The organism is Pseudomonas sp. NC02 (assembly GCF_002874965.1).
GTDB lineage: Bacteria > Pseudomonadota > Gammaproteobacteria > Pseudomonadales > Pseudomonadaceae > Aquipseudomonas.
Genome location: NZ_CP025624.1, coordinates 2003941 through 2115269 on the forward strand (window position 1 = coordinate 2003941; position 111329 = coordinate 2115269).

At 60.8% G+C, this 111329-nt stretch carries 116 protein-coding genes and 1 pseudogene (2 of these 117 only partly in view); 54 read left to right on the forward strand and 63 right to left on the reverse strand.

Translation table 11 applies throughout. The annotated features are described in order from the left end of the window. Window positions 1-1728, forward strand: the 3' portion of a protein-coding gene (locus C0058_RS09300; protein WP_008437723.1) for a nucleoside-diphosphate sugar epimerase/dehydratase. It extends 267 nt beyond the left edge of the window; the window shows 1728 of its 1995 coding nt (coding positions 268-1995); its start codon lies beyond the left edge, outside the window; the stop codon is at window positions 1726-1728. Between the two features lie 111 nt (window positions 1729-1839). Next, on the forward strand, window positions 1840-2172 hold the full coding sequence (locus tag C0058_RS09305) for a helix-hairpin-helix domain-containing protein (protein WP_102368429.1): 333 nt from the start codon (window positions 1840-1842) through the stop codon (window positions 2170-2172). Window positions 2173-2200: 28 nt separating this feature from the next. Here the strand turns inward: C0058_RS09305 and C0058_RS09310 are convergent, their stop codons facing one another. The 3 genes from C0058_RS09310 to eat all read right to left on the reverse strand — a co-directional run bounded on the left by C0058_RS09310 (window position 2201) and on the right by eat (window position 4522). Continuing rightward, window positions 2201-2779: a TetR/AcrR family transcriptional regulator gene (locus C0058_RS09310; protein ID WP_102368430.1), complete on the reverse strand. Its 579-nt coding sequence runs from the start codon at window positions 2777-2779 to the stop codon at window positions 2201-2203. Window positions 2780-2879: 100 nt separating this feature from the next. Beyond that, window positions 2880-3047: a DUF2897 family protein gene (locus C0058_RS09315; RefSeq protein ID WP_008437727.1), complete on the reverse strand. Its 168-nt coding sequence runs from the start codon at window positions 3045-3047 to the stop codon at window positions 2880-2882. A 110-nt stretch (window positions 3048-3157) separates the two neighbouring features. Beyond that, a complete protein-coding gene (gene eat, locus C0058_RS09320; RefSeq protein WP_003218757.1) occupies window positions 3158-4522 on the reverse strand; it encodes an ethanolamine permease in 1365 nt (454 codons plus the stop codon). A gap of 344 nt (window positions 4523-4866) precedes the next feature. On the opposite strand from eat, the gene kdpF reads away from it, so the two are divergent. From kdpF to C0058_RS09350, 6 genes are all read left to right on the forward strand, one after another. Further along, window positions 4867-4956, forward strand: a complete 90-nt coding sequence (kdpF, locus tag C0058_RS09325) for a K(+)-transporting ATPase subunit F (RefSeq protein ID WP_003218754.1) — start codon at window positions 4867-4869, stop codon at window positions 4954-4956. Window positions 4957-4965: 9 nt separating this feature from the next. Further along, on the forward strand, window positions 4966-6660 hold the full coding sequence (gene kdpA, locus C0058_RS09330; protein ID WP_102368431.1) for a potassium-transporting ATPase subunit KdpA: 1695 nt from the start codon (window positions 4966-4968) through the stop codon (window positions 6658-6660). Window positions 6661-6672: 12 nt separating this feature from the next. After that, window positions 6673-8730: a potassium-transporting ATPase subunit KdpB gene (gene kdpB, locus C0058_RS09335; RefSeq protein ID WP_003218752.1), complete on the forward strand. Its 2058-nt coding sequence runs from the start codon at window positions 6673-6675 to the stop codon at window positions 8728-8730. A gap of 67 nt (window positions 8731-8797) precedes the next feature. Beyond that, window positions 8798-9343 carry a potassium-transporting ATPase subunit KdpC gene (gene kdpC, locus C0058_RS09340; RefSeq protein ID WP_102368432.1) on the forward strand — a complete coding sequence of 182 codons (546 nt, stop codon included), beginning with the start codon at window positions 8798-8800 and terminating at the stop codon, window positions 9341-9343. A gap of 143 nt (window positions 9344-9486) precedes the next feature. Further along, window positions 9487-12138, forward strand: coding sequence for a sensor histidine kinase KdpD (locus C0058_RS09345; protein WP_102368433.1), 2652 nt, complete (start codon window positions 9487-9489; stop codon window positions 12136-12138). 37 nt (window positions 12139-12175) lie between these two features. Next, complete coding sequence (locus C0058_RS09350; RefSeq protein WP_003218747.1) at window positions 12176-12871, forward strand: response regulator; 696 nt, start codon at window positions 12176-12178, stop codon at window positions 12869-12871. A 128-nt stretch (window positions 12872-12999) separates the two neighbouring features. Here C0058_RS09350 and C0058_RS09360 read toward each other — a convergent pair whose 3' ends face one another. Then, window positions 13000-14037, reverse strand: a complete 1038-nt coding sequence (locus C0058_RS09360) for a patatin-like phospholipase family protein (RefSeq protein WP_087693690.1) — start codon at window positions 14035-14037, stop codon at window positions 13000-13002. A gap of 217 nt (window positions 14038-14254) precedes the next feature. Between C0058_RS09360 and C0058_RS09365 the strand changes: the two genes are divergently transcribed. The 3 genes from C0058_RS09365 (at window position 14255) to C0058_RS09375 (ending at window position 16277) form a co-directional block, all read left to right on the forward strand. Then, window positions 14255-14533: a hypothetical protein gene (locus C0058_RS09365; RefSeq protein ID WP_003218744.1), complete on the forward strand. Its 279-nt coding sequence runs from the start codon at window positions 14255-14257 to the stop codon at window positions 14531-14533. 80 nt (window positions 14534-14613) lie between these two features. Continuing rightward, a complete protein-coding gene (locus tag C0058_RS09370) occupies window positions 14614-15378 on the forward strand; it encodes a CHAD domain-containing protein (RefSeq protein ID WP_102368434.1) in 765 nt (254 codons plus the stop codon). A gap of 101 nt (window positions 15379-15479) precedes the next feature. Then, window positions 15480-16277, forward strand: coding sequence for an acyl-CoA thioesterase II (locus tag C0058_RS09375; protein ID WP_008437738.1), 798 nt, complete (start codon window positions 15480-15482; stop codon window positions 16275-16277). A 19-nt stretch (window positions 16278-16296) separates the two neighbouring features. Here C0058_RS09375 and C0058_RS09380 read toward each other — a convergent pair. From C0058_RS09380 to C0058_RS09390, 3 genes and pseudogenes are all read right to left on the reverse strand, one after another. Then, window positions 16297-16554, reverse strand: a pseudogene (locus C0058_RS09380) (terminase); the annotation flags it as partial. Between the two features lie 108 nt (window positions 16555-16662). Beyond that, window positions 16663-18144 carry a methyl-accepting chemotaxis protein gene (locus C0058_RS09385; RefSeq protein ID WP_102368435.1) on the reverse strand — a complete coding sequence of 494 codons (1482 nt, stop codon included), beginning with the start codon at window positions 18142-18144 and terminating at the stop codon, window positions 16663-16665. 96 nt (window positions 18145-18240) lie between these two features. Next, on the reverse strand, window positions 18241-19047 hold the full coding sequence (locus C0058_RS09390; protein WP_102368436.1) for a TatD family hydrolase: 807 nt from the start codon (window positions 19045-19047) through the stop codon (window positions 18241-18243). Between the two features lie 238 nt (window positions 19048-19285). Here C0058_RS09390 and C0058_RS09395 point away from each other — a divergent pair, with 238 nt between their 5' ends. The 3 genes from C0058_RS09395 (at window position 19286) to C0058_RS09405 (ending at window position 21811) form a co-directional block, all read left to right on the forward strand. Beyond that, window positions 19286-20707, forward strand: a complete 1422-nt coding sequence (locus tag C0058_RS09395; protein ID WP_102368437.1) for a transglycosylase SLT domain-containing protein — start codon at window positions 19286-19288, stop codon at window positions 20705-20707. A 104-nt stretch (window positions 20708-20811) separates the two neighbouring features. After that, a complete protein-coding gene (locus C0058_RS09400) occupies window positions 20812-21246 on the forward strand; it encodes a DoxX family protein (protein ID WP_003218737.1) in 435 nt (144 codons plus the stop codon). A gap of 256 nt (window positions 21247-21502) precedes the next feature. Then, the gene (locus C0058_RS09405; protein ID WP_003218736.1) at window positions 21503-21811 is read left to right on the forward strand and encodes a hypothetical protein; all 309 of its coding nucleotides are present in this window, start codon (window positions 21503-21505) and stop codon (window positions 21809-21811) included. Window positions 21812-21815: 4 nt separating this feature from the next. Here C0058_RS09405 and C0058_RS09410 read toward each other — a convergent pair whose 3' ends face one another. From C0058_RS09410 to C0058_RS09420, 3 genes are read right to left on the reverse strand one after another with little or no spacing between them, the layout of a single operon-like run. Then, window positions 21816-23621: a Gldg family protein gene (locus C0058_RS09410; RefSeq protein WP_023659065.1), complete on the reverse strand. Its 1806-nt coding sequence runs from the start codon at window positions 23619-23621 to the stop codon at window positions 21816-21818. A gap of 15 nt (window positions 23622-23636) precedes the next feature. After that, window positions 23637-24362 carry an ABC transporter permease gene (locus C0058_RS09415; RefSeq protein WP_102368438.1) on the reverse strand — a complete coding sequence of 242 codons (726 nt, stop codon included), beginning with the start codon at window positions 24360-24362 and terminating at the stop codon, window positions 23637-23639. Continuing rightward, entirely contained in the window at window positions 24359-25285 is a 927-nt protein-coding gene (locus tag C0058_RS09420) for an ABC transporter ATP-binding protein (protein ID WP_087693696.1), read from the reverse strand. The genes C0058_RS09415 and C0058_RS09420 overlap by 4 nt, the downstream gene beginning before the upstream one ends. A gap of 304 nt (window positions 25286-25589) precedes the next feature. On the opposite strand from C0058_RS09420, the gene C0058_RS09425 reads away from it, so the two are divergent. Continuing rightward, window positions 25590-26819, forward strand: coding sequence for a hypothetical protein (locus C0058_RS09425; RefSeq protein WP_087693697.1), 1230 nt, complete (start codon window positions 25590-25592; stop codon window positions 26817-26819). 152 nt (window positions 26820-26971) lie between these two features. Then, window positions 26972-27445, forward strand: a complete 474-nt coding sequence (gene greB / locus C0058_RS09430; RefSeq protein ID WP_008437752.1) for a transcription elongation factor GreB — start codon at window positions 26972-26974, stop codon at window positions 27443-27445. Window positions 27446-27491: 46 nt separating this feature from the next. On the opposite strand, the gene C0058_RS09435 is transcribed toward greB, so the two are convergent. Together C0058_RS09435 and C0058_RS09440 are read right to left on the reverse strand one after the other, a co-directional pair. After that, window positions 27492-30002: an ABC transporter permease gene (locus tag C0058_RS09435; RefSeq protein WP_102368439.1), complete on the reverse strand. Its 2511-nt coding sequence runs from the start codon at window positions 30000-30002 to the stop codon at window positions 27492-27494. Then, complete coding sequence (locus tag C0058_RS09440; protein ID WP_003218726.1) at window positions 30002-30685, reverse strand: ABC transporter ATP-binding protein; 684 nt, start codon at window positions 30683-30685, stop codon at window positions 30002-30004. The genes C0058_RS09435 and C0058_RS09440 overlap by 1 nt, the downstream gene beginning before the upstream one ends. Window positions 30686-30695: 10 nt before the next feature. Between C0058_RS09440 and C0058_RS09445 the strand changes: the two genes are divergently transcribed. The 3 genes from C0058_RS09445 (at window position 30696) to C0058_RS09455 (ending at window position 32694) form a co-directional block, all read left to right on the forward strand. Further along, a complete protein-coding gene (locus C0058_RS09445; RefSeq protein ID WP_102368440.1) occupies window positions 30696-31301 on the forward strand; it encodes an arylesterase in 606 nt (201 codons plus the stop codon). Window positions 31302-31359: 58 nt separating this feature from the next. Continuing rightward, window positions 31360-31653 carry a hypothetical protein gene (locus tag C0058_RS09450; RefSeq protein ID WP_003218723.1) on the forward strand — a complete coding sequence of 98 codons (294 nt, stop codon included), beginning with the start codon at window positions 31360-31362 and terminating at the stop codon, window positions 31651-31653. Between the two features lie 72 nt (window positions 31654-31725). Further along, on the forward strand, window positions 31726-32694 hold the full coding sequence (locus C0058_RS09455) for a L,D-transpeptidase family protein (RefSeq protein ID WP_008437756.1): 969 nt from the start codon (window positions 31726-31728) through the stop codon (window positions 32692-32694). Between the two features lie 132 nt (window positions 32695-32826). On the opposite strand, the gene oprI is transcribed toward C0058_RS09455, so the two are convergent. Continuing rightward, window positions 32827-33078, reverse strand: a complete 252-nt coding sequence (oprI, locus tag C0058_RS09460) for an outer membrane lipoprotei OprI (protein WP_003172710.1) — start codon at window positions 33076-33078, stop codon at window positions 32827-32829. A 626-nt stretch (window positions 33079-33704) separates the two neighbouring features. On the opposite strand from oprI, the gene C0058_RS09465 reads away from it, so the two are divergent. Further along, complete coding sequence (locus C0058_RS09465) at window positions 33705-33986, forward strand: GNAT family N-acetyltransferase (RefSeq protein ID WP_003189869.1); 282 nt, start codon at window positions 33705-33707, stop codon at window positions 33984-33986. 114 nt (window positions 33987-34100) lie between these two features. On the opposite strand, the gene C0058_RS09470 is transcribed toward C0058_RS09465, so the two are convergent. Beyond that, on the reverse strand, window positions 34101-35177 hold the full coding sequence (locus tag C0058_RS09470; RefSeq protein WP_003218719.1) for a 3-deoxy-7-phosphoheptulonate synthase: 1077 nt from the start codon (window positions 35175-35177) through the stop codon (window positions 34101-34103). A gap of 133 nt (window positions 35178-35310) precedes the next feature. Continuing rightward, window positions 35311-35745: a PilZ domain-containing protein gene (locus C0058_RS09475; RefSeq protein ID WP_003218717.1), complete on the reverse strand. Its 435-nt coding sequence runs from the start codon at window positions 35743-35745 to the stop codon at window positions 35311-35313. Here C0058_RS09475 and C0058_RS09480 point away from each other — a divergent pair. From C0058_RS09480 to cysB, 5 genes are all read left to right on the forward strand, one after another. Then, window positions 35744-36136: a hypothetical protein gene (locus tag C0058_RS09480; protein WP_003218715.1), complete on the forward strand. Its 393-nt coding sequence runs from the start codon at window positions 35744-35746 to the stop codon at window positions 36134-36136. The two genes, C0058_RS09475 and C0058_RS09480, sit on opposite strands and share 2 nt — an antisense overlap. Next, window positions 36133-37095: a putative 2-dehydropantoate 2-reductase gene (locus C0058_RS09485; protein ID WP_102368441.1), complete on the forward strand. Its 963-nt coding sequence runs from the start codon at window positions 36133-36135 to the stop codon at window positions 37093-37095. Before C0058_RS09480 ends, C0058_RS09485 begins: the two co-directional genes overlap by 4 nt. Before the next feature lie 14 nt (window positions 37096-37109). Next, window positions 37110-38027: a 5'-nucleotidase gene (locus tag C0058_RS09490; protein WP_003218711.1), complete on the forward strand. Its 918-nt coding sequence runs from the start codon at window positions 37110-37112 to the stop codon at window positions 38025-38027. Window positions 38028-38090: 63 nt separating this feature from the next. After that, the gene (locus C0058_RS09495; RefSeq protein WP_003218709.1) at window positions 38091-38591 is read left to right on the forward strand and encodes a universal stress protein; all 501 of its coding nucleotides are present in this window, start codon (window positions 38091-38093) and stop codon (window positions 38589-38591) included. Window positions 38592-38695: 104 nt separating this feature from the next. Beyond that, complete coding sequence (gene cysB, locus C0058_RS09500) at window positions 38696-39670, forward strand: HTH-type transcriptional regulator CysB (RefSeq protein WP_003218707.1); 975 nt, start codon at window positions 38696-38698, stop codon at window positions 39668-39670. A gap of 5 nt (window positions 39671-39675) precedes the next feature. On the opposite strand, the gene C0058_RS09505 is transcribed toward cysB, so the two are convergent. Both C0058_RS09505 and C0058_RS09510 read right to left on the reverse strand, forming a co-directional pair. Then, the gene (locus C0058_RS09505) at window positions 39676-40158 is read right to left on the reverse strand and encodes a GreA/GreB family elongation factor (RefSeq protein WP_003218705.1); all 483 of its coding nucleotides are present in this window, start codon (window positions 40156-40158) and stop codon (window positions 39676-39678) included. A gap of 15 nt (window positions 40159-40173) precedes the next feature. Continuing rightward, entirely contained in the window at window positions 40174-40542 is a 369-nt protein-coding gene (locus C0058_RS09510; protein WP_003218702.1) for a hypothetical protein, read from the reverse strand. A 131-nt stretch (window positions 40543-40673) separates the two neighbouring features. On the opposite strand from C0058_RS09510, the gene earP reads away from it, so the two are divergent. Together earP and C0058_RS09520 are read left to right on the forward strand one after the other, a co-directional pair. Next, entirely contained in the window at window positions 40674-41807 is a 1134-nt protein-coding gene (gene earP, locus C0058_RS09515) for an elongation factor P maturation arginine rhamnosyltransferase EarP (RefSeq protein ID WP_008437768.1), read from the forward strand. 49 nt (window positions 41808-41856) lie between these two features. After that, window positions 41857-42429 carry an elongation factor P gene (locus C0058_RS09520; protein WP_003218698.1) on the forward strand — a complete coding sequence of 191 codons (573 nt, stop codon included), beginning with the start codon at window positions 41857-41859 and terminating at the stop codon, window positions 42427-42429. A gap of 67 nt (window positions 42430-42496) precedes the next feature. Here C0058_RS09520 and C0058_RS09525 read toward each other — a convergent pair whose 3' ends face one another. The 4 genes from C0058_RS09525 to C0058_RS09545 form a co-directional block, all read right to left on the reverse strand. After that, window positions 42497-43513, reverse strand: coding sequence for an alpha/beta hydrolase (locus C0058_RS09525; protein WP_102368442.1), 1017 nt, complete (start codon window positions 43511-43513; stop codon window positions 42497-42499). 25 nt (window positions 43514-43538) lie between these two features. Then, entirely contained in the window at window positions 43539-43958 is a 420-nt protein-coding gene (locus C0058_RS09530) for an organic hydroperoxide resistance protein (RefSeq protein WP_003218695.1), read from the reverse strand. Window positions 43959-44211: 253 nt separating this feature from the next. Further along, window positions 44212-44664, reverse strand: coding sequence for a MarR family winged helix-turn-helix transcriptional regulator (locus C0058_RS09540; RefSeq protein WP_003218693.1), 453 nt, complete (start codon window positions 44662-44664; stop codon window positions 44212-44214). Window positions 44665-44741: 77 nt separating this feature from the next. Next, on the reverse strand, window positions 44742-45692 hold the full coding sequence (locus C0058_RS09545) for a LysR family transcriptional regulator (protein ID WP_008437773.1): 951 nt from the start codon (window positions 45690-45692) through the stop codon (window positions 44742-44744). A 108-nt stretch (window positions 45693-45800) separates the two neighbouring features. On the opposite strand from C0058_RS09545, the gene C0058_RS09550 reads away from it, so the two are divergent. Continuing rightward, window positions 45801-46550 (forward strand): sulfite exporter TauE/SafE family protein, encoded by a 750-nt coding sequence (locus C0058_RS09550; RefSeq protein WP_087693650.1) that lies wholly within the window; start codon window positions 45801-45803, stop codon window positions 46548-46550. Here the strand turns inward: C0058_RS09550 and C0058_RS09555 are convergent. Continuing rightward, a complete protein-coding gene (locus C0058_RS09555; protein WP_023659060.1) occupies window positions 46540-47421 on the reverse strand; it encodes a LysR family transcriptional regulator in 882 nt (293 codons plus the stop codon). The two genes, C0058_RS09550 and C0058_RS09555, sit on opposite strands and share 11 nt — an antisense overlap. Window positions 47422-47491: 70 nt before the next feature. Here C0058_RS09555 and C0058_RS09560 point away from each other — a divergent pair, with 70 nt between their 5' ends. Continuing rightward, window positions 47492-47698, forward strand: coding sequence for a DUF1127 domain-containing protein (locus C0058_RS09560; protein ID WP_003218685.1), 207 nt, complete (start codon window positions 47492-47494; stop codon window positions 47696-47698). Between the two features lie 45 nt (window positions 47699-47743). Continuing rightward, window positions 47744-48973 carry a winged helix-turn-helix domain-containing protein gene (locus tag C0058_RS09565; RefSeq protein WP_102368443.1) on the forward strand — a complete coding sequence of 410 codons (1230 nt, stop codon included), beginning with the start codon at window positions 47744-47746 and terminating at the stop codon, window positions 48971-48973. On the opposite strand, the gene C0058_RS09570 is transcribed toward C0058_RS09565, so the two are convergent. After that, window positions 48953-50299: a class II 3-deoxy-7-phosphoheptulonate synthase gene (locus C0058_RS09570; protein WP_102368444.1), complete on the reverse strand. Its 1347-nt coding sequence runs from the start codon at window positions 50297-50299 to the stop codon at window positions 48953-48955. The two genes, C0058_RS09565 and C0058_RS09570, sit on opposite strands and share 21 nt — an antisense overlap. Before the next feature lie 118 nt (window positions 50300-50417). On the opposite strand from C0058_RS09570, the gene C0058_RS09575 reads away from it, so the two are divergent. Further along, the gene (locus C0058_RS09575; protein ID WP_102368445.1) at window positions 50418-51173 is read left to right on the forward strand and encodes a spermidine synthase; all 756 of its coding nucleotides are present in this window, start codon (window positions 50418-50420) and stop codon (window positions 51171-51173) included. A gap of 844 nt (window positions 51174-52017) precedes the next feature. On the opposite strand, the gene C0058_RS09590 is transcribed toward C0058_RS09575, so the two are convergent. Next, entirely contained in the window at window positions 52018-52809 is a 792-nt protein-coding gene (locus C0058_RS09590) for a crotonase/enoyl-CoA hydratase family protein (protein WP_102368446.1), read from the reverse strand. Window positions 52810-53232: 423 nt separating this feature from the next. On the opposite strand from C0058_RS09590, the gene C0058_RS09600 reads away from it, so the two are divergent. Next, the gene (locus C0058_RS09600) at window positions 53233-54906 is read left to right on the forward strand and encodes a DEAD/DEAH box helicase (RefSeq protein WP_003209050.1); all 1674 of its coding nucleotides are present in this window, start codon (window positions 53233-53235) and stop codon (window positions 54904-54906) included. A 68-nt stretch (window positions 54907-54974) separates the two neighbouring features. On the opposite strand, the gene C0058_RS09605 is transcribed toward C0058_RS09600, so the two are convergent. Further along, a complete protein-coding gene (locus C0058_RS09605) occupies window positions 54975-55742 on the reverse strand; it encodes a class III extradiol ring-cleavage dioxygenase (RefSeq protein ID WP_102368447.1) in 768 nt (255 codons plus the stop codon). Window positions 55743-55844: 102 nt separating this feature from the next. Here C0058_RS09605 and C0058_RS09610 point away from each other — a divergent pair, with 102 nt between their 5' ends. Then, entirely contained in the window at window positions 55845-56501 is a 657-nt protein-coding gene (locus tag C0058_RS09610; protein ID WP_102368448.1) for a thiopurine S-methyltransferase, read from the forward strand. 51 nt (window positions 56502-56552) lie between these two features. Here the strand turns inward: C0058_RS09610 and htpX are convergent, their stop codons facing one another. Both htpX and C0058_RS09620 read right to left on the reverse strand, forming a co-directional pair. Further along, window positions 56553-57440 (reverse strand): protease HtpX, encoded by an 888-nt coding sequence (gene htpX, locus C0058_RS09615; RefSeq protein WP_003209055.1) that lies wholly within the window; start codon window positions 57438-57440, stop codon window positions 56553-56555. Window positions 57441-57754: 314 nt separating this feature from the next. Beyond that, window positions 57755-58966, reverse strand: a complete 1212-nt coding sequence (locus C0058_RS09620; protein WP_003209058.1) for a pyridoxal phosphate-dependent aminotransferase — start codon at window positions 58964-58966, stop codon at window positions 57755-57757. A gap of 202 nt (window positions 58967-59168) precedes the next feature. Here C0058_RS09620 and msrB point away from each other — a divergent pair, with 202 nt between their 5' ends. From msrB to C0058_RS09635, 3 genes are all read left to right on the forward strand, one after another. Further along, complete coding sequence (gene msrB / locus C0058_RS09625) at window positions 59169-59561, forward strand: peptide-methionine (R)-S-oxide reductase MsrB (RefSeq protein ID WP_003209059.1); 393 nt, start codon at window positions 59169-59171, stop codon at window positions 59559-59561. A 131-nt stretch (window positions 59562-59692) separates the two neighbouring features. Continuing rightward, window positions 59693-60178, forward strand: a complete 486-nt coding sequence (locus C0058_RS09630) for a glutathione peroxidase (RefSeq protein WP_003209061.1) — start codon at window positions 59693-59695, stop codon at window positions 60176-60178. Beyond that, complete coding sequence (locus C0058_RS09635) at window positions 60175-60627, forward strand: MarR family winged helix-turn-helix transcriptional regulator (protein ID WP_102368449.1); 453 nt, start codon at window positions 60175-60177, stop codon at window positions 60625-60627. Before C0058_RS09630 ends, C0058_RS09635 begins: the two co-directional genes overlap by 4 nt. Here C0058_RS09635 and C0058_RS09640 read toward each other — a convergent pair. Then, window positions 60611-62920: a response regulator gene (locus tag C0058_RS09640; RefSeq protein ID WP_003209064.1), complete on the reverse strand. Its 2310-nt coding sequence runs from the start codon at window positions 62918-62920 to the stop codon at window positions 60611-60613. The two genes, C0058_RS09635 and C0058_RS09640, sit on opposite strands and share 17 nt — an antisense overlap. A 167-nt stretch (window positions 62921-63087) precedes the next feature. Between C0058_RS09640 and C0058_RS09645 the strand changes: the two genes are divergently transcribed. Next, window positions 63088-63978 (forward strand): ATP-binding protein, encoded by an 891-nt coding sequence (locus C0058_RS09645; protein WP_003209065.1) that lies wholly within the window; start codon window positions 63088-63090, stop codon window positions 63976-63978. Then, entirely contained in the window at window positions 63975-64457 is a 483-nt protein-coding gene (locus tag C0058_RS09650; RefSeq protein WP_003209067.1) for a GAF domain-containing protein, read from the forward strand. The genes C0058_RS09645 and C0058_RS09650 overlap by 4 nt, the downstream gene beginning before the upstream one ends. Window positions 64458-64501: 44 nt before the next feature. Here C0058_RS09650 and C0058_RS09655 read toward each other — a convergent pair whose 3' ends face one another. The 8 genes from C0058_RS09655 to C0058_RS09690 all read right to left on the reverse strand — a co-directional run bounded on the left by C0058_RS09655 (window position 64502) and on the right by C0058_RS09690 (window position 73353). Next, window positions 64502-68134: a transporter substrate-binding domain-containing protein gene (locus C0058_RS09655; protein ID WP_102368450.1), complete on the reverse strand. Its 3633-nt coding sequence runs from the start codon at window positions 68132-68134 to the stop codon at window positions 64502-64504. An 8-nt stretch (window positions 68135-68142) separates the two neighbouring features. Next, complete coding sequence (locus C0058_RS09660; RefSeq protein ID WP_003209072.1) at window positions 68143-68769, reverse strand: response regulator transcription factor; 627 nt, start codon at window positions 68767-68769, stop codon at window positions 68143-68145. 249 nt (window positions 68770-69018) lie between these two features. Beyond that, complete coding sequence (locus C0058_RS09665; protein ID WP_003209073.1) at window positions 69019-69426, reverse strand: response regulator; 408 nt, start codon at window positions 69424-69426, stop codon at window positions 69019-69021. 225 nt (window positions 69427-69651) lie between these two features. Continuing rightward, window positions 69652-70983, reverse strand: coding sequence for a deoxyguanosinetriphosphate triphosphohydrolase (locus C0058_RS09670; protein WP_003209075.1), 1332 nt, complete (start codon window positions 70981-70983; stop codon window positions 69652-69654). 72 nt (window positions 70984-71055) lie between these two features. Continuing rightward, window positions 71056-72219 (reverse strand): EAL domain-containing protein, encoded by a 1164-nt coding sequence (locus C0058_RS09675; RefSeq protein ID WP_008432158.1) that lies wholly within the window; start codon window positions 72217-72219, stop codon window positions 71056-71058. Between the two features lie 92 nt (window positions 72220-72311). Then, the gene (locus C0058_RS09680) at window positions 72312-72653 is read right to left on the reverse strand and encodes a hypothetical protein (protein ID WP_008432159.1); all 342 of its coding nucleotides are present in this window, start codon (window positions 72651-72653) and stop codon (window positions 72312-72314) included. Then, on the reverse strand, window positions 72650-73036 hold the full coding sequence (locus C0058_RS09685) for a phage holin family protein (protein WP_003209078.1): 387 nt from the start codon (window positions 73034-73036) through the stop codon (window positions 72650-72652). The genes C0058_RS09680 and C0058_RS09685 overlap by 4 nt, the downstream gene beginning before the upstream one ends. Window positions 73037-73038: 2 nt before the next feature. Then, complete coding sequence (locus C0058_RS09690; protein ID WP_003209080.1) at window positions 73039-73353, reverse strand: YqjD family protein; 315 nt, start codon at window positions 73351-73353, stop codon at window positions 73039-73041. Window positions 73354-73701: 348 nt separating this feature from the next. On the opposite strand from C0058_RS09690, the gene C0058_RS09700 reads away from it, so the two are divergent. Then, on the forward strand, window positions 73702-74910 hold the full coding sequence (locus C0058_RS09700; RefSeq protein ID WP_003209083.1) for an ammonium transporter: 1209 nt from the start codon (window positions 73702-73704) through the stop codon (window positions 74908-74910). Here the strand turns inward: C0058_RS09700 and C0058_RS09705 are convergent. Further along, the gene (locus C0058_RS09705) at window positions 74897-76618 is read right to left on the reverse strand and encodes a monovalent cation:proton antiporter-2 (CPA2) family protein (protein ID WP_102368451.1); all 1722 of its coding nucleotides are present in this window, start codon (window positions 76616-76618) and stop codon (window positions 74897-74899) included. The two genes, C0058_RS09700 and C0058_RS09705, sit on opposite strands and share 14 nt — an antisense overlap. A gap of 141 nt (window positions 76619-76759) precedes the next feature. Here C0058_RS09705 and C0058_RS09710 point away from each other — a divergent pair, with 141 nt between their 5' ends. The 3 genes from C0058_RS09710 to C0058_RS09720 all read left to right on the forward strand — a co-directional run bounded on the left by C0058_RS09710 (window position 76760) and on the right by C0058_RS09720 (window position 78362). Continuing rightward, window positions 76760-76996 (forward strand): glutaredoxin family protein, encoded by a 237-nt coding sequence (locus C0058_RS09710; RefSeq protein ID WP_008432163.1) that lies wholly within the window; start codon window positions 76760-76762, stop codon window positions 76994-76996. Window positions 76997-77070: 74 nt separating this feature from the next. Next, a complete protein-coding gene (locus C0058_RS09715; RefSeq protein WP_003209087.1) occupies window positions 77071-77406 on the forward strand; it encodes a hypothetical protein in 336 nt (111 codons plus the stop codon). Window positions 77407-77471: 65 nt separating this feature from the next. Next, window positions 77472-78362 (forward strand): pseudouridine synthase, encoded by an 891-nt coding sequence (locus C0058_RS09720; RefSeq protein ID WP_102370232.1) that lies wholly within the window; start codon window positions 77472-77474, stop codon window positions 78360-78362. 57 nt (window positions 78363-78419) lie between these two features. Here the strand turns inward: C0058_RS09720 and C0058_RS09725 are convergent, their stop codons facing one another. Together C0058_RS09725 and mobA are read right to left on the reverse strand one after the other, a co-directional pair. Then, a complete protein-coding gene (locus C0058_RS09725; protein WP_003209090.1) occupies window positions 78420-78641 on the reverse strand; it encodes a YgdI/YgdR family lipoprotein in 222 nt (73 codons plus the stop codon). Window positions 78642-78721: 80 nt separating this feature from the next. Then, a complete protein-coding gene (gene mobA, locus C0058_RS09730) occupies window positions 78722-79324 on the reverse strand; it encodes a molybdenum cofactor guanylyltransferase MobA (protein WP_003209091.1) in 603 nt (200 codons plus the stop codon). Window positions 79325-79399: 75 nt separating this feature from the next. On the opposite strand from mobA, the gene moaB reads away from it, so the two are divergent. Together moaB and glp are read left to right on the forward strand one after the other, a co-directional pair. After that, on the forward strand, window positions 79400-79939 hold the full coding sequence (gene moaB / locus C0058_RS09735; RefSeq protein ID WP_102368452.1) for a molybdenum cofactor biosynthesis protein B: 540 nt from the start codon (window positions 79400-79402) through the stop codon (window positions 79937-79939). Then, on the forward strand, window positions 79923-81149 hold the full coding sequence (gene glp / locus C0058_RS09740) for a gephyrin-like molybdotransferase Glp (protein ID WP_102368453.1): 1227 nt from the start codon (window positions 79923-79925) through the stop codon (window positions 81147-81149). Before moaB ends, glp begins: the two co-directional genes overlap by 17 nt. Before the next feature lie 142 nt (window positions 81150-81291). Here glp and C0058_RS09745 read toward each other — a convergent pair whose 3' ends face one another. From C0058_RS09745 to minC, 5 genes are all read right to left on the reverse strand, one after another. After that, the gene (locus tag C0058_RS09745; RefSeq protein ID WP_003209095.1) at window positions 81292-82581 is read right to left on the reverse strand and encodes a M18 family aminopeptidase; all 1290 of its coding nucleotides are present in this window, start codon (window positions 82579-82581) and stop codon (window positions 81292-81294) included. A gap of 171 nt (window positions 82582-82752) precedes the next feature. Beyond that, window positions 82753-83388: an RluA family pseudouridine synthase gene (locus tag C0058_RS09750; protein ID WP_008432172.1), complete on the reverse strand. Its 636-nt coding sequence runs from the start codon at window positions 83386-83388 to the stop codon at window positions 82753-82755. Between the two features lie 96 nt (window positions 83389-83484). Beyond that, window positions 83485-83739, reverse strand: a complete 255-nt coding sequence (minE, locus tag C0058_RS09755) for a cell division topological specificity factor MinE (protein ID WP_003175252.1) — start codon at window positions 83737-83739, stop codon at window positions 83485-83487. Window positions 83740-83742: 3 nt separating this feature from the next. Then, entirely contained in the window at window positions 83743-84555 is an 813-nt protein-coding gene (minD, locus tag C0058_RS09760; RefSeq protein WP_003209098.1) for a septum site-determining protein MinD, read from the reverse strand. 199 nt (window positions 84556-84754) lie between these two features. Then, window positions 84755-85492 carry a septum site-determining protein MinC gene (gene minC, locus C0058_RS09765; RefSeq protein ID WP_003209099.1) on the reverse strand — a complete coding sequence of 246 codons (738 nt, stop codon included), beginning with the start codon at window positions 85490-85492 and terminating at the stop codon, window positions 84755-84757. A 118-nt stretch (window positions 85493-85610) separates the two neighbouring features. Between minC and C0058_RS09770 the strand changes: the two genes are divergently transcribed. Together C0058_RS09770 and C0058_RS09775 are read left to right on the forward strand one after the other, a co-directional pair. Continuing rightward, window positions 85611-86546, forward strand: a complete 936-nt coding sequence (locus C0058_RS09770; protein WP_003209101.1) for a lipid A biosynthesis lauroyl acyltransferase — start codon at window positions 85611-85613, stop codon at window positions 86544-86546. Between the two features lie 32 nt (window positions 86547-86578). Beyond that, window positions 86579-87730, forward strand: coding sequence for a patatin-like phospholipase family protein (locus tag C0058_RS09775; RefSeq protein ID WP_102368454.1), 1152 nt, complete (start codon window positions 86579-86581; stop codon window positions 87728-87730). 140 nt (window positions 87731-87870) lie between these two features. Here C0058_RS09775 and C0058_RS09780 read toward each other — a convergent pair whose 3' ends face one another. From C0058_RS09780 to puuE, 8 genes are all read right to left on the reverse strand, one after another. After that, the gene (locus C0058_RS09780) at window positions 87871-88656 is read right to left on the reverse strand and encodes an outer membrane protein OmpK (protein WP_003209104.1); all 786 of its coding nucleotides are present in this window, start codon (window positions 88654-88656) and stop codon (window positions 87871-87873) included. Further along, the gene (locus tag C0058_RS32595) at window positions 88653-89048 is read right to left on the reverse strand and encodes a hypothetical protein (RefSeq protein WP_158660277.1); all 396 of its coding nucleotides are present in this window, start codon (window positions 89046-89048) and stop codon (window positions 88653-88655) included. The genes C0058_RS09780 and C0058_RS32595 overlap by 4 nt, the downstream gene beginning before the upstream one ends. 43 nt (window positions 89049-89091) lie before the next feature. Next, window positions 89092-90444 carry a nucleobase:cation symporter-2 family protein gene (locus C0058_RS09785; protein ID WP_087694784.1) on the reverse strand — a complete coding sequence of 451 codons (1353 nt, stop codon included), beginning with the start codon at window positions 90442-90444 and terminating at the stop codon, window positions 89092-89094. A gap of 196 nt (window positions 90445-90640) precedes the next feature. Continuing rightward, window positions 90641-91942 carry a urate hydroxylase PuuD gene (locus C0058_RS09790; RefSeq protein WP_008432185.1) on the reverse strand — a complete coding sequence of 434 codons (1302 nt, stop codon included), beginning with the start codon at window positions 91940-91942 and terminating at the stop codon, window positions 90641-90643. Window positions 91943-91992: 50 nt separating this feature from the next. Continuing rightward, window positions 91993-92496, reverse strand: a complete 504-nt coding sequence (locus tag C0058_RS09795; RefSeq protein WP_003209110.1) for an ureidoglycolate lyase — start codon at window positions 92494-92496, stop codon at window positions 91993-91995. A 137-nt stretch (window positions 92497-92633) separates the two neighbouring features. Then, window positions 92634-93629 (reverse strand): allantoicase, encoded by a 996-nt coding sequence (gene alc / locus C0058_RS09800; RefSeq protein ID WP_003209112.1) that lies wholly within the window; start codon window positions 93627-93629, stop codon window positions 92634-92636. Window positions 93630-93709: 80 nt separating this feature from the next. Then, entirely contained in the window at window positions 93710-94225 is a 516-nt protein-coding gene (gene uraD / locus C0058_RS09805; RefSeq protein WP_102368455.1) for a 2-oxo-4-hydroxy-4-carboxy-5-ureidoimidazoline decarboxylase, read from the reverse strand. Next, window positions 94222-95148, reverse strand: coding sequence for an allantoinase PuuE (gene puuE / locus C0058_RS09810; RefSeq protein WP_008432189.1), 927 nt, complete (start codon window positions 95146-95148; stop codon window positions 94222-94224). Before puuE ends, uraD begins: the two co-directional genes overlap by 4 nt. A gap of 462 nt (window positions 95149-95610) precedes the next feature. Between puuE and uraH the strand changes: the two genes are divergently transcribed. Further along, window positions 95611-95964 carry a hydroxyisourate hydrolase gene (gene uraH, locus C0058_RS09820; RefSeq protein WP_003209117.1) on the forward strand — a complete coding sequence of 118 codons (354 nt, stop codon included), beginning with the start codon at window positions 95611-95613 and terminating at the stop codon, window positions 95962-95964. A 130-nt stretch (window positions 95965-96094) separates the two neighbouring features. On the opposite strand, the gene C0058_RS09825 is transcribed toward uraH, so the two are convergent. The 3 genes from C0058_RS09825 to C0058_RS09835 all read right to left on the reverse strand — a co-directional run bounded on the left by C0058_RS09825 (window position 96095) and on the right by C0058_RS09835 (window position 98757). Next, window positions 96095-96721 carry a LysE family translocator gene (locus tag C0058_RS09825; RefSeq protein WP_008432192.1) on the reverse strand — a complete coding sequence of 209 codons (627 nt, stop codon included), beginning with the start codon at window positions 96719-96721 and terminating at the stop codon, window positions 96095-96097. Window positions 96722-96784: 63 nt separating this feature from the next. Next, window positions 96785-98131 (reverse strand): NCS2 family permease, encoded by a 1347-nt coding sequence (locus C0058_RS09830; RefSeq protein ID WP_003212843.1) that lies wholly within the window; start codon window positions 98129-98131, stop codon window positions 96785-96787. Between the two features lie 191 nt (window positions 98132-98322). Beyond that, window positions 98323-98757 (reverse strand): MarR family winged helix-turn-helix transcriptional regulator, encoded by a 435-nt coding sequence (locus C0058_RS09835; RefSeq protein ID WP_003212841.1) that lies wholly within the window; start codon window positions 98755-98757, stop codon window positions 98323-98325. A gap of 82 nt (window positions 98758-98839) precedes the next feature. On the opposite strand from C0058_RS09835, the gene C0058_RS09840 reads away from it, so the two are divergent. Both C0058_RS09840 and C0058_RS09845 read left to right on the forward strand, forming a co-directional pair. Then, entirely contained in the window at window positions 98840-100006 is a 1167-nt protein-coding gene (locus tag C0058_RS09840; RefSeq protein ID WP_003212839.1) for a PLP-dependent aminotransferase family protein, read from the forward strand. A 10-nt stretch (window positions 100007-100016) separates the two neighbouring features. After that, window positions 100017-100619 carry a glutathione S-transferase family protein gene (locus tag C0058_RS09845; RefSeq protein WP_102368456.1) on the forward strand — a complete coding sequence of 201 codons (603 nt, stop codon included), beginning with the start codon at window positions 100017-100019 and terminating at the stop codon, window positions 100617-100619. Window positions 100620-100724: 105 nt separating this feature from the next. Here C0058_RS09845 and C0058_RS09850 read toward each other — a convergent pair whose 3' ends face one another. Further along, complete coding sequence (locus C0058_RS09850; RefSeq protein ID WP_003213144.1) at window positions 100725-101621, reverse strand: LysR family transcriptional regulator; 897 nt, start codon at window positions 101619-101621, stop codon at window positions 100725-100727. A 131-nt stretch (window positions 101622-101752) separates the two neighbouring features. Between C0058_RS09850 and C0058_RS09855 the strand changes: the two genes are divergently transcribed. From C0058_RS09855 to C0058_RS09870, 4 genes are all read left to right on the forward strand, one after another. Continuing rightward, window positions 101753-103045 carry a CitMHS family transporter gene (locus tag C0058_RS09855; RefSeq protein WP_003213142.1) on the forward strand — a complete coding sequence of 431 codons (1293 nt, stop codon included), beginning with the start codon at window positions 101753-101755 and terminating at the stop codon, window positions 103043-103045. Window position 103046: 1 nt separating this feature from the next. Then, window positions 103047-104378, forward strand: a complete 1332-nt coding sequence (locus C0058_RS09860; protein ID WP_102368457.1) for an acyclic terpene utilization AtuA family protein — start codon at window positions 103047-103049, stop codon at window positions 104376-104378. After that, a complete protein-coding gene (locus tag C0058_RS09865) occupies window positions 104375-104695 on the forward strand; it encodes a hypothetical protein (RefSeq protein ID WP_087694789.1) in 321 nt (106 codons plus the stop codon). Before C0058_RS09860 ends, C0058_RS09865 begins: the two co-directional genes overlap by 4 nt. 293 nt (window positions 104696-104988) lie before the next feature. Beyond that, entirely contained in the window at window positions 104989-105930 is a 942-nt protein-coding gene (locus tag C0058_RS09870; protein ID WP_371316509.1) for an IS110 family transposase, read from the forward strand. Window positions 105931-105979: 49 nt separating this feature from the next. On the opposite strand, the gene C0058_RS09875 is transcribed toward C0058_RS09870, so the two are convergent. From C0058_RS09875 to C0058_RS09895, 5 genes are all read right to left on the reverse strand, one after another. Then, a complete protein-coding gene (locus tag C0058_RS09875) occupies window positions 105980-106351 on the reverse strand; it encodes a glutathione S-transferase N-terminal domain-containing protein (RefSeq protein ID WP_102368458.1) in 372 nt (123 codons plus the stop codon). Between the two features lie 103 nt (window positions 106352-106454). Then, window positions 106455-107000 carry a GTP cyclohydrolase I FolE gene (gene folE, locus C0058_RS09880; protein ID WP_003204506.1) on the reverse strand — a complete coding sequence of 182 codons (546 nt, stop codon included), beginning with the start codon at window positions 106998-107000 and terminating at the stop codon, window positions 106455-106457. 79 nt (window positions 107001-107079) lie between these two features. Beyond that, complete coding sequence (locus tag C0058_RS09885; protein WP_003213135.1) at window positions 107080-107637, reverse strand: Smr/MutS family protein; 558 nt, start codon at window positions 107635-107637, stop codon at window positions 107080-107082. Between the two features lie 75 nt (window positions 107638-107712). Beyond that, entirely contained in the window at window positions 107713-108033 is a 321-nt protein-coding gene (locus C0058_RS09890) for a hypothetical protein (protein WP_003213133.1), read from the reverse strand. A 130-nt stretch (window positions 108034-108163) separates the two neighbouring features. Further along, on the reverse strand, window positions 108164-108754 hold the full coding sequence (locus C0058_RS09895) for a cysteine hydrolase family protein (RefSeq protein ID WP_008433198.1): 591 nt from the start codon (window positions 108752-108754) through the stop codon (window positions 108164-108166). Between the two features lie 240 nt (window positions 108755-108994). Between C0058_RS09895 and prmB the strand changes: the two genes are divergently transcribed. After that, window positions 108995-109903, forward strand: coding sequence for a 50S ribosomal protein L3 N(5)-glutamine methyltransferase (prmB, locus tag C0058_RS09900; protein WP_003213129.1), 909 nt, complete (start codon window positions 108995-108997; stop codon window positions 109901-109903). 147 nt (window positions 109904-110050) lie between these two features. On the opposite strand, the gene C0058_RS09910 is transcribed toward prmB, so the two are convergent. Together C0058_RS09910 and C0058_RS09915 are read right to left on the reverse strand one after the other, a co-directional pair. Beyond that, window positions 110051-110854 carry a hypothetical protein gene (locus C0058_RS09910; protein ID WP_003213127.1) on the reverse strand — a complete coding sequence of 268 codons (804 nt, stop codon included), beginning with the start codon at window positions 110852-110854 and terminating at the stop codon, window positions 110051-110053. 99 nt (window positions 110855-110953) lie between these two features. After that, window positions 110954-111329: the 3' end of an alpha/beta hydrolase gene (locus C0058_RS09915; protein WP_003213124.1), read on the reverse strand. It continues 587 nt past the right edge of the window; only the last 376 of its 963 coding nucleotides appear in the window; the start codon falls outside the window, past its right edge; its stop codon occupies window positions 110954-110956.

Consider the following 111329-nt stretch of genomic DNA (forward strand, 5'->3'; position numbering starts at 1 on the left):
AAGGCCGTCAGCCTGTCATCGTTGATTCTCGCGCTGGTTGTTTACTGGAGCGGCAACCATCAGTTGTTTGTTCCACGCTCGGTCATCTTCAATTACTGGTGGTTGAGCATGGTCATGATCGGGGGGCTACGCCTCGCGATGCGCCAGTATTTCCTGGGAGATTGGTTCGCGGCTGCGCAACATGTTCCTTTTACCAATCGAGATGATGGACTGCCGAAGGTGGCCATCTATGGTGCGGGGGCAGCCGGTAATCAATTGGTTGCTGCATTGCGCATGGGGAGGCTGTTGCGTCCTGTCGCCTTTATTGATGATGACAGCAGCATTGCCGATCGTGTGATTTCAGGCTTGCATGTCTATAAGCCAAAGCATATCCAGCAGATGGTTGACGTCACCGGTGCCCAGCAGATTCTTCTCGCCATTCCGTCTGCCAATCGTGGGCGCCGCCGGGAGATATTGACCTTCCTGGAGGGGTTCGCACTCCATGTGCAAAGCGTGCCCGGTTTTATGGATTTGGCCAGCGGGCGAGTGAAAGTCGATGATATCCAGGAAGTTGATATTGCTGACTTGTTGGGCCGTGACTCTGTCCCTCCTCAGGACGAGCTGCTTGAACATTGCATCAAGGAGCAGTCGGTTCTTATAACCGGGGCGGGCGGTTCAATCGGGTCTGAGCTTTGCCGGCAGATTCTCACGCTGCAACCCACGACACTGCTGTTGTATGAGCATAGCGAGTTCAATCTCTACAGCATCCTGCAAGAGCTTGAGCAGCGAATCGTGCGTGAGTCGCTTTCAGTTAAGTTATTGCCAATCCTGGGTTCTGTGCGCAATCAGGAAAAGCTCTTTGACGTCATGAAAACCTGGCGCGTGAACACGGTCTACCATGCGGCGGCTTACAAGCATGTACCGATGGTCGAGCATAATATTGCTGAAGGCGTGCTGAATAATGTGATGGGCACACTGAGCGCCGCGCAAGCCTCTTTACGCGCCAATGTGGCGAACTTCGTGCTTATTTCTACTGATAAGGCGGTGCGTCCCACCAATGTAATGGGAAGCACCAAGCGTCTTGCAGAAATGACACTGCAGGCGCTCAGCAGTGAAATTGCTCCGGTGCTATTCGGTGAGACTTCGAATGTTTCCCGTGTGAACAAGACCCGCTTTACCATGGTGCGGTTCGGCAATGTGCTGGGCTCATCAGGATCAGTGATCCCGTTGTTCCACAAGCAAATCAAATCCGGTGGCCCGCTGACGGTTACGCACCCCAAGATTACCCGGTATTTCATGAGCATCCCTGAAGCCGCTCAATTGGTTATCCAGGCGGGCTCCATGGGGCTGGGCGGTGACGTATTTGTTCTGGATATGGGCGAGCCGGTGAAAATCGTCGAGCTGGCCGAGAAGATGGTGCACCTTTCCGGCTTGAGTATTCGCTCTGATAAAAATCTTCAAGGTGACATCTCCATTGAGTTTACGGGGCTGCGTCCCGGCGAAAAACTTTATGAGGAACTGTTGATCGGCGACAACGTAGTCACGACGCCGCACCCGATGATTATGAGTGCCAATGAAGACTACTTGCCCTGGGAGGTGTTGAAGGGCCGATTAACGGAGCTGCTCAGCGCCGTGGAACAGGATGACTACACGCGTGTGCGTCAGTTGCTGCGCGAAACGGTCAGCGGCTATTCCCCGGACGGTGAAATCGTCGACTGGATCTACCAGCAGCGTCGTCTTGAGCCCTGAGCTCACACCCTGTAACTCACCCATTTTTGACTCTCCCCAAACATCGCCTAAGTTTGAAAAGCAGCTTCGGAAAAGCTGCTTTTCCCTTATCGATGTCATGGAGCGTCACCAATGCATAAAGCGTATTTCTCCTCCCTCATCTTCGCCTTCCTCGCCAGCCTCTCGCTAGCCACAACGGCCGCACCCACCACCAAACCCGAAACCCCGACCCCCATCGCCGCCCAAATGACCAAGGTCGACCAAACCACCAAAGTCAGCCTCAACTCCGCCGACGCCGAAACTCTGCGCCGTGATCTATTCGGCATCGGCGCCGCCAAAGCCAAGGCAATCATCGCGTACCGTGAAACCAACGGCCCCTTCACGGCGATAGATGAGTTACTGGAAGTAAAGGGTATCGGCAAGGCGCTCCTGGAAAAGAACCGCGACAGGCTTGAGGTGAAATAAGAACCTGAAAAACAGGCGAGGAGGCCGGTCATCGACCGGCTTTCTTTTGCTCAACAACCTCTGCCTTCAAGCTCCCCCGCACCACATCAAGAATCCGTGCCGCCAACTCGGCACTCTCCACACTTCTCGCCAGCACCAACGCCCCCACCAGAGTCGACATCAGCACCAGGCTCTGCTCCTCGGCATTCGGGTTGCCAAGCGCCGTTTCAACCTGCTTGAGTCGAGCATTGAGGACTTCATCGGTGGTACGGCTGTTCTGCCCGCGCAACCCCATCTCCGATGACATCGTCGTCAGCGGGCAGCCTTGATCCGGCGAGGTCTGGTGCCATTCAGACAGATAGCTGTCGATGAACGCCTCCAACGGCCGTTCCTGGCTAAACAGCATTTCGCAATGCGCATCCAGCTCTGCAGCCGCCGCCTGCAACGCCTTTTCTACCAACTCATCCTTGGACTTGAAGTGCGCATAAAACCCGCCATGCGTCAGGTTCAACGCTTTCATCAATGGCTGCAAACCGGTAGCGCCAATGCCGTCACGGCGAAAGCGTACCGAGGCCTCCTTGATGATGCGCCGGTGGGTTTGGGCTTTGTGGTCTTGTGAATAGCGCATGGGAAGGCCTCCGAAACATCAGGCCATATTAACCAAGCTTCGCTGGGCATACGCGGGTGTTTACAAAATTGTGCGGCTCAACAATGGAGCCGCTTCAGTCTCAGCGATCCTGCGCATCCTTGGCGTCCGCTTGGGCATTGCGTTCTGCCACGCGCTTACGTTGTTCATCAGTCAATTCAACCTTGTTGGCGCTGTCTCGCAGCATCAACAAACCACCGACGATCGAACCGATCGCGACCACTAAAATCAACCAGGCATACCACGGCATAGGGCTCTCCTTGAGGCAGCAAACCGTGGGGAAATTTCCCACGGTAATGACTGCTTTGAGTAACGGGCTTTCTTAGTAGTTCATTGTAGGCCCGTTCTGCCCCGGTAGCCTTACAGCCCGGTCAACATAGCGTCCGCCGGTGCATCCGCGCGGTCTTGCGCGGTCAGTTGGAAGTACACAAAACCCACCACCATGAAGCCCAGGAAGATCAGCCCGATCAGCGCGTTGAACCACGCCATGGCCACCAGGCAGACCACGGCCAGTACCAGCGCAATCCCCGGCACGATTGGATAGCCCGGGGCGCGGAAGGTCCGCTCCAGCAGTGGCTCGGTCTTGCGCAGTTTGAACAGGCTGAGCATGCTCATGATGTACATGACGATGGCACCGAACACCGCCATGGTGATCATCGCGGCGGTCAGGGTCATGCCGCCCAGGTTGATCAGCCCGTCGCTGTAGATGGCGGCGATGCCGACGATGCCGCCGGCGATGATTGCCCGGTGCGGCGTCTGGAAGCGCGACAGTTTGGCGAGGAAGGAGGGCAGGTAGCCCGCGCGCGCCAGGGCGAAGAATTGGCGGGAGTAACCCAGGATGATCCCGTGGAAGCTGGCCACCAGGCCGAACAGGCCGATCCACACCAGCATGTGCAGCCAGCCCGAGCTGTCGCCGACCACGGTTTTCATCGCCTGGGGCAGCGGGTCGTTGATGTTCGACAGGGTGCGCCAGTCACCCACGCCACCGGCAAAGAACATCACGCCCATGGCCAGAATCACCAGGGTGAGGATGCCGCTGATGTAGGCCTTTGGAATAGTGCGCTTGGGATCTTTCGCCTCTTCGGCCGCCATGGCGGCGCCTTCGATGGCGAGGAAGAACCAGATGGCAAAGGGTATGGCCGCGAACATTCCGGCGATTGCCGGTGCGCCGAAGGTGTCGGAGCCGGCCCAGCCGTTGAGGGCGAAGTTGCTGAAGCTGAAGGCGGGAGCGACCACGCCCATGAACACCAGCAACTCGGCCACGGCGAGCACGCAGACCACCAATTCAAAGGTGGCGGCGAGCTTCACCCCGAGGATGTTCAGGCCCATGAACACAATGTAGGCGCCGACGGCCGCATGTTTCGGATCGAGGGCCGGAAACTGCACGTTCAGGTATGCGCCGATGGCCAGGGCGATCGCGGGCGGGGCGAAGACGAACTCGATCAGCGTCGCCAGCCCGGCAATCAAGCCACCTTTCTCGCCGAACGCCCGGCGGCTGTAGGCAAACGGGCCCCCAGCATGAGGAATCGCGGTGGTCAGCTCGGTGAAACTGAATATAAAGCAGGTGTACATGGCGGCGACCATCAACGAGGTCACCAGGAAGCCCAATGTTCCCGCCACGCCCCAGCCATAGCTCCAGCCGAAATACTCTCCGGAAATCACCAGCCCGACTGCGATGCCCCACAAATGCAGAGTGCCCAAGGTGGGTTTGAGTTGTGTGTTCATCGTGTAGCTCTCCCTGAACGGTTTGGAATGTTTCAGGGCATTGCAGCGGACATGCCATTAGCCAATGCGGTGTCGTAAAGGCGCCGAACTGTCGCCAAGGGAACGGTTTGGCGTTTGAATCATTTCAAGCGCTGCACCAGATGAGGGCGTTGGTGTCTGGTCTGACGCTATCGCGGGCAAGCCCGGCTCCCACATTTGAAGTGCATACCCCCCGTAAACCCCGCATAAACCCACTCTTTACGCCGTCTTTACGCCCCACCCATACCGTCGCTCTCGTTCCTTTACGCCACTCCTGCGGACAATCCTCCTACACGCGGCAGTCGCCGCACGACGGAGAAACTTCCATGAGCGTTCTGGACGGGGTGTCACTGCTGTTGGCTGTGGCGCTGTTCATTTATCTGCTGGTTGCGCTGTTACGCGCGGATCGGAACTAGGAGCAGGCTATGCACAGTTATGACTATTGGCTGATCATCGCCTTCTTTGCCTTGGTGCTGATTCCGGCACCGGCCCTGGGGCGGTTCTACTACAAGGTAATGGAAGGGCAGCGAACCTGGCTCACGCCGGTGTTCGGCCCGGTCGAGCGCGTGTGCTATCGCCTTTCGGGTGTCGATGCGGACCAGGAACAGAGCTGGCAGAAATACGCGCTGGCGTTGCTGGCGTTCAACCTTGCCGGTTTCGTGCTGCTGTTCGCGATCCTGCTGTTCCAGGAATACCTGCCGCTGAACCCGCAGAAATTGCCGGGTCAGGAATGGACCCTGGCGTTCAACACCGCCATCAGTTTCATGACCAACACCAACTGGCAGAACTACAGCGGTGAAGCGTCCCTGAGCTACCTCAGTCAGATGGTCGGCCTCACCGTGCAGAACTTCGTCAGTGCCGCCACCGGCCTCGCCGTACTGGTCGCGTTGTGCCGTGGGATCGGTCGCAAATCCACCAAGACTTTGGGCAACTTCTGGGTCGACATGACTCGCGCCACGCTCTACGGCCTGTTGCCGTTGTGCCTGGTGTTTGCGTTGTTCCTGGTGTGGCAGGGCGTGCCGCAAACCTTCGCTCACTACGTTAACGCAGTGACCCTGCAAGGCGTTGACCAGGTGATTCCACTGGGTCCGGCCGCCAGCCAGATTGCGATCAAGCAGTTGGGAACCAACGGTGGTGGCTTCTTCGGCGTCAACTCGGCGCATCCGTTCGAAGACCCGACTGCCTGGGCCAACCTGTTTGAGCTGGGCGCGATCATCCTGATTCCGGTGGCGCTGGTGTTCACCTTTGGCCACTACGTGAAAGACCTGCGTCAGAGCCGGGCGATCCTCGGTTGCATGCTGGCCCTGTTCATCATCGGCGGTGCTACCGCGATGTGGGCCGAGTACCAACCCAACCCGGCGCTGAACAACCCGGCGGTTGAACAGGCCGCGCCGCAGGAAGGTAAAGAAGCGCGCTTCGGCACCACTGGCACCGTGTTGTGGTCGGTGGCGACCACCGCCGCGTCCAACGGTTCGGTCAACGGTATGCAAGACAGCCTCAACCCCCTGAGCGGGATGGTGTCGCTGGTCAACATGATGGTCGGCGAAGTGATCTTCGGCGGCGTCGGCGCCGGCATGTACGGCATGTTGCTCAACGTGTTGATTGCGGTGTTCCTCGCCGGTTTGATGATTGGCCGTACACCGGAATACCTCGGCAAGAAACTCCAGGCCAAGGAAGTGCAGTTGCTGGTCGTGACCTTGCTGGTGATGCCGGTCGGCACCCTGGTACTCGGTGCCATCGCCGCCAGCCTGCCTGGCCCGGCCGGTGCCATCAGTAACCCTGGCCCCCACGGTTTCAGCCAGTTGCTGTACGCCTACACCTCGGCCAGTGCCAACAACGGTTCGGCGTTCGGCGGCTTCAGTGCCAACACCGCGTTCCACAACCTGATGTTGAGCCTGTCGATGTTGCTTGGTCGCTTCGGTTACATCCTCCCGGTACTGGCCCTGGCCGGCAGCCTGGCGATGAAGAAGACCGCACCGATTGGCCAGAACAGCTTCCCGACCCACGGCCCGCTGTTCGTGACCCTGTTGACCGTGACCATTTTGCTGGTGGGCGGCCTGACCTTCCTGCCGACGCTGGCACTTGGGCCTATCGCTGAACATCTGAGCATGGGCTTCTAAGGGGATATGAAAATGAATATGCCTGCAAAAAACGCGGCTCCCGTGAAAACCCAGGAGCCGGCCAAGACCGCAATGTCGGCCCTGTGGCGCCCGGCGCTGGTCCAGGCGTTCGTCAAGCTGGACCCGCGCCAGCTGCAACGCTCGCCGGTGATGCTGGTGGTCGAACTGACCGCGATCCTCACCACCATCCTGTGCTTTGTGCCGGAGGTGGCCGTACCGACCTACGTCTCCGTGCAAATCGCCGTGTGGCTGTGGTTCACCGTGCTGTTTGCCAACTTCGCCGAAGCCTTGGCTGAAGGCCGCGGCAAGGCCCGCGCCGACAGCCTCAAGGCCGGCAGCGAGGGCCTCAGCGCCCGCCGCAAGGAAGCCGACGGCAGCTTCAAGGTCGTGCCGGCCACCAGCCTGCGCAAAGGTGATGTGGTACGCGTGGTCGCCGGGGAAATGATCCCGGGTGACGGCGAAGTCATCGAAGGGATTGCCGCGGTCAACGAAGCGGCCATCACCGGTGAATCGGCCCCGGTTATCCGTGAATCCGGCGGCGACCGCTCGGCCGTCACCGGCAACACCCGCCTGGTCTCGGACTGGTTGATGATTCGCATCACCGCCAACCCGGGCGAGTCGACCCTGGACCGCATGATCGCCCTGGTGGAAGGCGCCAAACGCCAGAAAACCCCCAACGAAATCGCGCTGGACATCCTGCTGATCGGCCTGACGCTGATCTTCCTGCTGGTGGTGGTGACCCTGCAGCCGTTCGCCCACTTCGCCAATGGCAACCTGCCGCTGGTGTTCCTGGTGGCGCTGCTGGTCACGCTGATCCCGACCACCATCGGCGGCCTGTTGTCGGCCATCGGTATTGCCGGCATGGACCGCCTGGTGCGTCTGAACGTGATCGCCAAATCCGGTCGCGCGGTGGAGGCGGCGGGGGACGTGCACGTGCTGTTGCTGGACAAGACCGGCACCATCACTTTCGGTAACCGTCGTTGCACCAACGTGATCGCCGCGCCGGGTGTCAGCGGCAAGGAACTGGCCGAGGGCGCGCTGCTGGCATCCCTGGCGGACGACACGGCCGAAGGTAAGTCAATCGTCGAATACCTGCGCGGCCAGCACCCGCAAGCCGAGCCGTCGACGGATGAGCTGACCTCGGTACCGTTCAGCGCGGAAACCCGCCTGTCCGGCGTCGACTACCAGGGCCGTGTGTTCCGTAAGGGCGCCGTGGATTCGCTGTTGGCGTTCATTGGCCTGCAACGCCGCGACCTGCAACCGGCGCTGTCGCGGGAAATCGACAAGATCGCCCAGAGCGGCGGCACTCCATTGCTGGTGTGTGCCGACGGCAAGTTGCTCGGCGCGATTCACCTCAAGGACGTGGTCAAGCCCGGCATCCGCGAACGGTTTGCCGAGCTGCGCAAGCTGGGGATCCGCACCGTGATGGTGACCGGCGACAACCCGCTGACCGCTGCTGCAATTGCCGCTGAAGCCGGTGTGGATGACGTGCTCGCCGAAGCCACCCCAGAGAAAAAACTCGCGCGCATTCGTCACGAACAGAACGATGGTCGCCTGGTTGCGATGTGCGGCGACGGCGCCAACGACGCCCCGGCGCTGGCCCAGGCTGACGTCGGCATGGCAATGAACGACGGCACGCAAGCCGCCCGTGAAGCGGCCAACATGGTCGACCTCGACAGCGACCCGACCAAGCTGCTGGACGTGGTGCAGATCGGCAAGGAGTTGCTGGTGACGCGCGGTGCGCTGACGACGTTCTCTATCGCCAACGACGTGGCCAAGTACTTCGCGATCCTGCCGGCGCTGTTCGCCTCGATCTACCCGCAACTGGGTGTGCTCAACGTGATGCACCTGCAAAGCCCGCAGAGCGCGATCCTCTCGGCCATCGTGTTCAACGCGCTGATCATCGTGGTGCTGATCCCGCTGGCGCTGCGCGGTGTGCGTGTACAGGCGGCGAGTGCGGCGGCGTTGCTGCGTCGCAACCTGCTGATCTACGGCCTGGGCGGGATCGTGGTGCCGTTCGTGGGCATCAAGGCGATCGACATGCTGTTGACCGCGCTGCACCTGGTTTGACTCGATGCCCGCAGGTACCGGCAAACCGGTGCCTGCAGGTTGCAATGACCGAATTGAGGAATTTGAAATGTCCAACATTATCCGCCCGGCCCTGAGCCTGCTGGTGTTGATGAGCCTGATCACCGGCGTGGCCTATCCCCTGGTTGTTACCGGCGTGGCGCAAGTCGCGTTCCCTGACCAGGCCAACGGCAGCCTGGTGCACGATGCCAGCGGCAAGGTTCGCGGTTCGAGCCTGATTGCCCAGGATTTCACCGGTGACGGCTGGTTCCACCCACGGCCATCTGCCGGTGCGTTTGCTACGGTTTCCAGCAGCGCCAGCAACCTCGGCCCAAGCAACCCAGCACTGGCCGCTCGTGTATTTGACGATGCCAAGAAAATGCTGGTGCCAGACCAGGGACCGGTGCCGATGGCATTGCTGACTACCTCCGGCAGCGGTCTTGATCCACACTTGCCACCGCAGGCAATTGCCTATCAACTGGCCCGGGTAGCTGCCGCGCGTAATCTGCCGGTGGCGACCCTGCAGCGCTTGATGGATGAGCACATCGAAAGCCCGCTGGTGGGGCCGCCGGTGGTGAACGTGCTGGCGTTGAACATGGCCTTGGAAAAACTGTAAGCCGTGGCGACGCTTTTGCGAGCAAGCCCGCTCCCACATTCGACTGAGTTTCACCTTTGGAATGCGGTCAAATGTGGGAGCGGGCTTGCTCGCGAAGGCGGACTCAAGAAACCCACATCAACACCTGAAGGAAGACCGCCCGCATGAGCGACTCCGGCCGCGCCGATGCCCTGTTAGCCGATCTACCCCGGGACGGCCGTGGCCGGCTCAAAGTCTTCCTCGGCGCCGCGCCCGGCGTGGGCAAGACCTACGCCATGCTCCAGGCCGCCCACACCCAGCTGCGCCAGGGCGTGCGGCTGATTGCCGGCGTAGTGGAAACCCACGGTCGCGCCGAGACCGAAGCCTTGCTCAGCGGCTTGCCACAACAGCCGCTGCTGCGTTCCGAATACCGCGGCGTGATGCTGGAGGAAATGGACCTCGACGGCCTGCTCGCCGCCAAGCCCAAACTGGTGCTGGTGGACGAACTGGCCCACAGCAACGCCCCCGGCAGCCGCCACGAAAAACGCTGGCAAGACATTCAGGAATTGCTCTCGGCGGGCATCAACGTCTTCACCACGGTCAACGTCCAGCACCTGGAAAGCCTCAACGACCAGGTGCGCGGCATTACCGGCGTGCAAGTGCGCGAGACCTTGCCCGACTGGGTCTTGCAGGAAGCCGATGAACTGCTGCTGATCGACCTGCCATCCCGGGAACTGCTGGAGCGCCTGCGGGACGGCAAGGTGTACGTGCCGGAACAGGCCCGTGCTGCCATCGATGCCTTCTTCACCCAGACCAACCTCATGGCCCTGCGCGAGCTGGCGATGCAAACCGCCGCGGCCCATGTCGACGATGACCTGGCCCAGGGTTATCGCCAATTGGGCCAGGCCGCACCGGCTGTGCGTGGCCGCTTGCTGGTGGGCGTGGACGGCGATGCCCAGGCCGAACGCCTGGTGCGTCATGCCAGCCGCGTAGCCCAGCGTCGGCATTTGCCGTGGAGCCTGGTGCATGTGGATAACGGCCGGGTGCGGGATGAACAATCGCGCCTGCGCCTGCAAAACGCCCAGCAACTGGCCGAGCGCCTCGGTGGCGAAGTGGTGCTGCTGCGGGCGGGGGAAGTGGCCAAGACCTTGATCCAGCATGCTGCCGAACGCCGCGCCAGCCTGATTCTGGTGGGGCAATCGCGGCCGCGCTGGCATCGCACCGTGTTTGGTGGTGGCCTGGCGTCGCGTTTGTTGCGCAATGCCCGGGGCCTGGAAATCAACGTCCTCGACAGTGACGAAGTGCCGGCTCCGCCACGCCTGCCGGATGTGCGCGGGCTGGTGTGGTTTGACTATGCCCTCGCCGTGGTGGCAACCGTGATTGCGGCGGCGGTCGCTTGGGGCGTCGCCAGTGTTTTGCCTTTACCGAATATCTCGCTGGTGTTCCTCGCCGCCGTATTGCTGGTGGCGGTGCGCAGTAGCCTGGGGCCGGCGCTGGCGTGTGCGGCGCTGTCATTCCTGAGCTACGACTTCCTGTTCATCCCGCCGAATTTCTCGTTCGCGATCCAGCGTGAAGAAGACGTGCTGACGCTGTTGTTCTTCCTGCTGATGGCGGCGCTCACCGGTAATCTCGCTGCACGCCAGCGCCGGCAGTTGCAGGCGCTGCGCGATACCCAGGAAGAAACCACCGAGCTGCTCGACCTGTCCCGCAAACTCACCGCCGCCACCGATCGCCAGGCAGTGATCAGTGCCGCCGCGCATCATCTGGAAGGCTGGAGCGACCTGCAATTGTGCCTGCTCAACCGCGACGGGCAGGGCGACTGGAAGGTCGAGACCGGAGGCCCTATCACCTTTACCGAAGCCGAACGCGCCGCCGCCGACTGGGCCTGGCAGCACGATCAGCCGGCCGGCATGGGCACCGGCACCTTGCCTTTCGGGCGCTGGTGGTGGTGGCCGTTGTCCAGCGAAGAAGGCCCGTTGGGTCTGCTGGGGGTCAGCCCGAAGGCCGGGCTTGAACTGAGCGGCCAGCGCCGTCGCCTGCTCACGGCCTTGAGCCAGCCATTGGCTCAAGCCCTGGCCCGTGCGCAGCTCGGCCAGGAACTGGAAGCGGCACGCCTGCACGGTGAAACCGAGCAATTGCGCAGCGCCTTGCTGGCTTCGGTGTCTCACGATTTGCGCACACCGCTGACCTCCATGCGTGGCAGCATCGACAGCCTGTTGGCCCTCGGCGAGGCGATTCCCCTGGAAGATCGCCGGGAGCTGCTGGAAGGCACTCGCGATGAGGCTGAGCGCCTGGATCGCTACATCCAGAACCTGCTGGACATGACTCGCCTGGGTCACGGCGCCCTGAAGCTGGCGCGGGACTGGGTGTCACCCGGCGATATCGTCGGCAGCTCCCTGGGCCGCTTGCGTGCGGTATTGGCGCCGCTGCAGGTGATCACCGACGTGCCGCCCGAGCTGCCGCTGCTCTACGTGCATGCCGCGTTGATCGAGCAAGCACTGGTCAACGTACTGGAAAATGCCGCACGCTTCTCGCCGCCACAAGGCCGGCTGAAACTCAGCGCGGGCGTGCAGGATAGCCAGTTGTTTTTTGCTGTTGCCGATGAGGGACCGGGGATTCCCGAGGAGGAGCGGGCGAAGATTTTCGATATGTTCTACACCGCCGCCAGGGGGGATCGCGGCGGGCAGGGCACCGGGCTCGGCCTGGCGATCTGCCAGGGCATGGTCGGCGCCCACGGCGGGCATATCAGCGTGGCCGACGGCATTGAGGGCCGTGGCACCTGCATCACTTTATTCCTGCCATTGCAGGCCCAGCCTGGCCTGGAAAGCGAACCTTGAGCTACCCTCTTTTCTTCACGGATTTTGATTGGACACCATGAGCCAGACTGCGACGATTTTGGTCATTGACGACGAACCGCAGATCCGCAAGTTCTTGCGTATCAGCCTGGCCTCCCAGGGCTACAAAGTGATCGAGGCCGGCACCGGCAACGAAGGCCTGGCGCAGGCTGCCTTGAGTAAACCGGACCTGCTGGTGCTCGACCTCGGCCTGCCGGACATGGACGGCCAGCAGGTGCTGCGCGAGTTTCGTGAGTGGTCCACAGTACCGGTACTGGTGTTGTCGGTGCGCGCCAGTGAAGTGCAAAAAGTCGAGGCGCTGGACAACGGCGCCAATGACTATGTGACCAAGCCATTTGGCATCCAGGAGTTTCTTGCACGGGTGCGGGCGTTGTTGCGCCAGGCGCCGGCGGGGGAGGCCCAGGAAGCGGCACTACGTTTTGGCCCGCTGACGGTAGACCTGGCTTATCGGCGGGTGCTGCTGGACGGTGTCGAAGTGGCGCTGACCCGCAAGGAATACGCGGTACTGGCGCAACTGGCGCGGCATCCCGGGCGGGTGATCACCCAGCAGCAACTGCTCAAGGATATCTGGGGCCCGACCCATACCGAAGACAGCCATTACCTGCGGATTGTGGTGGGGCATCTGCGCCAGAAACTGGCGGATGATCCGACCCAACCACGGTTTATCGTGACTGAGGCCGGTGTTGGGTATCGGCTATTGAACACCGAAGCCTGAAGCGTTAGCTCACCTGTGGCGAGGGAGCTTGCTCCCGCTGGGCTGCGCAGCAGCCCCAGAATCCTGGGAGCGCTTCGCACTCCAGCGGGAGCAAGCTCCCTCGCCACACAAGCCCTGCTTATCAAACCTCAGTGTTGCTCGCTCTCGTAACGATCCAGCGTATCGCTCGCGATCTCCCGCCCCAGCGCGATCAACTCCGGCGCTTTGTAAAACTCGAAAAACCGGCACACGCGCTTCGGCACGTTGATCAGAATATCCGGCGGATACCCGGCGATCTTGTACTGCGCCAATGACGTCTGCATCACCTCAAAGCTCTGGTTGATCAAATCCAGCAGCGATGCAGGCCCCACGTTATCGATGATGAACGAGCCGGTCGCCGACTTTGGCGCCCCGGCCTTTTCCGGTGCCGCCGCCGGTTGTTGCGCCTCGGGTTCGGCAGAGTCCAGCCACGGGTTGATGTCGGCAGCCTGGGCCAGCAGCGCTTCCTGTTCCAGCATCAACAACTGCTCGGCCTGCTTGCGCCGAAACGGCAAGTGCGAACCCAGTGAACGCACCAGGTTGTCGAAGCGGCTCCTGAACGCCGGCGGACGCTGGATCACCGGAAGCTTGTAGTGCTTCTGGTTGGTGGAGTTGAGGTTGACCGCAATGATCAGGTCGCAGTGGCTCGACACCACCGGCACGATCGGCAGAGGGTTCAGCAAGCCGCCGTCCACCAGCATGCGATTGCCCTGCATCACCGGGGTGAACAGGCTGGGAATCGCCGCCGAGGCCCGCATGGCCTGGTGCAGGCAGCCTTCCTGGAACCAGATTTCCTGCTGGTTGGTCAGGTCCGTGGCCACGGCGGTGTAGGGAATGCGCAGGTCTTCGATATTGATCTCGCCGACGATCTTGCGGATCTGCCCGAACACCTTCTCGCCACGGATCGCCCCCAGGCGAAAGCTCACGTCTACCAGGCGCAGTACGTCCAGGTAGTCGAGGCTTTCGATCCAGTTTCGGTACTCTTCCAGCTTGCCCGCGGCATAGATCCCACCCACCACGGCGCCCATGGAGCAACCGGCAATGCAGGCGATGTCGTAGCCGCGTTTTTCGATTTCCTCGATCACGCCGATATGGGCGTAGCCCCGGGCGCCGCCGGAGCCCAGCACCAATGCAACACGTTTCTTCATGACCTGATCCTTCGCAAAACAGGTGACCACAATGCACCCATCGAGGGGCGCGCTTCAATCATCACTGTCACAACCAATTATTTTCGCGAGCGGGCCACCACGCTCGGGTATGCTCTGGCAATCGGGACTGCGGATTCAGGCAGTCGGATAAGGCACTTTTCGGTGTAGGCAACGTCTACACCTGTGACTGTTTTTTCTTTTCTTGAGGTGTCATTTGATGAAAGCCTGGATGTGTGTGCCTGTGATCGTGTTGGCCCTGGCCGGTTGTGCCGGGAAAACCGCTTATCGCGACAGCTGCGGCACGCAACTGGATGCTGCGTGGCACGAGCTGGACCTGGCCAAGGCCGAAGGTTTCGCCGGCACCGTGAGTTACTCCAAGGCTCTGTCGTTGTTGACTGGCGCCAAGACCCAGCAGCAGTTCGAAGCCTTCGAAGGCTGCTCGACCAAGGCCGAGAAAGCCCGCTTCTATATTCGTGAGTCGCGCGCAGGGCGCTAACCCCGCGTAGCAGCTGTCGAGTGCAACGAGGCTGCGTCGGCGGCCTCAAGCCCGAAGGTTTAATCATTGAGGAGGAAAGGATGTCAGCCTTGGTCGATCAGCTAGTCGCTCAGGTCATCGGCCTGGAAGTTGGGTTACTGAGCTGCCAGGCGCGCCTCGCCGCCGTCACGGACGACGAGGCCCTGCATGATCTGCGTACCACGGTGCGGCGCTTGCGCAGCCTGTTGCGGCCATTGCGCGGGTTGCCCGGTGTCGAGCAGCTCGAGGCGGCCGCCAGTGCCGTCGGCCAACTGACCACGCCATTTCGCGACCGCGAAGTGCTGGCGGCGTACCTCCACCAACACGGCCATCATGAGGCGGCCGAGCGGCGTATCCGGCAGCAGCCGGCCACCTACCGCTCGGTTGCACAAGGGCCAGATCTGGCGCAACTGCTGTTGATCCTCGAAGCATTCCCCCGCTTTATCCGCGCCTCCCAACGGCAGAAATTGCTCAAGGGCCTGCGCACGCGCATTGAAAAACGCCTGGCCAAGCAATGGAAGAAGCTCGGCGAAGCGCTGCACGACCCCAACCACGACCGTCATCGCCTGCGCCTGTTGATCAAGCGCGTGCGTTATGCGGCCGAGGCTTATCCCGAGCTGAACAAGCTACCGCCCAAAGCCATATCGCGTCTCAAGGCGGCCCAGGGCGCCCTGGGTGATTGGCACGATTGCTGGCAATGGCTGGCGCAAGCCGGGCACGAGCCCGATTTGCAGCCGTGCGTGCCTGGTTGGCACCGCACCATGGCCGAGGCGGAAGGGCAGGCGGATCGGGTTTTGGATAAGTTGAACGCCGACTGCTTCGCTTGACCCTGCGACCTATCTGTCCGGGATTTTGGCCGGAATAGGCGCTGCATGGTGTAGGCCGGCTGGTTAAGATCCCTCAACTCCTTTTTCAAGTTGAGACCGCCATGCGCTTTAGTGATTTGCTCGACGCTGCCCGCAGCCACCCGTTGGACGTTTCGATCCCGGCCGAATGGGCCCAGGGCCGCGCCAGCTTTGGCGGGCTGGTTGCGGCGTTGGAGTACGAGGCCTTGCGGGCGAAGGTCCCGGCGGATCGCCCGTTGCGCTCACTGGCGATCACCTTTGTGGGCCCGGTGGCGCCGGACGTGCCGGCCCGCTACGAAGTCGAAGTGCTGCGCGAAGGCAAGGCCGTCAGCCAAGTGCTGGGACGTGTGGTGCAGAACGGTGAAACGATGACCCTGGTGCAGGCCAGTTTTGGCGCATCACGGCCTTCGCAGATTGACGTCGCCGCCGAACCGGCGCCCACCTTCAAGCATTGGGATGAATGCCAGGAGTTGCCCTACATCAAAGGCGTGACGCCGGAGTTCATGCGCCACCTGGCGATGCGCTGGAGCGTCGGTGGCCTGCCGTTCACCGGCAATACATCCCGGGAGATGGGCGGCTGGGTGCGCTTGCGTGGCGATGTAAAAGAAGAGCCGCTGACCGAAGCGCACATCCTCGCGCTGGTGGATGCGTGGCCACCGTCGGTGTTGCCGCACCTGAAACAACCGGCGGCCGGCAGCACCCTGACCTGGACCATCGAATTTGTCCAACCGCTGCAAAACCTGAGCACCCTGGACTGGTGCCAATACCTGGTCCACATCGAGCACGCCCGCGATGGCTATGGTCATGCGGCTGCGCAGTTGTGGAGCCCCGACGGCCAGTTGATCGCTATCAGCCGCCAGTCGGTGGTGGTGTTCGCCTGAGTCCTCAGACCAGCAAGTGTTGATCGCTGGAGGCGTCGCTGCCGCGTGCCTCCAGGCGGCGACCGTGATGCTGCAATGCAAGGGCTGCCAGAATGCCGACGATACCGATGGCGGCACTCGCCAGGTTCTCGCTGAACACGCCCGATGCCATCAACAGAAAACCGATGACCAGGAGTGGCAGCGCAATCAGCTGCAACACTTGATTGGTCCCGTGCTGGTGATTTTGCGGGTGGGTGCGCCATTGCCAGGCGGGGATATTTGGATGACGTTTGCCCATGATCGTGATTCCTCTGTCCGTTGAAACATCTTGAGCAGAGATTAGGTCGGGCAGGGTGGGGCTGCGAATCAAGGATGGCTATGGGGGCCATAGCCATCCCTTTAGGGGTTAGAGCCGCAACTGGCCGATGGCCTTGCTCAGTTCCCCGGCCAGGGTTGCCAGCTCATTGCTGGTGGTCGCCGAGTCTACCGTCTGCTGCACGGTGTTTTCGGTGACGTCCCGAATGCTCACCACCGCCCGATTCATTTCCTCGGCCACATGGCTTTGCTGCTCGGCAGCCACGGCAATCTGCGTGTTGCTCTCACGCATCTGCGCCACCGCGCCGGTGATCTCGGCGAGGGCAATCCCGGCTTCTTGAGCCTGTTGCACACAGTCGTCGGCCTTGAACGAGCTTTCCTGCATGAAATCCACCGCGTCCCGGGTGCCGGCTTGCAGGGCGGACACCATGCGGGTGATTTCATCGGTGGAGCTTTGCACCCGCTTGGCCAGGTTGCGCACTTCGTCGGCGACCACGGCAAAACCCCGGCCCATTTCGCCGGCGCGGGCGGCTTCGATGGCGGCGTTGAGGGCCAGCAGGTTGGTCTGTTCGGCGATGCTGTGAATCACCCCGACCACGCCATTGATTTTCTGGCTGTCCTCGGCCAGCTTCTGGATCATTTCGGCGGTCTGCTGCACGCCGGTGGACAGCCCGGCAATCGAGCGCTGTACCCGGCTGACCACTTCCTGGCCGCTGCCGGCGAGAGTATCGGCCGTCTGTGACAGGTCGCGGGTGGCGCCGGCGTGCTGGGCGATGTGGTAGACGGTGGCGGTCATCTCGTTGATCGCCGTGGCGGCCTGGTCGGTTTCGCTTTGCTGGCCGAGCATGCCGTGCTGCACCTCGTTCATGCTGCTGGCCAGGCGTGCGGCGCCGTCGTCCAGTTGCCTGGCGGTGCGCGCAACCGTGTTGACCACCCGTTGATAACCCGCCTGCATCGCGTTGAAGGCGCTGGCCATCTGCCCGACTTCATCCTTGCAGGCCAGGGGGACGCGGGCCGAGAGGTCGCCGGTTTTCTCGACGTGCAGCATCACGTCTTTCAAGGTGTTGAGCTGGCTGAGGAGAAAGCGGATCAGCAGCTGTGAGGCGCCGAGCATGGCCAGCATCAGAATCATCACCGCTACGGCGTAGTTGGCGAAGCGTTCTTCGAACACTTGGCTCAAGCTGGGCCCGTAGGCCAGCACGGCGACCTGTTGACCGTCGGCACGGCTGATTACTTCGGCGCCCATCAGCGGGTTTTCGCCGAGCAGTGGCATGTGATTGAAATCCACCCAGCCACTGGCGTTGGCCAGGGCTGACAGATCTTCGTCGCCCAGTTGTGGGACTTTGCCCCTGGCAAACGTCAGCCAGTGCTCGCCCTTGGGCAGTGGCTGGCCGGCGGGCCAGGCAACGAGCAAGCGCCCCTGGGCTTGCGCCGACGCCTGTGAGGCCTGGCTGCGGGCCTGTTGTTCGAGCTGCACGGCGTACAACACCAGCAGCAGGGTGGTGATGAAGGCGACCGCGTTCACGGCCCAGAATTTGTACTTCAGCGAGATGTTGCTAAGCCAGGCACCCATGGAAGGTTTTCTCTGATAGCGGAAACAGCATTGGCAAGGTGCCATTATTGTGCCGCTATCGGGATGCCGGGTTTTGATATGGGTCAATGCGCCGCGTCAATCCGGCACAGGCAATCCAAAAAAGGCGCGGGCACAGGCGGTGCTGTGTTGCGCCAGGTCTTCCGCGGTTTCTTCGCGGTGCAACGCGACCTCCCGCAGGACTTCCGGTAAATAGGCGGGTTCGTTGCGACCGTTTTTCGGCTTGGGCCGCAGGGTGCGAGGCAGCAGGTAGGGCGCGTCGCTTTCCAGCATCAGGCGGCCCCGGGGAATTTCCCTGACCAGCGGATGCAGGTGCGTCCCACGGCGCTCGTCACAGATCCAGCCGGTGATACCGATATGCAGGTCCAGGTCGAGGTAGCTGAACAGCGCCCGCTGCTCGCCGGTGAAGCAGTGCACCACGGCGGCCGACAGGTGATCGCGGTAGTCCCGCAGGATTTCCAGCAGGCGCTGGTTGGCGTCACGTTCGTGGAGGAATACCGGGAGCTTCAACTCCACGGCCAGGGCCAGGTGTTCTTCGAGGACTTTTTCCTGCTGGGGGCGCGGTGAGAAATCCCGGTTGAAATCCAGCCCGCATTCACCCACCGCACGCACGCGACTTTCCTTGAGCAGGCCGCGCAGGCGCCTGGCGCTTTCGGCGTTCCAGTCACTGGCAGAGTGGGGGTGAATGCCGGCGGTGGCGAACAGGCGTTGGCCACTTTCGTCCAGTTGCTGGCACAGCTCCAGGGCCTGTTCGCTGCCGTCGACACTGGTACCGGTGAGCACCAATTGGCTCACCCCGGCGGCGTAGGCACGGTCGAGAACGGCCTGGTGCTTTTCGTCGAAACTTGGGTTGGTCAGGTTGACGCCGATATCAATGAGTTGCATGGTGCTACCTCCGCCTGCGGTCGGAAAGCATATCAGAGCTGTAGATTTATAAGAAAAGCCAAGAACTACAACGAGTTAAAGCTGTCTTTGAAAGTCGCAAGTAACACCGTGTTTGGTTTGTCGCCATCTGCCGTGCCACCCTTGCGCCCAAAGCCTGCGCTCATGGCGCTCTGTTTCTGTCCCCCAACGCCTCGTTTTTCGCGAAGCAATGGGCAGTATTCTTTCTTCCGGAGAGCGGATGATCCGACCCTCGGCGTTGCTTGTGTTGTGCCTGACGTTACTGCTGCCCATGGCGGCGGTTGCGCGTCTGGACGGGCCGCTGGAAGTGACCCGGCCCGGCAAGGTCCGCGACCTTGCGGAAATCCGCAGCAGCCGCACCTTGCGGGTATTGGTCAACCAGAGCCGCAACAGTTCCGGCGAAGTCCAGGGCCAGGCCATCGGTGTTGAATACCATCGCCTGCGCGCTTTCGAGCAATACCTCAACGGTCACGCCCGTGACGGCGAGGAAATCAACCTCAAGATTATTCCCAAGGCCAAGGATCAGCTGATTGGCGCATTGGCCCGTGGCGAGGGCGACCTGGTGGCACCCGGCGAATTGCTGGATGTGAAAGCCGCCCACAAGATTGCCACCAGCGACCCGATCGCCAGCGACGTGCCGTTATGGCTGGTGGGGCTGAAGGGCGAGCGGCGGTTTACCCGGCTGGAGCAACTGTCCGGGCGCACGCTGGCCTTGACCACGGGCAGTGCCGCGTCTGATGCGATCAGCCAGGTCAACCAAAAGCTGGCGCTGCACAAATTGCCGCCGGTGAAGGTGGAATGGGTGGATCCGAGCCTCGCGGTAGAGGACGTGCTGGAGATGGTCCAGGCCGGGATTTTCCACCTGACCATTGTCGAGCGGCCGATTGCCGAACGCTGGGCGAAGATCCTGCCCAAGCTGCGTTTCGACCGGCAAGTGACCATCAGCGAGCCGGGCGAAGAGTATTGGTTTGTGCGCCAGGATGCCTCGATGCTGCGGGCCAGTATTGATCGCTTCCTCAAGACCTACCGCACGCCGTCCGATCAGGATGTGGCGTTCCAGCGCATCTACCGCCGCCTCTACCAGGTACGTTATCCACTGGCTCGCGTCGACCGCCAGCGCCTGGAAAAACTGCGCCCGGTGCTGCAAAAGCATGCCCGCGAGCAGGGCATGGACTGGCTGAACCTGGCCGCGCTGGCGTTCAAGGAGTCTGCCCTGGACCCTGGCGCTCGCAGCAGCGGCGGCCCCACCGGGCTGATGCAGATCACGCCATCGGCGGCGCAGCGGGTCGGGGTGAACAACATCGAAAGCCTGGACAATAATGTGCAGGCGGGCGCGCGGTACCTGGCGATGATCCGGCGCAAGTTCTTCTCAAGCCCCAAGCTCAACGAGCGCGAGCGCATGGCGTTTGTGCTGGCGGCCTACAACATGGGGCCCGAGCGGGTCCAGGGAATGCGTGCCGAAGCGCGGCGGCGGGGGCTTAACCCAAACCAATGGTTTTTCCAGGTCGAGCGCATTGCCATGGAGCAGGTGGGAATGAGCGGCGTCAGCTATGTTAATAGCGTGAACAAGTATTACCTGGCGTTTGATCGTGAGCGGGAGTCGTTGGAGCCGGCAGCGCCACGGGTTGCCTCACGTAAATAATCTATTAATTCGATAATTATGAGCCGCTTTATCGGCTTTTATCATTGTTTAAACTGATTAATATAGCGGCCAACCCAACCCCTACCTTGAAAAGGATTATCAGCATGAGCCCATTGATCACCCGCATCCTCTCCACCCGCGCCGGCTACGGCCTGACTGTCCTGCGGATTTTTGTCGGGATCATCTTCGCCGCCCACGGTTCGCAAAAACTCTTTGGCTGGTTTGGCGGCGGCGGCCTGGCGGGCACTGCCCAGTGGATGGAAAGTATCGGCCTGGCCCCAGGTACCCTGATGGCGGTGCTGTCCGGTGGTACCGAGTTCTTCGCCGGGCTGGCGCTGATCATTGGCTTGCTGGCACGGCCGGCGGCACTCGGCCTGTCGATCATTTCCCTGGTGGCGATTTTCTCGGTGCATATCCATAACGGTTTGTTCATGGCCAACAACGGCTACGAGTTCGCCCTGGCGCTGCTGGGCGGTACGCTGGCCGTGTTGTTGGAAGGTGCGGGCAAATTGTCCGCAGACCGCGCCATCACTCACTGATACCGCGACCCCCCCCTTAAAAGGCCCGCCCAGTGCGGGCCTTTTCGTTGCTCGGGATTCTTGACACCGCCCTACAGGCTTCTCTAGGATGTTGCCCATGCGCCGATTTAAACAGCTAATTGCGGGGCGCCACGGGTGACTGATCACAGTCCCGACAGAAGCCAGAGCCATGGGCCAGCTTCGAAATTCCGCTAAAGCGCTGGTTCGGTGTTGCCTCTCACCTGCCCGCAGACTTTTGAGGCAGAGACACGACACAATGAATGCACTACGCCCCCTCATACGCCTGGCCCCGATCACCGCGGACCTGACCCAACGCAATCCTAAAATCCTCTTGGGCGGCAAGCATCAGCCGACGTTGCTGCGCTATCTGGATGGCTGGCCGCGCCGCACGGGGCGGCCTTCGGCCTTTCTGATCCAGTTTGTCGAAGACGGCGACTCCCTTGCGCGCTTTGCGTCCAACAGCTTCGACCTGGCCGTCATTCAGGCGCCCAGTGCCAGCGACGCGGGCGAAGTGATACGCCAACTGACCCGCATTGCCCGGCAAGGGCTGATCGCCCGGCGTTGAGCCCTCAGTAGAACGCTGCTGAAGGCAGATGCCGGCGACGGCGACGCAACAGGAAAATCCCCCCCGCAATCAGGCACAGTATCAGCGGTACAGGCACGATATTGAGCAGCTTCACTTTGCGTTCCAGGGCGTGAACCTCGGCGTATGACTGGACCTTCAGCGCGTGAATTTCCATGGGGATTCGCAACCGCTCCTTGTTGAGCGCTTGCAGCAGTGTGTTGGAGGTTGCAGCCTGAGGGCCCGGGGAAATTGTCGGGGGGTTGAGCAGTTGCCATTCCTTTTCCGTTTGTTCCAGGCGTTGCGCCAGTTCGGCGGACTTCTCACCGTAGGCCAGTGCCGCGTCTTCGCGCATTGCCTGCAGCACCTGCAGTGATCGAGCACCGCCTGCGCGGGGGCGAATGTTCATCAGTGCATCGGGCGCGGCCAGGTTGTCCAGGGTGTTCAATACAAACATCGCGTTATCTGACAACGGGCTACCCGCCGCGCGATGCTTCTGGAGCATTCCAGACACACGATCGCTGAGCAGGTCAGTGTCGGCGACCACGACCACATGGATGTTCGCAGCCTTTTGCAAGCCGGTGTTACGCCCACTGATGCCGTCAGGATAGGCGGAATAGGCGGGCCCTTCGACGCGGGCGGCGATCACCTGTTGTTGAGCGCGAGTGGCTGTTTCATTGATCAGTGAATTGAGCTGCGCTGGCAGGGCGAAGCGCTCTGCCTCAAACAGCGCGGCGTGCGCGGAGCTTTGCAGCAATGGGGTGAAGGTCATGCGGCTTCTCTTGGCAGGGGCCAGGGCGCCGCTGCTCAAGACGTTGACGTTGTGAAGTTTCCAGGCGCTGATGTCATCCTGTGCCATCGCCTGGCGGGGCAAGGTCAGTGCCGCGGGATGGCGCACAGGCGGCTGGCCCGTGGTCAGGATCACCGAAGTGGCATAGTCGCGATCGGCAATCACCTTGTTCGCGGGCATCTGGATGCCCCAGGCGGACAGCAATGCTTCCAGCTTGGGGTTTTCCGGGGCCGTGACGCTGGTGTCCAGCCCGACAAGCGGGTCGATAAACATCATCAACTTGCCTGCGCCCAATACAAACTGGTCTATTGCGTAGAGGGTTTGGTCAGGCAGGTTGCCGGGATGAATCACCATCAGGGTTTTGACGTGTTCAGGAATTTGCGCGATACCCGGCTCCAGGCTCACCACGTTGAACTGGCGACGGATCTCCTGCAACACCTGCCAGGGAGGCGTATTAACGCCGTTGCGTTCATCTCGCTCACCGTTTATTGGCAGCCGGGAGATCACGCCCACAATGGGTTGCTCGGGGTGGATCACCTTATGAATCAAATGGCTGATTTCATACTCCAGCAGTGACTCCCGGTCCGGGCTGAATGACGGGATGCTATGGGGCGCATGGCCCGCGCTGGTACCCACCAGGCCGAAGAATCCGTGTTGTTCGTCAAGTCCCAGTAACCTGGCTTTGTATTCATCTTCAGAAAAAGGGGTGGGGTCGATGAGGTGCAGGTTGATTTTGCCCTTTGCCGCTTTTTCATATTCCTTGAGCAACAGCTCTACCCGTTTAGCGTAGCTTTCAACGGCGTTGGCTTTGTGTGCACGGTTGCTTGAATTGAAGAAGTACAGATCCACCGGTCTTTCCAGTGAACCGAGCATAGTCTGTACTGGATCGGAAAGTGTATGGATGTTCTGTTCCGAAAAATCCAGCCGTGGATTTGGAAGTTTCAGTGCCCAGACCAGGTTAAAAGCGAGAAACAGTAACAGGAGCGTGATAATTGTGAGGCTGGCACTTAGTCGCGTTTTCATCGTGATGTGTCCCTCTCAACCGTTTCTTACATTCAGGACAATGACCGTCGCGCCAAGAAAGGCGATGATCATACTGATGAAGTACAAACTGTCTTGAAGAGCCAGTACCCCTTGGTCAATGGCGTCAAAACGCGCAGACGGGCTCAGGGAAAGAAGGCGGTCAATCAGCCATACCGGAACTTGATGTTCAATCGCATCAAGAATGGATGACAGGCCACTGGCGGTCAGCAGCAAGCACAGGGTTACGGTGAATATAATCGCGCGATGGTGTGTCAGTGCGCAGATAAAACAACCCACGGATAGATAACATCCGGCCAATACCCAACTTCCCAGGTATTGTGACGCAATGACTGTATTGTCCGGGTTGCCAAAATAGTTGACGGTGATGACTATCGGAAAGGTCAACAGCAGGGCCACGCCGGAAACAATCCAGGCCGCCAGAAACTTTCCGACCACTATCTCGAAACGTGTGACGGGCAGGGTTTTCAGGAACTCCATGGAACCGGTGGTGGGCTCGTCGGCCCAAAGCCGAGTGCATAGGACAGGTGTCAACAGTAAGTAGAGCCAGGGGTGCAACTGGAAGAAGCCCTGCAAGTCGGCACTGCCGACTTCCAGTAACCGGGTTGAGTGGAAGCCAAATACAGCAGCGGCGGTCAGGAAAACCGCAGTGCTCAGGTAAGTGACGGGAGCCGAAAAATAACTGACCAGTTGACGCTTGAATATGACCGGGAGAAGTTTCAAATCGATGCCTCCTGGCTCATATGGTGCACAACGTCATCCAGGCGCCCGGCTTCCAGGTTCAGGGCATTGAGCTTCCAGCGGCGCTGGGTGACCAGTGCATTGATGTGGGGGTAGATGATTTGCCCCGGCAGGGCGAGTACGGTCACTGTGCCGGGAGTCTCGCGGTCTTCCTCGATGCCGGCGACCCCGGGCAATACCGCCAGGGCCAACAGGTCCAGCGGTGTGTCGGCTGCAAGGGTGACCGCCTGGTGATGACGGGAGCTGCGCTGCAGTTCGGGCACCGACGTGTCTGCCACCAATCGGCCGTCGGCTATCACCAGTGCGCGGGTACAAATACCGGTCAGTTCTTCCGGCGCACGGGACGCGACAATGATCGTCATCTCGTCGCTGAGCGACTTGATGAGCATTCTGACTTTGTGTTTCTGGTCGGCATTCAGACCTTCTGTTGGCTCATCGAGCAACAGCAGGGTGGGGTCATGCAGGATTGCCTGGGCGATGGCTACCTTGCGTTTCAACCCGTCCGTGAGGGTTTCCACCGGGCTTTTAAGTATCCGCCACAACTCAAGCCGTGCAACTGCCCGGTCAATCATCTTGCGTTTTTCCGCGCCGCGGAATCCGCGTATTTCGGCAATGAAACCGAGAAAGGCCTTTACACTCATTGCACCATGGCTCAAGAGTCGCTCTGGCTGGTAGCCGGTGACTTTCTTTGCCTGGAATGCGTTCAGGGCGATATCGTTACCGAATATTTTTATATGGCCTGAAGAGGGTGTAGTCGAGCCTGAGATCATTTTGATAATAGTTGTTTTTCCCGCACCATCATTTCCAAACAGCCCGAGGCATTCCTGGGGTTGGGCGTTGAATGAGAAGTCATGAATAATGTTTTTTCCGCCCATGGTTTTTGTCAGGCTCGTTATCTCGATCATTATGCTTTTCTACTGAATGGATATGGCAAGGCTGGATTAACCTGGGTGAACAGCAGGTTGTGAATGTTCGAAATTCAATGCTTGAAATCTTTTTATGTTGAAGCTTTTCCGACGTCGCACTGTTAAAAAATGGTACGTTCAATAAACGCTCTTGGAAATGCTGAGGGGGCTGAATAAGATAAGTCCTACATGCCAGACTATGACTCGCTGAAACAATTGTTTTGGTTTTGATGATTTAATTACAGTCGTTGTTTATTTGGTGTTTATTTAAAGTTTATGCCAATTTGAAATGGAGCCTGATGTCATGCTGCTTCTACGTACCCTTGTTCTTGAACAGTCCGGGCATGATGCACCGGTCAATGGTGCACTGCTTTGTGGTTTTGCGGTGGCGCAGATCTCTTCAAACTTTCTTGCCTACAGTCTGGATGAAGAAACAGAGCCCGGTAGTTCACGGGTGTACATCGCAGCGTTGCGCAAAAAGTCCGAACGTTACTTTCTGGGGGCGATAGACTCCAAGGAAGACCTGCAAATAGCGACCCATGTCTTCAAGCAAATCCTGACGCTCGCGGCTGCTCCCGGGGCAAAATCTGCAAGCAGCGGCGAAACTCAGATTCCCTTTCATTTTGTTGATTTGAAAGGCTGCAAATTGCCCCCGGCCAGGCCTGAAGATCATCACTCGTTGACGATCAAGAAATCCCTGGTGATGAAGGTGATTACCCTGGGAACGTCGGCGCCCGGTTTGCCCGCCATTGAAAGCAATACGTTGATCGTGCCGTCGATTCGTTTCTCCTCAAGAATGGTGTCTGCTCCCAGGTCCCCCGATCCTTCAGAGCCTGCGCGGTCATTGCCCCAGCCGGTGACGCAGGCGCCCGAGGCTGAGCTCGAGATATCCGAGCCGCTCGTTGAGGCGCCACTACAGGCACCGATCGAGGCGCCTGCTGTCGCTGCGCCACTGCCGGCGCCCATAGTCCAACAACCTGAACCGGTCCCCCAGGCGCCGCCGCCCATGCCTGCCCGGAATGAGTCATCCTCGTTGTTTGAAGTGGACGATACGCTGGCCAATCTTTCCCGATTGTCACAGGAACTGACGCAGCAAAAGCTCAGCGTGCTCAAGCAGGAGGAAGCGCTTGATCAGTTGCGTCTCGAACTGCGCCAGGAAAAGGCTGACCTTGAGCAGGAGAGTCAGCGGAGTGCCGACAGGATTGCCGAAAAGGAAACGTCCCTGGAACAGTTGGCCCGCACGCTGGCCCTCCGGGAAGAGCATCTGGCTGGCAGCTCGGCGCTGAACCAGACAGAGCAGCGTCGAATGGACGAGCGTGCGCGCTACCTGGAGAGCCAGGAAGCCCAGTTGCATGACCGTGACCTTGCGGTGCGCCTCAAGGAGCAACAGCTGACGGCTGCGCTGTTCCAGTTGCCTGTCCTGCGGGACAACCTGAGGGTTACGCTTCAATCCCTGGATGAGTCACTTGCATGGCTTGGCGAGAACGGGCGCGGCCAGCCTGAATGCGGCCCGACCCAGACGGAGGCTGACTGATACGCGTCGTTGCCGGAATCCGCCGGTGGGTCTGGCTACTTTCCCGAGTTCATTTATCATCGACCCCCACAGCCGACATCGGGCGTTAAATGCGTTGTGCCTGATGCGGCAGCGGGTCTGAAAAATGCAAACTTCCAGGGGATGTAGAGCTTTTGAGCACCAAGCTGATTACCAAAGAAGGTCATGAGGCCCTGAAAAAGGAGCTTGATTACCTGTGGCGAGAAAAGCGCCCTGATACCACCCGCAAAGTGACGTGGGCGGCCTCCCTGGGGGACAGGAGCGAAAACGCTGACTACCAGTACAACAAGAAGCTGCTGCGGGAAATTGATCGTCGGGTGCGTTATTTACGCAAGCGCCTGGAAGACATGCGCGTGGTCGAGTACATGCCCGAGCAGGAAGGGAAGGTGTTTTTCGGCGCCTGGGTGGAGATTGAAAACGAACAGGGCGAGACCAAGCGGTTTCGCATCGTGGGGTACGACGAGATCTATGAACGTATGGACTACATCTCCATCGACTCACCCATGGCCCGGGCACTGTTGCGCAAGGAAGTGGATGACGAGGCGCTCGTGCAGACCCCGAGTGGCGAAGTGTGCTGGTGGATCACCGCTATCGAATATGTGAAGTGACAACGGATGGCCCGTACGCATGAACGCGTGCGGGCCATTTGCGTTTTCAGCCCTCGCGCAGCACCGTCAACGGGCTGGCATTCAGTGCGCGGCGGGTGCCGAACACGCCGGCACCGCCGATCAGCACGGCGCCGATCACCGGCAGCAGCAATAGCCACGGATGCGGGTGCCAGGTCAGGTCGAACGCGTAGCGGTACAGCACCAGTGTCACCAGTTCAGTGCCCAGCGCTGCCAACAGCCCGCTGACTGCGCCCAACAACCCGAACTCGATACGCCGGGCCTTGACCAGCAACTTGCGCTCAGCCCCCAGCGCCCGCAGCAGGGCGCCCTGGCGAATCCGCTCATCGAGGGTTGCCTGGAGCCCGGAGAACAACACGGCCATCCCCGCTGCCAGGACAAACAACAGCACGTACTCCACCGCCAGGGTGACCTGGGCCAGGATGCTGCGCAGTTGTTCCAGCAGTGCCTCCACCTGCAGGATGGTCACCGCCGGGAAGGCCCGGGACAGGTCGACGATCTGTTGGTCATGGCCGGGCGCCAGGTAGAAGCTGGTCAGGTAGGTGGCCGGCAGGTCCTTCAAGGTCCCGGGTTGGAAGATCATGAAGAAGTTCGGCTGGAAGTTATCCCAGTTGATTTCCCGCAGGCTGGTAACCCGCGCTTCACGGTTTTCCCCGCCGACGGTGAATACCAGATGATCGTTGAGCTTGAGTTTCAGGCTTTCAGCGACCTTGGCCTCCACCGAGACGCCGGGAATTTCGTCGGTCGGTTGCGCTGTCCACCACGAGCCCGCCGTCAGCTTGTTGCCCGGTGGCAGGTCGGCGGCCCAGGTCAGGCTCAAGTCTCGCTGCACTGCGCGATCGCCGCTGGAATCCTTACTGACGATCTCCTGCACCGGAGCGCCATTGATGCTGATCAAGCGTCCCGGCACCACCGGATACAACGGAGCAGACTGTGCCTCCAATTCCAGCAGGCGTGCGCCGAAGGTGTCTTTGTCGGCGGGCAGGATGTTCAGGGCGAAATAGTTGGGGGCGTCCTTGGGCAACTGGTTCTGCCAGGTGTCCAGCAATTCGCCGCGCAACAACGCGATCAAGCCCATGGATAACAGGATCAGCCCGAACGCCAGTGACTGCCCCGCGGCGGCCAGGGGATGACGCAGCAACTGGCCCAGCCCCAGGCGCCAGGGCAGGGAGGCCCGGGCCAGCAGGCGTCGCAGGCTTTGCAGCAACAGGAGCAGCAGGCCGCCGAGAACCAGCGCGGCAATCACGCCGCCGCCCAGCAGGGCGAAGGTCAGCACCAGGTCGAGGCTCAAGCGCCACATGATCAGGCCCAGGGCGAAGAGTGCCGCACCGTAGACCATCCAGGTGCTGGAAGGGATTGGCAGCAAGTCGCGGCGCAATACCCGCAGTGGCGGCACCCGCCCCAGGGCGGCCAGCGGCGGCAGGGCGAAACCGGCGAGGGCTACCAGCCCGGTGCCAATCCCGGCAACGGCCGGCAGCAGCCCGCCGGGTGGAACGTCCGCCGGCAGCAGGTCATGCAACAGCGCAAACAGGCCCAATTGCGCCAGCCAGCCGAGCAGGGCGCCGGTCAGGCTGGCCAGCAACCCCAGCACGGCCAATTGCAGGCTGAACAGCAACATGGTTTCGCGTCGCGACAACCCGAGGCAGCGCAGCAAGGCGCTGGCATCAAAGCGTCGGCTGGCGAAGCGATTGGCCGAGAGCGCCACGGCCACGCCGGAGAGCAGCACCGCCACCAGGCTGGCCATGTTCAAGTAACGTTCGGCCTTGCCCAGCGCGCCGCCGATCTGCTGGTTGCCGTCGCGCGCATCCTGCAGCCGCTGGTTGGCAGCCAGGCCGGGCTTGACCAGGTCGCGATAGGTTTGCAGCACGGTGCCGCCTTGTGGCGCTCGCCACAGGTCGCGATAACTCACGCGACTGCCGGGCTGCACCACGCCGGTGGCGTCAAGGTCGGCCAGGTTGATCATCACCCTGGGCGTCAGGCTATAGAAGTTGCCGGCGCGATCCGGCTCATAGGTCAGCACGCGGGAAAGGCGCAGGGTCTTCATGCCGACGTCGATGCTGTCGCCGATTTTCAGGTTCAGTGCCGTCAACAGCCGTGCTTCCACCCAGGCTTCACCGGGTTTGGGGCCACCTCCGGCAGTTTCTTCGGCGAAGGGTTCGGCGGCGCTCTTCAGCTCGCCGCGCAACGGATACGCCTCGTTGACCGCCTTGATGCTGGACAGCTGGATGCCGGCGTCAGTGGCAATCACGCTGGAAAATTCCACCACCCTGGCGTGCTGCAGGCCCAGCTCGGTGCCACTCTGGATTTGCTCGGTGCGGGCGGGTGAACTGCCTTCCAGCACCAGGTCGGCCGCCAGGAACTCGGTGGCGCGCAACATCATCGCGCCGTTCAGGCGGGCACCGAAGTAACCGATGGCGGTGCTGGCGGCCACGGCCACCAGCAGGGCGAAGAACAGCACACGCAGTTCGCCGGCGCGGGCATCGCGCAGCAACTGGCGAAGGGCAAGGCTGAACAGGCGCAACAAGGGCAAGCGTGCCATCAAGGCTCCAGGGGCGCGACCATCAGGCCGGCTTCAAGACGGATCAGGCGACGGCAACGGTGGGCCAGGCGCTCGTCATGGGTCACCAGCACCAGGGTCGTGCCGCTCTCTTTGTTGAGTTCGAACAGCAGGTCGCTGATGCGCTCGCCGGTATGGCTGTCGAGGTTGCCGGTGGGTTCATCGGCAAACAGCACGTCCGGTTCGGCAGCAAACGCCCGGGCAATCGCTACCCGTTGCTGCTCACCCCCCGAGAGTTGGCGCGGCGAGTGGGTGAGACGCTGGCCCAGGCCGACACGCTCCAGCAGGTGTTTGGCGCGCTCGCGGGCGTCCTTGCGGCCGTCCAGCTCCAGGGGCAGCATCACGTTTTCCAGCGCGTTGAGGCTGTCGAGCAACTGGAAGGACTGGAACACAAACCCCACGTGCTCGGCGCGGATGCGTGCACGCTGGTCTTCGTCGAGGGTACTCAGGGCCTGGCCGGCGAGGGTGACTTCGCCACTGCTGGGCAGGTCGAGGCCGGCCAGCAGGCCGAGGAGGGTGGATTTGCCGGAACCGGAGGCGCCGACGATAGCCAGGCTATCGCCCTTGTTCAGTTCCAGGCTCAGTTCGTGCAGGATAGTCAGTTCACCTTCCGCGCTGGGAACCACTTTGCTAAGGTTTCGCGCGGTGAGAATGCTTGCGCCCATGGAGAATCCAATGCGAATGTGGTTTTTGAGTGCTGGCCTGGCCTTGATGTGCATGGCCCAGAACGCAGCGGCGGGTACAGTCCTGATCGTTGGCGATAGTATCAGTGCCGGTTTCGGGCTGGATACCAGCAAAGGGTGGGTAGCGTTGTTGGGACAACGGCTCAAGAGCGAAGGTTTCGACGATAAAGTGGTCAACGCCTCCATCAGCGGCGACACCAGTGCCGGAGGCCGGGCGCGGCTGCCGGCGGCGCTTGCAGAGCATAAGCCGGACCTGGTGATCATTGAGCTGGGCGGCAATGACGGCCTGCGTGGGCAGCCACCCGAGCAATTGAAACAAAATCTTGCATCGATGATTGAACAGTCCAAGGCCAGCGGTGCCAAGGTGCTGCTGCTGGGCATGCAGTTGCCGCCTAATTACGGGCCGAAATACACCACCGCGTTTGCTAATGTCTACCCGGCCCTGGCCAAGGAAAAAAGCGTCCCGCTGGTGCCGTTTTTCCTGGAAGGAATCGGCGGCCATCCAGAGCTGATGCAGGCTGACCAATTGCACCCGGCGGTTGGCGCGCAGGGCAAGTTGCTGGAAAATGTCTGGCCAACGCTAAAACCACTGCTATGACGCTTTTCTAGCAGCGGTCTTTCGGCTAAGGTGGCGCCCCCCCGATTTGGAGCCCCCGATGTCGCGTCCTGCCTGGTCACTGTTTGCCTACCAACTGATCGAGCCTGACGAACAGCTGGATCTGTTCGCCTGCCAGGAAGTCCGGGTGCATCTGGTGACGCGTCAATTGGAGTTGGGCGGGTCCATCGACCGCACCCTCTGCGGCACGTTGTTGCCTGCCCAGCCGCGCTGGTCATCGGTGGATCGCTCGATCTTCCAGGACCAGCGTTTGTGCCCCCTGTGCCGGGCGATCCTCGAGTCGCAAAAACGCGGCACACCGCCGATCTGGCCGGAGCTGCGCTTCGAGCTTTGAATATGGGTGCCCGCCGGGCAGCCGTGTACAATCCATTTTCTACTACCCGTCGATCTGCGAAGGAATTCCCGGATGTTGTCGCGCCTTTCCGCCGTCACCTGTTGCCTGTCTCTCGCTGCGCTCTGCGCGGCCGGTCCTGCTGCAGCCTTGCAGTTGCCTTTGCCGCCACCGGGTGAAGATATCGTTGGCCAGGTCCAGGTGATCAAGGCCAAGTACGAAGATACCTTCGCGGACCTCGGCACCACCTACGACCTGGGTTATTCGGAGATGGTCGCGGCCAACCCGGGCGTGGATGCCTGGCTGCCGGGAGCGGGTACCGAGATCGTGTTGCCGACGCGCTTCATCCTGCCGCCCGGCCCGCGTGAAGGCATCGTGATCAACCTGGCGGAGTACCGGCTCTACTACTACCCCAAGGGCCAGAACGTGGTGTACACGTTCCCGTTGGGGATTGGCCGTGAAGGCTGGGGCTCGCCAGTGGCCCACACCACCATCACGGGCAAGATCCCGAACCCGACCTGGACCCCGCCAGCCTCGATCAAGGCAGAACACGCCGCCAATGGCGACCCGTTGCCCAACGTCGTGCCGGCCGGCCCGGACAACCCGCTGGGGCCGTTCAAGTTCACCCTCGGCACGCCGGGCTACCTGATCCACGGTTCCAACATGAAGTTCGGCATCGGTACCCGTACCAGCCACGGTTGCTTCCGCATGTTCAACAACAACGTGCTGGAAATGGCCGACATGGTGCCGGTGGGCACGTCGGTGCGGATTATCAACGACGCCTACAAGTTCGGCGCGGCCGGGGGCAAGGTCTACCTGGAAGCCCATACGCCGCTGAACGACGATGGCACCCCATCGGTCGTCGACAAGCACACCGCCGTCATCAACGCCTTGCTCAAGCGTGAAGACCTGTCCAGCAACCTGCGGGTCAACTGGGACCAGGTGCGTGACGTGGTTGCGGCTGAAGACGGTTTGCCGACGGAAATCGGTGTACCCGGCGGGGCGCCGATGGTATCGAGTACGCCGGTCGATCTGCAGCAGTAAGCCTGCACGATCCATAACCCGTTATCGCCTCGCGCGGTGACGGGTTTTTTATTGTCTGGAATCCAGCCAAATCACAGGCAAAAAAAAGCCGATCCAAGAATGGATCGGCTTGATAACAACCCCGGAGGATTATTACTTGCGGCTTGCTTTTTCAAGCATGCGCAGAGCGCGCTCGTTAGCTTCGTCAGCAGTCTGTTGTGCTTTTTGAGCAGCAGCCAGAGCTTCATCAGCTTTACGGTAGGCTTCGTCTGCACGAGCCTGGGAGCGTGCTGCTGCGTCTTCAGTTGCAGTCAGACGAGCTTCGGTTTCTTTGGAGACGCTGCTGCAACCGGTAGCCAGAACTGCGGCCAGAGCCAGAGCAGAGAATTTCAGAACGTTGTTCATCGTGTTCCCCTTCAAGGACTTTCTATTAAATGGCTACTTTCTCAGAGTGAGCTAATAGCCGGCGTACATACTACCCATTACTTGTAGTAAGTAAACTGACGTAGCGCAAGAAGCAAAAAAAATTCTCGCGTCCAATCTATTTTGGCTAATCTTTCGAGAGTCTGTATAAAAAATATGCAGATTTTTGCACTCGGCCGAGGATTGGATCCAGCCTGAAAGGGCCGGCTGGCATGTGTTAAGCCATGTAAACATAAGTCATTTTATATATCGTCCCTGACACTATTGTTCAGATTGTCTTTTCGCCATTCGGTATCTTTTGTGCATGTTGAGGTGACTTTAAGAGCGCGTGTTCGTCTCAAGCTTCAACTGCCGGCAATGTTCAGGCCATCGACGTAAGGAATCTCGATTGGCCCTTTCTATGTCCGCCAGCGCAACGGAAGACGAGCGCGTCTTGAGCAATTGTGCGATTGGCGCCTACTATTTCCCTGTGCTGGTTGTGAGCGCTAGTGCAAGGCACTGGCCGCTTTTCTCGTTGTCGAAACCGGCACCGGGTGGCGTAGATGTTCCTTCGCCGGAAAAACATCGGTAAGGTAGGGGTCAGAAACCAAGACCCGCGAGGAGTAGTGATGAGCGAGGCGTTGTCCATCCACCATGACCAGGCTGGTCATCAGTTCGAGACCAATGTGGACGGTCATCGTGCCTATCTGACCTATATGGATCTCGGGAAGCAGACCCTGGATATCTATCGCACCTTCGTGCCCAACGCATTGCGCGGCCGTGGCATTGCTGCCGCGCTGACCGAGGAAGCGTTGAAGTTCGCCGAAGAGGCAGGTTATACGGTGATCCCGTCCTGCTCCTACGTTGAGCGCTACATGGAGCGCCACCAGCGCCATGCCGCGAAGCTTTGAGCATTGAGTAGGGCGGTACGCAGAGCATCCCAGGATGCATTCCCACGCAGGGCGGGGGAACGATCAAAAAAAACGCCGGGTTTAGCCCGGCGTTTTTGTGTCCGCAGTCTGTGCTCAGCCGCGCTGGCGCTTGGGCAACACGTCCTTGAGCTTGGCATGCATGCTGCGCAAGGTGGTCTCGGTGGCAGACCAGTCGATGCACGCATCGGTGATCGACACGCCGTATTGCAGGTCGGCCAGGTCCTTTGGAATCGCCTGGCAGCCCCAGTTCAGGTGGCTTTCGACCATCAGGCCGATGATCGACTGGTTGCCTTCCAGAATCTGGTTGGCCACGTTCTCCATCACCAGCGGTTGCAGGGCCGGGTCCTTGTTGGAGTTGGCGTGGCTGCAATCGACCATGATGTTCGGCTTGATCTTCGCCTTGTTCAGCGCCTGTTCGCACAAGGCCACGCTGACCGAATCATAGTTGGGCTTGCCATTGCCGCCACGCAGTACCACGTGACCGTAGGCGTTGCCCTTGGTGGTGACGATGGACACGCCACCTTCCTGGTTGATGCCCAGGAAGCGGTGCGGGCTGGAGACCGACTGCAGGGCGTTGATCGCCACGGTCAGGCCGCCATCGGTACCGTTCTTGAAACCCACGGCCGAGGACAGGCCGGAAGCCATTTCGCGGTGAGTCTGGGATTCGGTGGTGCGTGCACCAATTGCCGACCAGCTGATCAGGTCTTGCAGGTACTGCGGGGAAATCGGGTCCAGGGCTTCGGTTGCCGTCGGCAGGCCCATTTCCGCCAGGTCCAGCAGCAATTGACGACCGATGTGCAGGCCGTCCTGGATCTTGAACGAGTCGTCCAGGTACGGGTCGTTGATCAAGCCTTTCCAGCCGACGGTGGTACGCGGCTTCTCGAAATAGACACGCATCACCAGGTACAAGGTGTCGGACACTTCCGCCGCCAGCACCTTCAGGCGCTCGGCGTATTCGTGGGCAGCCTTGAGGTCATGGATCGAGCACGGCCCGATGACCACGAACAGGCGGTGGTCGGTGCCGTCGAGAATCTCACGGATGACTTCGCGGCCCTTGGTGACGGTCTGCAGGGCAGCGTCGCTCAGGGGGATTTCGCGCTTGAGCTGATCGGGCGTGATCAGGGTCTCGTTGGATTCGACGTTAAGGTCGTTGATCGGTAAATCAGCCATCGTGTTACTCGTCAGGGTCACGGGTGCCGGCCGCCAGCGATCCCCGTGCGGCGGAGCACAGCATGATTTAAGTGCAGCGGGGAGCGGAACCTTAGCGCGTTACAAGGCTGCGAGACAATGGGCAACGTCCGCTTTAATCCAGCGCTGGCAGCACAAAAGCCTCATGGGAGAACTCGCCGGCATGGCGCGTGACCCATTCCCGGGCCAGCGCTTCGCTCTGCCCGGGTGTGGGCTCGACGCCTTCGTGGAGGCGGCAGTACCGTTCGATCTGGCACACTTGCTCACCCATCCGCGCACCGAACAAGGCCTGCTCATCGGTAAAGGCAATGTCGACGCGGTAGCCGTTTTCGGCCTTGCGGCACCATGCCACATAGCCCGGATAGCGGGCCGTCTGGCCCAGTGAGGGGATGTGCAACTCGATGGCCGCGCCCTGGCGCCAGGCCCGTGGGCAATTGCATGCGACGCCGCCCAGGCCGATAGTGTGCAGCCGTTGGCGGGAAATGCCGGAAATGGGGCGTTGGGTTATTTCGACAGCGACATCATCAGGGTGAGGAAAGAAACGACCCATGCACACGGACTCCGAGCACCGTCCAGTTGACGGCGGTGGCAGCAGTATAGTGAAAGAACTGCAACTTACCGACCTGGATATCGACCAGCAATTACTGGGGCTTCCCGGCACGTCCCTGGTGGTGTTTACCGGTGACGGCTGCTCGCGTTGCCGCTTCCTGCACCAGCAACTGCCGGGTTGGGACTTGCCGGTGGACCGGGTGTGCTGGGTGGATGCGGGTCACAATGGCGGGGCAGTGGAGCGCTACGAGATCTTTCACCTGCCGGCGTTGTTTGTGGTGTGTGACGGGAAATTCCATGGAATATTAGCGTCACTGACGCGTCTGACCGCCAGCGACCTGACTCAAGGTGTGCAGCAGGCGCTCAAACGAATACCAGAGGAGTTGCCATGACCGAAGTAACAAAACAGTCGCCACGGATCGGGATCATCGGCACCGGGGCCATTGGTGGCTACTACGGTGTGATGCTCGCGCGCGCCGGCTTCGATGTGCATTTCCTGCTGCGCAGCGAGTACGCGGCGGTCAGCGAGCGCGGCCTGCAACTCAACAGCACGATCCACGGAACCGTGCACCTTCACCCGGTACAGGCTTATGCCCGCGCCGCCGACATGCCGCCGTGCGACTGGCTGCTGGTGGGCACCAAATCGACCGGGAATGTCGAACTGGCCCCGACCATCGCTCAAGTTGCCGCCCCGGACGCCAGGATAATCCTGTTGCAAAATGGCCTCGACGTAGAGGACAGCCTGCGTGAACACCTGCCGCCGTCGCTGCACCTGCTGGGTGGCCTGTGCTACATCGGCGTGCACCGTTCCGGTCCCGGGATCGTCGAGCATCAGGCGCTGGGCCGGGTCAACCTGGGTTACCACAGTGGCCCCGCGGCCAACGATGACAACGGTCGGCAAGCCATCGTCGAAGAAGGCGCCGCGCTGTTTCACCAGGCCGGTATCGATTCCCAGGCCATGGCCAATGTGCACCAGGCGCGCTGGCATAAACTGGTGTGGAACGTGCCTTACAACGGTCTCTCGGTAGTGTTCGGCACGGGCACCACGGCGATGATGGCGGATGAGTCCAGCCGCGAACTGATCCAGGCGCTGATGGCCGAAGTGGTGCAGGGCGCCCACGCCTGCGGGCATGAGATTCCCGCCAGTTACGCCGGGCAGATGTTCACCATGACCGAGAGCATGGATGACTACTTGCCCAGCATGTATCACGATTACGTGCACAAGCGCCCGCTGGAACTGGCGGCGATCTACGCGCGCCCCTTGGCCGCGGCCAACGCGGCGGGTTGTGAATTGCCACGCATGCAGGCGCTGTATCAGGCCTTGAGTTTTATGGATCGGCATAACCGCTGATTGGGGGGAACACCATGGCGAAGGGATTGGGCGACAAACTGGTGCTGGCGATTTCCTCGCGAGCGCTGTTCGACCTGAGCGAGAGCCACAAGGTCTACCTGGCCCAAGGCGTCGAGGCGTACCGCAAGTACCAGATCGACCACGAGGAAGAAACCCTCGAGCCCGGTGACGCCTTCCCGCTGGTGAAGAAACTCCTGAGCCTCAACGCCAGCCTCGGCCGCGCCCGGGTCGAGGTGGTGCTGGTGTCGCGCAACAGTGCCGACACCGGCTTGCGTGTATTCAATTCGATCCAGCATTACGGGCTCGACATCTCCCGCGCGGCGTTTGTCGGCGGGCGCAGCCCTTATCCTTATCTGGCGGCGTTTGGCTGCCACCTGTTTCTGTCCACCCATGCCGAGGATGTGCGCAGCGCCCTGGATGCCGGGTTTGCCGCAGCGACGATTCTGTCGGGCGGCGCAGGTCGGGCCTCCAGTGCCGAATTGCGGATCGCCTTCGATGGCGACGCGGTGCTGTTTTCCGACGAGTCCGAGCGCGTTTATCAGTCGGGCGGCCTTGAAGCCTTCCAGGCCAGCGAGCGCGAATCCGCCCGCGAGCCGTTGCGCGGCGGCCCATTCAAGGGCTTCCTGGCGGCACTCAACCTGTTGCAGCGCGAGTTCCCCGACGAGTCCTGCCCCATCCGCACTGCGCTGGTGACCGCCCGTTCGGCGCCTTCCCACGAGCGGGTGATTCGCACGCTGCGCGAGTGGGATATCCGTCTCGACGAGTCGCTGTTTCTTGGTGGCCTGGAGAAGTCGGCGTTCCTCGAAGCCTTCGCCGCCGATGTGTTTTTCGATGACCAGGAAGGGCATTGCGAGAAGGCCCGGGAGTTCGTGGCCACCGGTCACGTCCCCCATGGCATCAGTAACGAGTTGAAAATTCAGACCGAGGGCTGAGCACTGCCAAAGGCGCTGCTAAGCTGAATCAATCCCCGCCATCCTGGCTGCCCAGGAGGTTCTATGATTCGTTCGATGCTGTACGCCACTGACCTCGGTCTGTATGCCCCCTATGTGATGCAACATGCCCTGGCGCTGGCGCGAACGTTCAAGGCTGATCTGTATGTGATTCACGTGGTCGAGCCCATCGGGCTGTTCGCCGAATCGGTGTTGCAGAGCTACCTTGATGAGAAGGCCTTGAGTGAATGGCAAAGCCAGGGCCTGACGACGGTGATGGCGACCATCGAGCAACGGGTGCTCGACAGTTTTCGCGAGGAGCTGGGGGACGGGGAGCAGGACCTCAAGTTGATCCGTTCGGTGCGGGTGATCCAGGGTGATCCTTGTGAAGTGATTCTCGACCAGTCGCAGAAACTCTCTGTGGATTTGTTGATCGTAGGTAGTCACAGCCAGGCGGTCGGGGTGGCAACACCCCTGGGGAGAACCGCCGCACGGGTGCTGCAGCTATCCCAGGTGCCGGTGTACCTGGTGCCGCTGTTGCAGCGTCGACGCAGTGACGACGTGTGATTGGTAGAAAACGATAAAAAGTTCTAGATTTATCCGTCTAACCTTTAATATAGTTATATACCGTCGCTGATACCCGTGGCGTCTATCCGCTTTGAGGGACACATATGAAGCTTCAACAACTGCGCTACATCTGGGAAGTGGCGCACCACGACCTCAACGTTTCCGCTACTGCTCAAAGCCTTTACACCTCGCAACCCGGTATCAGCAAGCAGATCCGCCTGCTCGAAGATGAGTTGGGCGTTGAAGTGTTCGCGCGCAGCGGCAAGCACCTGACCCGTGTCACCCCGGCCGGTGAGCGCATCATCACCACCGCCGGCGAGATCCTGCGCAAGGTCGAAAGCATCAAGCAGATCGCCCAGGAATTCTCCAACGAGAAAAAGGGCACCCTGTCGATCGCCACCACCCACACCCAGGCGCGTTATGCGCTGCCGCCGGTGATCAGCAGCTTTATCAAGCAGTACCCGGACGTGGCCTTGCACATGCACCAGGGCTCGCCGATGCAGATCGCCGAGATGGCCGCCGACGGCACCGTCGATTTCGCGATTGCCACCGAAGCGCTGGAATTGTTCGGCGACCTGGTGATGATGCCGTGCTACCGCTGGAACCGTTGCGTCGTGGTCCCACAAGGCCACCCATTGGCCAAGCTGCCGAAGCTGACCCTGGAAGCCCTGGCTGAATACCCGATCGTGACTTACGTGTTCGGTTTCACCGGCCGTTCGAAACTCGATGAAGCCTTCAGCCATCGTGGCCTGACGCCGAAAGTGGTGTTCACCGCGGCTGACGCCGACGTCATCAAGACTTATGTGCGCCTGGGCCTGGGTGTCGGTATCGTCGCCAAGATGGCGGTCGACACCAAGCTCGACAACGACCTGGTGGTGCTCGATGCCAGCGAGCTGTTCGAGTCCAGCGTGACCAAGATCGGTTTCCGTCGTGGCACCTTCCTGCGTGGTTTCATGTGCGACTTCATCGAAAAGTTCGCGCCGCACCTGACGCGCGAAGTGATGGCCAAGGCCATCCAGTGCCACAACAAGCAGGAACTGGAAGAGCTGTTCGACGGCGTTGAACTACCGGTTCACTGATCGGCTCACTTCACCTCGGTAACAGCAAACTGTTGCCGAGCGCCCCCCACCAGAATCTCCACCTCATCCCCTTCGAACTTGCCCAACAGGCTTTTGCCCAGGGGCGAGCGTGGGGTGATGACGGTCACCGGTTGCCCCACCACATCGACCTTCAAGCCTGCGCCGTCCGGCGCCAGGAATAGCCACTGCTGGCGATCGTTTTCATCTGCCAACCCCAGTAATGCGCCCACTTCGATGCCGCGCTGGTCATCGTAGGCCCGCAGCTGCATGTTCTGGCAAAGCGTCAGCGCCTGCCGGATCTCCTCGACGCGTCGGGCCTGGCCGGCTGCCAGGTAAGAAGCCTCCAGGCCCAGGGTGTCGTACTTGTTCTCGGCGATGTTTTCTTCGTGGGTTGCGGTTTCGTACGCGGTTTGCGCGGCGCGCTGGGCGATATCGAGATCGACCGCGAGTTTGTCCAAAACCAACTGGTGAACGGCGTGTTTATTCATGGGCGGCTTTCGTGATCAATCGCAAAATTGCAGGACGTTGGCCCGGCTCTTGTCGTTGGGGGCGTTCTGGTCCTGTTGCAGCCAGAACTGGCATTTGGGGTTGGACAGGTTACGCGGGTTGTTGCGGGCCTGGTCCAGGGTTTGCTGTTGCTCCTGCTTGCGCAGGTTCTCCTGGTACTGCTCGAACATCCGGTTCGGCGGCTCCGGTGCAACCACCTCTGGCTTGCCCAGTTGCTGCACCACTCGGGCCACCGGCGCCACGGTTTGCTCGGGCAGGTAGCGGGAAGCCAGCCACACGCTCAGCACAATGGCGATAAACCCCAGCCACAGGCCGAAGGCCACGGCGATACTGAGTTTGAACAGCGAGAACGAACGATCAGACATGGTGGCCTCCTGGCAGGCACGTGCGGCATGGCGCCGATTGTCCCACAGCCGCGCGCAGAATAATCGCGATCAACCCTTCTGTATCGAGGCATTTATACGGACAATCGAGCCTTTGAGCGTTGGAGCCCGGAATGAAAGCCCGCTGGGATATTTTTTGCAGCGTCGTCGATAACTACGGCGACATCGGCGTGACCTGGCGCCTGGCCCGGCAATTGGTGGCGGAACAAGGGTGTGCGGTGCGCTTGTGGGTCGATGACCTGCGGGCGTTCGAACGCATGTGCCCCGAGATTGATGTGCAGGTGCACCAGCAATGGCAAGAGGGCGTCGACGTGCGCTACTGGCCCTCCGACTGGCCGGCGACCGACGCGGCAGACGTGGTGATCGCTGCGTTCGCCTGTCAATTGCCGCCTGACTACATGGAGGCGATGGCCGCACGCGACCGCACGCCGCTGTGGATGAACCTGGATTACCTGAGCGCCGAAGACTGGGTGGTCGGCTGCCACGGTTTGCCCTCGGTGAAATTCAAGGGCGTGCAAAAGTACTTCTTCTTTCCCGGATTCCGTCCCGGCACCGGTGGCTTATTGCGTGAGGCGGGGCTGCTGGAACAGCGCGATGCCTTCCAGCAAGACGCCGCCGCCCGGCAGCAGTTTCTGCAGGCGCTTGGGGTTTTCCCGGTGGACGGTGCGCGGATGATGTCGTTGTTCGCCTATGAAAACGCCGGGCTGGCCAGTTGGCTCGACGTGCTGGCGGCCGATGGGCGCGCCACTCATCTGCTGGTGCCGGAAGGGCGGATCCTCGGAGATGTGCAGGGCTGGCTGGGGGTCGAGTCATTGGAAGTAGGTGATGTGCACCGGCGCGACGGGTTGACCGTGCAAGTGCTGCCGTTTGTGCGCCAGGAGCAATACGACCGACTGTTGTGGTGCTGCGACTTCAACGCCGTGCGCGGCGAAGACTCGTTCGTGCGGGCGCAATGGGCCGGGCGGCCACTGTTGTGGCATATCTATCGCCAGGACGAAGACATTCACCTGGACAAGCTCGATGCGTTCCTTGAGTTGTATACCGAAGGTCTGTCTCCGGCTGCGAAAGTCGCGTTGGTCGGCCTTTGGCAGGCCTGGAACGCTGATGGCGATATGGCACTTTGCTGGAAAATGCTGCTGGAACACTGGCCGGAAGTGACCGCGAACGCCGAGAAATGGGCTCTGGAACAAGCCTCGCGGACCGATCTTGCGACGGCGCTGGTACAGTTTTATGTAAATTGGATATGATACGCGACCTTGATTTTTGTAAATCCCATCCAAATTTCGGATATTCGCAATGAAAACTGGTAAAGAACTGAAACCCGGTACAGTGATCCGTCTCGAAAACGACCCTTGGCTGGTTCAGAAAGCTGAGTTCACCAAGTCTGGTCGTAACAGCGCAATCATGAAGACCAAGCTGAAGAACCTGCTGACCGGTTACAAGACCGAGATCGTCTACAGCGCCGATGACAAACTGGACGACGTGATCCTCGACCGCAAAGAAGCGACCCTGTCCTTCATCAGCGGCGACACCTACACGTTCATGGACACCACCGACTACACCATGTACGAGCTGAACGCTGAAGACATCGAAGCCGTTCTGCCGTTCGTGGAAGAAGGCATGGAAGACGTCTGCGAAGCTATCTTCTTCGAAGACCGTCTGGTTTCCGTAGAGCTGCCGACCACTATCGTGCGTAAGGTTGCCTACACCGAAGGTTCCGCTCGCGGCGACACTTCGGGCAAGGTGATGAAGCCTGCCAAGCTGGCTAACGGTACCGAACTGCAAGTAGCCGATTTCATCGAAATCGACGACCTGATCGAGATCGACACCCGTGAAGGTGGTTCGTACAAAGGTCGCGCCAAGAAGTAATTCTTGCGCCACCGGTACGATAAAAAAAGCCCGACCATGCGTCGGGCTTTTTTGTGGGTGCCGGTTTTTACTTCAGGTGTTGCTTCAGTTCCTCGGACGCCTGCAGCAGCGCCGAACGAACCTCCGGTACCTGGCTGACGACATTCAGCAAACCGTAGTCATGGATCATGCCGTTGTAGCGCACGGCGGTCACCGGTACACCGGCCTCATCCAGCTTGCGGGCATAGGCTTCGCCTTCGTCACGCAGCACGTCCGAGCCTGCGGTCTGAATCAACGCAGGTGGCAAACCCTTGAGCTGCGCGGTGCTTGCCCGCAGGGGCGACGCATAGATCTCGGCGCGCTGGTTGGTGTCGGTGGTGTAGTTGTCCCAGAACCACTTCATCATGTTGCGGGTCAGGAAGTGGCCTTCGGCAAACTGGTTGTAGGACCCGGTGTCGAAGTTGGCGTCGGTCACCGGCCACAACAGCAGTTGGAACTTGATTGACGGAGTGCCCCTGTCCTTGGCCATCAGGCTGACCACCGCTGCCATGTTGCCGCCGACGCTGTTGCCGGCGACGGCCAGGCGTTTGCCATCGACGTTGATCTCGCTGCCGTGTTCGGCCACCCACTTGGTTGCCCCGTACGCCTGGTTGATCGCCACAGGGTAGTGCGCTTCAGGTGATGGCGTGTAGTTGACGAACACCGCCGCCGCTCCGGACCCCACCACCAGGTCACGCACCAGGCGCTCGTGGGTCGGGAAATCCCCGAGTACCCAGCCACCGCCGTGGAAGAACATGAACACCGGCAATGTGCCCTTGACCCCGGCCGGACGCACGATGGTCAGGCTCAGCGGCTGGCCATCGACCTGAATGGTCTTCTGGCTCACGTCGGCCTTGGGCAGCGTCAGTTTCACGCCTGACTGTGCGCCTGTCAGCACCGCACGGGCTTCCCTGGGCGTCAGTTGCTCCATCGGTTTGCCGGTGCCGGCGTTCAGTACATCGAGAAACGCCTGGGTGTTGTGTTCCACGTCACCGCTGGCCGCAAAGGCATTGGTGATCGAGAAGGCGAGCAGGGTGCCGGTGAGTACTTTGCCAAATGTGTTCATGTTCTTCTCCAAAAAACCGCGTGGGTCAGACGGTTACGTGCAGGCGTACATCGACGTTGCCACGGGTGGCGTTGGAGTAAGGGCAGACCTGGTGCGCAGCGTCGACCAGGCTTTGCGCGTCGTCCTGGGCCAGGCCGGGCAAGCTGACGTGCAGGTCGATGTCCAGGCCGAAACCGCCGGGGATTTGACCGATGCCGACGTGGGCAGTGATCGAAGCGTCATCCGGGATTTTGCGTTTGGTCTGGCTGGCGACGAATTTCAGGGCACCGATGAAGCAGGCGGAGTAACCGGCGGCGAACAGTTGTTCCGGGTTGGTGGCCTGGCCACCCGCGCCGCCCAGTTCTTTTGGCGTGGAGAGTTTTACATCGAGGATGTTGTCGCTGGAAACAGCACGACCATCACGGCCGCCGGTGGCGGTGGCTACTGCGGTGTAGAGAGCTTGCATGGTGATTTCCTCGTCAGTGTTTGCGCTAAATGTTTGCGCGCTAAGTAAGTGGCGAGGTGAATGTATCGCGCTAATAGTTAGTGCGCAAGATATATTTGGAAAATATTTTGCGTGCTTTGATAGCCAGGCATTGCACAAACAAATGTGGGAGCGGGCTTGCTCGCGAATGCGGTGTGACAGTCACTAGATGCATTGACTGATCCACCGCATTCGCGAGCAAGCCCGCTCCCACATTTTTTGATGCGTGGTGCCTTTAGAGGGAGACTTGCAGGTTTTTTCGCAGTGCCAGTAAATCGCCCTGCAGCTTGCGCAACTGCTCGATGTCCAGCCCGCTGGCGCCCAGGATGCACTGTGGAATATCCATGGCTTTGTCCCGCAGGGCGCGCCCGGCCTCGGTCAATTCAACCACCACCACGCGCTCGTCTTCGCGGCTGCGGGTGCGGCTGAGCAGGCCTTCGGCTTCCAGGCGCTTGAGCAGCGGCGTCAGGGAGCCGGGATCCGTCAGCAGGCGATTGCTGATTTCGCCTACGGTCAAGCCATCCTCTTCCCACAGCACCATCATGGCCAGGTACTGCGGATAGGTCAGGCCGAGGGCTTGCAGCAGCGGTTTGTAGACCTTGGTCATCAACAACGAGGTGGAATGCAGGGCAAAACACAGCTGGTTGTCGAGCAACAAGGATTCGCAGGTATCGAGGGGCTTGGTCATGGCAGTGCCTTAAAACGTGTCTGGTTTCGAATCTAGCGGGCAAATCTTTAACGCGCCAGACAATTCTGTCCGGCCGGTCAACCCAGGCCGCTTTGCAGTGCAAGGTCCCAGGGCGGCACAGGGCTGAAGCGCGCCTTGAGGTATTCCAGCAACAAGCGGCTGCGGGCGTTGGCGTGTTGCTCCAGGCGTAGCGCATAGATGCCTGCGGTTTCAGGCGTCGGCAGGCCGTTCTCGCAGAACAGCGGGACCAGTTCACCGCGCACCAGGTATTCACTGGCGAGCCAGGTGGGCAGATGCGCAACACCCAGTCCGGCCAGCGCGCCTGAAAGCAGGGCTTCGGCGTTATTGGCGCTCATGCGAATGCGCTGCGGGCGGTAGGTGGATTTGCGCCCATCGAGCTCAAAACGCCAGGCGAACATCGGTGCCAGGCCTTCCCAATCCAGGCCGTCATGCTCGCTTAACTGGCTGGGATGGGTCGGGGTGCCACGGCTTTTCAGGTAGGCCGGGCTTGCGCAAGCGATGCGCACGATGCTGGCCAGTGGCGTGGCAATCAGCCGGGTGTCGACGATATGCCCGGCCCGCAGCACCAGGTCGACCTTGCCCAGATGCTCGCCCTGCATGTCGACAAAGCTGTCGATCAAGTGCAGGTGCACGTCCAGTCCCGGATAGACATTGAGAAAGTCAGCGATGGCAGGCGCCAAATGCCGCCTGCCGAAAGCCGCCGGTGCGTCCACGCGGATCAAGCCTTCAGGCGCATGACTCAGCGACACCGCTTCGGCCCGCGCCAGTTGCAGCTCGCTGACAATCCGCCGGGCGCGCTCGGCAAACGCCAGGCCGGCGGGCGTCGGCACCACCGCATGGGTGCTGCGTTGAAACAGCCGGCTACCCACCGAGCTTTCCAGGCTGTCGATGCGCCGCGCCACGGCCGAGGGCGTGAGCGGGTGACGGCGCGCGGCTGCGGAAAAGCTGCCGGCTTCCAGTACGTCGAGAAACAGGCTCAGTTGATCGGTCAATGTATTGGGGTTCATCAGCGTCTGCTTGTGCGAGATTGGCACAGCCATTGTGCGTTGCTGTGCGTTTCCGCACCAGAGCGGACTGCGTAGCATGCAAGGCCTAGGAACAGCAGGAGCGAGCGGGTGGCAGATTTAGCGTTGTATTTAATGCTGGGCGTAGCGTTGGGCACGGTCGGTGGCTTGTTCGGCATCGGCGGCGGGCTGATTGCCATTCCCGTGCTGGGAGTATTTTTCGGCCTCGACCAGCAGATCGCCCAAGGCACGGCCCTGGTGATGGTGGTGCCGAATGTGATGCTGGCGTTGTGGCGTTATCACCAGCGTAACCGGATTGAATTGCGTCATGCACTGCCGTTGGGCGTGATGGGTTTTTCCTTCGCCTGGCTGGGCTCGATCTGGGCGGTGGGGATCGATGCTGACGTGATGCGGGTGGGTTTTATCGCGTTTCTGCTGGTATTGGCGTCCTACAACCTGCTGCGAATGTTTACCCACAATGCACCGCCGTCAGCGCAGATGCGTTATTCCTGGCCGTGGCTTGGGGTGTTGGGCGCGGCGTCAGGCTCCATGGGTGGCTTGTTCGGGGTGGGCGGTGCAGTGGTTGCCACGCCGGTGCTGACCAGCATCTTCGGCACCAGCCAGGTGGTGGCCCAAGGGCTGTCGCTGGCCCTGGCGCTGCCGAGCACCAGCGTGACCCTGGTGACCTACGCCTGGCACCACGAAGTGGACTGGCTGATCGGCGTGCCTTTGGCCGTCGGCGGTTTGCTCAGTATCAGTTGGGGCGTGAAAGTCGCCCACGCCATGCCGGAGCGCATGTTACGCGGGCTGTTCTGCGGGTTCCTGGCGGTGTGTGCGGTGATGCTGACGTTTAAAGTTTGAAGCCTTCGAGGATGTATTCGGCGAGGCATTCGGTAATCGGCGAGGTGGTGCGCGGGTTGCGCAACAGCCGCAGGTTGACCGACGGCAGCGGCGGAAAACCGTCCGCTGTGCCCAATATGCGCAGGTCTTCGGTCACCAGGCTTTCCATATTGATCGTGACGGCCAGGCCGGCACCCACCACTGCGAGGATCGCGGCCCCGTTGGAGCTGTGATACGCCAGTCGGTACTCCTGCCCCTGGGCGTCCAGCGCGGCGCGTGCCCACTGCGTGCAAAAACTGTCGAGGCCGGAAATGGCCAGGGGCAGGGCGCTGTGCTCATCCATGCAGAAGCAGGGCGCCGCCACCCACACCATGCGTTCATGGCGCAGCAGTTCGCCGATTTCATTTCCCGGTTCGCGGCTGATAACGGTCAGGTCGAGGTCCCGGCGCTGCATCAGCACCGGCGACGACTCGCAGTGCATTTCAATCTGGATCAGCGGGTAAGCCTTGGAGAAGCGCTTGAGAATCCCCGGCAAGTAGCGCATCACGTAATCGTCCGGGGTGCCGATGCGCACCAACCCGACCATGTGCGGCTCGCGCAGGGTGTTGAACACCTCGCTGTGCAGCTTCAGGATCCTGCGGGCATAGCCCAATAGCACCTGGCCTTCCGGAGTCAGCCGCACCTGGCGACCATCGCGCTCGAACAACTTGCGCTGCAACACATCTTCTTCCAGGCGTTTCATCTGCATGCTCACCGCCGACTGGGTGCGGTTGACCTGCTCGCCGGCGCGGGTAAAGCCCCCTTGATCAGCGATGGCGACGAAGGTGCGCAGCACCTCGGTGTCGATACTCGGGTAGCTGGACAATTGATCAATCTCCGAGATGTATTGCATAAGAAACATTCGTTGGATTGATCATAGCGCCAGGCACAGACTTCAGTCATCCCCACTGGAGGGCGAGATGATGAAAGGTCAAAGAGGCTTTGTACTGATGGCGAAGCGGCCGTTTTCCGGGCTGCTTCAACTGGGTTCCCGGTGGATGGCCGTGCACCGTGAGCGTCAGCTGTTGATGAGCATGAGCGATGAGGCGCTCAAGGACATCGGGCTCAACCGTGGCGATGTCGAGCAGGAAAGCCGCCGGCATTTTTGGGAAGACCCGCTGCGAAAATGACTCGGGATGCAGTAGGGTGGTTCGCGAGCACACAAGGAGATGCCCATGCCCGCAGAACTGTCCTTTTCCCTCAAGCAGGCGCGACGCCTGGCGCTGGCCGCCCAGGGTTTTTCCGGGCGCCAGCCGCCGGCGTTGATCAAGGCGGCGCAGGTCAATCGCCTGGTTGAGCGTTTGGGCGTGTTGCAGATTGATTCGGTAAATGCGGTGGTGCGTTCGCACTACCTGCCGCTGTTTTCCCGTCTGGGGCATTACTCTCCGTTGATTCTAGAACAGGCCGCCTGGAGTTCGGGGCGGCGCCGCTCGCTGTTCGAATATTGGGGCCATGAGGCGTCGTTGTTGCCAATGGCGCTGTACCCATTGATGCGCTGGCGCATGGAACGGGCGGCCCGGGGGCAGGGGATCTATCAGCAAATGGCGCGTTTTGGTCGCGAGCAGCAGGCCACCATCGCCCGGGTGCTGGGCATCGTCGAACAACAAGGCGCCCTGGGTGCGGGCAGTTTGTCGACCCGCGAGGAGCGCGCCGGCCCGTGGTGGGACTGGAGCGATGAAAAGCATGCGCTGGAATGGTTGTTCGCCGCCGGCCAGGTGACCGTCGCCGGGCGGCGGGGTTTTGAGCGTTTGTATGACCTGCCGGAGCGTGTGATCCCGGCCGACATTCTCCAGCAAGCCCCCTTGGACGAGGCTGAGGCGCAACGCGGTTTGCTGCTGCACAGCGCCACGGCGCTGGGGGTGGGCACTGAAAAAGACCTGCGCGACTACTTCCGTCTGGACCCGGCCGACAGCCGTGGGCGCCTGGCGGAGCTGGTCGAGGATGGGCAATTGATCACCTGCGACGTGCAGGGCTGGAAACAGCCGGCTTATTGCCTGCCCGAGCCGAAAGTCCCGCGCAAGGTGCCTGCCAGCGCACTGTTATCGCCTTTTGATTCGCTGATCTGGGAGCGCAGCCGTACCGAGCGGTTGTTCGATTTCCGCTATCGCCTGGAGATCTACACGCCTCAGGACAAGCGGGTATATGGCTACTACGTGCTGCCGTTCCTGCACAACGAGCGGATCGCCGCGCGCGTGGATCTGCGGGCGGAACGGGCGGCCGGACGCCTGGCGGTGCACGCCGTTCACGAGGAAGAGCCGGGGCTGGACGAGGAGGGCATGCGCGCGCTGGCCCTGAATCTGCGGCAGATGGCCGACTGGCTCGGGCTTGAGCAGATACAGCTCAATTGCCAGCGGGCCAGTGCGGCACGGTTGCGGGTAGAGCTTTTAACGCTTGACCTGTTTTAGCGTCTCGGCAATCAGGAATGCCAATTCCAGCGACTGATCGGCATTCATCCGTGGGTCGCAGTGGGTGTGGTAGCGGTCCGACAACCCGTCTTCGGTAATCGGCCGTGCGCCACCGATGCACTCGGTGACGTTCTGCCCGGTCATCTCGATATGAATCCCGCCGGCGTAAGTGCCTTCGGCTTCATGCACCTGGAAGAACTCCTTCACCTCACTGAGAATCTGCGCGAAGTCCCGTGTCTTGTAGCCGCTGCTGGCCTTGATGGTGTTGCCGTGCATCGGGTCGGAACTCCACAGCACCTGCTTGCCCTCGCGCTGTACCGCGCGGATCAGGTTGGGCAGATGGTCGCCGACCTTGCTGGCACCCATGCGCGCAATCAGGTTGAGGCGGCCCGGGTCGTTGTCCGGGTTGAGGATGTCGATCAGGCGGATCAGGTCGTCGGGGTTCATGCTCGGGCCGACCTTGACCCCGATCGGGTTGTTCACCCCGCGCAGGAATTCGACGTGGGCACCGTCCAGTTGGCGGGTGCGATCACCGATCCAGAGCATGTGTGCCGAGCAGTCGTAATAGTCGTTGGTCAGGCTGTCGCGGCGCACGAAGGCTTGTTCGTAGTTGAGCAGCAGCGCTTCGTGGGCGGTGAAGAAACTGGTCTCGCGCAGTTGCGGCGAGCTGTCCATGCCACAGGCACGCATGAAGGCCAGGGTTTCGTCGATGCGGTCGGCCAGTTGGCTGTACTTCTCGGCCAGGGCGGAGTTGGCGATGAAGTCCAGGTTCCACTTGTGCACCTGGTGCAGGTCGGCAAAACCGCCCTGGGCAAACGCCCGCAGCAGGTTCAGGGTGGCGGTGGACTGGTGGTAGGACTGCAGCAGGCGGTCCGGATCGGGCACGCGGCTTTTTTCGTCGAAGCCGATACCGTTGACGATATCGCCGCGGTAGGCGGGCAGGGTGATGCCGTCGATGGTTTCATCGTTGGAAGAGCGCGGCTTGGCGAACTGGCCCGCCATACGCCCGACCTTGACCACCGGGCAGCCGGCAGCGAAGGTCATCACAATCGCCATCTGCAGCAGCACCTTGAAGGTGTCGCGGATTTTTGCCGCGGAGAACTCGGCAAAACTCTCGGCGCAATCGCCGCCTTGCAACAGGAAGGCGCGACCCTGGGTCACCTCGGCAAACTGACGGCGCAACTCACGGGCTTCACCGGCAAACACCAGCGGCGGATAGCTCGCCAGGGTTTGCTCGACCTGCGACAAATGCGCGGCGTCAGGGTACTGGGGTTGTTGCTGGATCGGCAGGGCGCGCCAGCTGTCGGGGCTCCAGGGTTGGCTCATCATGAACTCGAGTGATTTGCGGTCGGGCCGTCATGTTATCAGCAATTAGTACGTGACCTGCTGCCGCCGGATCGCCCACAATCCCGGCTTTCCCGTTGGCACGCCGTTAGGAGTTGCAATGTCTGAGGAGCGCGTCGAGCGCCTGCTGGCCGAGGTCCATGATGACTTCGGCATGATCCGCGTGCTGGAAGTGGCCGATTACCGCTTTCTCGAGTTTGGCGATGCCATCGAGCAGAGTTGTGTGTTTACTGCTGACCCGAGCTGGTTGGAGTATGACTACACCCGCGCGATGCTGATTGGGGCGTTGTGCCATGAGCAGCCGGAGAGTGCGTTGTTCCTGGGCTTGGGCGCTGGGACGTTGACCCAGGCCTGTCTGAAGTTTTTGCCTTTGGAAGATGTTGAGGCCATCGAACTGCGGCCTGATGTGCCGCGTCTGGCCATTGAGTACTTGGGGCTGGATGATGATCCTCGGCTGTATATCCGCGTTGGGGATGCGTTGGAATTGCTGCCTTCGGCTGAGTCGGCGGACCTGATTTTTGTCGACCTGTATACGGATGTTGGCCCGGGCGTTGGGCATCTGGCCTGGACGTTTTTGGAGAACTGCCAGAAGAAGCTGAATCCGGGGGGGTGGTTGGTGATTAATCAGTGGGCTACGGATGATGGGAAGCCGTTGGGAGCGGCGTTGTTGCGTGGGTTGTATCACCGGCATTATTGGGAGTTGCCGGTGCAGGAGGGGAATGTGATTTTGCTGGTGCCGGCGGATCTGGATCAGGTGCTCGATGTGGCGGCGTTGTCGGCGCGGGCTGAGGGGTTGGCGTCGCGGTTGGGGTATTCGTTGCAGTCGCTGATCAAGGCGATTCGGCCGGCTACGTAGGGTTTTGATTGTGTACATATCCGTTGCTGCGGTAACGGCCGCTTATGGTTCCGCTCTTACAGCGGGTCACTTTTTTACAAACGCCTAAAAAAGTAACCAAAAAACGCTTTGCCCCACCACTCGGTGCCTCGCCTAGGCTCGGCATGCCCGCACTCCGGCCCGGTTCCGCGGGCCGCCGCGACGGGCCATCCATGGCCCGGCGCGGCTAAATCGGCATCCTTGCCGATTTACCCGCTCCACCGTGCCTACTTGCGGCCATCGTGGTTGACGGGGCCCGCAGATCAAAATCAAAAGCAAGAGCACGGCGGCCTGAAAGCCGACCTGAGTGTTAAAAGCAAAAGCAAAAGCAAAGACCAGAGCGAAAACAAAGCTGCTTTTCTGTAGGAGCTGGCTTGCCGGCGATGCAGACACCTCGGTACATCAGACACACCGAGGCGATGCCATCGCCGGCAAGCCAGCTCCTACAGTGCACCGTGCCCGCTTTAGCTTTTGATTTTGCTTTTAACACTCAAGTCGGCTTTCAGGCCGCTGTGCTCTTGATCTGCTTTTGATCTTGATCTTAGGCGCCCCGTTAAACCACGCTGGCCGAACGCAGGCTTTGGAGCGTGGGTAACCTGGCAGGACGCCAGGTTAGCCGTCCTGGGCCAAGGATGGCCCATGACGGCGGCCCACGGTCCAAAGCCGGAGTGAGGGCACACCGAGCCTAGGCGAGGTGCCGAGTGGTGGGGCAAGAGCGTTTTGCTTACTTTTGCGCTGTTCAAAAGTGAGCCGCTGTAAGAGCGGAACCAATAGTGGCCGTTACCTAAATAACGGATATGTACCCCGCCCCAAGCCCCCTCCACAATCAACAGCCTTTAAAAACCCCAGGCCGCTTCTCGATCATCGCCCGTACACCTTCCTTGGCATCCTCACTATTCAGCAGTTTCTCCACCAAAACGGGCAACCCGGCCGCCGCCGCGGTCTCCCCCTCGATCCGTGCCTGGCGCGCCGACATCAGCGTGGCCTGCACCCCCAGCGGCGCCTGCTGGGCAATGCGGTTTGCCAGCGCCACCGCCCGGGGCAACAAATCCTCGCTGGCCATCACCTCCTGCACCAACCCCAACCGCAGCGCTTCATGGGCATCAAACTCATCCCCCGTGAGCAACCAACGCATGGCATTCCCCCACCCCGCGATCTGATGAAAGCGCAACGTCGCGCCCCCAAAAGGAAAAATCCCGCGCTGCACTTCCATCTGCGCAAACCGGGTATTGCTGGCACACAGATTGATATCCGCCGCCAACATCAACTCGATACCAATGGTCAGGCAGTACCCCTGAGCCGCAACAATCACCGGCTTACTGACCCGGGGCCCCGCGAAAACGCCCCACGGATCACAACCACCCAACGGCGGTTGCCAGCCTTGTGCCATCGTGGGCCCCACATTGGCCAGGTCCAATCCGGCGGTAAAGTGATCGCCATGCCCGAAGACAATGGCCACCCGCGCTTGCTCATTGCGATCAAATTCGCCATACGCCAGGCTCAAATCATTGAGCAATTCCAGGTCGAACGCATTGCGCTTGGCCACGCGATCCAGCCCCAGCAACAGGATATGACCCTGCTGTTCACGGCTGACGCGGCTGTTGGTGGCTTGGTTCATGGGGTGTGCCCTCGGGCGCAAAGGGAGGTTTCGGACCGAAGGGCCCGCTGTTAAGGGTGAACCGTTTAAGCGTCATGACCAACAGGGCCGGGCCTTTGAAAAATAGACCCTGCTGCCTGGATGCGCAAAGCCTTTGATGCAGAGGCGTTTACCTGCGGTTTGCGATAAAAAAAGCTCCCTTTTTCAGCGATTTCCGGTATAGTGCGCGCCGGCCTTTAACCGGGCCGCGTTTAGGTAGCGCAATTCCCCGAAGTCAGCTTCGGCTGCACGTCCGCACAGCGGACTCTTCCTTGACGAATCTTTTTCATTCATTCGTTTTCGCAAATCCCCGCCGACAAAGCAGCCAGGGCGACTCTTGAGTCTCAACACGGCATGCGCAGCTTTGGAGCATGGGTCTTTGCGGATGCACTTAGAGGCAGACCCATGACCCAGGAAACCGGCGGCTTCGCCGCTTTTAATCTTAACCCGAACATTCTTGCTGCCGTCATCGCGACTGGCTACGAAGAACCTTCGGCTATTCAGCAGCAATCGATCCCGATCATCATGGCCGGCCAAGACATGATTGGCCAAGCGCAAACCGGTACCGGTAAAACCGCCGCGTTCGCCCTGCCAATCCTGCACTGCATCGATCCTGCCAAGCGCGAGCCGCAAGCCCTGATCCTGGCGCCAACCCGTGAGTTGGCGCTGCAAGTAGCAACCGCTTTCGAAACCTACGCCAAGCAAATGCCGGGCGTTACCGTTGTGGCCGTTTACGGCGGCGCGCCTATGGGCCCACAACTGAAAGCAATCCGTAACGGCGCACAGATCGTTGTCGCCACTCCGGGCCGTCTGTGCGACCACCTGCGTCGCGACGAAAAAGTGCTGTCGACCGTGAACCACCTGGTTCTGGACGAAGCTGACGAAATGCTCAAGCTGGGCTTCATGGACGACCTGGAAGTCATCTTCAAGGCACTGCCAGCAACCCGTCAGACCGTACTGTTCTCGGCTACCCTGCCACAGTCGATCCGTGCCATTGCCGAACGCCATCTGCGCGATCCGCAACACGTGAAGATCCAGACCAAGACTCAGACCGTTACCGCGATCGAACAGGCTCACCTGTTGGTTCACGCTGACCAGAAGACCTCGGCTGTATTGAGCCTGCTGGAAGTCGAAGACTTCGACGCCCTGATCATGTTCGTGCGCACCAAGCAAGCGACCCTGGACCTGGCCAGCGCCCTGGAAGCCAAAGGCTACAAAGCCGCTGCGCTGAACGGTGACATTGCCCAGAACCAGCGTGAGCGCGTGATCGACTCCCTCAAGGATGGCCGTCTGGACATCGTTGTGGCGACCGACGTTGCTGCCCGTGGCCTCGACGTTCCACGTATCACCCACGTGTTCAACGTTGACATGCCTTACGATCCAGAGTCCTACGTTCACCGTATCGGCCGTACCGGCCGTGCTGGTCGCGAAGGTCGTGCATTGTTGCTGGTGACTCCACGTGAGCGCCGCATGCTGCAAGTGATCGAGCGTGTAACCGGTCAGAAAGTTGCCGAAGTCCGCCTGCCGGATGCCCAGGCCGTTCTCGATGCGCGCATCAAGAAACTGACCAACAGCCTGTCGCCACTAGTGGCTGATGCTGAATCGACCCACGGCGACCTGCTGGACCGCCTGACTGCCGATATCGGTTGCACCCCGCGTGCCCTGGCTGCAGCCCTGCTGCGCAAGGCGACCAACGGTCAGGCCCTGACCCTGGCTGCCATCGAGAAAGAACGTCCACTGGTGCCGAACAACGCTCCGCGCGGTGATCGTCCAGAGCGTACTGGCGACCGTCCGGACCGTGGTGATCGTGAGCGTCGTGCTCCGGTTCCATTGGCTGAAGGCCGTGCTCGCTGCCGTACCGCGCTGGGCGCGCGTGATGGCATCGCTGCCAAGAACCTGCTGGGCGCTATCCTCAACGAGGGTGGCCTGGCACGTGAAGCAATCGGTCGCATCCAGGTGCGTGACAGCTTCTCCCTGGTGGAGCTGCCGGAAGATGGCCTGGAGAAACTCCTGACCAAGCTGAAGGACACCCGCGTTGCCGGTAAGCAGTTGAAGCTGCGTCGCTACCGCGAAGATTGATCCGCCCTTGGGCTGATTGATCGAACATAAAAAATCCCCGACTGGTTCGGGGATTTTTTTGCCTGCAATCAGGCGAAACGGTAGATGTCCATGCCCAGCGCACCCATGGTAAAGCCTTGGTGGGCTGCGCTGAATTCACCGCCGGCGCCCCGGGCGAAATACAGCGGCAGCAAATGCTCGTCGCTGGGGTGGCTGCGCACGGCATGAGGTGCCTGGCGACGATAGTCGTGCAGCGCGGCTTCATCGTTGGCTGCCAGTTTGCTGACCATCCAATCGCGAAAATCCCGCGCCCAAGGCTCGATGCTCTCCGGCCCGGCCTGCCAGTCCAGTTCGCCGAGGTTGTGGGTAATGCTGCCGGAGCCGATCAGCAGCACGCCCTGTTCCCGCAGGCTCGCCAGTGCGTGGCCGACACGGGTTTGCAGGGCAGGGCCCATGCGGCTTGGCAGCGATACCTGCACCACCGGGATATCGGCCGCCGGGTACATCAGCGACAGGGGCACCCAGGTGCCGTGGTCGAAGGGGCGCTGATCATCAATGCGCGCTTCCAGGCCGTCAGCCTTGAGGAGCTGCACGATTTGGGCGGCCAACTGCGGGTCACCGGGGGCCGGGTACTGCACCGCGAACAGTTCCCGTGGGAAGCCGCCAAAGTCGTGCCAGGTCTCTGGTGCGGCGCTGCCAGTCACGAGCAGCCCCTGGCTTTCCCAGTGCGCCGAGACCACCACAATGGCCTTGGGGCGTGGCAGCTCGGCCGCCAGGCGCTTGAGTGCCGGGCCACTGGCACCGGGTTGCAGGGCAAGCATGGGCGAACCGTGGGAGATAAACAGGCTGGGCAGCATGAGTAGGGTCCTGAGGGTTAAGATGGGACCATCTTCAATCAGATCATTGATCTAAATCTAATATAAGTTTTAGCGCTATTTGATCAAGTTTTAGGATAAATCATGGAGCCTGGATTTTGGCATGAGCGTTGGGCGCGCAATCAGACGGGTTTCCACTTGCCCGAAGTGAATCCTTGCCTGCTGCGTCACTGGCCCGGCCTGGGCGTGGCGAACGGGGCGCAGGTGCTGGTGCCGTTGTGCGGCAAGAGCCTGGACCTGGTGTGGCTGGCGAGCATCGGGCATCGGGTGATCGGGGTCGAGTTGTCGGAAAAGGCCGTTGAAGAGTTTTTCAGCGAGCAGGAGCTGATGCCGCAGGTCAGCCAGCGCGGCGCTTTCAAAGTTTTCCAGGCGGGTTCCATCGAGCTGTGGTGCGGGGATTTCTTCGCCCTGGATGCCGGGGCCGTGGTTGGTTGCACAGCGCTTTACGACCGGGCGGCGCTGATTGCCCTGCCACCGTTGATGCGCGAGCAGTATGCGGCGCACTTGAATGGGATTCTGGCGGGAGGCAGTCGTGGCCTGTTGATCACCCTCGACTATGAACAATCGCAAAAGGCCGGCCCGCCGTTCGCGGTGAGCGATGAGGAAGTGCAATTGCTCCTGGGCGGCCGGTGGAGCCTGGATGTGCTGCAGGAGCAGGACATCCTGGGGGACAGCTGGAAGTTTGTTCAGGGCGGCGTCACGCGCCTGGACGAGCGGGTGTACCGGTTGGCCAGGCGCTGAAGAGCGCCCACAAAAAAGGGGCGATTGAATCGCCCCTTCTTCTTGTCGCTATCAGCCGCGACGACGCAGTGCGTCAATTCGCTCTTCCAGTGGCGGGTGGCTCATGAACAGGCGAGCCATGCCCTGCTTGATGCCACCGTTGATGCCAAAGGCGGTCAGGGTGTTCGGCATGTGCACCGGCAAGCCCTGTTCGGAGCGCAGGTGCTGCAGGGCGCTGATCATCGCGCCGGTACCGGCCAGGCGTGCGCCGGCTTCGTCTGCGCGGAATTCCCGTTTGCGCGAGAACCACATCACGATCGAGCTGGCGAGGAAGCCCAGTACCAGTTCGGCGAAGATGGTCGCCACGTAGTAGGCCATGCCCTGGCCCTGTTCGTTCTTGAAGATCACCTTGTCGACGAAGTTGCCGATGATCCGCGCGAAGAACATCACGAAGGTGTTCACCACGCCCTGGACCAGCGCCAGGGTGACCATGTCACCGTTGGCCACGTGGCCGATCTCGTGGGCCAGCACCGCCTTGATTTCGTCGGGCGAGAACCGCTCCAGCAAGCCCTGGCTGACGGCCACAAGGGCGTCGTTCTTGTTCCAGCCGGTAGCAAAGGCGTTCGCTTCATAGGCCGGGAAGATCCCGACTTCAGGCATCTTGATCCCGGCTTCGCGGGACAGTTGCTCGACGGTCTGCAGCAGCCATTGCTCATGACGGGTGCGTGGCTGGGTAATGATCTGGGTGCTGGTGCTCATCTTCGCCATCCACTTGGAGATGAACAGCGAGAAAATCGACCCGGCAAAACCAAAGACCGCACAGAAGATCAGCAGCTGATTGAGGTTCAGATCAACCCCGTTGGCCGCCATGATCCCATTGAAGCCGAAAAGGCTCAGCGTGATGCTGGCAATCAGCACGACCGCCAGGTTAGTGGCCAAGAACAGCAGAATGCGCATCATGGTTGTAGAATTCTCCTCATGCTTAATATGTCGCGTACTGCGGGGTATATAAGGTGCGGCATGGGGCTATTCAACCGGGGGACTATTTCAAACTGTGTCCTACAGCCTGAATGTAGAGCCTTGAAGGGAATTTCCGAGGCCTGGTGTGGCTCGGCAGCCTCGCCCCATTACCTTGCAGCCCTGTAATTATAGGGTGATGCCCGAGCAAGGGTGGAGCCGGCAGGTGTAAAAGGCGATACCGCCCGCGCAGGGCAGAGAAGTGTTGCCAGATAATCGCTGTACGACCACGGGTGGGCCGCACAGCGCAATGCCCATTACTGGCGATAGGACTTCAGGAAGTTGCCGATGCGACCGATGGCCATCTCCAGGTCATCCACCCGCGGCAGGGTGACCACCCGGAAGTGATCCGGCCACGGCCAGTTGAACGCCGTACCCTGGACCACCAGCAGCTTTTCCGACAGCAGCAGGTCGAGCACGAACTTCTCGTCGTTGAGGATCGGGCACACTTTCGGGTCGATCCGCGGGAACGCATACAGCGCCCCCATCGGCTTGACGCAACTGACGCCGGGAATCGCGTTCAGCAGTTCCCAGGTGCGGTTGCGCTGCTCCAGCAGGCGGCCTTGTGGCAGCACCAGGTCGTTGATGCTCTGGTAGCCGCCCAGTGCGGTCTGGATGGCGTGCTGGCTCGGCACGTTGGCACACAGGCGCATGTTGGCCAGCATGTCGATGCCCTCGATGTAGCTCTGGGCATTGTGCTTGGGGCCGGAAATGGCGATCCAGCCGGAACGGAAGCCCGCCACCCGGTAGGATTTAGACAGCCCGTTGAAGGTCAGGCACAACAGGTCCGGCGCCAGGGAGGCGGTGCAGATGTGCACGGCGTCGTCGTAGAGAATCTTGTCGTAGATCTCATCGGAAAACACCACCAGGTTGTGCTGGCGCGCGAGTTCGAGCATGCCCAGCAACACTTCCCTGGAGTAGACGGCGCCGGTGGGGTTGTTCGGGTTGATGATCACCAGGGCCTTGGTGTTCGGGGTGATCTTGGCCTTGATGTCGGCCAGGTCCGGGAACCAGTCGGCGCCTTCGTCACACAGGTAATGCACCGGATGGCCACCGGCCAGGGTTACGGCGGCGGTCCACAGCGGGTAGTCGGGAGCCGGAACCAGCACTTCGTCGCCGTTGTTGAGCAGGGCCTGCATGGACATGACGATCAGCTCGGACACGCCGTTGCCCAGGTAGATGTCTTCGATGCCGACACCTTCAACCTGCTTCTGCTGGTAGTACTGCATGACGGCCTTGCGCGCGCTGAACAGGCCTTTGGAGTCGCTGTAGCCCTGGGCGGTAGGCAGGTTGCGGATCACGTCCTGGAGGATTTCGTCCGGCGCTTCGAAACCAAAGGGTGCCGGGTTGCCAATGTTCAGCTTGAGGATGCGATGGCCTTCCTCTTCCAGGCGTTTGGCGTGCTTGAGCACCGGGCCGCGAATGTCGTAGCAGACGTTGGCGAGCTTGTTCGATTTGCTGACCTGCATGGCGATGTGATCCTGAAAATGAACGATCCAGACGGTGTGAAGACTACCGTGCTGAGAATCCTGCGTTGGCCTGACCCATAAATACGTTTGAATGCCGGTAACGCGGGTGCCAGACTGGCGCTTTGAAGAGGCGCAATCATACGTGCCGCCTGATCCATGGAAAAGACACAGATCAGGCTTTTTCAGTTGCCGAGGTGTACCGATGGAAAAGTTGCAGAAAACCGTTGAAGAATGGAAAGCCATGCTCGACCCGGAGCAGTACAACGTGTGCCGCCTCAAAGGCACCGAGCGACCGTTCAGCGGCAAGTACAACGGCACCAAGACCGACGGCGTCTACCACTGCATCTGCTGCAATGAGCCGCTGTTCGATTCCAGGGCCAAGTTTGACTCCGGCTGCGGCTGGCCCAGCTTCTACGAGCCGATCGCCGAGCAGGCCATGGTCGAGATCCGGGACGTCAGCCACGGCATGATCCGCACCGAAGTCACCTGCGCCAAGTGCGATGCGCACCTGGGCCACGTGTTCCCGGACGGACCGCCACCGACCGGTTTGCGTTACTGCATCAACTCGGTGTGCCTGGACCTAGTACCGCGCTGAGCCGTCAAGCTCCTGCGGGCTTCGTGCCCGCAGGGGCCGTTATATCAAGGCATAAGTCCCGCCAATTAAATTGCACCCAATTGAATTGCCTACTATCGTTCAGTCCTTCTTATCTCTGTAGAGGCACTGCCATGAGCGACAACCTGCTGAGCATCCCTTGCACCACCATCAAGGGCGAGCAAAAGACCTTGGCCGATTTCGCCGGCAAGGCGATTCTGGTGGTCAACACTGCCAGCAAGTGCGGCTTCACCCCGCAATACAAGGGGCTTGAGGAGCTCTGGCAGCATTACAAGGACCAGGGCCTGGTGGTATTGGGCTTTCCCTGCAACCAGTTCGGCAAGCAGGAGCCGGGCAACGAAGGCGCCATTTCGGAGTTTTGCGAGCTGAACTTTGGTGTCAGTTTCCCGCTGTTCAAGAAGATTGACGTCAACGGCAGCGATGCCCACCCATTGTTCGTACAGCTCAAAAAGCAGGCCCCGGGATTGCTGGGCTCCAAGGGCATCAAGTGGAACTTCACCAAGTTCCTGATCGGTCGCGACGGCCAGGTGGTCAAGCGCTTCGCCCCGACCACCAAGCCCCAGGACCTGACCCAAGAGATCGAAGCCCTGCTCAAATGACCGACCTGTCCCTGGCCCTCGACGACCAACTGTGCTTCAAGCTCTACGCCGCCTCCCGCGCAGTCACCCGGGCCTACAAGCCGATGCTCGATCAGTTGGGCCTGACCTATCCGCAATACCTGGTGATGCTGGTGCTGTGGGAATGGCAGGCTGCAGCGGTGTCGCAGCCTACGGTCAAGGCCCTGGGCGAGCGCCTGCTGCTGGATTCCGGCACGCTGACGCCACTGCTCAAGCGCCTGGAGCAGCTTGCCCTGGTGCGGCGTCAGCGCAGTGCGCTGGATGAGCGTGAAGTGCACCTGAGCCTGACCGATAAAGGCCGGCACCTGCGCGACCGGGTGCAGCCGCTGAAGGCCCGCCTGCTGTGTGACAGCGGCGTTGACCTGAACCAGGCCGATGCCTTGCGTGACGGTCTGGATCAGCTGTTGCGCCAGATCAAAGACTTGTCGTAGTCGGCACCCACAGATCGAGCAAGGCCTTGAGTTCTTCCCGGCGAAACGGCTTGGCCAGGTAATCGTTCATGCCCGCAGCCCGGCAGCGCTCGCGTTCCTCGGACATGGCATTGGCCGTCAAGGCGACGATCGGCAAGTCCGGCCAGCGCCCGCTGCGGCGGATCTGCCGACTGGCCTCATAGCCATCCATCACCGGCATATTGCAGTCCATCAACACCATGTCGAAGCCTTGCTCTTCCAGCAGCTTGAGGGCTTCACCACCGTGGGCGGCGACGATCACCTCGCACCCGAGCTTGCCGAGCATGCCCTTGGCCACCAGTTGATTGACCGGGTTGTCCTCCACCAGCAGGATGCGCGCCCGGTGGGCGAGGGGGCCGGTTTCCAGCTGGATCAGGTCCAGGACCAGGTCCGGATCGGTGCGCAAGTTGCGTTGCAGGACCTGGTACAGCGCGGTGCGGCTCAGGGGGCGGGCCTGTTGCTGCAAGGGGGCCAGGGCCGCGACTTCTTCGCTGGGCATGAAGTTGCCGTAGGCGGTTACCACCAGGATCGGGGCGGTGATCATCGGGCGCAGGCGGAACAGGCATTCGGGGCAGTCGGTGATCAGCAGGTCGGGATTCTGCCCGCTCAAGTCATCGTCGATGGAATAACAGCGCGGAGCCAGGCCCCAACTCGGCAGCAGGCTGGTGAGGAGTTCTGCCAGCCCGCTGCTGGTGCTGGTGATGGCGATTACATCTCCAGCCAAAGGCGCCAGGCGCACCGCCGGCAAGTGGGTCGGCAAGGGCAGGTCGGCACAGAACTGGCTGCCAAAGCCAGCTTCCGAGCTGATGCTCAGGCGGCCCTTCATGGCTTCGCACAGGTTGTGGGTCAGCGCCAGGCCCAGGCCTGTCCCGCCGAACTGGCGGGTGATGCCCGCACCGGCTTGGGTGAACGGCTGGAAAATCTTGACCTGGGCATCCTGGGCGATCCCGATACCGGTGTCGCACACCTCGATCCTGACCCGGCCGGCCTGGGCACTGAGGCGTACATCCACCCGGCCGAAACGCGTGAACTTCAGGGCGTTGGACAGCAAATTGCTGACAATCTGCCGTACCCGCGTCGGGTCGCCCAGCACCTGGGCGGGAAACTGCGGGTCGATCAGGCACGTCAGCTCCACGCTGGGCGCGGCGTTTTGCGAGAGCAGGTTGGCGGTGTCTTCCACCAGTGAACCGAGGTCGAACGGGATGCTTTCCAGTTCCAGTTGGCCGGCGTCGAACTTCGACAGGTCGAGGATATCGTTGAGTAGCTCCACCAGTACTTTGCCGGAGTCATGGGCGATCGACAGTTGCTGGCGTTGCTCGGCGTTCAGCGGGCTGTCGAGGGAGAGGGCGATCATCCCCAGCAGGCCGTTCAGCGGTGTACGGATTTCATGGCTCATGTTGGCCAGGAACGCCGCCCGTGCCTGGGCCATGCCCAGGGCCGTCATCTTCGCCGCTTCCAGCTCGTCGTTCGAGAGCGTCAGCCGATGATTGATCGCCTTGAGCTCGGTGGTGCGTGCGGAGACGATGTCTTCCAGTTGGCCGAGGTATTCGGTCAGGCGATTTTCAGCATGCCGGCGTTGCTGGATTTCAGTCTCCATGTTTTCAAACTGTTGGTTGGCGACGTTGACCAGTACACCGATCTCGTCGTGCTCGTGCCCCGGCGGGCAGTCCAGGCGCTCGTGCTTGCGTGAGCTCAGCTCGCGGATAATGCGCACCAGCGGCTTGGTCAGCATCACGTAGAAAAGCGCCAACAGAATGCCGGTGAGGATCAGGCTGCGGGCGAAGCCGTTGAGCAGGGTGATCTCGGCGCGGTGCAGGAAGCGGCTGCCGAACGCGTAGGTGTCTACGTCAAGACGCAGTACACCGAGGGAATCGTTGGGCATGTGGGCGAGGTAGAGCCGATCTTCGAATTGGCGGTTGGCGCCAAACAGGAAGTCGCTGATGGGCCGGTAGGTGCTTTCCTTGCGCGGGCGATGGACATCGGCCAGCACCAAACCGTTGTTGTCGATCAGTTGTGCATGGGTGATGGCGGGGGAGTGCAGCAGGCCCAGCGTCAGTTCCTGGGCCAGCTCGGCGTCGATGTTGTAGGCGATGCGCGAAGCCGGGTTATGGCTGATTTCAATCAGCGCACGTATTTCCCGGTTGATGGAAGCGTCTTCGCTGGCATAATCAATCCCAATCTGTATCAGGCTGAGCAAGGTTCCCAAGACGAATCCGACCAGCACTGTCAGTCTGGCTTGTTTATAAGACAAGCGGTGGGCGAACTTGATATCCATCGGGTGCTGTACCACTTTACGTTTCCTTTCGCCCGGCAAGCATAGCTGAACATCCACAGGCTCAAACTTGCCCGGCACGAATCGATTTTATTCGGTGCAGCCCTGCACGGTCTGCCTCAGGGTTGCCAATACGCCATCTTTTACAAGAACTTGCCAGAGGAATAGTCGTGGATTCTCGATTGAATGCCTTTCTTGAGCGTGCCGACGCGGTACTGGCTCGCCTGGAGCCCTTGTTGCCTGCCCCGCGCGAAGCCGTTGACTGGAACCATTGCCTGGCTGCCCGTTGGCAGCGCGAAGGTCGCAGCGGCTTTTTATTGCCACTGGAAGTCAGCCTGGATATGCGCCTGTCCGACCTGATCGGCGTGGATAAACAGCGCGAACAATTGGCCCGTAACACCCAACAGTTTCTCGACGGCCTGCCGGCCAACCATGCGCTGCTCTGGGGCTCGCGCGGCACCGGTAAATCGTCCATGGTGCGCGCCTTGCTGGCCCAGCACGCCAAGGCCGGGCTGCGCCTGATCGAGATCGAGCGCGATCACCTGGCGGACTTGCCGCGGGTGGTCGAGCAACTGATCAAATTGCCACAACGCTTTGTGTTGTTCTGCGATGACCTGTCTTTCGAAGCCGGCGAGAGCGATTATCGTGTGCTCAAGAGCGTACTCGACGGCTCCCTGGAGCAGGCGCCGGAAAACGTCCTGTTGTATGCCACCTCCAACCGTCGTCACCTGGTGCCGGAGAACCAGAGCGATAACGAGAACTGGAAGACCATAGACGGCGAGCTGCATCCCAACGAAGCGGTGGAGGACAAGATTGCCCTGTCTGACCGTTTCGGTTTGTGGCTGTCGTTTTACCCGTTCAATCAGGAGCACTTCCTGGATGTGGTCGAGCACTGGATCGGCGAGTTGGCGAGCAAGGCCGGTCTGCAGTGGCAGCGCGATGAAGAGTTGGACATCCTTGCCGTGCGCTGGGCCACCGGGCGCGGTAATCGCAACGGCCGTTGTGCCTATCAGTTCGCCCGCTACTGGGTGGGCCTCAAGTTGTTGGAGCGTCAACCATGATTGATTTGCAACAGGCTGGAACCGGCCTCGATGGCTACGCCATGCTGCATGCGCAGCTGGAATCGCTGTTGGCGGATGAGCGGGATTTCATTGCCAATGCCGCGCAGTTTTCTGCGTTCCTGTTCAACCAGCTGGATGATTTGAACTGGGCAGGCTTCTACCTCAACCGCAATGAAGAGCTGGTGCTCGGGCCGTTCCAGGGGCAGATCGCCTGTGTGCGCATTCCGTTCGGTCGCGGTGTGTGCGGCGCGGCAGCGGCCTCGCGGCAAACCCAGCGGGTGGAAGACGTGCACGCGTTCCCGGGGCATATCGCCTGTGACAGTGCGTCCAACAGCGAGTTGGTCGTCCCGTTGGTCAAGGACGGGCGCTTGATTGGTGTGCTCGACCTGGACAGCCCATCGCTGTCGCGGTTTACCCCGCAGGATCAGGCCGGCATCGAGCAGTTGGCGGCGATTTTCCTGCGGTTGACCGATTGTTGATGGGGTGAGTCTCCTGCAGGAGCGAGCGAGTTCGCTCCTGCAGACTATCGACAGTCCAGCACGTCCAGTTGCATCTGCAGCATCCTCTCCAGCTCAAGCATGGATTTCTCTATTGCCTTGATGCCCGCCTCGATAACGTGTGGTGTCTCGCGTTCGCCACACGCCTGCTCCAACGCTTCGCATTGTCCGGACAAGGTATCGGCCTGGATGATCCGGGCGGCGCCCTTGATCTTGTGGGCCTGGTCGATCAGGTCGCCGGGCGCGGCTTGCCGTGCCAGCATGGCCATCAGCTCGACCCGATCATTCCGGCTGCTGCTGAGCAACTCCTCGAGCAAACGCCGGCTCAACTGTGGGTCACCGCCCGTCATCGCGTCCAGGCTTTGCAGGGTAAACACGTTGCGGGTGGGCAGCGGATCGACCTGCGCCAGGTGCTGTTCCAGCGCAGTAAGACTGATGGGTTTGAACAGGCAGTCATTCATGCCGGCGTCAAAGCAGCGTTGTTTCTCCTCGGGCTGCGCGTTGGCGGTGAAGCCGAGTATCACGCACGGGGTTTTCTGTTCGCGCTCCTCATACTCGCGAATGGAGTGACTCAATTCGTAGCCGTTCATGATCGGCATATTGCAGTCGGCAATGACCAGGTCGAAGTGTTCCTGGCGCCAGGCCTGGAACCCCGCAGCACCATGATGGGCCGCGGTGAACTGATGCCCCAGGAACCCCAGTTGCTGGCACATCAGCAAGCGGTTGGCCGGATGGTCATCCACCACCAGCACGTTGAGTACTGGCGCCGGCGTGGCTGCGGCCGGTTCGAGCTTGTCTACGGCCTTGACCGGCGGCAGGCTGGTCATCTTCAGGCTGACGTGGACCTGGGTGCCTACCATGGGCACGCTGCTCAGGCTCAATTGCCCGCCCATCATGGCGCACAGGCTGCGACAGATCACCAGGCCCAGGCCGGCGCCGCTCCTGGCCAGGTGCCCGGAGTTGTCGGCCTGGGCGAACGGCTCGAACAGGCGTAGCTGGTCTTCGCGATTGATCCCGATGCCGGTGTCCTCCACTACCAGTTTCATCTCGATCTGTTGAGGTTGCCCGGTCGCCTTCAGCTGCACCTTGATCTTCACCTGCCCGCGTTCAGTGAACTTGATCGCATTGCTCACCAGGTTCGAGAGCACCTGCTTGAACCGCAGAGGGTCGATCAGTACGTCGGTATCCTCGACATCGGGGGTGAACTCCAGCACCAGGCTCAGGGTTTTCTGGCGCGCCAGGCCATCGAACACGCGGACCACCGACTCGATGACTTCGCGCAGGTTGACCCGCTCCGGGGCCAGGCTCAATCGACCGGACTCGATACGTGCAATGTCCAGAATGTCGCCGATCAACTCCAGCAGGTCCTTGGCCGAGTTGTAGGCGACCTCGATCGCAGGGCGATCAAGATGACCCTGATCGGCGCGCTTGAGTGTCAATTCCAGCATGCCAATGACGGCGTTCATCGGCGTGCGGATTTCGTGGCTCATGGTGGCCAGGAACGTGCTTTTCGCGCGATTGGCCTCGTCGGCGCGTTCCTTGGCGGCGCGCAGTTCGTCGAACAACTGGCGCCGTTCGCTGATATCGATCCAGCCGCCAATGATGCCCTGGACCTCGCCCACGGAGTCGCGGTAGGGGAGGATCCAGTGGTAGATCGTGAGTTTTTTCCCGTGCACGTGCAGGGTGCGATCAAGGATCAACGGTTTACCCTCGGCCACTACCCGCTGGTAGTCGGCATGGTACTGCGCCGCCTCCGTCTCAAGGGCCATGCTCATCTGCGTGATGCTTTTGCCGATGACGTCTTCACGCTTGATGTCGAACGTCTGCAGGTAGCTGTCGTTGCAGGTCTGCAGATAGCCGTTGTGGTCGCGTACGTAGATAGGATGGGGCGTTTCATTGACCAGCGCCCGCATGAACTCGAACTGGTCGTTAAGGGCGCGCTCGGCCAGTTTTCGGTGCTTGATCTGGCGCTGCAGGTAGCCGTTCCAGGCCAGGGAAATCAACAGCAGCAGCCCGGTGCCGATGATGATCTGGGCAATCAGGCGATGGTAATTGCGCCAGTAGCCATCGGACGCTGCGTTGTAGCCGCGCCAGCGGCTGTTGATCGCGGCCATCTCATCCGGGGCGATACTCAGCAGTGCCTTGTCCAGGATCGAACTCAGCTCCGTGGCGTGTCGGGACGTCGCCAGGGCAAACGTCGCAGGCAACGTGCCGATGCTGGAACTGATCTGCAGTTTGTCCTGGAATGCCGGAGAAGAAAGCAGGTAGTTGGCGATCACCAAAGGGTTCACTGCGCCGTCGACTTGCCCCTGTGCCAGCAATTCCGATGCCTTGAAGGTATCCCCGGTTTCCACCAGGTTTATCTGGGCAAATGCCTGCTGCAGGAATTTTTCCAGCTGATTGCCCTGGGTAATCGCCAGGCGCTTGCCGGCCAGTTCTTGAAGGCTTGTGGGCGCGCCCGGCTCTTTACGGGTCAGTAATACGTAGGAGTTTTCCAGGTAGGGGCGGCTGAAGTTCAACTGGGACTCGCGCCCGGTACTGGGGGTAATTGCGCCGATGATGTCGGCTGCGCCGGTCTGCACCAGTTGCATCATGTTGGCGACGTCACGCACGTGTTGAATCTCGAAGCGCAGGCCGGTTCGCAGGCGGATCAGCTCCAGCACGTCGGCGGTGACGCCCCGGAACTTGCCGTCGGTATCGAAGAACGTCAGGGGGGCGAGGGTTTCATTGACCACCACCTTCACCACGGGGTTGTCCTTGAGCCAGCGCTCTTCGCGCAGGCTCAGTTGCAGCTTGCGGTCGGTCAGCAGAATGTCGCTGCCCGCACTCCAGCGCTTGGCGATGCTGTCACGTTCATAGGTTGATACGCCATCGAGCACTGAGTCGATGATACTCAGGAGAATGGGTTGATCCTTGCGCAAGGCGAAGCTGAACCCGTGGGCCTCGTGCTTGCCGAAGTTGGCCATGCGGATATTTTTCAGGTAGCCCTTGTTGATCATGTAGTGAGTGGAAATGGTGTCGCCCAGGAATACGTCAGCCTGGTCGAATGCCACGGCATTCAAGGCATTTTGATAGGACGGGTAGGCGTGGATGGTCGCCTTGGGGTACAGCGCCTGCACTTCGTCCATGGGCAGGTAATGGTAGACAAGACTCAGGCGCAGACCGGCCAGGCCGTCGCCAAGGTCGCGGTTCTCACCTTCACGGGTCACCAGTACCGGCTGATCCACTGCGTAGGGCAGTGACAGGACGATGTCGGGATTCGCCGCTTCAAAACCGTTGGCAGACCCCAGAAAATCGATTTCGCCGTTTGCCAGCGCCTGGATCGCGGCTTCACGGGAGGAGTAGCGCAACACGGTGAGCGGTATCGCCAGTGTCCTGGCCAGCAGCCCGGCGTAATCGGCAGTCAGCCCTTCATAATCACGCCCGCTGGAGGTGATGTCGAAGGGCGGATAGTCGGGTGCAGAGGTGCCCAGTATCAGTTCCCGTTTGTTCTGCAGCCACTGGCGCTGTGTCTTGTTCAGGGGGGTGTCCAGTTGAACGGCACCGGCACGCCCCAGCAGGGCATATTGCTCGGGAACAGTTTGTTCGGCAGGCACGGAAGTGCTGAGGCACACCCCGATACTCAATATGATTAGATAGTCCTTTAATCGCCTGGGCATCCGATTTCTCACACTAGCGCGTTACGTTTTGCCATCTCGATAAGTTCTACCAAGGATTTGGCTTTCAGTTTTTGCATGAGCCTTTTTTTGTAAGTGCTGACGGTTTTGTTGCTGAGAAACATGCCCTTGGCGATTTCCTTGTTTGTCCGGCCTTGGGCAAAAAGTTGTAATACCATGAGTTCACGATCGTTGACGACTTTGAACAGTTCAAGCTCTTCATTGTTATCCGTTTCGTTAGTGCTGCCGTTAAGGGCCTGGCTCGGGAAGTAGTTGTAACCTGACAAGACCGCCCTGATGGCACTGAGCAGTTCGCTCAAGTCACCTTCCTTACACACATAGCCATCGGCACCGGAGCGCATGCACCGGGTAGCAAAGAGCTTGGGGGTCTGGGCGGTGAGTATCAACGTCTTGGTCGGCGTACTCATTGCGTTGAACCGGCACAGCACTTCCAGGCCATCGAGTTTCGGAATGCCGATATCAAGGATAATCAGGTCAGGCTGACACTCCTTGACCATTTGTATCGCATCACAACCGTTATCGGCTTCCCCCACTACTTTATAGCCTTCGTGTTCTAACAACATCCGAATGGCAAGTCGGATGACGGGGTGGTCGTCAATAATAAAAACTGAGTTCATGATCAAATTCCATACAGGCGCAAATAAAGTCGGCACATTAGCTCACATGGCAATGAAGGAGGATGAACTTGATGTGGAACAAACGTAAAACAAGAATAATCCTACATCAAAAAAAGCAAGGGATTACGCTCTGTGAGGTGTTTGTTGTTTGGGTGTAAGAGTTTTGCGTGGGTGGAATTTAAAAGTAACTGGTCGTGAGAGCGCAGCGTTATAAAGAGGCGTTTTCGGATTGCCCGGGTGTTTAACTTCCTACTTTTCTGTTGAACGAGTAAGGCGTGATTGGCGTATGAGTTCATTCAGCTCAAGGTGGCTTAACGGCTTCGACAAATAGCCAAGTAATGGAAAGTTGCGTCGGGATGCCTGGGCCATCAGGTGTTCCAGTTCATTGACGGGCAGGCCGCTGAGCAATATCGCGGACCTTATAAAGCCTCTGCGGTTGGCAATTTCAATCAACTCCAGCCCGGGCAAGTCGGGCAAACATTGATCACAGAGCAGAATATCGAATGGCACGTCGGTTTGTGTCATCAGCCGCATTGCCTGTTCTGCATTCTCGGCCAGTGCCAGGTCGTGGTAGCCATAGTTTCGTAGCAGGCATTGGGTGGCCAGCAATTGAAAGGGGTGATCCTCCACCAACAGGATGCGAAGTTGTTCGAGCATGGTTTTTTCCATGGAATGGACAAGAGCCCTGAAGACGCTCCACCAGGGCGTGTAGTAAGAAGTTAATGGGCCCGCCAGCTATCGGGCGCAGGAGCAGGTCGAAAGACTGCGGTCAGGGCGCGCGATTATTCATCGCGGCGGGGAAGAACTTCGATCAGGCCGCTCTGTTCCGTGCGTAGGGCGATTCTTTGAAAAGGCGCCCTGGCCATCAGCCAGGGCTCCGATTTATTGCGGGCTGGAGCGGCCGGTCATCTCGCGGGCCATCTCGCTGGCGTAGCTGTCAGTCATGCCGGCGATAAAGTCGATCATGCGCAGGAAGGACGCGTGCAATGACCAGGAAGGGTCCGGGGCGCTATTGCCCAGCAGGTCGAGGATGCGTCGGTTCTTGAACGACGGGGTGCGACCGCCATGTTGTTCCAGGGCCGCGCCGCAGAAGGCATTCAAGAGGATTTCCAGGGTGGTGTAGGCGCCGATCTCATGCAGGGTCTTGCGCTTGTCCTGGAAAATCTTCTTGCGGGCCATGTCCTTGGCATCCAGCACGCAGCGCTTGGCCGGGCCGTGCATATGTTCCACCAGGTCCCCCGGCAGGGTGCCGGCCAGCAGCGCGTCCTGTTGTTCGACGAACGCCCGGGCCGCGGCGTTGGTCAGGTGTTCGATGGCCTTGCCTCGCAGGATCGCCAGCTTGCGTCGCCGGGAATCCAGCGGGCCGAGTTGCCGATAGGTTTGCGGCAAGTCGTCGCCCACCAGGTCCAGCAGCAGTGACTCGACCTCGGCGTATTCCAGCAGCTCCATTTCCAGGCCGTCTTCGAGGTCGATCAACGCGTAGCAGATATCGTCGGCCGCCTCCATCAGGTACACCAGCGGGTGCCGGGCCCAGCGTTGTTCTTCCAACTGCGGCAAGCCGAGCTTCTGGGCGATCTGCTCCAGGATCGGCAGTTCGCTCTGGTAGCAGCCGAACTTGTGTTTCTTGTAGCCCAGGGAGTCGGCGTGGCGGGCGGTCCAGGGGTATTTCAGGTAGGTGCCCAAGGTGGCGTAGGTCAGGCGGGTGCCACCATCAAACTGGTGGTATTCCAGTTGCGTGAGTACCCGGAAGCCCTGGGCATTGCCTTCGAAATTGAGGAAGTCATTGCGTTCGGCGCTGCTCATGTCATCCAGCCAGCCACGGCCTGAAGCTTGCTGGAACCAGTGCCGGATCGCGTCCTCGCCGGAATGGCCGAAGGGTGGGTTGCCGATGTCATGGGCCAGGCAGGCCGACTGCACCACCATGCCCAGGTCGCTCGGGTCGCACCAGTCGGGCAGGGCACTGCGGATGGTCTCGCCCACGCGCATGCCCAGGGATCGTCCCACGCAACTGACTTCCAGGGAGTGGGTCAGCCGGGTGTGGATGTGATCGTTGCTGGTCACCGGGTGCACTTGCGTCTTGCGGCCCAGGCGGCGAAACGCACCGGAAAAGATGATGCGGTCATGGTCTTTGTGAAACGGACTGCGCCCCAGTTCTTCCGGGCTGTGCAGGGGTTTTCCAAGGCGTTCGCGGGTAAGCAGGGTGGGCCAATCCAAGGCGGGTACTCTCCGTGCGGTGAATGACGGCTCCCAGCTTCCCGGTTCAGCCAGGCCTTCGCAAGCGAAAAACTACAGGCCGGCGGCGTCGATATCGATTAACAGCAGGCGCTGACCATTATCAAAGAATTGTCCGGCAGTCAGGCAGTACTGGTTGGTCGTGGCATCGCGATAGGTTGAGGACAGGGTCAGCCGCCGCTCCTCCCAACCTTCGGCCAGCAAATGATAAAAATACGGACGCCATGACCAGTTGTGGCCCAGGTAGCGGCTGTCGGCTTGCCAGGCGCCCTGGTGCCATTCGAAGTTGGGTGTCAGTTGCGTGCCATGCCGGTCGCACTGGTAAAAACGCAGCAGCCAGGGAAACGCCGGCAATTGCGGCAGGTGGCTCAGCGGTGCGCGGGTGTGGGCCCAGGTTTGCAGGATCTGCATCAGCTCCGCCAGTTGCTGGCGCAGTTGCATGATCCGGCCACGTTCGGCGAGCTTCTGTTGGACATAGCCGGTGCGCAGCTGGGCGAAGCGCGGCACGAATGCGTCGGTGTCGAACCAGTCCAGTTGGGCCTGGGCGAACAGGTAGCCCTGGACATAACGCGAACCGCATTCCAGGGCGAAATTCAGTTGGGCCTCGGTTTCCACCCCTTCGGCGATGATCCAGCAGCCGGTTTTTTCCGCCATTTGCGCCAGTGCCCGCACCACCTCACCGCTCGGGCCACCGCGGGCCGCGGCCTGGAACAGGCGCATGTCCAGCTTGAGAATGTCCGGCTGCAAGGCCAGCACCCGGTCCAGCTGCGAATAGCCGGCGCCGAAGTCATCAATGGCAATCCGCGCGCCGGCCTCGCGGTAGCGCTCGACGACTTCGGCCAGGCGCAGTATATCGCCGCCCAGTTCAGTGATCTCGAACACGATGCGGCGCGGGTCGACGTTATGCAGTTGCAATTGCTTCAGGCTCGGCAGCGCCTGGCCCGGGCGCAGGCGGGTGATCCAGCGTGGCGAGATATTCAGGCTGAGGAACCACTCCTGCGGGGCTTCATGCAGGCGGCTCAGGGCATTGTCACGGATCTGCCGGTCCAGGCGGCGCAAGGCCACCGAGGGCGTGCGCGGGTCGGCGAACAGCGGACCCACCGAGCGCAGTTGGCCATTCGCCTGGCGTAGGCGGCCCAGGGCTTCTACGCCGGCGATGCGGCCGGTGGCGGTGTCGATGAATGGCTGGAAGCAGGCGAGCGGTTGCCCGTCGATCACGGGGCCTCCTTAAAAGACCGGAAATAAAAAAGGCCCGGCCCTCAATGGAGAGGGCCGGGCCTGATCTGTTTGCAAGAATGCAGCCAGCACGCTCAACTTTTGCGCGAAGCACCTTGCATGGCCAGTTTGATCAGCGGGATCAGGCCGGCACCCAGCCGCACCAGGCGGGTCATGGTGCCGATTCCGCCACCCTTGGCGCCTTTGCCGGTGAGAAACCCCAGCAGCGTCACCACGCCCACGCCCCACAGCGGCGCGTGCTTGATGCCAAAACCGTCCTGCCAGCTCTGGCCCATGTTGCGGACCTTTTGCAGCGGCAGCATCAGTTGCTGGGACTCGTGACGGATTTCCTGGCGGTGCATTTCCATGCGCAGGCGGATCAACGCCTTGCGCATTTCTCGCCGGGAAGTGTTTTGCGGCAATTCAGTCATGCTCATGGCAGCAGGCGCTCCCGGTCGTTGGCCAGCTCTTCGAGGGTGGCGTGGAACGGCGTGGACTCATCGAACACCGCCGCCTTCAGGCGCAACCCGCAGAATGCTGCGGCCAGTATGTAGAACACACACAGGCTGATAATCCCGGTCAGGCGGTAGGTATCCCACACCAGAATCATCACCAGCGCCGACAAACCCACCAGCAACAGCAAGGCAAACACCAGCGCCAGGCCGGCGAACAGCAACAGGCTGACGGTGCGGGCTTTCTGCTCCTGCAACTCGATGCCGAACAGCTCGACATGGCTGTGCAGCAAACCCAGGACAGCCGCGCCCAGGCGCCGTGAAGTAGAACTTGGGCCCGTGGACGAGCCGGATTCGCCGATAGACATGATTAGCGCCTTGTAGCCAGCAGGCCGATCAAAAAGCCCACGCCGGCCGCAATGCCGACGGACTGCCAGGGGTTGGCCTGCACATAGTCTTCAGTGGCCGTGACCGCCGCCTGGCCGCGTTCGCGCAGGGAGTCCTCGGTCAGTTGCAGGGTTTCACGGGCCTTGAGCAGGCTTTCATGAATCTTGCTGCGAAGCTCGTCAGCCTGGTCACCGGCGAGGATCGCAGTGTCGTCCAGCAGCTTCTCGGTATCGCTGACCAGGGTTTGAAAATCCGCCATCAGTATTTCTTGAGCAGTCTTTGCCGTTTTTCTGGCCATGGTTATCTCCGTGAGTGGCTGGTCTGTTTACTTCTGGTTTCGAGTCACCGGTGTCGGTGAAGGTTCACTGCAATTGTCTGGTACAGCTTTTGCTTTGCCTTGGTGCGCGGGCCCGGGGCCTTGCGCTGAATCCGGGCGGTTGGGGCTCAAACCCTGAAAAACCTTACCCTAAATAACTAAAACTCGCGGAAAAACCCTGTCGGATTCTGCCTTTTTCAATGATCGCTGCGCCAAAGCGGTTCACGGCCTCAAACGAGGGTCGGACCGCTGGTGCCAATTTAGTGCGCATCATGAAGGTCATGAACTGCTTTGGTGCTTTTTCCTGCATGTGCAGGCCTGCCATCCTCCATGGAAAATTTGCAAAGCGCGGTGGACACCCTCGTCCACAGCTCCAACACGCTGTTTATTCTGATTGGTGCGGTCATGGTCCTGGCCATGCACGCCGGCTTTGCCTTCCTGGAAGTCGGCACGGTGCGCCAGAAGAACCAGGTCAATGCCCTGTCGAAAATCCTCAGTGACTTCGCGATTTCCACACTGGCCTATTTCTTTATAGGCTATTGGATCTCCTACGGGGTGACCTTCATGCAACCGGCGGCGGTGATCAGCGCCGACCACGGCTACGGCCTGGTGAAGTTCTTCTTCCTGCTGACCTTCGCGGCGGCGATCCCGGCGATCATTTCCGGGGGAATCGCCGAGCGTGCACGTTTTGTTCCGCAACTGTGTGCCACTGCGTTGATCGTAGCCTTCATCTATCCGTTTTTCGAAGGCATGGTGTGGAACGGCAACTACGGCCTGCAAGCCTGGTTGCTGGCCACCTTCGGCGCCAGCTTCCATGACTTTGCCGGCAGCGTCGTGGTGCACGCCATGGGCGGCTGGCTGGCGCTGGCGGCGGTGCTGTTGCTGGGGCCAAGGCAGGGGCGTTATCGGGAAGGGCGCCTGGTGGCGTTCGCGCCGTCGAGCATTCCATTTCTCGCGTTGGGCTCGTGGATCTTGATCGTCGGCTGGTTCGGCTTCAACGTCATGAGTGCGCAAACCCTGTCCGGGGTCAGCGGGTTGGTGGCGGTCAATTCGTTGATGGCGATGGTCGGTGGCACGGTAGCGGCATTGGTGATCGGCCGTAACGACCCAGGCTTCTTGCACAACGGTCCATTGGCCGGGTTGGTGGCGATCTGTGCCGGTTCCGACCTGATGCACCCGGTGGGCGCGTTGGTGACCGGCGTGGTGGCGGGCGGCTTGTTCGTCTGGTTCTTCATTGCCGCCCAGGATCGCTGGAAAATCGACGATGTGCTGGGTGTATGGCCGTTGCACGGGCTGTGCGGCGTGTGGGGCGGGATTGCCTGCGGGATCTTCGGCCAGACCGCCCTGGGCGGTTTGGGCGGCGTCAGTCTGATCAGCCAGTTGATCGGCACCGCGCTGGGTGTGGTGGTGGCGCTGGCCGGTGGCTTCCTGGTATATGGCGTGATCAAACGCGTGCATGGCCTGCGCTTGAGTCAGGAAGAGGAGTATTACGGCGCGGATTTGTCGATCCACAAGATTGGTGCAGTCAGTCAGGATTGAGGGGCGCGTCCCCTTCGTTCTGGTTGCAGCCATGTAACAGCCGGTACCGGCTCTGGCGCACTTCATCGACACGGCCTTGCACCTGCTGCTCCGACAACCCCAGCAGGATCAACGCATGGGAGGCGAGCATCAGGCTCGACTCCAGCAACTCGGGCACCACTTCAGTGGCGCCGGCGGCTTTCAGTTCGGCCAGCTGACTGTCGTCGCGGGTGCGTACCAGGATCGGTACGGTCAGGTTGATCCGCCGCGCTTCGTTGAGCACGGCCAGGGCGACGTCGCTGTTGTCCACCGCGATCACCACCAGGCGCGCACGTTCCAGGCCGACCGCGCTGAGCAGGGCGCCACGGCGGCAGTCGCCGTAATGCACGGCGCTGTCTTCGGTAGACGCTTCCTGGACTCGCTCCGGGTCGTCATCAAGGGCAATGAACGCCTGTTGTTCACGGTGCAGGAAGCGCCCGATGGACTGGCCAACCCGGCCGTAGCCGCAGATCACCGCGTGGTCGCGCAGCTCGGCATTCAGGGCCGTAATCTCTTCAAGCTGTACTTGCTGGTTGGGCTTGCGGTGCAGGCGCAGGGCAATCGCGGGTGCAGCCCTGAGCAACAGCGGAGTCAATAGCATCGAGCAGAAGGTGGCAGCCAGCAGCAGGCCGCTGATGTCGGCGGGCAGCAGGCGGCTTTGCTGCATTTGCGCCATCAAGGCGAAACAGAACTCGCCGCCCTGGGCCAGCGCCAGGCCGCTGCGCCAGGCGGTTTCACCGTCGCTGCCGCGCAGTTGCACCAATAGCGCGACCACACAGCCTTTGATCAACATCAGCGTGAGGGTCAGGCCGAGAATCAACAGGCTATGACTGACGAACAGTTGCAGGTCGATCAGCATGCCGATGCTGACAAAAAACAGTCCTAGCAGGATGTCGCGAAACGGTCGGATATCGGCTTCGATCTGATGGCGGTAATGGCTTTCCCCCAGCAGCATGCCGGCGAGAAACGCACCGAGTGCCGGGGACAGGCCCAGCAAGTGGGTCAGCCAGGCGGTGAGCAGTACGATCACCAGTGCCAGCAGCACGAACAATTCGGCCGAATGGGACGCCGCCACCTCACGGAACAAACGCGGCAGCAACCAGCGGCTGGCCAGCAGCAGGCCGAGGAACAGCACCACGGTTTTGCCCAGGGTCAGTGGCAATGCCCAGTACCAGGCTTGCTCGCTGTTACCGGCGAACACTGGCACGAGCGTCAGCAGCAATACGGCCACTACATCCTGGAACAGCAATACCCCAATCGCATTCTGGCCATGGCTGCTGAAGATTTCGCCGAGGCTGGTCAGCTCCTTGCTGACGATGGCGGTGGACGACAACGCCAGCCCAGCACCGAGCAACAGCGCGGTCGTCGGCGACAGGCCGAACAGTGCCAGCAAACCGCCCAGCAGCAACCCGCAGCACAGTACCTGCAGGCTGCCCAAGCCAAACACCACCCGGCGCAGGCTGAGCATTTTGTTGAGAGAAAACTCCAGGCCCAGGGAAAACAGCAGGAACACCACACCCAGTTCGGCAAGGTCTGGCAACTCTTCGCTGTCATTGACCCAGTCGAGGGCGGTGGGGCCCACGGCCAGGCCAACACACAGATAGCCCAGCACCGGCGGCAGTTGCAGGCGACGAAACAGCGCAATCACCACCAGGGAGGAGGCCAGGATAATCAGCAGGTTGGCAAACACATGCAGCTCCATTGCAGGTATTACGGGAAAAAAGTCGCGAGAGTCACTGAATCAGTTATACGCCATGCTGATCTGGGTCAGGCTTTTGCAGTGTCCCGACGCTGTTAGAATAGGTGCCTGATTCTTCTCGGACCCTTTGCCATGCTTCCTGAATGTCAGTTGTTCGGCACCCTGGGCTGCCATCTGTGTGAGATTGCCGAAGCCGAAATCATGCCGTTGGTCGAACACGGCCTGCTGGTGGAGTTGGTGGATATCGCCGATTCCGAGGCCCTGTATGAAGCCTACGGCCTGCGTATTCCGGTGCTGCGCCGGGTAGACACGGGCGCGGAGCTGGAGTGGCCGTTCGACGAAGCGCAGGTAGTGAACTTTCTTAGCTAGCACTCGGCGATGGCGAGTTCCCGATTATTCGGTTACTGTATGTTTGTACAGCGATTGAATGAGAGGGAACGCCCGTGGTGAATGTTGAACAACTGAAAAGCAGCGTCAATCGCATGTCCGCCGACGTCGTGCGCGACGCGGTGAACGAGCTGCGCCTCGATGGCCTGGTCACGGAAGGCAAGACGCCGTTTAACAAAGTGCATTTCAACACCTGCTTTGCCGAGATCGAGGCGCTGTTCCAGCGCGCGGGTTATCACAAGCAGCTGGATGTGGTGGGTTATCAGGGCTTGCTGTATGCGCTTTACGACCCGGGCCGCTGGGAAGCGGTGGATGTGCTGCGCTGGCTCAAGGAATTCACCGAGGCGGCCAGTGCGTCACCGGTGTTGCGCGCGGAATTGGCCAAGGCCTGAATCTGTGCTGGGCCTGATCCGGGTGCATGCGGGATAATGTGCGCCTGTATGTCCACGTCTTGAGCCTGCCCATGTCCGTTTTTTCCGCTGCCCAGCACCAAGCCAGCACCTTGTACCTGCCGCCAGGCGCCTGGGCCACCGTGCTGGATTGCCTGTGTGAGCACTTCCAGGCCATCAGCCGTGAGCAATGGCTGGACCGCATCGCCCGAGGCCGGGTACTGGACATCAATGGCACCCCCATCAATCAGGACCTCGCCTACCGCGAAGGCCTGTGCATCTACTACTTTCGCGAAGTACCGAACGAGAAAGTAATCCCGGTGCAGGAGACGATCCTGTACGCCGATGAACACCTGGTGGTAGCCGACAAGCCGCACTTCCTGCCGGTCACGCCTGCCGGTGAATACGTCGAGCAGACCCTGTTGCGGCGTTTGATCCGTCGCCTCGACAACCCGGCGCTGGTGCCGCTGCATCGCATTGATCGGCATACCGCAGGGCTGGTGCTGTTTTCGGCCAACCCCCAGACGCGCTCGGCGTATCAACAGCTGTTTCCCACGCGCAAGATCGACAAGTTCTACGAAGCCATTGCCCCTGCATTGCCTGGGCTGACCTTTCCGCTGGTGCACAAAAGCCGGCTGGTGGATGGCGAGCCGTTCTTTCGCATGCAGGAAGGCGAGGGGGCGAGCAACACCGAGACGGCGGTCGAGGTGCGGGAAAAGAATGGCGACCTGTGGCGCTATGGCCTGTTTCCGGTGACCGGCAAGAAGCATCAGTTGCGGGTGCACATGACGGCCCTGGGCGCGAGTATCTGCAACGATCCGTTCTACCCCGACGTTATCAAGGATGCCGAGGACGACTACGCCAACCCGCTCAAGCTGCTGGCCCAGGGGGTGCGTTTCATCGACCCGGTCACCGGCCTTGAGCGCGACTTTCGCAGCGAGATCAGCCTGGACTGGTAAACCCCAGCAACGAAAAAGCCCGCATTACGCGGGCTTTTTTGTATCTGGCGTTAAGACTTACAGGTCTTTAACGGTGCGAACCTGATCCTTGTTGATCTGGGTGCGCTTGCCATCCAGCTGTTCGAATTCGTAGAAGCCGGTGGACTTGTCGAATTTAGGAGTGTCGACGGCCTGGATTTCGCGACCGTCATTCAGGGTGATCACTGTCGGCGAGGCGCAACCGGCAAGGGTAGCGAGGCCCAGTGCAAGCATGAGAGCGGCGATGGTCCGTTGAGTCATGAGTTTGTCTCCGAGAGAATGCTTTGTTGAGTACTGACCTTGTGACGTGTGTAACGTCGGCAAAGTTCCTTGTTCGACGCTCATTCTGACACGCTGGGCGGGCGGTGCAACAACTCCGGTGTATTGAGGTTGGCCAGGCGCGGATCGTCGGCGGGGCAATCCAGGGCCTTGGCCCCCAGCGCCTGCATGATCTGGCGCGGGCTGCGCTCGCCGGCTGCCCAGGCCCGTTCGAAGGGCTCGCGCAGCGAAGTGGGGATCACGCAGAGCAGCGGTTCCCAGAAATCGCCGTGGCGCACCATCACCGGCAGCAACGGGTTTTGCTGCGCCGTGCTGCGCAGGTCGGCGAGCAATCGTGCATCGATCTGCGGCACATCGCACGGCAATACCAGCAGATGCCCATGCTGCGCCACCGCCAGTCCTGCGCGAATGCCGGCCAGTGGCCCGGGAAAGTCGGGGCTGTCATCGCCGACCAATCGGTCGGCATAGGCCGCGTACTGCGCCTGGTTGCGATTGCAGGAGATGATCAGGTCGTCGGTCAACGGCCGCACCAGGCGATGCAGGTGCGCGATCAGCGGCTGCCCGTGCCAGTCCAGCAGGCCCTTGTCGAGGCCGCCCATGCGCTGGCCACGACCGCCGGCCAGCAAAAGGATCGAGCAGGGCAGTGGGGAAGAATGGCTTGGCATGACGGCTCCTGCGGGCAGTGAAATGGGGGGCTGTGATATAACATCGGGCTGTTCCTTCGACAACCGGACCGAGCCATGAAAGCCAACGCTGATGCGCCCTTTGTACCCCTGAATATCGCTGTATTGACGGTCAGCGACACCCGCACCCTGGAAACCGACACCTCGGGCCAGGTCTTCGTCGACCGCCTGACCGCCGCCGGTCACCTGCTGGCCGAGCGAGTTTTGCTTAAAGATGATCTGTACAAAATCCGTGCGCAAGTGGCGCACTGGATTGCCGAAGACGTGGTGCAGGTGGTGTTGATCACCGGCGGCACCGGCTTCACCGGCCGCGACAGCACCCCGGAAGCGGTGAGCTGCCTGCTGGATAAACAGGTGGATGGTTTCGGCGAACTGTTCCGGCAAATCTCCGTGGCCGATATCGGCACCTCCACCGTGCAATCCCGTGCCCTGGCCGGCCTGGCCAACGGCACACTGGTGTGCTGCCTGCCGGGCTCCACCAACGCGGTGCGCACCGGTTGGGACGGGATTCTCGCCGAGCAATTGGATAACCGTCACCGCCCGTGCAACTTCGTCCCGCATTTGAAACAGGCCGAGCCCTGTGAATCCCGTGGGTAAGCCGGGCAAGACCGGCGCGTTGATGCCGGTGGAAGACGCCCTCGAACAATTGCTGGCGATGGCCGAGGCAGCGCCGATCCGCGAGCCGGAAACGTTGGCGCTGGCCGAGTGTGATGGTCGGGTGCTGGCCCAGGCGTTGATCTCCACGCTGGACTTGCCGCCCTGGCCCAACAGCGCCATGGACGGATACGCCCTGCGCCTGGCGGACTGGACCGGTGAGCCACTGGTAGTCAGCCAGCGCATTTTTGCGGGCACGGCACCCGAGCCCTTGGCTGCCGGTACCTGCGCGCGGATCTTCACCGGAGCCCCGGTACCGGAGGGCGCGGACTGCGTCGAGATGCAGGAAAACGCCGTGGTCCATGCCGATCAGCGGGTGAGCTTCATCGAAGCGTTGCAGGTGGATCAAAACATCCGTCCCCAAGGCCAGGAAACCACGGTGGGCGAGTGGGTGTTGCCAGCAGGTACACGCCTGGGCCCGATCGAGTTGGGCCTGGCGGCTTCATTGGGTCGTGATCGGCTGGAGGTGGTACGACGCGCCCGCGTGGCTGTGCTGTCAACCGGCGACGAGTTGATCGAGCCGGGCCTGCCGCTGGGCCCCGGGCAGATCTACAACAGTAATCGCCGGGTGCTGTGCAGCTGGCTGGAGCGCCTGGGCTGCGAAGTGGTGGACGCCGGGATCCTGCCGGACGACCTGGAACAAACCCGCGAACGCCTGGGCGCATTGGGCTCGGTAGACCTGATTCTGTCCACCGGCGGTGTGTCGGTGGGGGAGGCGGATTTTCTCGGGATTGCACTGCGGGAAGAGGGCGAACTGGCGCTGTGGAAGCTGGCAATCAAGCCGGGCAAGCCGCTGACGTTCGGGCATTTCCGTGGTGTACCGGTGATCGGTTTGCCGGGCAATCCGGCGTCGACGCTGGTGACCTTTGCCTTGCTGGCGCGGCCTTACCTGTTGCGCCGCCAGGGCGTGGAAGACGTGCAGCCGCTGCGCATTGAAGTGCCCGTGGGATTTGTCTGGCCCAAGCCGGGGAATCGCCGCGAGTATTTGCGCGGGCGGCTGGAGCAGGGCAAGGCGATCATCTACCGCAACCAGAGCTCGGGTGTGCTGCGTAGCGCGGCGTGGGCCGAAGGTTTGGTAGAAGTGCTGGAGGGGACGACGCTGGAGATCGGTGACCGGGTCAACTTCATTCCGCTGAGTGAAGTGTTGAACTGAGCCCGATCTATCAAACAATGAAGATCAACTGTGGGAGCTGGCTTGCTCGCGAAAGCGGTGGATCAGTCACCCGATGTATTGACTGACCCTCTGCATTCGCGAGCAAGCCCGCTCCCACATTTGATTTGTGTTCATCCTGCAATTACGGCAAGTCGCGACTCGCGTAAAACGCACTCAACACCTTCACCAGGTGCGCCAGGTCGTGGCTGCCGCACAGCTCGCGAATCGAGTGCATCGCAAACGTCGGCAAGCCGATATCCACGGTGCGCACGCCCAGGTGGCTGGCGGTGATCGGGCCGATGGTCGAGCCGCAACCCATGTCGCTGCGAACCACAAAGCTCTGCACCGGCACTTCTTCGGCCATGCACAGGTGGCGGAAGAACCCGGCGGTTTCGCTGTTGGTGGCGTAGCGCTGGTTGCTGTTGACCTTGATCACCGGGCCGGCATTGAGTTTCGGGCCGTGGTTGGCGTCGTGCTTCTCGGCGTAGTTGGGGTGCACGCCGTGGGCGTTGTCGGCAGACACCAACAGCGACTTCTGGATAGTGCGTACGAATTCATCACCCTCGGGCAGCAGGCGACGCAGGGTCTGCTCCAGCATCGGGCCGTCGGCACCGCAGGCGGAGCACGAGCCGACTTCTTCGTGGTCGTTGCAGACCAGCACGCAGGTTTCATCGGTTTCGGCGGTGAGCAGGGCTTGCAGGCCGGCGTAGCACGACAGCAGGTTGTCGAGGCGGGCACCGGCGATAAAGTCGCCATTGAGGCCGATCACGGCCGCGCTCTGGGTGTCGTAGAAGCTCAGCTCATAGTCGAGCACCACGTCAGCGTTCAACCCGTGTTCACGAGCCAGTTGCTCGGTCAGCACTGCGCGGAAGTCTACGCGCTCGTCACCGGCGAACTGCGCAAGGATCGGCGGCAGTTCGGTCTGGGCATTGATCGCCCAACCCTGGTTGGCTTCACGGTTCAGGTGAATGGCCAGGTTGGGGATGATCGCGATGGGCAGCTTGAAGTCGATCAGCTGGCTTTCGACCTTGCCGTCGCGGCGGAAAGTGACGCGGCCGGCCAGGGACAGATCGCGGTCGAACCACGGCGCCAGCAGCGCGCCGCCGTACACTTCCACACCCAGTTGCCAGAAGCCCTGGCGTTGCAGTTCAGGCTGTGGCTTGACCCGCAGGCACGGGCTGTCGGTGTGGGCGCCGACCAGGCGGATGCCGCCTTGCAGGGGCGAGTGGCGGCCGAGTTTGAAGGCGATGATCGAGGAGTCGTTGCGGGTCACGTAATAGCGCCCGTTGGCCTCGGTGGTCCAGGTCTCGCGCTCGTCAAGACGCTGGAAACCGGCCGCTTCCAGGCGCTGTGCAAGGGCGGCGGTGGCATGGAACGGGGTAGGGGAGGCCTTGAGGAAGTCGATCAGGCCTTGGTTCAACTCTTCGCGCATAAGTAGCTCCAGACAGCAATGGCGCGAGTTTACCGTCCGACGGGATAAGTGCACAGAACAAATGTGGGAGCGGGCTTGCTCGCGAATGCGGTGTGTCAGTCGCCGAATGAGCTAACTGATCCACCGCATTCGCTAGCAAGCCCGCTGCCACATTTTAATTGCGTTTACAGGTTAAAACGGCGCGGGGCACTCGAAGCGCAGACGCTCGCCGCTCTGGGGATGGGTGAAGCTCAGCATGCTGGCGTGCAGGCACAGCCGTGGCCAGGCAGCCAAGGCCTGTTCATGGGCGTACAAGCCATCGCCCAGCAACGGATGCCCGATGGACAGCATATGCACGCGCAGTTGATGTGAGCGGCCGGTGATCGGTGTCAGCTCAACCCGGCACCAGTCGCCGCAACGCTCCAGGACTTTCCAGAAGGTCAGCGCGTTCTTGCCGAACTCGTGGTCCACCACGTGCCGTGGCTTGGTCGGTGGGTCGTAGCGCAAGGGCAAGTCGATGCTGCCGCTGTCCAGTTCCGGTTGGCCCCAGCAGAGTGCGGTGTAGGCCTTTTCGGTTTCCCGGTCATGAAACTGGCGGGACAGTTCACGGTGGGTATCCGCGTCTCGGGCCAGCAGGATGATCCCGGACGTTTCCCAGTCCAGGCGATGGACGATGCGGGCTTCGGGGTAGCCGTTTTCCTGCAGGCGGGTGATCAGGCAGTCCTTGTTGTCGTCGGCGCGACCGGGAACCGAGAGCAGCAGGGTAGGCTTGTTCACCACCAGGACAGCAGCGTCCTGATGAAGGATATGGACATTGGACAACGGCATTAAAACAGCCTCGTAACAAACGCCAACGGCGGCTCGCTCACCCGGCCCCGTGAGGGGAGCCAGGTAACCGAGCCGCCGTGGCGACCGCCTTTTCGATCAACGATCAGGCAGGGTGATATTGAGTTCCAGAATCGAGCAGCTGCCGTCATTTTCCAGGGCGACATGCACGTCATCGTTACCGATGTTGACGTACTTGCGGATCACTTCCACCAGTTCCTTCTGCAGGGCTGGCAGGTAATCCGGGGTGCTGCGTTGGCCGCGTTCGTGCGCCACGATGATCTGTAGACGCTCTTTCGCTACCGACGCGGTACTTGGCTTTTTGTTGGCGCGAAAGAAGTCGAGAAATTTCATTGTTTAGTTGCCTCCAAAGATACGCTCGAAGAATCCCTTCTTCTTAACATCGAGGAAGCGATGTTCCACGGTCTTGCCCAGCAAGCGATCTACCGCATCGCTGTACGCCTGGCCGGCGTCGCTCTGGTCGTCAAGAATCACCGGCACACCTTGGTTGGATGCCTTCAGGACGGCCTGGGATTCCGGGATCACACCCAGCAGGGTCACGGCGAGGATTTCCTTCACGTCTTCAACGCCGAGCATTTCGCCATTGCTGACGCGCTCAGGGTTGTAGCGGGTCAGCAGCAGGTGTTCCTTGATCGGATCTTCACCTTTCTCGGCGCGCTGGGACTTGCTGGCCAGCAGGCCGAGCATGCGGTCCGAGTCACGTACCGAGGAGACTTCAGGGTTGGTCACGACGATGGCTTCGTCGGCGAAGTACATCGCCAGGTGAGCACCGGTCTCGATACCCGCCGGGGAATCGCACACCACGTATTCGAAGGTTTCCTTCAGTTCGGCGAGGACCTTGCCCACGCCTTCCTTGGTCAGCGCGTCTTTGTCGCGGGTCTGGCTGGCGGCCAGTACATACAGGTTCTCAAGGCGCTTGTCCTTGATCAGGGCCTGTTGCAGGTTGGCTTCGCCATTGACGACGTTGACGAAGTCGTAAACCACGCGGCGTTCACAGCCCATGATCAGGTCGAGGTTACGCAAGCCGACGTCGAAGTCGACGATAACTGTCTTGTGGCCGCGCAGAGCGAGGCCGGTACCGATAGCGGCGCTGGTGGTGGTCTTACCCACACCACCCTTGCCGGATGTAACCACGAGAATCTTGGCCAAGGTGTTTCACCCCTAAGGAAAAAGGACTTTTTAGTCCCTGAAAAACATCTCTTGTCACTCGCTGCAGGCGGGCAGCTCTTGTAGGAGAAAGCACGGTTTGCCTGGGCAAACCCCACCTTAAAATTATTCCTACACAAGTTTTGCCGTTTTCGCTGTGCTATCAGAGTCCAGAGATGCTTGGAAAATGCGGCAGTATCCGTTAAAGACGAACGATGTTCAACACATCGCCCGACAGGCTGACTTGTACCCCGGCCCCCCACAGCGGATCGCGGCGCAAATCTTCCGAAACCTTGTACTGGCCTGCGATGGACACTAGCTCAGCGGTCAACTGCTGGCAAAAAATACGGGCCTTGGTGTCACCTTTTATGCCGGCCAGGGCACGACCACGCATGGGGCCGTATACATGGATGTTTCCATCGGCGAGAAGTTCCGCCCCCGGGCTGACCGGGGCGATGACGACAAGGTCGCCACCCTGGGCGTAAATCTGCTGCCCGCCCCGTACGGGAGAGGTGATGATCTTTGTCGGCTTGATCGTCGGCTCCGGCGGTTTCTCCGGTTTTTTCTTCTCTTCGCCGACCAACGGGTCGAGCGGACGCTCGCGGGCACCCGACGGCGGCAGTACTGGCAGTTCAATAGCGATTGCCGCGGCGATGTCTTCGATCCGGCTGGCACGGATCGCCAGGGTGCGCAGGCCATGCTGGCGGCACACGCGCATCAGCCCGGGCAGGTCGACCGCGCCCTGGCCGGCCGGGAGCTTGTCCAGGGCCAGCACCAGCGGTGCATTGTTGAAGAAGTTCGGCGCCAGGGCGACCTTGGCGGCGAGCTGGCGGTCCAGGGCATCAAGGTCGTTGCGGGCCAGTTCCAGCACGGTAATGGCGAGCATGCTGCCTTTCAACTGGAACACGGGATCTTGGTCTAGCGGTTCGGTTTGGCTCATGGTCGGCAAAGCGGCTTGTCACGAAAAGTGTCGAGACTTATAACGAGAACATCCGCTAGCCGCAAGCCGGGTCGAACCGTTGTAGAATGCGCGGCCGTTGTCTTTACCGGAATCTTGAATGGATCGCCCGCGTTTTCGAGCTGTATTTTTTCATCCGCGCTTCTGGCTGTTATGGCTGGGGCTGGGTTTGCTGTGGCTGATTGTGCAGTTGCCGTACCGGGCTTTACTGGGGATTGGCCGTGCCTTGGGGGCGGGAATGTACCGGGTGGCCGGTGAACGTCGACGTATCGCCGCACGAAACCTGGAACTGTGCTTCCCGGAAAAGTCCGCTAAAGAGCGTAAACATTTGCTCAAGGAAAACTTTGCCTCCACCGGCATCGCGTTCTTCGAGATGGCCATGAGCTGGTGGTGGTCCAAGCCGCGCCTGGCGCGCCTGGCCCATGTCGAAGGGCTGGAGCACCTCAAGCAGGCGCAACTGGAAGGCAAGGGCGTGATCCTCATGGCCCTGCATTTCACCACCCTGGAAATCGGCGCCGCCTTGCTCGGGCAGAAGCACACCATCGACGGCATGTACCGCGAGCACGGCAACCCCTTGTTCGATTTCGTCCAGCGCCGTGGCCGCGAGCGGCACAACCTCGACTCCCTGGCCGTAGAGCGCGAAGACGTGCGCGGCATGCTCAAGCTGCTGCGGGCCGGTCGTGCGATTTGGTACGCACCGGACCAGGACTACGGCGCCAAGCAAAGTATCTTCGTGCCATTGTTCGGCATTCAGGCCGCCACCGTGACCGCCACCAGCAAGTTCGCCCGCCTGGGCAAGGCTCTGGTGGTGCCGTTCACCCAGGAACGCCTGGCCGACGGCAGCGGTTATCGCCTGGTGATCCATCCGCCGCTGACCGACTTCCCCGGTGAAACCGACGAGATCGATTGCCTGCGCATCAACCAGTGGGTCGAAGCCTCCGTGCGCGAATGCCCCGAGCAATACCTGTGGACGCACCGCCGCTTCAAGAGCCGGCCGCCAGGTGAACCTAAACTGTATGAAAAACGCCGCCGTTGATCTGAAGTCCCCAAGCACCATGGAGTGATGCAATGCGCCCAGCTGAACCGGTCACAGGCTTGATTCTTTCCGGCGGCGGGGCGCGGGCCGCCTATCAGGTGGGGGTACTGGCGGCGATAGCCGAGCTGTTGCCGCCGGGCGCGGCCAATCCGTTTCCGGTGATCGTCGGCACCTCGGCCGGGGCGATCAATGCGGTGAGCCTGGCCAGTGGCGCCATGGACTTTACCGCCGCCATCCAGCGCCTGACCGCCTTCTGGCAGGGCTTTCGCAGCCACCTGGTGCTGCGCAGCGACTGGCCCGGGGTGATCAGCCAGGCCAGTCGATTCCTTGTCCACAGCCTGCTGGGGATGGGGGCGCAGGTGCCAGTGGCGCTGCTCAACAGTTCGCCGCTGCGGGACTTGTTGCGCGACAAACTGCACCTGGAAGGCATCGCGCAGTCGATCCGCGAGAAACACCTTCATGCTGTGGCGGTGACCGCGTTCGGATACGAGTCCGGGCAAGCCGTGACCTTCTATCAGGGCGGCGGCACCATCGATGCCTGGTTGCGGCATCGGCGCATCGGCATTCCCACCCAATTGACCGTTGAACACTTGCTGGCCAGCTCGGCGATTCCGTTGCTGTTTGCGCCGGTCAAACTCGACCAGGAATATTTTGGTGACGGGGCGGTGCGCCAGTCGGCGCCGATCAGTCCTGCGTTGCACCTGGGCGCCAGCCGCGTGCTGGTGGTGGGGGTCAGTGGCAACCCGCGCGGCAACGATCCATCGAACCCGGCGCGCACCTTCACCGGCCAGGAGCCGACGTTGGCGCAGATCGGCGGGCACATGCTCAACAGTACGTTCATCGACAGCCTGGAAAGCGATATCGAATTGCTCGAGCGCCTGAACCAGTTCAGCCACGTGTTGCCGGCCAACGCGGCGATACAAGGTTTGGCGCCAGTGGAAGTATTGGTGATCGCTCCCAGTCAGCCAATCGACGAAATCGCGGCACGTCACCGCCAGGAATTGCCGGCGGCATTGCGCCTGTTTCTGCGCGGGCCGGGGGCGACCAAAACCAGTGGCGCGGGTGTGCTCAGCTACCTGCTGTTCGAGGCGGGGTATTGCAGCGAATTGATCGAGCTGGGAAGGCGGGATGCGCTGGCCAAGCGCGAAGAGTTGCAGCGGTTCCTGGGCCTGACACCGGACTGAATGTGGGAGCGGGCTTGTGTGGGAGCGGGCTTGCTCGCGAATGCGGTGTGTCAGTCGCCAGATGTATTGACTGACCCACCGCATTCGCGAGCAAGCCCGCTCCCACATAAACCCGATTCCACAGGGGATAGGCGGTGTGGTTAGAAGTGGTACTTCACCAACAGGCTCGCAGTGTCCTGGTTGGTCTCGAACGCGCCGCTGTCCTGGATCCCGTACTTGTTCTTCCAGTAGTCGTATTCGATACCGACATACAACTGCTTCTCGCCCCAATGCAACGCCTTGCCCAGGTCATATTTGATCTGCGGGTTGAAGTGCAGGTTGGCGTGGTAAGTGCCACGGGCGTTCTTGTCGTTATCCACGACCCAGTCCATAAAGCCGTCGATCAGCACATTGGAGTTGCCCACCGGGATCGTGTACGACCACACCGGTGTGATCTGCCATACGCCGTCACCCGGGCGATTGCCTTCGGTCTGGCGCTGGTAGAAGTTCAGCTGGAAGTAGTCGAAACCAGGGATTGCCAGGTCGAAGCCCGGGCCGAGCAAGTACGACTCGTTGTCGCCTTCGCCGAACTCGTAAGTGAACGCCAGCAACACGTCCTTGATCGGACCGAACGACAAGTCCTTGTCGAAAATCTTGCCGAACGACAAGCGTGGGCTGAACTCGCCGTAGTAAGTACTTGGGCCGACATTGCCGTCTTCCTTGCCGTTGTAAAAGATGCGGTCGAGGAAGAAGAAGTTGTCGCCGTACTTCCACGCGTCGGCGTGTTCGAAGGTCACGGTTTGCTGGATCTGCGGGTTAACAGTGAAGTTCTTGCCCCACAGATAAGTCAGGCTGTTGTTCTGCCACTGCAGCAGATCACCGGCCATGGCCTGGCCCCCGGCCAGCAGGGATCCTGCCAGCATCAGGCTGTTCACGGTACGTTTCATTCGGTTGCTCCCGAGGTAAAGGTTTCTGGTTTTTTTTCTAAGCGGACGCTCTGGTGTGGCGTCTTTTGGCTTGCCGCAAAAATCGTCTGTTCGGTCAGCTTTGATGCTTTTAGCAAGAGCTGCGCCAAGGTGTTTAAAAAGCCAAAAAATCCCCGTCGGCTGTGATGAACACAGTCGAATTCGGAGAGATTTTGCACACGTTGGCTGCGGACGTGGGGCCGGGATAAGTTGGCCTTGCAGTCAGCTTTTACATTCGCTGTTTTTTTTTGAGTCGATTTGAGCGGGCGCCGAGAATACTGACTCCCAGGCCTGTGCTCAAGTGCGCCGTTAAAGAGCGCGCGGGGCGAGAATGGGGCACGGCGCGTGGCCGGCCCCGGGTGAATGGCGTACATGGTGTGTTCCCTGATCGTTATTGTTTTTGTTGTGACGCAGGAATCAATGTGGGTGTGCGTGAGCGCTTGGGGCAGCGCGTTCGGCGCCACCCAGGATGTTGAATAACAGGTTCAGCGACAGCGCGCTGATCGTGGCCATGGCGATGCCGCTGTGAGTGATCGGGCTCATCCATAGCGGCAGCTGTGCAAAGAATTCGGGACGTACCACCGGGATCAATCCCATGCCGATACTCACCGCCACCAGCAACTGGTTACGACGGTCGGCAATGTCGGCTTCCTGGAGGATCTTGATCCCGGTGGCTGCCACCATGCCGAACATGGCAATCGCCGCGCCGCCCAGCACTGCGGGTGGAATCGACGCTACCAAAAAGGCGGCCTTGGGCAGCAGGCTCAGCACAATCAGGAACGCGCCGGCCACGATCGTCACCGAACGGCAACGCACGCCGGTCATCTGCACCAGGCCGATGTTCTGCGCGAACGAGGAGTGGGTGAAGGTGTTGAAGAACCCGGCAAAAAACGATGCGCCGGCGTCACACAACAGGCCACGGCGGAGCATTTTCGGCGTGACTTCCTGGCCGGTGATCTTGCCCAGGGCGAGGAACATCCCGGTGGACTCGACGAAGATGATCACCACCACCAGGCACATCGACAGGATCGGCGCCAACTCGAACTTGGGCATGCCGAAATGCAGTGGCGTCACCACTTGCACCCACGGGGCGCGCGCCAGGCCGCTGAGGTCGACCATGCCGATCATCCCGCACAGCCCGTAGCCGAGGGCCATGCCGATCAGCACCGAGATATTCACCCAGAAGCCGCGCATGAAACGGTTGATCAGCAGGATGGTGGCCAGCACCAGCGCGGCAATCGCCAGGTAAATCGGTGAGCCAAACGTGGACGCCGCTGCGCCACCGCCGGCCCAATTGACCGCGACGGGAAACAGCGAAAGACCAATGGCGGTGATCACGGTACCGGTCACCAGCGGTGGAAAGAAGCGCACGACCTTGGACATGAACGGCGCGATCACCATGCCGAAAAAACCGGCGGCGATGGTCGCACCGAAGATCCCCTGCAGACCGATGCCGGGCATGCCGGCCATGGCCACCATGCTGCCGACAGCGGCGAAACTGGCGCCCATCATCACCGGCATACGAATGCCTACCGGGCCGATACCGAAGGACTGGACCATGGTTGCGATGCCCGCCACCAGCAGGTCGGCGTTGATCAGGAAGGCGATTTCTTCACGGCTCAGGCCCGCGGCCTGGCCGATGATCAAAGGCACGGCGACGGCGCCACCGTACATCAGCAAGACGTGTTGCAGGCCTACCAGAATCAGTTGCAAGAGGGGCAGCCGCACCATGGCGGGCGCGGCAGGAGTCTGCGTTTCTAGCTGGGACATGCAACACCTCGGATCTTTTTATTGTTGTGTTGTTCGGCATTCAATTGCCGGGTGGAACTCATTCGTCAAAGCACACCGCAGATCCCATGTGGGAGCGGGCTTGCTCGCGAACGCGGTGGTTCAGTCACCTGAAGTGTTGAATGACACACCGCATTCGCGAGCAAGCCCGCTCCCACATGAGTCCTGCGTTTATCAGTCAGTTGGTACGCGCCCCCTGAGTGATCCAGGTGCCAATCAAGTCCCGTTCCTGCTGGGTCATCTGGGTGATATTGCCCAGCGGCATGATCTGGCTGGCCACGGCCTGTGCCTGGATGCGCGGGGCCATTTGCTGGATCTGCTGCGGCGTATCAAACATCACCCCGGCCGGTGCGGTGCTGAACAGCGGGCTTGTCGGCTTGGCCGAATGGCACACCGCGCAGCGCTCCTGGATCACCCCGTGGACCTTGTCAAAATCAATCGAGGCCTGGGCCGGTGCTGCTTCGGCAGGTGCCGGTGCAGGTGCCGCTGGAGCAGCCGGTTTAAGCCCGCCACCCAACGCCGTTTCCGGCAGTGGCTGGTACTCGATGGCCGCTGGTGCCTTGGCCACTTCCGGTGCAGTCGCCACCGGTTTTGGGCCGGTCACGTAGGCCAGGCAAATCATTGCCAGTGCGCCCACCGGCAAGGTCCAGGCGTATTTCTGGCTGTTGTGACGGGTGTTGAAGTAGTGACGCACCAACACCGCCGCCACCGCGATACCTGCGAGGATCAGCCAGTTGTATTGGCTGCCGTAGGTGCTCGGGAAGTGGTTGCTGATCATGATGAACAGCACCGGCAAGGTGAAGTAGTTGTTGTGCCGCGAACGCAGCAAACCCTTGGCCGGCAGTGCCGGGTCGGGCGTGCGGTTTTCGGCGATGGCCGCCACCAGCGCACGCTGGGCCGGCATGATGATGCGGAACACGTTGCCCACCATGATGGTGCCGATCACGGCGCCCACATGCAGGTACGCACCACGACCGCTGAACACCTTGCTGAAGCCGTACGCGGCGGCAATCAACAGCACGAACAGGATCAGGCCGAGCAGGGCGGGGCGCTTGCCCAGTGCCGAGTCGCAGAGAAAGGAGTAGATGAACCAGCCGGCCAGCAGCGAGCCGAGGCCCAGCAACACACCTTCCGGACCGCTGAGGCTGCTGCCCGGGGCCAGCAGGTACAAGGTCGGGTTGGCGTAGAACACCACGCACAGCAGCGCGATGCCGGACATCCAGGTGAAGTAGGCTTCCCATTTGAACCAGTGCAGGTTGTCCGGCATGGTCGGTGGGGCCAGTTTGTATTTTTCCAGGTGGTAGATACCGCCACCGTGGATCGCCCACAAGTCACCGGCGAGGCCGTCCTTGGGGTTCACGCGGTTGAGGTTGTTTTCCAGCCAGACGAAGTAGAACGAAGCGCCGATCCAGGCGACGCCAGTGATCATGTGAACCCAGCGCACGCTCAGGTTCAGCCATTCCATCAAATGTGCTTCCACAGTCTTTACCTCTCGCCTGTCACTCTGTCGTCGAGTGATCAGACCTTCTCTTATTGGTGGGGGGCGAGGATCAACCGCTCATCCTCTTTAAAAAAATGCTCATCGCAGTTATTGCCTGTGCCACTGCGATCAACCACCAGGAAGTCATCCCGCTTTTCGATCGTCAGCACCGGGTGGTGCCAGACGCCGCGATGGTAATTAATGCCCTGCCTGCCGTTGGTAACGAAGGCGCGGACCAAGCCCGATACAGGTTCATCGCCAAGTGGCGCGACCACGATCAGAAAGGGGTTGCCGAGCAGCGGGATGAAAGCCTGGCTGCCCAGCGGGTGTCGTTCCAGCATGCACACGGTCAGCGGCATGTCCTGCGCGTCGGCGCGGAAGATGCTGATGATCGCGTTATCTTCTGGCGTGGCGGTTTCAACCGTCGCCAGTTTATGAAAGCGCATGGTCGACCCGTTGTTGATCATGAAGTGATCGCTGCCATCGGTTTCGATAACGTCTCCGAAAGGGGCGAAGGCTTCTTTGGTCAGGGGTTCGATCATCAGTGTGCGCATGGCTGTCTTCTTAATCTTGTGTATGGATCGTTCCCACGCTCTGCGTGGGAACGCCGCCCTGGACGCTCTGCGTCCGCTCTTGTGACGCAGAGCGTCACGGTATGCATTCCCACGCAGAGCGTGGGAACGATCGGGTGTTACTTCGAGACCTTACCGAGAACCCGCAGGCGGCTCACACCACCATCCGGGAACACATTCAGACGAATGTGGGTGATCGGGCCCAGCGCCTTGATCTGCTCGGCAAACGTGTGTTCAGCGTGCATTTCCAGTTTCTGCGCCGGCAGCAGTTCGCGCCAGAACAGCGATTGGGTTTCGATCTGGCTGTCGGTGCCGCCCTTCACGAACGCGCCCTGGATCGAGCAAGTGTCCGGGTAGTTGCCCTTGAAGTGCAGGGTGTCGACCACGATCTTCTCGATCTCGCCCGGGTGGCCCAGTGCGACGATCACCCAGTCATTGCCCGGCGTACGACGACGTGCGGTTTCCCAGCCGTCGCCCATGTTGATGCCACGGCCCGGGTTGAGGATGTTGCTCATGCGCCCGAAGTGTTCATCGGAGCAGGCCAGTGCGCGGCCGCCGTTCAATGCAGCAGCCAGGTCCACCTGTTCGTTGTCGCCCACCGCCGACCAGTCGCGGAACGGAATGCCGTACACACGCAGACGGGCCACGCCACCATCCGGGTAGATGTTGAAACGCAGGTGGCTGAAGGCCTGGTCGTTGTTGATCTCGTGGAAGTGATGGCTGTTGCCTTGCAGCTCCACCGCCGACAGCACTTCAACCCATTGGGTGTTGTCATCCGGCTCGCCGGACGCCAGGAAGCAGGCTTCCAGGGACGCCGATGGCGGGAAGTTGCCGGTGAAGAATGAAGTGTCGATGTCCACGCCTTTGATCGAACCCGGTACGCCCAGGCGGATCACGGCGCTGTCGTAGCCTTCGAAGCGCTTGCGGCGCGACTCCCAGCCGTCCATCCACTTGCCGTTGTCATCGAAAACGCCCTCCTTCCACACGGCCGGGGTCGGCTGGAACAGACGGTTGGCGTCGGCGAACCAGTCATCGGTGACAGAGATGATCTTGGTGCCCAGGCGGGCGTCGGCCAGGTTGACGAACTTTTCGAAAGGTACGGGTTGCGCTTTCATTCTTCTTGTCTGCCTTAAAGTAAGTGGCTTGGGATGCTCGCCAGGCCCTGGGCGTTCATGAACCGCTCGGGCCAGGTCTGCTAAAGGGTCAGTAATCGGAACAACGCGATTTTATTGATCTCGGCCAGCGCACATTTGAACTCGGCTTCCACCGAGTTGTGAATGCGCGTTTCAAACGCGGCAAGGATCTGGTGCCGGTTGCTGCCTTTTACCGCCATGATGAAGGGAAACTTGAACTTGGCCTTGTAGCCATCGTTCAGCTCGGTGAAGCGCGAAAACTCGTCGCTCGAGCATTGGTGAATACCGGCGCCAGCCTGTTCATTAGTGCTGGCTTCGGTCAACTGGCCCTGGACGGCCGCTTTGCCCGCCAGGTCCGGGTGAGCGTTGATCAGGGCCAGTTGGCTTGCGTGATCGGCGCTCAACAGGATGTCGCTCATGCGCTGGTGCAGGGTTTCGATCTCGTCGATCGAAGCGTCCTGGCCCAGGTCGAAGGCCTTTTCGGCCACCCATGGCGAATGTTCGTAGATGTCGGCGAAGGCTTTGACGAATTCGTCGCGGCTCAGGGTCGACGGTTTCAGGGTTTGGAACGCGGTCATTTGGCGGCTCCCTGGAAAGGGTGTACGTCATGCCAGTGACGGGCGATGTCGACGCGGCGGGTGAACCACACCTGATCATGGCCCTTGGCGTATTCGATAAACCGCTTGAGGGCGGCCAGGCGCGCCGGGCGGCCGATCAGGCGGCAGTGCAAGCCGATGGAGAGCATTTTTGGTGCGTCCGCGCCTTCGGCATACAGCACGTCGAAGGCGTCTTTCAGGTATTCGAAAAAGTCGTCGCCCTTGTTGAAACCCTGGACCTGGGTGAAGCGCATGTCATTGGTGTCCAGGGTGTAGGGGATCACCAGGTGCGGCTTGCCGGTCGGGTTGTTGGGTTCCCAGTAGGGCAGGTCGTCGTCATAGGTGTCGCAGTCATAGAGGAAACCGCCTTCCTCCATTACCAGCCGCCGGGTGTTGGGGCCGGTGCGGCCGGTGTACCAGCCCAGTGGGCGCTCGCCGGTGAGTTCGGTGAGGATGCGGATCGCTTCGAGCATGTGCTCGCGTTCCTGGGCCTCATCCATGTATTGGTAGTCGATCCAGCGGTAGCCGTGGCTGCAGATCTCGTGGCCGGCGGCGACCATCGCGCGGATCACATCCGGGTGGCGCTGGGCGGCCATGGCCACGGCGAAGATGGTCAGCGGGATATCGAATTCCTTGAACAACTTGAGGATGCGCCACACGCCGGCACGGCTGCCGTATTCGTACAGCGACTCCATGCTCATGTTGCGCTCGCCTTGCAGCGGTTGCGCCGAGACCATCTCGGACAGGAAGGCTTCCGACTCTTTGTCGCCGTGCAGGATGTTGCGCTCACCACCTTCTTCGTAGTTGAGTACGAACGACAGGGCGATACGGGCCTTGCCCGGCCAGTGTGGGTGAGGAGGGTTACTGCCGTAACCGATCAGGTCGCGTGGGTAGTCAGCGCTCACTGCAGTCTTCCTTCTTGTTCGTGGTAGCGGTGTGTGTGGCGGCCGGGCAGCGGAAAGACTGGGTGGCGTCACAACGATGACTGATTGTATACAACTTAGTGTGCACTTTGTAAGCCTGTATTTCTGCATTTTTTCCGCAGGGTCTTTGCAGAATAGCACTGCAAGAAACCTGCCTGACTGGTCAGCTAAATTGAAAAAAACCTCATTCACTTTAGGAGCGAGCTTGCTCGCGAAAAACCTGAGAGCGCCTCGTTAACCCTGAAGCGCTGCGTTATCGTTAACGATCTTCGCGAGCAAGCTCGCTCCTACAGTATCGGCGTCAGCAACGGAACGCAGGCTTGTTGAATTTATTGTGTACAATTTTTTTGAAAAGTGTCTTAATCAGCCATCGCCGACTTTTTCAGTGACCTGAAAAGGTGCGGTCTTTCACTTTTTACTGACTTCGGGAGGCGCGCAGACGCTATGGGACGTTTGACCACACACGTATTGGACGCCGCGCATGGCTGCCCTGGCAGCGCAATCAAGGTTGAGTTGTACCGTGTCGAGGGCGCACAGCTTGAGCTGGTCGCCAGCACCCTGACCAACAGCGACGGCCGCTGCGATGCACCCCTGCTGCAAGGCGATGACTACCGCAGCGGTGTCTATCAGTTGCAGTTCAGCGCCGGTGATTACTACCGCGCCCGCGGTGTGCAACTGCCCGAACCTGCATTTCTCGATGTGGTGGTGCTGCGCTTCGGCATCAGCGCCGAACAGGATCACTACCACGTGCCTTTGCTGATTTCGCCTTACAGCTACTCCACCTATCGCGGTAGCTGAGTCGTCACCGCGCTTCACACCCCCAAAGCTCTTCGTTGGTTTTTCGCCCGCTCACACTGCGGGCTTTTTTTCGCCTGCTGATTGCACCATAAAGGCGGCCCCGATCGTCAGTGCGATCGGGGCTGGATCTTCAGCGGCTCAATAGCGACGCAGCGCCGGCGCCTGTGAACAAGCCCGCGCTGATCCGGTTGAACCAGCTCTGGCCCCTGCCGCTGCGCAGGTAGCGCGCGGCGCCATGGGCGCCGAGGCCGTAGGCCAGTTTGCACAGCAGGTCGAGCACGGTCCAGGTGGCGATCATGATCAGCAACTGCGGCAAAAAGGCCTGCTGGGCACTGAGGAATTGCGGCAGGAAGGCGGCGAAAAACAGGATGTCCTTCGGGTTGCTGGCGCCCAGCACAAAGGCCCGGCCAAACAGCGCACGAAAACGCGGGGTGGCGGCCACTTGCGGTACGTCGGCGACGTGGGCCGGTTGCCGGGATTGCTGCCAGCTCTGCCAGGCGAGGTAGAACAGGTACAGCGCACCGACGATCTTCAGGGCACTGAACAGCTGTTCCGAGGCCAGCAACAACGCACCCAAACCCAGCGCCGAGGCGCTCAGCAGGCAGATGGAAGCAATCACCCCGCCGAGAAAGGCCGGGTACGAACGGCGCAGGCCGTAGTTCAGGCTGTTGCTGATCATCAGCAAGGACAGGGGGCCGGGGATCAGGATCACCACCAGCGCAGCGCCGCTGAACAGCAGCCAGGTTTCCAGACTCATTGCATTCCTCCATTCGTACAAAAGCCCCACCCGACGGGGTGAGGCAGGGTCAAGCGGGTTGGCCTACAGGAACGCGAACTTGGCGATGAAGATCGCGCAAAGCACCCACAGGCTGATGGAAATTTCCTTGTGTTTACCCGTGCCGGCCTTCAGCGCCACGTAGGTGATGAAACCCAGGGCGATGCCGTCGGCCACCGAGAAGGTCAGGGGCATCATGATCGCCGTGACGATCGCCGGAATGCTGTCGGTGGCGTCGTCCCAATTGATATGGGCCATGCCGCTCATCATCAGCATCGCCACATAGATCAACGCGCCGGCGGTGGCATAGGCCGGAATCATGCCAGCCAGCGGGGCAAAAAACATCGCTGCGATAAACAACACGCCAACCGTAACCGCCGTCAGCCCGGTGCGGCCACCAGCGGCAACCCCGGCGGCGCTTTCCACGTAACTGGTGACTGGCGGCACGCCGACCATGGCGCCGAACACGCTGGAGGCGCTGTCGGCTTTCAGGGCGCGGGAGAGGTTTTCGATCTTGCCGTCGGCATTCACCAGGCCTGCACGCTGGGCCACGCCCATCAGGGTGCCGGCGGTGTCGAACATGTGCACAAACAGGAAGGCGAACACCACGCTGATCATGCTGACGTTGAACACGCCCATCACGTCCATGGCCATCCAGGTCGGCGCCAGGCTTGGCGGGGTGGCCAGGATGCCGTGGTACTCCACCAGGCCCAGGCCCCAACCGGCGAGGGTCACGGCGATGATGCTGATCAGGATCGCGCCGAATACCCGGTGGTAGCTGAGGATCGCAATCAACAGGAAGCAAATGGCCGCCAGCAATGGGGCGGGTTCATGCAGGGAGCCGAGCTTGATCAGGGTGGCCGGGCTTTGCACGATGATGCCGGCGGTTTTCAGGCCGATCACCCCGAGAAACAATCCGACGCCGGCGCCCATGGCATGGCGCAGGCTCACCGGAATGCTGTTGAGCAGCCACTCGCGAATGCGTGAGAGCGTCAGGATCATGAACAACACACCGGAGATAAACACCGCACCCAGTGCCGTCTCCCAGTTGTAGCCCATGGTCCCGACCACGGTGTAGGTGAAAAACGCGTTCAGGCCCATGCCCGGCGCCAGGCCTACTGGCCAGTTGGCGTACAGGCCCATCAGCAGGCAACCCAGCGCGGCGGCGATGCAGGTGGCGACAAACGCCGCGCCGTGATCGATGCCGGCGTCGGCCATGATGTTGGGGTTGACGAAGATGATGTAGGCCATGGTGATAAAGGTCGTGAGGCCAGCGATCAGCTCGGTCTTCACTGTGGTGCCATGCAAGCGGAGTTTGAACAGGCGTTCCAGCCAACCGTTGTGGGTTGGCGAGAGGTCGAGCGTAGGGGCTTCGGATTTGCGGCTTTCCACAGCAAGTACTCCTCAAGAGTTTTATTGTTATTTCCAGCGCCGGACACATGAGTGGGCAGCAGCGCTTTGAGGTACCAGCGGGTTTTGTTGACCAATAGGTCAGGAACTCGCACGAAGCGAATTATGCTTTTGTATACAAATAAAGCAAATAATGTTTTCTATTTTGTGTGCGAAAGGGGATGAAAGGCAATTCAGGATTGGCCACTGAGTGCCTTGTTTACCGCCAGCCAGCCTTCTACCGCCGTCTCGCCTGCCTCGGCAAACGCCCGTTGCAGCAGCTTTACCTGTTCGCGCCGCAGCGATTGTTCGAAACGCCGGCCTTCCTCGGTCAACTCCAGCAGGCGCTTACGCTTGTCGGTCTCGGACGCCACGCTGTCCACCAGGTGCATTTCCTGCAGTTGGCGCAACGGCATGTTCAGCGCCTGTTTGCTTACGCCGAGCAGTTCCAGCAGCTCCTTGACGCTCAAGGCCGGGTAGCGCGCGATAAAAAACACGATGCGTTGATGCACCCGGCTCAAGCCGCGGCGCTCCAGCATTTCGTCAGCCTTGGCGGTGAACGCCTGGTAGCCGAAGAAGAAGGCTTCCATGGCGGTTTGCTGGCTGGTCTGGTTTTTAAGGTCAAGCATATTGACGTATCTGCCCAAGTCGTCGTAATTTCGGTCAAGCAGTTTGACGTATTTTCCCCAGGCTTTGCTACCGGTGACCCTTATGGCCTTCTCAGAACGTGTTTCGCGTCTTAAAAGCTCCCTGATCCGTGAAATCCTCGCGGCGGCGCAAAAGCCGCAGGTGATGTCCTTCGCCGGTGGCCTGCCGGCCGAAGTGATGCTGCCCACGCTGGATTGGGAAGGCATGCCGCTGAATATCGGCCAATACGGCATGAGCGAAGGCGAGCCACAGTTGCGTGAATTGCTGGCGGCCGAGGCGCGGGTGCTGGGTATTGCCTGCGATGCGCGCCAGGTCATGGTGGTCAGCGGCTCCCAGCAAACCCTGGACCTGGCGGCCAAGCTGTACATCGACAAGGGCACCAAAATCCTCCTGGAAGGCCCGACTTACCTTGCGGCATTGCAGATTTTCCAATTGTTCGGCGCCGATTGCCTGACCGTACAGCTTGAGGCGGACGGTCCGGACCTCAGAGCCTTGCGCAGCAGCCTTGAGCAGCATCGCCCGTCCTTCGTCTACCTGATCCCGACGTTCCAGAACCCTTCGGCGGTGCGCTACAGCGATGCCAAGCGCGAGGCCGTCGCCGCGTTGCTGGACGAGTTTGGCGTAACCCTGATCGAAGACGAACCCTACCGCGAACTGACCTTCGACGGCGGCAGCGCACAACCCATCGTCAGCCGGCTGAAAAAGGCCAGCTGGATCTACACCGGCACCGTATCCAAGACCTTGTTGCCCGGCCTGCGGGTCGGCTACCTGATCGCCAGTCCGGACCTGTTCCCGCACTTGCTCAAACTCAAGCAGTCAGCCGACCTGCACACCAACCGCGTTGGCCAGTGGCAGGCGATGCAATGGATCGGCACCGAGAAATACCAGCATCACCTGGTAGAGTTGCGCAGCTTTTACCGAGGCCGGCGCGACGCTTTCCAGGCTGCACTGGCGCGGCATTTCAGCGACCTGGCCGACTGGCAAATACCCCAGGGCGGATTATTCTTCTGGCTGACCTTGAAACAGCCGCTCGATACCCGCACCTTGTTGGCACCTGCGCTCGACCAGGACATCGCGTTCATGCCCGGTGAACCGTTCTTTTCCGAGCCGGACAATCATCACGGTCACCTGCGGCTCAATTTCAGCCATATCGACCCGGCGCGCTTGGACGAAGGTCTCAAGCGTCTCGCTGCGGTGGTCCGTCAAGCACAGCACGCGCAAGCGGCATAGGGGAGCCTCCATGTACAAGGTCTACGGCGATTACAAATCGGGCAACTGCTACAAAGTCAAACTCATGCTCAGCCTGTTGGGCATCGACTATGAGTGGATCGATGTCGACATCCTGAAGGGCGATACCCAGACCGCGGAGTTCCTGGCCAAGAACCCCAACGGCAAGATCCCGGTGCTGGAGCTGGAAGACGGCACCTGCCTGTGGGAGTCCAATGCGATTCTCAACTTCCTGGCCGACGGCAGCGAGTTCCTGCCCAGCGAACCGCGCCTGCGCACCCAGGTTCTGCAGTGGCAGTTTTTCGAGCAGTACAGCCACGAGCCGTACATCGCGGTGGCGCGGTTTATCCAGTTTTACCTGGGGCTGCCGGAAGATCGCCTGGAGGAATACAAGAAGCTGCACAAGGGCGGATACAAGGCCCTGAAGGTGATGGAGCGCCAGTTGCAGTTGACGCCGTATCTGGTGGGCGACCAGTTCTCGATTGCCGATGTGGCGCTGTATGCCTACACCCATGTGGCGAATGAAGGTGGTTTTGACCTGAGCGCCTATCCGGGCGTGCAAGCCTGGTTGAAGCGCGTGGCCAGCCATCCCAAGCATGTGCCGATGCTGGGCTGAAATGCGGTCAAAAATGTGGGAGCGGGCTTGCTCGCGAAAGCGGTGGATCAACCAACCTATGCATTGGCTGACACACCGCCTTCGCGAGCAAGCCCGCTCCCACATTCAGTTTTGCGGTGCGCCGGGTAATTCTTCACTGAGCAACTCAAAACAGCGCTGCGCCGCCGGGCTCAACGGCTGTCCACTGCGACTGATCAACCCGATCTCCCGGTTCACCCCCGGATGATCAATGGTAATCCGCTTCAACCCCTCCAGACTGTCCGCCGCCGATTCCGGCAACACACTGATCCCCAAGCCCTGCCGCACCAACGCCAACACGGTCGACATGTAGTTGGCCTCCATCCCCGCGAGCATCGTCAGGCGTGTTTCATCGAACAACGCGTCCACCTGTTCCCGCACGCTGCTGTCGCGGCCGGTGAGGATGATCGGCTGGTCGGCCAGTTGCTCCAGGCTCAACTTTGCAAAACGAGTCAGCGGATGATCCAGCGGCACGAACGCACATAACCGATCATTCAGCACCGGCACAAACGCCAGTCCATGACTCAGCCGCGCCCGCACACCAATACCGAAATCCACCTCGCCCGAACGCACTTGCGCATGAATGCGGTGAGCAACCAGGTCATGCAAGCGCACCTCGATCCCGGCAAAACGCTCGCGAAACAGGCGCAGGGCGGGAGGCAACGCGCCGGCGCACACGGAGGGCAGGGCGGCGATGGTCACCACGCCTCGTCGTAGCGCTGCCAGGTCACGGGAGCCGGTGACGATGTTGTCCAGGTCCAGCAACAGCTTCTCCATCGGCCCGCGTGCATCCAGCCCGGCGGCGGTGATGCTGACGTGGCGCGGGCTGCGGTCGAGCAGCGCGACGCCCAGCCATTCCTCCAGTTGTTGCACCTGCACGGTCAGCGCCGAGGGCGACAAATGCAGTTCGTTGGCGGCCTTGGTAAAGCTGCCCGTGCGGGCAACGGCGAGAAACGCCTGGATATGCTGGATCGAATTTTTCATTTTTATTTTGCTCGAGCGTTTTGTTTTTTCGAATGTGGAGTGCCGAATATTCCAATTTACAAAGCCTAACGCGATTCCAATACTCCAGGGAAAACAATAACCGGCCGAAAACGCCGTTCTGGAGCTACCCCATGCTCGCTACCCTGGGTGTCATCACCATCCTGTGCCTGCTCACTGCCGTCATGAGCAAACGCCTGTCGCCACTGGTGGCCCTGATCGCCTTGCCGATCATCGCCGCGCTGCTGGGCGGTTTCGGCCTGCAAACCAGCGCCTTCATCATCACCGGCATCAAGAACGTCGCCCCCGTGGTGGGGATGTTTGTGTTTGCGATCCTGTTCTTCGGGATCATGACCGATGCCGGCATGCTGGATCCAATCATTGATCGCATCCTGCGCACGGTAGGGACGCGTCCTACAAGGATCGTCGTCGGTACCGCGACCCTGGCCCTGCTGGTGCACCTCGACGGCTCCGGCGCGGTGACCTTCCTGGTGACGGTGCCGGCGATGCTGCCGCTGTACACGCGGCTGGGAATTGATAAACGCATCCTCGCGTGTGTGGCGGCGATGGCGGCCGGGGTCAACTTCCTGCCGTGGACCGGCCCGGTACTGCGTTCCTCGGCGGCGCTGCACGTGCCGGTGGCGGACTTGTTCCAGCCGCTGATCCCGGTGCAGATCGTCGGCCTGGTCTTTGTATTCGCCTGCGCCTGGTGGCTGGGCCACCGGGAAGAAAAACGCCTGGGCCTGGGCGCTGGTTCCAGCGTGGACGCCGTGCCGCAACGGGTGCTCAGCGACGATGACATTGCCCTGCGTCGCCCGCGGCTGTTCTGGGTCAACCTGGTCCTGACGGTACTGGTGATGGTGGTGATGATCGCCGGTTGGGTCGACCCGGTGGTGATGTTCATGCTCGGCACCGTGGTGGCACTGTGCATCAACTACCCGAACGTCGACGCCCAGCGCGCGCGGATCGACGCCCACGCAAAAACCGCCCTGACCATGGCCAGCATCCTGCTCGCCGCCGGTGTGTTCACCGGCATCATGCAAGGCACCGGCATGCTCAAGGCCATCGCCGAAGTGGCGGTGGCGCAGATTCCGGCGGGCCACGGCAAGTTGATCCCGGCGGTGGTGGGCTTCCTGTCTATGCCGCTGAGCATGCTGTTTGACCCGGATTCCTACTACTTCGGCGTGATGCCGGTGATCGCCGAAGTCGGCAAGGCCTTGGGCGTCGACCCGCTGCAAGTGGCCCAGGCCTCGTTGCTGGGCGTGCACACCACCGGCTTTCCGGTCAGCCCGTTGACGCCTGCGACCTTCCTGTTGGTGGGCCTGTGCAAGATCGAATTGGCCGATCACCAGCGCTTCACCATCCCCTTTCTGTTTGCCGCGTCGGTGTTGATGACTCTGACGGCTTTGCTCCTGGGAGTGATTTGAAATGAAAACCTTGCGCATCGGTTCCGGTGCCGGCTACTCCGGCGACCGTATCGAACCTGCGGTGGAATTGGCCGAACAGGGCGACCTGGATTACCTGGTCTTCGAATGCCTGGCCGAACGCACCATCGCCCTGGCGCAACAGGCGCGGATAAGCGATCCGCAAGGCGGTTACGACCCGCTGTTGAGTGAGCGCATGCGCCGCGTGCTGCCCTTTGTCGGCCAGCCCGACGGGCGCCGGCGCCTGCGGGTAATCACCAATATGGGCGCGGCCAATCCGGTGGCGGCGGCGGTTGAAGTGCGGCGGATTGCCAGTGAACTGGGGCTTAACCTCAAGGTGCTGGCGGTGGTTGGCGATGACGTGCTTGAGACCTTGCGTGCCCAGCCGGAGCAGTTGCTCGACAACGGTCAGACCCTTGGCTCGTTGGGCGAGCGATTGATTTCCGCGAACGCCTATTTGGGCGCCGACGGCATTATCGACGCCTTGCGCGCCGAGGCCGACGTGGTGATCACCGGCCGGGTGGCAGACCCTTCGCTGTTCCTGGCGCCGCAGATGTTCGAATTCGGCTGGGCTGCGGATGATTGGCAACGGCTGGGGCGCGGCACGCTGGTGGGGCATTTACTGGAATGTGCGGGGCAGGTCAGCGGTGGCTACTTTGCCGATCCGGGCTTCAAGGATGTGGACGACCTGGCACGCCTGGGCTTTCCACTGGCCGAGATTGACGCAGACGGCGAGGCCTTGATCACCAAGGTCGCAGGTTCCGGTGGGCGGGTCAGCCGTGCCACGTGCACCGAACAATTGATCTACGAAGTGCACGACCCGGCGGCCTACCTCACACCGGACGTGTGCGCGGATTTTTCCCAGGTGGCGTTTACCGAAGAAGCCGTGGACCGGGTGCGTGCCCACGGCGCGAGCGGACGGCCACGTCCCGAAGCGTTGAAAGTCAGCGTCGGTTATCTGGACGGCTGGATCGGTGAGGGGCAGATTTCCTACGGTGGCCCGGGCGCGGTCGCTCGTGCGCAACTGGCTCGCGATGTGGTCCTGAAACGCTTGGAGTTGACCGGCGTGCGCATGCAGGACGTGCGTGCCGAATTGATCGGCGTCGACTCCCTGCACGGCCCGCGCAGCACGGTTGAACCGTGGGAAGTGCGCCTGCGCATCGCCGCCCGCTGCGCAGAACGCAGCGAGGCGGTGCGTGTCGGCAATGAAGTGGAAACCCTCTACACCAACGGCCCTTCCGGCGGCGGTGGCGCCAGCAAGAGCCTGCGCCAGGTGGTGGCGGTGGCATCGTTGCTGCTGCCTCGTCACGCGGTCAACCCGAGGATCGAAGCATGAAGCTGCACACCCTGGCCCACTCCCGAACGGGAGACAAGGGCGACACCTCGAACATCTCGATCATCGCGTATCGGGCCGAGGACTATCCGCTGCTCTGCGAGCAATTGACGGCTGAGGTGGTGGCGGCATTTTTTGCGCCGTTGCTGGAGGCGGGAGCTGCACCGGTGCGGCGTTATGAACTGCCCAATGTGCAGGCACTGAACTTCGTGTTGCCGGGGATCCTGCGAGGCGGGGTGACGCGGTCGCTGGCGCTGGACGCCCATGGCAAGTGCCTGGGCTCAGCATTGCTGGATCTTGAATTGGCAATACCAAACTAATGTGGGAGCGGGCTTGCTCGCGAAGGCGGAGTATCAGCCACTACGTCTGTGGCTGATACTCCGCCTTCGCGAGCAAGCCCGCTTGTATGCTAGGACTTGAAGGGAGGAGGAGGGACAAAGCCCGATTCTGACTGTTGGCGCAGTACAGACCGTGGGAGATTTCGCCCCTCCTCCTTTCACCCAAGCGCCGATAAAGAATGCATCTGGCTATGACCGACGATAGGAACAAGCCTGCGCCTCTGGGTGAGCCCTTCAAGTGCTCAAAACCATAGCCCGGAGGAAGTCCCATGGCAATGCCAGTTCCTGTCTCAAAGCCGATCGTTGGCGTCGATGTTGCTAAAAATGAGCTGGTGATTTACCACGCCGAACTCGATCTGCTGGAAGTAATCCCGAACAACAAAACCGCCATTAAAAAATGGCTGAAGGCCCTACCGGGCACCGTGGCAGTTGCGATTGAAGCTACCAACATCTATCACTTGGAGTTCGCTGATCTCGCCTATGAAGCTGGCTGCGTGATCTACATGGTGGGTGGATATGAGCTCAGCCATTATCGTAAAGGTGTGAATATCCGGGCTAAAACCGACGCCCAGGATGCCAAATTGCTCGCTCGCTATTTAAAAAACGAAGCCGATGAACTTCGTCCCTGGACGCCGCCATCTCCTCTGTATCGCCAGCTTTTGAGTCTTTTCCGCCGCCGGGCGGCGCTGGTCCAGGCACGCGTCAGCCTGACTCAAAGCTGGGCGAATGAGCCGTTACTGAAGGCCTCTTTTACCGAGCAGGTGAAGTCGATGCAAAAGCTAGAAGGCCTGATTGAAAAGATGATCGGTGATCGCCTGAAAGAAGCTGGACTGTCGGATCAGCTAAAGCGTTGCTTGAAAGTTGAAGGTATCGGTTTTTTGACTGGAGCCCGCTTGGTTACTAGCTTTCAACGAGGTGATTTTAGAAACGCAGACGCTTTCATCGCCTTCTTGGGCATGGATTTACGCGTTTCTAAGTCAGGACAGAAAGATAATCGTCGTAGCTTGAGCAAACGTGGCGACTCAGAAGCTCGGCGTCTTTTGCACAACGCAGCGATGGCAGCTAGCCGAACGGCTGCATGGAAGGAGTTTTATCAAGCGCAACGGGCGCGGGGTTACAGCACCACTCAGGTGCTGGTAATGCTGGCCCGCAAGCTTGCTCGAGTGGTATTTGCCTTGCTAAAAGGACAAAGCGAATACCAACCAAAGGTTGGTTGAGGGTTGCCCCTCAACCATAGAATCTCCCACACTGGATCCTCGCTGTTTGTCAGACAGCCGCAAACCGCTTGTCGAGGTAATCGATGATCACCTTGGAGTCGTACATCCAGGTGGTCTGGCCGTTCTCTTCGATGCGCAGGCATGGCACCTTGATCTTGCCGCCTTGCTCCAGCAGGGTCTGGCGGTCTTGCTCGTTGTTCTTCGCATCCTTCAAGGCCACCGGCACGTTCAGGCGGTGCAGGGTGCGGCGGGTCTTCACGCAGAACGGGCAGGCGTGGAATTGATACAGGGTCAGGTCCTTGGCCGCTGCGTTCACCTGCGCCTGTTGTTCGGCAGGGCGCTGCTTTTTGCGCGGACGGGTCAGGAAGTCGCCGGCGATGATGACGTGGCCGAGGCCCACTCGAAGTGCTTTGGCGAACATGGCTGAAACCTCTTGCCCTAGACTTAAGGGGGCGCAGCTTACCTGATTTTTCACAGGCGAAAAAAAACCGGCGATGAACGCCGGTTTTTCCAGGTGCCGCGTATTACTTGATCAGGCTGAGAAACTCGCTGCGGGTCGCCGCGTTTTCGCGGAACTCACCCAGCATCACCGACGTGATCATCGACGAATTCTGCTTCTCCACACCGCGCATCATCATGCACATGTGCTTGGCCTCGATCACCACTGCAACGCCCAGGGCGCCGGTGACCTGCTGGACCGCATCGGCGATCTGGCGGCTGAGGTTTTCCTGGATCTGCAGGCGGCGGGCATACATATCGACGATACGCGCGACCTTCGACAGGCCCAGCACTTTGCCGCTCGGGATATACGCGACGTGAGCCTTGCCGATGAACGGCAGCAGGTGGTGTTCGCACAGCGAGTACAACTCGATGTCCTTGACCAGCACCATTTCGCTGTTGTCAGAGCTGAACAAGGCACCGTTGGTGACTTCTTCGAGGGTCTGTTCATAACCGCGGCAGAGATACTGCATGGCCTTGGCGGCACGTTTTGGCGTGTCGAGCAGGCCCTCGCGGGAAACGTCCTCGCCGAGTTGGCCGAGAATCGCGGTGTAATTCTGTTCCAGGGACATGAAACTACCTAGTGGGATTTTCGCAAAGGGCAAGGGTACGGCGGCCAACACATCGCTGCAAGCCTGACGATGGCACTTGTTACTCGTCGCGGCCTTCCATCATGGTGCGCTTGAGCATCACATACACCGCGCCAGCGCCGCCGTGACGTGGCTGGCATGAGGTAAAACCCAGCACCTGGGAGTGCTGGCGCAACCAGGTGTTGACGTGGCTTTTGATCATCGGCCGCTTGCCGTCCAGGCGCACGGCCTTGCCGTGGGTGACGCGCACGCAGCGGATTTCGAATTTGGTGGCTTCGGCGAGGAACGCCCAGAGGGTTTCGCGGGCTTTTTCGACGGTCATGCCGTGCAGGTCGAGACTGCCCTCGAACGGGATCTGGCCGACCTTGAGCTTGCGCATCTGGCTTTCCTGCACGCCGTCGCGGGCCCACATCAACTCGTCTTCGGGACCTACATCGATAACGAATTGATCCGACAGGCCGTCCACGGTGGTGGCGTCCGTGCGCACGGTCGCGGCCTGGCGCAGCTTGGCGATCTGGGCGCGATCGGTCTTGGGTTTGCCGGTGTCGGCGCGATCATGCTTGATCGGCTTGACGCCGCGCAGCTCGTTCTTGAATAGGGAAAAATCGTCGTCTTGCATGTCAGCCTCCGCGAAGGGCGGGCAGTTTACCTAATCGCGGCGGCTTGATGCGCAACAAACGCTATCTGTGCGCCATCAGTCGTGCTTTTTCATCAGGTGCGAAGCGATGTTCAGTGACAGCGGTTGGCGCATGCGCCGACGGCAACGACGCCACAGCCATACGCCGAACCACAGCACCAGCAGGCCGATGACCAAGAGTATTGCAGAACCGCCAGGGCTGGCATTCAGCTCGCCCAGGGCCGGTGAGTGTCCAACCAAACCAGCGCCGCCAGCAATTGCCAGTAGTACGCCACCTATCGCCAACAGCGCGGCAAAGCCGGCGCCGATGCGCAGACGCCAGTTGCTCGGGCCCTTGGGGCGCAAGCGACGAGCATCAAAACCATCGGATATCTTCATTCCGACCTTTCCTCCAGGGTATCGGCCCTTCGACCGGAAGATACACAGGTTGTTCCGGGTACAGAGGCAATTGCAGCAAATGACAGGTATTTGCGGATGAGCGGGCGGCTACCCGCTCATCGAAGGTCGATCAGATCAGATCTTTGGTCAAGGCGAGGGTGGCGAAGTTGTCAGCCATGATGGCCATTTCAGTCTGCTGCACGTGGTCGGCGCTGAGGATGCCGCCCTTGTAAGGCAGGTCGCGGGTGGCGCAGGCGTCTTCCACCAGGGTGCAGCGAAAGCCCAGGTTTTTTGCCGCACGCACCGTGGTGCTGACGCTGGAGTGGCTCATGAAGCCGCAGACGATCAGGTCCAGGGAACCGAGGTCTTGCAGGTGTTTCTCCAGGCCGGTGCCGTGGAAGGCGCTGGGCAGCAGCTTGCCGATGATGGTTTCGTCGGCCTGTGGCTCAAGGCCAGGAATGAACTCACCGCGCTCGCCCTGAGGGTCAAACAACCCGCCGACAGTGCCCAGGTGGCGCACATGCACGATCGGGCGCCCGGCGTTGCGCGCGGCAGCCGCCAGTTGCTTGATATTTTCGACAGCAGCGTCCATGCCCGAGAGGGCGAGGGGACCACTGAGGTATTCCTTCTGGGCGTCGATGATCACGAGGGTCGCATGGTTCAGGTTCGCCGCTGCGTAACCACGACCGCTGAGTTGAAACATCGTCTTTGGAACGGACATTCTGGGGCTCCTGTGAGTGGGGCTTTTGTGACATTGTCCTCTGGCTGAGCGCTTCTGTGAATCGCTACCATCGTAAGGTACGCCGTTGTTGGCGTGCAGCGATGTCAATAGGGCACTACGTTTAGGCAAAAACCACGTTTAAGATGAAATCCGACGTGCGGCAAAGGGTTTTTTCGTACATCGTCGGTACAGCTTAAGACTGTTAGAATCGCCGGTCGTTTTTTCCAGGAGCTTGCCCCCGTGATCACTTCCCGCCTGCGCACCTTGCGCGACCACATCCGATGGGCCGTCAGCCGTTTCCATGGGGAAGACCTGTTTTTTGGCCATGGCACCGATAATGCCTGGGACGAAGCCCGGCAACTGGTGCTCGGCGCCTTGCACCTGCCATGGGAAATTGCCGACAGTTACCTGGATTGCAACCTGGAAGAAGAGGAAATCTCCCACGTGCAACGGTTGCTGCACCGCCGTATCCACGAGCGTGTGCCGACCGCTTACCTGTTGAAGGAAGCCTGGTTCTGCGGCATGTCGTTTATCGTTGATGAGCGTGTATTGATTCCCCGCTCACCGATTGGCGAACTGATCGAAAACCGCTTCGAACCGTGGCTGGGCACACCGCCGGCACGCATTCTGGACCTGTGCACCGGTTCCGGTTGCATCGGTATTGCCTGCGCCTACGAGTTCCAGGACGCCGAAGTGGTACTGGGCGACCTGTCCTTCGAAGCGCTGGAGGTGGCCAACCAGAACATCGAGCGCCATGGCGTCGATGAGCGCGTGTATACCGTTCAGGGCGACGGCTTTGATGGTTTGCCGGGCCAGCGTTTTGACCTGATCGTGTCCAACCCGCCGTATGTCGACGCCGAAGACTTTGCCGACATGCCGGATGAATACCAGCACGAGCCGGAGCTGGGCCTTGCCTGCGGTGACGACGGCTTGAACCTGGTTCGGCGGATGCTGGCCGAGGCGGCAGATCACTTGACTGAGAAGGGCTTGCTGATTGTCGAAGTGGGCAACAGCCAGGTTCACGTCGAGGCGTTGTACCCCGAAGTGGACTTCGCCTGGCTGGAGTTCCAGCGCGGCGGGCATGGCGTGTTCATGTTGACGGCCGAGCAGTGCCGGGCGCATCAGGCGGTGTTCGCCGCCAGGGTTTAACCGCTTCCAAGTGGGTAACGCGGTCAGTGTGGGAGCGGGCTTGCTCGCGAATGCGGTGGCTCAGTCAAGATATCCGGTGACTGACACACCGCATTCGCGAGCAAGCCCGCTCCCACATTTTGATCCGGTTTCAATTGATAAACCGGATTATCGATGCGTCGCAATCCAGATCAACAAACCCGCCTGAAACACGGTAAACGCCACCAGGCACGTAATCGTGAAGCGCAACCCGCTGTCTTCGCGCTTGAACTTGGTGACTTTTTCCTCTTCCTTGCGCAGTTTCACTTCCTGTTCCGCCAGGTTCTGCTCGGCCTGTTGCAGCATCTGCGCCGCTTCCAGAATCTCCACGAACTGCAGCTTTTCGGTGTTCCAGCTGTCCAGCACATCGCTCACCTTGCCCGGCTGCACGTTGCCCTTCAAATGCTGGACATCGGCGTACGCCACATCAAAGCCCTGGATACGCAGGAAGTGATCCCGGCGCAGGCGCGTGGCTTCGTTGAGGGCGTCCTTGTTGGCCAGGTCGACGCCGTCGACGCGGTAGTGCGACCACTTCTTTTTCGCCCAGGCGGCGCCCTGGGCTACCAGGAAACGGCCGATGCCGCGGTTAGCCGGCTCGATCTCCAGGCTGTTGCCCGGGCCAAAGTGCACCCGATGGGTCGCGTGATCGACCCAGATATCCAAATGGTTCTGTTCCCGGCGCACCCGCTGGCCCGGCAACTGAATGACCATGCGCAGCAGGCTGTGGTCCTTGTTGTTGCGTTCGGCCCAGCCAAACTGCACAAAGCGCAGGGGCCGCACGCCCGTGGCACGGTCGGTGGCCAAAGGGGCCAGGCGCAGCATCTTGAAATGTTCGGCCTGCACCTCCGCCCACGGTAACGCCGCCGATGCGGCGGCCTCGGTGTCAGCCGTGGTGTCGGCGGTAGGTTCGGGTGTTGCTTCGGTGTTCGTCATTCGGCGCGATCCTGTCCAAGCTCTGCGGGCCGACAGGCTTTTTGCTGTCGACCCATGGCTTATCGGCCGTTTTGCTCAGGACTGGAGGGCAATACTCGCTTAACTGGCGCGAAGTCCGTCGATAAAGCGAACCAGGCGGGTGCCCAGTTCAGCCGCCAGCGGCAACTGCGGGTCGTTATAGGACTCCAGTTGCTGCTTCACGTTGTTGGGCACGATGCGCATCACGTGGTTCATGCCTTCGATCACCGTCAGCTCGGCGTCGGGCTTGGCCTTCTGCAATTGTTGCGCATCGGCCACGCCGACCTGCAGGTCATTGGTGCCCTGGACGATCAGCGCCGGCATGGTCAATTTGGCAAAGGCCGCCGAAGGGTCGGCGCGGAACAGGCTGATCAGATAGGGCTGCACGCTGGGGCGGAAAATGCCCTCAAGGGGTGTGGGCACATCGGCGTCCACCTGGCCGGCCTTGAGGTGATCG

Bases quoted from the DNA above. Each gene is read 5' to 3' on its own strand.
- C0058_RS09365 (WP_003218744.1), top strand. From the start codon at position 14,255: ATGAAAGCCTGGATGTGTGTGCCTGTGATCGTGTTGGCCCTGGCCGGT.
- C0058_RS09480 (WP_003218715.1), top strand. From the start codon at position 35,744: ATGCACACGGACTCCGAGCACCGTCCAGTTGACGGCGGTGGCAGCAGT.
- C0058_RS09610 (WP_102368448.1), top strand. From the start codon at position 55,845: ATGGAGCCTGGATTTTGGCATGAGCGTTGGGCGCGCAATCAGACGGGT.
- kdpA (WP_102368431.1), top strand. From the start codon at position 4,966: ATGCACAGTTATGACTATTGGCTGATCATCGCCTTCTTTGCCTTGGTG.
- C0058_RS09490 (WP_003218711.1), top strand. From the start codon at position 37,110: ATGGCGAAGGGATTGGGCGACAAACTGGTGCTGGCGATTTCCTCGCGA.
- C0058_RS09370 (WP_102368434.1), top strand. From the start codon at position 14,614: ATGTCAGCCTTGGTCGATCAGCTAGTCGCTCAGGTCATCGGCCTGGAA.
- C0058_RS09785 (WP_087694784.1), bottom strand. From the start codon at position 90,444: ATGTCCCAGCTAGAAACGCAGACTCCTGCCGCGCCCGCCATGGTGCGG.
- C0058_RS09505 (WP_003218705.1), bottom strand. From the start codon at position 40,158: ATGAATAAACACGCCGTTCACCAGTTGGTTTTGGACAAACTCGCGGTC.
- cysB (WP_003218707.1), top strand. From the start codon at position 38,696: ATGAAGCTTCAACAACTGCGCTACATCTGGGAAGTGGCGCACCACGAC.
- C0058_RS09745 (WP_003209095.1), bottom strand. From the start codon at position 82,581: ATGCGCGAAGAGTTGAACCAAGGCCTGATCGACTTCCTCAAGGCCTCC.
- minE (WP_003175252.1), bottom strand. From the start codon at position 83,739: ATGAAATTTCTCGACTTCTTTCGCGCCAACAAAAAGCCAAGTACCGCG.
- C0058_RS09710 (WP_008432163.1), top strand. From the start codon at position 76,760: ATGCTTCCTGAATGTCAGTTGTTCGGCACCCTGGGCTGCCATCTGTGT.
- C0058_RS09390 (WP_102368436.1), bottom strand. From the start codon at position 19,047: ATGCAACTCATTGATATCGGCGTCAACCTGACCAACCCAAGTTTCGAC.
- C0058_RS09575 (WP_102368445.1), top strand. From the start codon at position 50,418: ATGTCTGAGGAGCGCGTCGAGCGCCTGCTGGCCGAGGTCCATGATGAC.
- C0058_RS09680 (WP_008432159.1), bottom strand. From the start codon at position 72,653: ATGAGCATGACTGAATTGCCGCAAAACACTTCCCGGCGAGAAATGCGC.
- C0058_RS09700 (WP_003209083.1), top strand. From the start codon at position 73,702: ATGGAAAATTTGCAAAGCGCGGTGGACACCCTCGTCCACAGCTCCAAC.
- C0058_RS09560 (WP_003218685.1), top strand. From the start codon at position 47,492: ATGAAAGGTCAAAGAGGCTTTGTACTGATGGCGAAGCGGCCGTTTTCC.
- uraD (WP_102368455.1), bottom strand. From the start codon at position 94,225: ATGACCGCGTTCCAAACCCTGAAACCGTCGACCCTGAGCCGCGACGAA.
- C0058_RS09660 (WP_003209072.1), bottom strand. From the start codon at position 68,769: ATGAACTCAGTTTTTATTATTGACGACCACCCCGTCATCCGACTTGCC.
- msrB (WP_003209059.1), top strand. From the start codon at position 59,169: ATGGAAAAGTTGCAGAAAACCGTTGAAGAATGGAAAGCCATGCTCGAC.
- C0058_RS09445 (WP_102368440.1), top strand. From the start codon at position 30,696: ATGCGAATGTGGTTTTTGAGTGCTGGCCTGGCCTTGATGTGCATGGCC.
- C0058_RS09910 (WP_003213127.1), bottom strand. From the start codon at position 110,854: ATGACGAACACCGAAGCAACACCCGAACCTACCGCCGACACCACGGCT.
- C0058_RS09855 (WP_003213142.1), top strand. From the start codon at position 101,753: ATGCTCGCTACCCTGGGTGTCATCACCATCCTGTGCCTGCTCACTGCC.
- C0058_RS09555 (WP_023659060.1), bottom strand. From the start codon at position 47,421: ATGCAATACATCTCGGAGATTGATCAATTGTCCAGCTACCCGAGTATC.
- htpX (WP_003209055.1), bottom strand. From the start codon at position 57,440: ATGATGCGCATTCTGCTGTTCTTGGCCACTAACCTGGCGGTCGTGCTG.
- C0058_RS09725 (WP_003209090.1), bottom strand. From the start codon at position 78,641: ATGACTCAACGGACCATCGCCGCTCTCATGCTTGCACTGGGCCTCGCT.
- C0058_RS09635 (WP_102368449.1), top strand. From the start codon at position 60,175: ATGACCGACCTGTCCCTGGCCCTCGACGACCAACTGTGCTTCAAGCTC.
- C0058_RS09840 (WP_003212839.1), top strand. From the start codon at position 98,840: ATGGCCTTCTCAGAACGTGTTTCGCGTCTTAAAAGCTCCCTGATCCGT.
- C0058_RS09315 (WP_008437727.1), bottom strand. From the start codon at position 3,047: ATGCCGTGGTATGCCTGGTTGATTTTAGTGGTCGCGATCGGTTCGATC.
- C0058_RS09770 (WP_003209101.1), top strand. From the start codon at position 85,611: ATGGATCGCCCGCGTTTTCGAGCTGTATTTTTTCATCCGCGCTTCTGG.
- C0058_RS09420 (WP_087693696.1), bottom strand. From the start codon at position 25,285: ATGATCGAGATAACGAGCCTGACAAAAACCATGGGCGGAAAAAACATT.
- earP (WP_008437768.1), top strand. From the start codon at position 40,674: ATGAAAGCCCGCTGGGATATTTTTTGCAGCGTCGTCGATAACTACGGC.
- C0058_RS09630 (WP_003209061.1), top strand. From the start codon at position 59,693: ATGAGCGACAACCTGCTGAGCATCCCTTGCACCACCATCAAGGGCGAG.
- C0058_RS09850 (WP_003213144.1), bottom strand. From the start codon at position 101,621: ATGAAAAATTCGATCCAGCATATCCAGGCGTTTCTCGCCGTTGCCCGC.
- kdpB (WP_003218752.1), top strand. From the start codon at position 6,673: ATGAATATGCCTGCAAAAAACGCGGCTCCCGTGAAAACCCAGGAGCCG.
- C0058_RS09870 (WP_371316509.1), top strand. From the start codon at position 104,989: ATGCCAGTTCCTGTCTCAAAGCCGATCGTTGGCGTCGATGTTGCTAAA.
- C0058_RS09665 (WP_003209073.1), bottom strand. From the start codon at position 69,426: ATGCTCGAACAACTTCGCATCCTGTTGGTGGAGGATCACCCCTTTCAA.
- C0058_RS09565 (WP_102368443.1), top strand. From the start codon at position 47,744: ATGCCCGCAGAACTGTCCTTTTCCCTCAAGCAGGCGCGACGCCTGGCG.
- kdpC (WP_102368432.1), top strand. From the start codon at position 8,798: ATGTCCAACATTATCCGCCCGGCCCTGAGCCTGCTGGTGTTGATGAGC.
- C0058_RS09385 (WP_102368435.1), bottom strand. From the start codon at position 18,144: ATGGGTGCCTGGCTTAGCAACATCTCGCTGAAGTACAAATTCTGGGCC.
- C0058_RS09525 (WP_102368442.1), bottom strand. From the start codon at position 43,513: ATGAACACATTTGGCAAAGTACTCACCGGCACCCTGCTCGCCTTCTCG.
- oprI (WP_003172710.1), bottom strand. From the start codon at position 33,078: ATGAACAACGTTCTGAAATTCTCTGCTCTGGCTCTGGCCGCAGTTCTG.
- mobA (WP_003209091.1), bottom strand. From the start codon at position 79,324: ATGCCAAGCCATTCTTCCCCACTGCCCTGCTCGATCCTTTTGCTGGCC.
- C0058_RS09540 (WP_003218693.1), bottom strand. From the start codon at position 44,664: ATGACCAAGCCCCTCGATACCTGCGAATCCTTGTTGCTCGACAACCAG.
- C0058_RS09450 (WP_003218723.1), top strand. From the start codon at position 31,360: ATGTCGCGTCCTGCCTGGTCACTGTTTGCCTACCAACTGATCGAGCCT.
- C0058_RS09440 (WP_003218726.1), bottom strand. From the start codon at position 30,685: ATGGGCGCAAGCATTCTCACCGCGCGAAACCTTAGCAAAGTGGTTCCC.
- C0058_RS09405 (WP_003218736.1), top strand. From the start codon at position 21,503: ATGAATGCACTACGCCCCCTCATACGCCTGGCCCCGATCACCGCGGAC.
- C0058_RS09650 (WP_003209067.1), top strand. From the start codon at position 63,975: ATGATTGATTTGCAACAGGCTGGAACCGGCCTCGATGGCTACGCCATG.
- eat (WP_003218757.1), bottom strand. From the start codon at position 4,522: ATGAACACACAACTCAAACCCACCTTGGGCACTCTGCATTTGTGGGGC.
- C0058_RS09465 (WP_003189869.1), top strand. From the start codon at position 33,705: ATGAGCGAGGCGTTGTCCATCCACCATGACCAGGCTGGTCATCAGTTC.
- C0058_RS09885 (WP_003213135.1), bottom strand. From the start codon at position 107,637: ATGCAAGACGACGATTTTTCCCTATTCAAGAACGAGCTGCGCGGCGTC.
- C0058_RS09545 (WP_008437773.1), bottom strand. From the start codon at position 45,692: ATGAACCCCAATACATTGACCGATCAACTGAGCCTGTTTCTCGACGTA.
- moaB (WP_102368452.1), top strand. From the start codon at position 79,400: ATGAAAGCCAACGCTGATGCGCCCTTTGTACCCCTGAATATCGCTGTA.
- C0058_RS09520 (WP_003218698.1), top strand. From the start codon at position 41,857: ATGAAAACTGGTAAAGAACTGAAACCCGGTACAGTGATCCGTCTCGAA.
- C0058_RS09605 (WP_102368447.1), bottom strand. From the start codon at position 55,742: ATGCTGCCCAGCCTGTTTATCTCCCACGGTTCGCCCATGCTTGCCCTG.
- C0058_RS09655 (WP_102368450.1), bottom strand. From the start codon at position 68,134: ATGCCCAGGCGATTAAAGGACTATCTAATCATATTGAGTATCGGGGTG.
- C0058_RS09875 (WP_102368458.1), bottom strand. From the start codon at position 106,351: ATGTTCGCCAAAGCACTTCGAGTGGGCCTCGGCCACGTCATCATCGCC.
- C0058_RS09865 (WP_087694789.1), top strand. From the start codon at position 104,375: ATGAAGCTGCACACCCTGGCCCACTCCCGAACGGGAGACAAGGGCGAC.
- C0058_RS09310 (WP_102368430.1), bottom strand. From the start codon at position 2,779: ATGCGCTATTCACAAGACCACAAAGCCCAAACCCACCGGCGCATCATC.
- C0058_RS09485 (WP_102368441.1), top strand. From the start codon at position 36,133: ATGACCGAAGTAACAAAACAGTCGCCACGGATCGGGATCATCGGCACC.
- C0058_RS09360 (WP_087693690.1), bottom strand. From the start codon at position 14,037: ATGAAGAAACGTGTTGCATTGGTGCTGGGCTCCGGCGGCGCCCGGGGC.
- C0058_RS32595 (WP_158660277.1), bottom strand. From the start codon at position 89,048: ATGTACGCCATTCACCCGGGGCCGGCCACGCGCCGTGCCCCATTCTCG.
- C0058_RS09600 (WP_003209050.1), top strand. From the start codon at position 53,233: ATGACCCAGGAAACCGGCGGCTTCGCCGCTTTTAATCTTAACCCGAAC.
- C0058_RS09620 (WP_003209058.1), bottom strand. From the start codon at position 58,966: ATGCAGGTCAGCAAATCGAACAAGCTCGCCAACGTCTGCTACGACATT.
- C0058_RS09455 (WP_008437756.1), top strand. From the start codon at position 31,726: ATGTTGTCGCGCCTTTCCGCCGTCACCTGTTGCCTGTCTCTCGCTGCG.
- C0058_RS09780 (WP_003209104.1), bottom strand. From the start codon at position 88,656: ATGAAACGTACCGTGAACAGCCTGATGCTGGCAGGATCCCTGCTGGCC.
- C0058_RS09640 (WP_003209064.1), bottom strand. From the start codon at position 62,920: ATGGATATCAAGTTCGCCCACCGCTTGTCTTATAAACAAGCCAGACTG.
- C0058_RS09395 (WP_102368437.1), top strand. From the start codon at position 19,286: ATGATCCGACCCTCGGCGTTGCTTGTGTTGTGCCTGACGTTACTGCTG.
- C0058_RS09795 (WP_003209110.1), bottom strand. From the start codon at position 92,496: ATGCGCACACTGATGATCGAACCCCTGACCAAAGAAGCCTTCGCCCCT.
- C0058_RS09425 (WP_087693697.1), top strand. From the start codon at position 25,590: ATGCTGCTTCTACGTACCCTTGTTCTTGAACAGTCCGGGCATGATGCA.
- C0058_RS09690 (WP_003209080.1), bottom strand. From the start codon at position 73,353: ATGGCCAGAAAAACGGCAAAGACTGCTCAAGAAATACTGATGGCGGAT.
- folE (WP_003204506.1), bottom strand. From the start codon at position 107,000: ATGTCCCTGGAACAGAATTACACCGCGATTCTCGGCCAACTCGGCGAG.
- C0058_RS09845 (WP_102368456.1), top strand. From the start codon at position 100,017: ATGTACAAGGTCTACGGCGATTACAAATCGGGCAACTGCTACAAAGTC.
- C0058_RS09835 (WP_003212841.1), bottom strand. From the start codon at position 98,757: ATGCTTGACCTTAAAAACCAGACCAGCCAGCAAACCGCCATGGAAGCC.
- C0058_RS09750 (WP_008432172.1), bottom strand. From the start codon at position 83,388: ATGCCGTTGTCCAATGTCCATATCCTTCATCAGGACGCTGCTGTCCTG.
- C0058_RS09410 (WP_023659065.1), bottom strand. From the start codon at position 23,621: ATGAAAACGCGACTAAGTGCCAGCCTCACAATTATCACGCTCCTGTTA.
- C0058_RS09305 (WP_102368429.1), top strand. From the start codon at position 1,840: ATGCATAAAGCGTATTTCTCCTCCCTCATCTTCGCCTTCCTCGCCAGC.
- C0058_RS09895 (WP_008433198.1), bottom strand. From the start codon at position 108,754: ATGTCCGTTCCAAAGACGATGTTTCAACTCAGCGGTCGTGGTTACGCA.
- uraH (WP_003209117.1), top strand. From the start codon at position 95,611: ATGGGACGTTTGACCACACACGTATTGGACGCCGCGCATGGCTGCCCT.
- C0058_RS09435 (WP_102368439.1), bottom strand. From the start codon at position 30,002: ATGGCACGCTTGCCCTTGTTGCGCCTGTTCAGCCTTGCCCTTCGCCAG.
- C0058_RS09530 (WP_003218695.1), bottom strand. From the start codon at position 43,958: ATGCAAGCTCTCTACACCGCAGTAGCCACCGCCACCGGCGGCCGTGAT.
- C0058_RS09375 (WP_008437738.1), top strand. From the start codon at position 15,480: ATGCGCTTTAGTGATTTGCTCGACGCTGCCCGCAGCCACCCGTTGGAC.
- alc (WP_003209112.1), bottom strand. From the start codon at position 93,629: ATGAAAGCGCAACCCGTACCTTTCGAAAAGTTCGTCAACCTGGCCGAC.
- C0058_RS09400 (WP_003218737.1), top strand. From the start codon at position 20,812: ATGAGCCCATTGATCACCCGCATCCTCTCCACCCGCGCCGGCTACGGC.
- C0058_RS09495 (WP_003218709.1), top strand. From the start codon at position 38,091: ATGATTCGTTCGATGCTGTACGCCACTGACCTCGGTCTGTATGCCCCC.
- kdpF (WP_003218754.1), top strand. From the start codon at position 4,867: ATGAGCGTTCTGGACGGGGTGTCACTGCTGTTGGCTGTGGCGCTGTTC.
- minC (WP_003209099.1), bottom strand. From the start codon at position 85,492: ATGAGCCAAACCGAACCGCTAGACCAAGATCCCGTGTTCCAGTTGAAA.
- C0058_RS09590 (WP_102368446.1), bottom strand. From the start codon at position 52,809: ATGAACCAAGCCACCAACAGCCGCGTCAGCCGTGAACAGCAGGGTCAT.
- C0058_RS09350 (WP_003218747.1), top strand. From the start codon at position 12,176: ATGAGCCAGACTGCGACGATTTTGGTCATTGACGACGAACCGCAGATC.
- C0058_RS09570 (WP_102368444.1), bottom strand. From the start codon at position 50,299: ATGAGCCAACCCTGGAGCCCCGACAGCTGGCGCGCCCTGCCGATCCAG.
- C0058_RS09775 (WP_102368454.1), top strand. From the start codon at position 86,579: ATGCGCCCAGCTGAACCGGTCACAGGCTTGATTCTTTCCGGCGGCGGG.
- C0058_RS09345 (WP_102368433.1), top strand. From the start codon at position 9,487: ATGAGCGACTCCGGCCGCGCCGATGCCCTGTTAGCCGATCTACCCCGG.
- C0058_RS09685 (WP_003209078.1), bottom strand. From the start codon at position 73,036: ATGTCTATCGGCGAATCCGGCTCGTCCACGGGCCCAAGTTCTACTTCA.
- C0058_RS09475 (WP_003218717.1), bottom strand. From the start codon at position 35,745: ATGGGTCGTTTCTTTCCTCACCCTGATGATGTCGCTGTCGAAATAACC.
- C0058_RS09510 (WP_003218702.1), bottom strand. From the start codon at position 40,542: ATGTCTGATCGTTCGTTCTCGCTGTTCAAACTCAGTATCGCCGTGGCC.
- C0058_RS09890 (WP_003213133.1), bottom strand. From the start codon at position 108,033: ATGAAGATATCCGATGGTTTTGATGCTCGTCGCTTGCGCCCCAAGGGC.
- C0058_RS09860 (WP_102368457.1), top strand. From the start codon at position 103,047: ATGAAAACCTTGCGCATCGGTTCCGGTGCCGGCTACTCCGGCGACCGT.
- C0058_RS09825 (WP_008432192.1), bottom strand. From the start codon at position 96,721: ATGAGTCTGGAAACCTGGCTGCTGTTCAGCGGCGCTGCGCTGGTGGTG.
- C0058_RS09470 (WP_003218719.1), bottom strand. From the start codon at position 35,177: ATGGCTGATTTACCGATCAACGACCTTAACGTCGAATCCAACGAGACC.